This window comes from Paenibacillus sp. NRS-1782, from assembly GCF_050467685.1.
Classification (GTDB): Bacteria; Bacillota; Bacilli; order Paenibacillales; family Paenibacillaceae; genus Paenibacillus; species Paenibacillus terrae_A.
Map to the genome: position 1 here is coordinate 1 of NZ_JBITPH010000012.1, position 115,343 is coordinate 115,343.

The 115,343-nt window shown below is 47.7% G+C and carries 101 protein-coding genes and 3 pseudogenes (1 of these 104 running past the window's edge); 84 read left to right on the forward strand and 20 right to left on the reverse strand.

What is annotated here, in order from left to right:
- Positions 1-68 precede the first annotated feature (68 nt).
- The 10 genes from ACIFQM_RS04030 to ACIFQM_RS04075 all read left to right on the forward strand — a co-directional run bounded on the left by ACIFQM_RS04030 (position 69) and on the right by ACIFQM_RS04075 (position 12,207).
- Complete coding sequence (locus ACIFQM_RS04030; protein WP_430043837.1) at positions 69-1,253, forward strand: M20 metallopeptidase family protein; 1,185 nt, start codon at positions 69-71, stop codon at positions 1,251-1,253.
- 70 nt (positions 1,254-1,323) lie between these two features.
- Entirely contained in the window at positions 1,324-2,877 is a 1,554-nt protein-coding gene (locus tag ACIFQM_RS04035) for an ABC transporter substrate-binding protein (RefSeq protein WP_430045934.1), read from the forward strand.
- An 85-nt stretch (positions 2,878-2,962) separates the two neighbouring features.
- Complete coding sequence (locus ACIFQM_RS04040; protein ID WP_430065054.1) at positions 2,963-3,880, forward strand: ABC transporter permease; 918 nt, start codon at positions 2,963-2,965, stop codon at positions 3,878-3,880.
- Between the two features lie 17 nt (positions 3,881-3,897).
- Entirely contained in the window at positions 3,898-4,830 is a 933-nt protein-coding gene (locus tag ACIFQM_RS04045; RefSeq protein ID WP_044644591.1) for an ABC transporter permease, read from the forward strand.
- 23 nt (positions 4,831-4,853) lie between these two features.
- The gene (locus ACIFQM_RS04050) at positions 4,854-5,831 is read left to right on the forward strand and encodes an ABC transporter ATP-binding protein (protein WP_430045933.1); all 978 of its coding nucleotides are present in this window, start codon (positions 4,854-4,856) and stop codon (positions 5,829-5,831) included.
- Positions 5,828-6,832, forward strand: a complete 1,005-nt coding sequence (locus tag ACIFQM_RS04055) for an ABC transporter ATP-binding protein (RefSeq protein ID WP_430065056.1) — start codon at positions 5,828-5,830, stop codon at positions 6,830-6,832. Before ACIFQM_RS04050 ends, ACIFQM_RS04055 begins: the two co-directional genes overlap by 4 nt.
- 43 nt (positions 6,833-6,875) lie before the next feature.
- The gene (locus ACIFQM_RS04060; protein ID WP_430043847.1) at positions 6,876-8,900 is read left to right on the forward strand and encodes a S9 family peptidase; all 2,025 of its coding nucleotides are present in this window, start codon (positions 6,876-6,878) and stop codon (positions 8,898-8,900) included.
- A 288-nt stretch (positions 8,901-9,188) separates the two neighbouring features.
- A complete protein-coding gene (locus ACIFQM_RS04065; protein ID WP_430043849.1) occupies positions 9,189-9,611 on the forward strand; it encodes a MarR family winged helix-turn-helix transcriptional regulator in 423 nt (140 codons plus the stop codon).
- A complete protein-coding gene (locus tag ACIFQM_RS04070) occupies positions 9,604-10,641 on the forward strand; it encodes a threonine aldolase family protein (RefSeq protein WP_430045928.1) in 1,038 nt (345 codons plus the stop codon). The genes ACIFQM_RS04065 and ACIFQM_RS04070 overlap by 8 nt, the downstream gene beginning before the upstream one ends.
- Before the next feature lie 348 nt (positions 10,642-10,989).
- The gene (locus ACIFQM_RS04075; RefSeq protein ID WP_430045926.1) at positions 10,990-12,207 is read left to right on the forward strand and encodes a macrolide family glycosyltransferase; all 1,218 of its coding nucleotides are present in this window, start codon (positions 10,990-10,992) and stop codon (positions 12,205-12,207) included.
- 9 nt (positions 12,208-12,216) lie between these two features.
- On the opposite strand, the gene ACIFQM_RS04080 is transcribed toward ACIFQM_RS04075, so the two are convergent.
- Both ACIFQM_RS04080 and ACIFQM_RS04085 read right to left on the reverse strand, forming a co-directional pair.
- Positions 12,217-13,443, reverse strand: coding sequence for a sugar efflux transporter (locus tag ACIFQM_RS04080; protein WP_430043925.1), 1,227 nt, complete (start codon positions 13,441-13,443; stop codon positions 12,217-12,219).
- Between the two features lie 32 nt (positions 13,444-13,475).
- The gene (locus ACIFQM_RS04085) at positions 13,476-14,030 is read right to left on the reverse strand and encodes a helix-turn-helix domain-containing protein (RefSeq protein WP_430043853.1); all 555 of its coding nucleotides are present in this window, start codon (positions 14,028-14,030) and stop codon (positions 13,476-13,478) included.
- A 112-nt stretch (positions 14,031-14,142) separates the two neighbouring features.
- Between ACIFQM_RS04085 and ACIFQM_RS04090 the strand changes: the two genes are divergently transcribed.
- Positions 14,143-14,730, forward strand: a complete 588-nt coding sequence (locus tag ACIFQM_RS04090; protein ID WP_430043855.1) for a LysE family transporter — start codon at positions 14,143-14,145, stop codon at positions 14,728-14,730.
- A 110-nt stretch (positions 14,731-14,840) separates the two neighbouring features.
- On the opposite strand, the gene ACIFQM_RS04095 is transcribed toward ACIFQM_RS04090, so the two are convergent.
- On the reverse strand, positions 14,841-15,227 hold the full coding sequence (locus ACIFQM_RS04095; protein ID WP_430043857.1) for a winged helix-turn-helix transcriptional regulator: 387 nt from the start codon (positions 15,225-15,227) through the stop codon (positions 14,841-14,843).
- A 164-nt stretch (positions 15,228-15,391) separates the two neighbouring features.
- Between ACIFQM_RS04095 and ACIFQM_RS04100 the strand changes: the two genes are divergently transcribed.
- Positions 15,392-15,952 carry an NAD(P)H oxidoreductase gene (locus tag ACIFQM_RS04100; protein WP_430043860.1) on the forward strand — a complete coding sequence of 187 codons (561 nt, stop codon included), beginning with the start codon at positions 15,392-15,394 and terminating at the stop codon, positions 15,950-15,952.
- 89 nt (positions 15,953-16,041) lie between these two features.
- Here ACIFQM_RS04100 and ACIFQM_RS04105 read toward each other — a convergent pair whose 3' ends face one another.
- The 3 genes from ACIFQM_RS04105 to ACIFQM_RS04115 all read right to left on the reverse strand — a co-directional run bounded on the left by ACIFQM_RS04105 (position 16,042) and on the right by ACIFQM_RS04115 (position 19,259).
- Positions 16,042-17,292, reverse strand: a complete 1,251-nt coding sequence (locus tag ACIFQM_RS04105) for an ABC transporter permease (RefSeq protein ID WP_430043862.1) — start codon at positions 17,290-17,292, stop codon at positions 16,042-16,044.
- Entirely contained in the window at positions 17,276-18,595 is a 1,320-nt protein-coding gene (locus ACIFQM_RS04110) for an HlyD family secretion protein (RefSeq protein WP_430043864.1), read from the reverse strand. Before ACIFQM_RS04110 ends, ACIFQM_RS04105 begins: the two co-directional genes overlap by 17 nt.
- A gap of 133 nt (positions 18,596-18,728) precedes the next feature.
- Positions 18,729-19,259: a MarR family winged helix-turn-helix transcriptional regulator gene (locus ACIFQM_RS04115; RefSeq protein ID WP_430043866.1), complete on the reverse strand. Its 531-nt coding sequence runs from the start codon at positions 19,257-19,259 to the stop codon at positions 18,729-18,731.
- 227 nt (positions 19,260-19,486) lie between these two features.
- Between ACIFQM_RS04115 and ACIFQM_RS04120 the strand changes: the two genes are divergently transcribed.
- Together ACIFQM_RS04120 and ACIFQM_RS04125 are read left to right on the forward strand one after the other, a co-directional pair.
- Positions 19,487-19,774, forward strand: a complete 288-nt coding sequence (locus ACIFQM_RS04120) for a hypothetical protein (protein ID WP_430043868.1) — start codon at positions 19,487-19,489, stop codon at positions 19,772-19,774.
- A complete protein-coding gene (locus ACIFQM_RS04125) occupies positions 19,774-20,187 on the forward strand; it encodes a hypothetical protein (protein ID WP_430043927.1) in 414 nt (137 codons plus the stop codon). The genes ACIFQM_RS04120 and ACIFQM_RS04125 overlap by 1 nt, the downstream gene beginning before the upstream one ends.
- A 118-nt stretch (positions 20,188-20,305) precedes the next feature.
- On the opposite strand, the gene ACIFQM_RS04130 is transcribed toward ACIFQM_RS04125, so the two are convergent.
- A complete protein-coding gene (locus ACIFQM_RS04130) occupies positions 20,306-21,466 on the reverse strand; it encodes a CynX/NimT family MFS transporter (protein WP_430043870.1) in 1,161 nt (386 codons plus the stop codon).
- Positions 21,467-21,582: 116 nt separating this feature from the next.
- Between ACIFQM_RS04130 and ACIFQM_RS04135 the strand changes: the two genes are divergently transcribed.
- Positions 21,583-22,458, forward strand: a complete 876-nt coding sequence (locus ACIFQM_RS04135) for a LysR substrate-binding domain-containing protein (protein WP_430043872.1) — start codon at positions 21,583-21,585, stop codon at positions 22,456-22,458.
- Between the two features lie 22 nt (positions 22,459-22,480).
- Positions 22,481-23,656: an alanyl-tRNA editing protein gene (locus tag ACIFQM_RS04140; protein WP_430065058.1), complete on the forward strand. Its 1,176-nt coding sequence runs from the start codon at positions 22,481-22,483 to the stop codon at positions 23,654-23,656.
- A gap of 7 nt (positions 23,657-23,663) precedes the next feature.
- Here ACIFQM_RS04140 and ACIFQM_RS04145 read toward each other — a convergent pair whose 3' ends face one another.
- Positions 23,664-24,368 (reverse strand): YoaK family protein, encoded by a 705-nt coding sequence (locus ACIFQM_RS04145; RefSeq protein WP_430043876.1) that lies wholly within the window; start codon positions 24,366-24,368, stop codon positions 23,664-23,666.
- Positions 24,369-24,483: 115 nt separating this feature from the next.
- Between ACIFQM_RS04145 and ACIFQM_RS04150 the strand changes: the two genes are divergently transcribed.
- Positions 24,484-25,521, forward strand: a complete 1,038-nt coding sequence (locus ACIFQM_RS04150; protein WP_430043878.1) for a DUF1835 domain-containing protein — start codon at positions 24,484-24,486, stop codon at positions 25,519-25,521.
- A 109-nt stretch (positions 25,522-25,630) separates the two neighbouring features.
- On the opposite strand, the gene ACIFQM_RS04155 is transcribed toward ACIFQM_RS04150, so the two are convergent.
- A complete protein-coding gene (locus tag ACIFQM_RS04155) occupies positions 25,631-25,966 on the reverse strand; it encodes a winged helix-turn-helix transcriptional regulator (protein WP_069290443.1) in 336 nt (111 codons plus the stop codon).
- 260 nt (positions 25,967-26,226) lie between these two features.
- Here ACIFQM_RS04155 and ACIFQM_RS04160 point away from each other — a divergent pair, with 260 nt between their 5' ends.
- Genes ACIFQM_RS04160 through ribD form a run of 3 tightly spaced genes read left to right on the forward strand, consistent with a single transcriptional unit; the run spans position 26,227 to position 29,222 of the window.
- Positions 26,227-27,330 (forward strand): FAD-dependent monooxygenase, encoded by a 1,104-nt coding sequence (locus ACIFQM_RS04160; protein ID WP_430043880.1) that lies wholly within the window; start codon positions 26,227-26,229, stop codon positions 27,328-27,330.
- 30 nt (positions 27,331-27,360) lie between these two features.
- Positions 27,361-28,125 carry a GTP cyclohydrolase II gene (locus tag ACIFQM_RS04165; protein WP_430043882.1) on the forward strand — a complete coding sequence of 255 codons (765 nt, stop codon included), beginning with the start codon at positions 27,361-27,363 and terminating at the stop codon, positions 28,123-28,125.
- The gene (gene ribD, locus ACIFQM_RS04170; protein ID WP_430043884.1) at positions 28,122-29,222 is read left to right on the forward strand and encodes a bifunctional diaminohydroxyphosphoribosylaminopyrimidine deaminase/5-amino-6-(5-phosphoribosylamino)uracil reductase RibD; all 1,101 of its coding nucleotides are present in this window, start codon (positions 28,122-28,124) and stop codon (positions 29,220-29,222) included. Before ACIFQM_RS04165 ends, ribD begins: the two co-directional genes overlap by 4 nt.
- A 611-nt stretch (positions 29,223-29,833) precedes the next feature.
- On the opposite strand, the gene ACIFQM_RS04175 is transcribed toward ribD, so the two are convergent.
- Positions 29,834-31,252 carry a helix-turn-helix domain-containing protein gene (locus tag ACIFQM_RS04175; protein WP_430043886.1) on the reverse strand — a complete coding sequence of 473 codons (1,419 nt, stop codon included), beginning with the start codon at positions 31,250-31,252 and terminating at the stop codon, positions 29,834-29,836.
- A 798-nt stretch (positions 31,253-32,050) separates the two neighbouring features.
- Here ACIFQM_RS04175 and ACIFQM_RS04180 point away from each other — a divergent pair.
- Entirely contained in the window at positions 32,051-33,169 is a 1,119-nt protein-coding gene (locus tag ACIFQM_RS04180) for a slipin family protein (protein WP_430065060.1), read from the forward strand.
- A 99-nt stretch (positions 33,170-33,268) separates the two neighbouring features.
- On the opposite strand, the gene ACIFQM_RS04185 is transcribed toward ACIFQM_RS04180, so the two are convergent.
- Complete coding sequence (locus ACIFQM_RS04185) at positions 33,269-33,682, reverse strand: chemotaxis protein CheW (protein ID WP_430043890.1); 414 nt, start codon at positions 33,680-33,682, stop codon at positions 33,269-33,271.
- A gap of 221 nt (positions 33,683-33,903) precedes the next feature.
- Between ACIFQM_RS04185 and ACIFQM_RS04190 the strand changes: the two genes are divergently transcribed.
- The 14 genes from ACIFQM_RS04190 (at position 33,904) to ACIFQM_RS04255 (ending at position 47,769) form a co-directional block, all read left to right on the forward strand.
- Positions 33,904-34,839 carry a sugar-binding transcriptional regulator gene (locus tag ACIFQM_RS04190; protein ID WP_430043892.1) on the forward strand — a complete coding sequence of 312 codons (936 nt, stop codon included), beginning with the start codon at positions 33,904-33,906 and terminating at the stop codon, positions 34,837-34,839.
- Between the two features lie 185 nt (positions 34,840-35,024).
- Positions 35,025-35,687, forward strand: coding sequence for a deoxyribose-phosphate aldolase (gene deoC, locus ACIFQM_RS04195; RefSeq protein ID WP_430043893.1), 663 nt, complete (start codon positions 35,025-35,027; stop codon positions 35,685-35,687).
- A gap of 30 nt (positions 35,688-35,717) precedes the next feature.
- Positions 35,718-36,113 carry a cytidine deaminase gene (locus ACIFQM_RS04200; RefSeq protein ID WP_404520749.1) on the forward strand — a complete coding sequence of 132 codons (396 nt, stop codon included), beginning with the start codon at positions 35,718-35,720 and terminating at the stop codon, positions 36,111-36,113.
- Between the two features lie 77 nt (positions 36,114-36,190).
- A complete protein-coding gene (locus ACIFQM_RS04205) occupies positions 36,191-37,369 on the forward strand; it encodes a NupC/NupG family nucleoside CNT transporter (protein WP_430043897.1) in 1,179 nt (392 codons plus the stop codon).
- Between the two features lie 32 nt (positions 37,370-37,401).
- Entirely contained in the window at positions 37,402-38,583 is a 1,182-nt protein-coding gene (gene deoB, locus ACIFQM_RS04210) for a phosphopentomutase (protein WP_430043899.1), read from the forward strand.
- A gap of 91 nt (positions 38,584-38,674) precedes the next feature.
- Positions 38,675-39,382, forward strand: coding sequence for a purine-nucleoside phosphorylase (gene deoD, locus ACIFQM_RS04215; protein ID WP_025686143.1), 708 nt, complete (start codon positions 38,675-38,677; stop codon positions 39,380-39,382).
- Positions 39,383-39,414: 32 nt separating this feature from the next.
- Positions 39,415-40,716 carry a pyrimidine-nucleoside phosphorylase gene (locus tag ACIFQM_RS04220; protein ID WP_430043901.1) on the forward strand — a complete coding sequence of 434 codons (1,302 nt, stop codon included), beginning with the start codon at positions 39,415-39,417 and terminating at the stop codon, positions 40,714-40,716.
- A gap of 97 nt (positions 40,717-40,813) precedes the next feature.
- Complete coding sequence (locus tag ACIFQM_RS04225) at positions 40,814-41,860, forward strand: leucine-rich repeat domain-containing protein (RefSeq protein WP_430043903.1); 1,047 nt, start codon at positions 40,814-40,816, stop codon at positions 41,858-41,860.
- 63 nt (positions 41,861-41,923) lie between these two features.
- Positions 41,924-42,418 carry a hypothetical protein gene (locus ACIFQM_RS04230; RefSeq protein WP_430043905.1) on the forward strand — a complete coding sequence of 165 codons (495 nt, stop codon included), beginning with the start codon at positions 41,924-41,926 and terminating at the stop codon, positions 42,416-42,418.
- 121 nt (positions 42,419-42,539) lie between these two features.
- Positions 42,540-43,223, forward strand: a complete 684-nt coding sequence (locus tag ACIFQM_RS04235) for a hypothetical protein (RefSeq protein ID WP_430043907.1) — start codon at positions 42,540-42,542, stop codon at positions 43,221-43,223.
- A 376-nt stretch (positions 43,224-43,599) separates the two neighbouring features.
- Positions 43,600-44,661, forward strand: a complete 1,062-nt coding sequence (locus ACIFQM_RS04240; RefSeq protein WP_430043908.1) for a sulfate ABC transporter substrate-binding protein — start codon at positions 43,600-43,602, stop codon at positions 44,659-44,661.
- Between the two features lie 27 nt (positions 44,662-44,688).
- On the forward strand, positions 44,689-45,522 hold the full coding sequence (gene cysT, locus ACIFQM_RS04245; RefSeq protein ID WP_430043909.1) for a sulfate ABC transporter permease subunit CysT: 834 nt from the start codon (positions 44,689-44,691) through the stop codon (positions 45,520-45,522).
- Between the two features lie 75 nt (positions 45,523-45,597).
- Positions 45,598-46,473: a sulfate ABC transporter permease subunit CysW gene (cysW, locus tag ACIFQM_RS04250; protein ID WP_430043910.1), complete on the forward strand. Its 876-nt coding sequence runs from the start codon at positions 45,598-45,600 to the stop codon at positions 46,471-46,473.
- Between the two features lie 165 nt (positions 46,474-46,638).
- A complete protein-coding gene (locus ACIFQM_RS04255; protein ID WP_430043912.1) occupies positions 46,639-47,769 on the forward strand; it encodes an aminotransferase class V-fold PLP-dependent enzyme in 1,131 nt (376 codons plus the stop codon).
- A gap of 87 nt (positions 47,770-47,856) precedes the next feature.
- On the opposite strand, the gene phnE (ACIFQM_RS04260) is transcribed toward ACIFQM_RS04255, so the two are convergent.
- The 4 genes from phnE (ACIFQM_RS04260) to ACIFQM_RS04275 form a co-directional block, all read right to left on the reverse strand.
- A complete protein-coding gene (gene phnE, locus ACIFQM_RS04260; protein ID WP_430043913.1) occupies positions 47,857-48,654 on the reverse strand; it encodes a phosphonate ABC transporter, permease protein PhnE in 798 nt (265 codons plus the stop codon).
- Positions 48,651-49,505 (reverse strand): phosphonate ABC transporter, permease protein PhnE, encoded by an 855-nt coding sequence (gene phnE / locus ACIFQM_RS04265; protein ID WP_430043916.1) that lies wholly within the window; start codon positions 49,503-49,505, stop codon positions 48,651-48,653. Before phnE (ACIFQM_RS04265) ends, phnE (ACIFQM_RS04260) begins: the two co-directional genes overlap by 4 nt.
- On the reverse strand, positions 49,502-50,272 hold the full coding sequence (phnC, locus tag ACIFQM_RS04270) for a phosphonate ABC transporter ATP-binding protein (protein WP_430043919.1): 771 nt from the start codon (positions 50,270-50,272) through the stop codon (positions 49,502-49,504). The genes phnE (ACIFQM_RS04265) and phnC overlap by 4 nt, the downstream gene beginning before the upstream one ends.
- Before the next feature lie 134 nt (positions 50,273-50,406).
- A complete protein-coding gene (locus tag ACIFQM_RS04275; protein ID WP_430043921.1) occupies positions 50,407-51,375 on the reverse strand; it encodes a phosphate/phosphite/phosphonate ABC transporter substrate-binding protein in 969 nt (322 codons plus the stop codon).
- A 239-nt stretch (positions 51,376-51,614) separates the two neighbouring features.
- Here ACIFQM_RS04275 and ACIFQM_RS04280 point away from each other — a divergent pair, with 239 nt between their 5' ends.
- The 4 genes from ACIFQM_RS04280 (at position 51,615) to ACIFQM_RS04295 (ending at position 58,135) form a co-directional block, all read left to right on the forward strand.
- Positions 51,615-53,522 (forward strand): bifunctional 2',3'-cyclic-nucleotide 2'-phosphodiesterase/3'-nucleotidase, encoded by a 1,908-nt coding sequence (locus ACIFQM_RS04280; protein WP_430043923.1) that lies wholly within the window; start codon positions 51,615-51,617, stop codon positions 53,520-53,522.
- A 286-nt stretch (positions 53,523-53,808) separates the two neighbouring features.
- Positions 53,809-55,215: a DNA-binding protein gene (locus ACIFQM_RS04285; RefSeq protein WP_430036965.1), complete on the forward strand. Its 1,407-nt coding sequence runs from the start codon at positions 53,809-53,811 to the stop codon at positions 55,213-55,215.
- Positions 55,216-55,404: 189 nt separating this feature from the next.
- Entirely contained in the window at positions 55,405-56,214 is an 810-nt protein-coding gene (thiD, locus tag ACIFQM_RS04290; RefSeq protein WP_430036962.1) for a bifunctional hydroxymethylpyrimidine kinase/phosphomethylpyrimidine kinase, read from the forward strand.
- 223 nt (positions 56,215-56,437) lie between these two features.
- Positions 56,438-58,135 (forward strand): M3 family oligoendopeptidase, encoded by a 1,698-nt coding sequence (locus ACIFQM_RS04295; RefSeq protein ID WP_430036960.1) that lies wholly within the window; start codon positions 56,438-56,440, stop codon positions 58,133-58,135.
- Positions 58,136-58,297: 162 nt separating this feature from the next.
- Here the strand turns inward: ACIFQM_RS04295 and ACIFQM_RS04300 are convergent, their stop codons facing one another.
- The gene (locus ACIFQM_RS04300) at positions 58,298-59,269 is read right to left on the reverse strand and encodes a ring-cleaving dioxygenase (protein WP_430036958.1); all 972 of its coding nucleotides are present in this window, start codon (positions 59,267-59,269) and stop codon (positions 58,298-58,300) included.
- A gap of 249 nt (positions 59,270-59,518) precedes the next feature.
- On the opposite strand from ACIFQM_RS04300, the pseudogene ACIFQM_RS04305 reads away from it, so the two are divergent.
- The 7 genes and pseudogenes from ACIFQM_RS04305 (at position 59,519) to ACIFQM_RS04335 (ending at position 65,447) form a co-directional block, all read left to right on the forward strand.
- A pseudogene (locus ACIFQM_RS04305) lies at positions 59,519-60,001 on the forward strand (GNAT family N-acetyltransferase).
- 221 nt (positions 60,002-60,222) lie between these two features.
- On the forward strand, positions 60,223-61,176 hold the full coding sequence (locus ACIFQM_RS04310) for an ABC transporter permease (RefSeq protein WP_430036955.1): 954 nt from the start codon (positions 60,223-60,225) through the stop codon (positions 61,174-61,176).
- Positions 61,166-62,116 carry an iron chelate uptake ABC transporter family permease subunit gene (locus ACIFQM_RS04315; protein WP_430036952.1) on the forward strand — a complete coding sequence of 317 codons (951 nt, stop codon included), beginning with the start codon at positions 61,166-61,168 and terminating at the stop codon, positions 62,114-62,116. Before ACIFQM_RS04310 ends, ACIFQM_RS04315 begins: the two co-directional genes overlap by 11 nt.
- Positions 62,110-62,868, forward strand: coding sequence for an ABC transporter ATP-binding protein (locus tag ACIFQM_RS04320; protein ID WP_430036950.1), 759 nt, complete (start codon positions 62,110-62,112; stop codon positions 62,866-62,868). The genes ACIFQM_RS04315 and ACIFQM_RS04320 overlap by 7 nt, the downstream gene beginning before the upstream one ends.
- A 12-nt stretch (positions 62,869-62,880) precedes the next feature.
- The gene (locus ACIFQM_RS04325; RefSeq protein ID WP_430036947.1) at positions 62,881-63,864 is read left to right on the forward strand and encodes a siderophore ABC transporter substrate-binding protein; all 984 of its coding nucleotides are present in this window, start codon (positions 62,881-62,883) and stop codon (positions 63,862-63,864) included.
- Positions 63,865-63,996: 132 nt separating this feature from the next.
- Complete coding sequence (locus tag ACIFQM_RS04330) at positions 63,997-64,908, forward strand: aldo/keto reductase (RefSeq protein ID WP_430036944.1); 912 nt, start codon at positions 63,997-63,999, stop codon at positions 64,906-64,908.
- A gap of 212 nt (positions 64,909-65,120) precedes the next feature.
- Positions 65,121-65,447: a thioredoxin family protein gene (locus ACIFQM_RS04335; RefSeq protein ID WP_430036941.1), complete on the forward strand. Its 327-nt coding sequence runs from the start codon at positions 65,121-65,123 to the stop codon at positions 65,445-65,447.
- Positions 65,448-65,587: 140 nt separating this feature from the next.
- On the opposite strand, the gene bacA is transcribed toward ACIFQM_RS04335, so the two are convergent.
- A complete protein-coding gene (gene bacA / locus ACIFQM_RS04340; protein WP_430036939.1) occupies positions 65,588-66,385 on the reverse strand; it encodes an undecaprenyl-diphosphate phosphatase in 798 nt (265 codons plus the stop codon).
- A gap of 128 nt (positions 66,386-66,513) precedes the next feature.
- Complete coding sequence (locus ACIFQM_RS04345) at positions 66,514-67,884, reverse strand: hemolysin family protein (protein WP_430036936.1); 1,371 nt, start codon at positions 67,882-67,884, stop codon at positions 66,514-66,516.
- 223 nt (positions 67,885-68,107) lie between these two features.
- Here ACIFQM_RS04345 and ACIFQM_RS04350 point away from each other — a divergent pair, with 223 nt between their 5' ends.
- The 36 genes and pseudogenes from ACIFQM_RS04350 to ACIFQM_RS04525 all read left to right on the forward strand — a co-directional run bounded on the left by ACIFQM_RS04350 (position 68,108) and on the right by ACIFQM_RS04525 (position 112,134).
- Positions 68,108-68,908: a DUF1836 domain-containing protein gene (locus tag ACIFQM_RS04350; RefSeq protein ID WP_430036933.1), complete on the forward strand. Its 801-nt coding sequence runs from the start codon at positions 68,108-68,110 to the stop codon at positions 68,906-68,908.
- A gap of 202 nt (positions 68,909-69,110) precedes the next feature.
- Positions 69,111-70,052 carry a glycosyltransferase family 2 protein gene (locus ACIFQM_RS04355; protein WP_430036930.1) on the forward strand — a complete coding sequence of 314 codons (942 nt, stop codon included), beginning with the start codon at positions 69,111-69,113 and terminating at the stop codon, positions 70,050-70,052.
- Between the two features lie 40 nt (positions 70,053-70,092).
- Positions 70,093-71,046 (forward strand): glycosyltransferase family 2 protein, encoded by a 954-nt coding sequence (locus ACIFQM_RS04360; RefSeq protein ID WP_430036977.1) that lies wholly within the window; start codon positions 70,093-70,095, stop codon positions 71,044-71,046.
- A gap of 73 nt (positions 71,047-71,119) precedes the next feature.
- Positions 71,120-72,499 carry a lipopolysaccharide biosynthesis protein gene (locus ACIFQM_RS04365; RefSeq protein ID WP_430036927.1) on the forward strand — a complete coding sequence of 460 codons (1,380 nt, stop codon included), beginning with the start codon at positions 71,120-71,122 and terminating at the stop codon, positions 72,497-72,499.
- Complete coding sequence (locus ACIFQM_RS04370) at positions 72,474-73,448, forward strand: polysaccharide pyruvyl transferase family protein (protein WP_430046481.1); 975 nt, start codon at positions 72,474-72,476, stop codon at positions 73,446-73,448. Before ACIFQM_RS04365 ends, ACIFQM_RS04370 begins: the two co-directional genes overlap by 26 nt.
- Positions 73,449-73,895: 447 nt before the next feature.
- Positions 73,896-74,477 (forward strand): peptide deformylase, encoded by a 582-nt coding sequence (gene def / locus ACIFQM_RS04375; RefSeq protein ID WP_430036921.1) that lies wholly within the window; start codon positions 73,896-73,898, stop codon positions 74,475-74,477.
- Between the two features lie 160 nt (positions 74,478-74,637).
- Positions 74,638-76,428: a sensor histidine kinase gene (locus ACIFQM_RS04380; protein WP_430046483.1), complete on the forward strand. Its 1,791-nt coding sequence runs from the start codon at positions 74,638-74,640 to the stop codon at positions 76,426-76,428.
- A complete protein-coding gene (locus tag ACIFQM_RS04385) occupies positions 76,421-78,061 on the forward strand; it encodes a response regulator (protein WP_430065062.1) in 1,641 nt (546 codons plus the stop codon). The genes ACIFQM_RS04380 and ACIFQM_RS04385 overlap by 8 nt, the downstream gene beginning before the upstream one ends.
- Positions 78,062-78,467: 406 nt before the next feature.
- On the forward strand, positions 78,468-79,874 hold the full coding sequence (locus ACIFQM_RS04390; protein WP_430036912.1) for a cytochrome ubiquinol oxidase subunit I: 1,407 nt from the start codon (positions 78,468-78,470) through the stop codon (positions 79,872-79,874).
- Positions 79,861-80,874, forward strand: coding sequence for a cytochrome d ubiquinol oxidase subunit II (gene cydB / locus ACIFQM_RS04395; protein WP_430036909.1), 1,014 nt, complete (start codon positions 79,861-79,863; stop codon positions 80,872-80,874). The genes ACIFQM_RS04390 and cydB overlap by 14 nt, the downstream gene beginning before the upstream one ends.
- A complete protein-coding gene (gene cydD / locus ACIFQM_RS04400; protein ID WP_430036906.1) occupies positions 80,874-82,673 on the forward strand; it encodes a thiol reductant ABC exporter subunit CydD in 1,800 nt (599 codons plus the stop codon). The genes cydB and cydD overlap by 1 nt, the downstream gene beginning before the upstream one ends.
- Positions 82,654-84,474, forward strand: a complete 1,821-nt coding sequence (gene cydC, locus ACIFQM_RS04405) for a thiol reductant ABC exporter subunit CydC (protein ID WP_430036903.1) — start codon at positions 82,654-82,656, stop codon at positions 84,472-84,474. Before cydD ends, cydC begins: the two co-directional genes overlap by 20 nt.
- A 217-nt stretch (positions 84,475-84,691) precedes the next feature.
- Positions 84,692-85,531 (forward strand): sensor histidine kinase, encoded by an 840-nt coding sequence (locus ACIFQM_RS04410; RefSeq protein ID WP_430036900.1) that lies wholly within the window; start codon positions 84,692-84,694, stop codon positions 85,529-85,531.
- Positions 85,528-86,187, forward strand: a complete 660-nt coding sequence (locus ACIFQM_RS04415; RefSeq protein ID WP_404520766.1) for a response regulator — start codon at positions 85,528-85,530, stop codon at positions 86,185-86,187. The genes ACIFQM_RS04410 and ACIFQM_RS04415 overlap by 4 nt, the downstream gene beginning before the upstream one ends.
- Before the next feature lie 135 nt (positions 86,188-86,322).
- Positions 86,323-86,739, forward strand: a complete 417-nt coding sequence (locus ACIFQM_RS04420) for a cupredoxin domain-containing protein (RefSeq protein WP_430036897.1) — start codon at positions 86,323-86,325, stop codon at positions 86,737-86,739.
- 208 nt (positions 86,740-86,947) lie between these two features.
- Entirely contained in the window at positions 86,948-88,459 is a 1,512-nt protein-coding gene (gene nikA / locus ACIFQM_RS04425; protein WP_430065082.1) for a nickel ABC transporter substrate-binding protein, read from the forward strand.
- Positions 88,456-89,397 carry a nickel ABC transporter permease gene (gene nikB, locus ACIFQM_RS04430; protein WP_430065064.1) on the forward strand — a complete coding sequence of 314 codons (942 nt, stop codon included), beginning with the start codon at positions 88,456-88,458 and terminating at the stop codon, positions 89,395-89,397. Before nikA ends, nikB begins: the two co-directional genes overlap by 4 nt.
- Complete coding sequence (gene nikC / locus ACIFQM_RS04435; protein ID WP_430036891.1) at positions 89,394-90,197, forward strand: nickel transporter permease; 804 nt, start codon at positions 89,394-89,396, stop codon at positions 90,195-90,197. The genes nikB and nikC overlap by 4 nt, the downstream gene beginning before the upstream one ends.
- Position 90,198: 1 nt before the next feature.
- Complete coding sequence (locus tag ACIFQM_RS04440) at positions 90,199-90,930, forward strand: ATP-binding cassette domain-containing protein (RefSeq protein WP_430036888.1); 732 nt, start codon at positions 90,199-90,201, stop codon at positions 90,928-90,930.
- A 72-nt stretch (positions 90,931-91,002) separates the two neighbouring features.
- Positions 91,003-91,786 (forward strand): annotated as a pseudogene (locus tag ACIFQM_RS04445) (ABC transporter ATP-binding protein).
- Between the two features lie 363 nt (positions 91,787-92,149).
- Positions 92,150-93,163 carry an ABC transporter permease gene (locus ACIFQM_RS04450; protein WP_430036885.1) on the forward strand — a complete coding sequence of 338 codons (1,014 nt, stop codon included), beginning with the start codon at positions 92,150-92,152 and terminating at the stop codon, positions 93,161-93,163.
- A 14-nt stretch (positions 93,164-93,177) separates the two neighbouring features.
- The gene (locus ACIFQM_RS04455) at positions 93,178-94,080 is read left to right on the forward strand and encodes a carbohydrate ABC transporter permease (protein WP_430036882.1); all 903 of its coding nucleotides are present in this window, start codon (positions 93,178-93,180) and stop codon (positions 94,078-94,080) included.
- A gap of 91 nt (positions 94,081-94,171) precedes the next feature.
- Positions 94,172-95,866 carry an ABC transporter substrate-binding protein gene (locus ACIFQM_RS04460; protein WP_430036879.1) on the forward strand — a complete coding sequence of 565 codons (1,695 nt, stop codon included), beginning with the start codon at positions 94,172-94,174 and terminating at the stop codon, positions 95,864-95,866.
- 106 nt (positions 95,867-95,972) lie between these two features.
- Positions 95,973-98,462, forward strand: a complete 2,490-nt coding sequence (locus tag ACIFQM_RS04465) for a glycoside hydrolase family 95 protein (protein ID WP_430065066.1) — start codon at positions 95,973-95,975, stop codon at positions 98,460-98,462.
- 26 nt (positions 98,463-98,488) lie between these two features.
- Positions 98,489-98,635: a family 1 glycosylhydrolase gene (locus tag ACIFQM_RS04470; RefSeq protein ID WP_430046509.1), complete on the forward strand. Its 147-nt coding sequence runs from the start codon at positions 98,489-98,491 to the stop codon at positions 98,633-98,635.
- Positions 98,602-98,894, forward strand: a pseudogene (locus tag ACIFQM_RS04475) (family 1 glycosylhydrolase); the annotation flags it as partial. The gene ACIFQM_RS04470 and the pseudogene ACIFQM_RS04475, both read left to right, overlap by 34 nt.
- A 216-nt stretch (positions 98,895-99,110) precedes the next feature.
- The gene (locus ACIFQM_RS04480) at positions 99,111-99,359 is read left to right on the forward strand and encodes a hypothetical protein (protein WP_430036871.1); all 249 of its coding nucleotides are present in this window, start codon (positions 99,111-99,113) and stop codon (positions 99,357-99,359) included.
- Between the two features lie 369 nt (positions 99,360-99,728).
- Positions 99,729-100,706: a ubiquinol oxidase subunit II gene (gene cyoA / locus ACIFQM_RS04485; protein WP_430036868.1), complete on the forward strand. Its 978-nt coding sequence runs from the start codon at positions 99,729-99,731 to the stop codon at positions 100,704-100,706.
- Positions 100,707-100,731: 25 nt separating this feature from the next.
- Entirely contained in the window at positions 100,732-102,708 is a 1,977-nt protein-coding gene (locus ACIFQM_RS04490; protein WP_430036865.1) for a cbb3-type cytochrome c oxidase subunit I, read from the forward strand.
- Positions 102,708-103,316: a cytochrome o ubiquinol oxidase subunit III gene (gene cyoC / locus ACIFQM_RS04495; RefSeq protein ID WP_430036862.1), complete on the forward strand. Its 609-nt coding sequence runs from the start codon at positions 102,708-102,710 to the stop codon at positions 103,314-103,316. Before ACIFQM_RS04490 ends, cyoC begins: the two co-directional genes overlap by 1 nt.
- Complete coding sequence (cyoD, locus tag ACIFQM_RS04500; protein ID WP_044644504.1) at positions 103,317-103,652, forward strand: cytochrome o ubiquinol oxidase subunit IV; 336 nt, start codon at positions 103,317-103,319, stop codon at positions 103,650-103,652. It abuts the gene before it with no gap.
- A 181-nt stretch (positions 103,653-103,833) separates the two neighbouring features.
- Complete coding sequence (locus ACIFQM_RS04505) at positions 103,834-104,958, forward strand: NADH:flavin oxidoreductase (RefSeq protein ID WP_430036859.1); 1,125 nt, start codon at positions 103,834-103,836, stop codon at positions 104,956-104,958.
- 150 nt (positions 104,959-105,108) lie between these two features.
- Complete coding sequence (locus tag ACIFQM_RS04510; protein WP_430036856.1) at positions 105,109-105,477, forward strand: ArsR/SmtB family transcription factor; 369 nt, start codon at positions 105,109-105,111, stop codon at positions 105,475-105,477.
- Between the two features lie 186 nt (positions 105,478-105,663).
- Entirely contained in the window at positions 105,664-108,063 is a 2,400-nt protein-coding gene (locus ACIFQM_RS04515; protein ID WP_430036853.1) for a heavy metal translocating P-type ATPase, read from the forward strand.
- A 275-nt stretch (positions 108,064-108,338) separates the two neighbouring features.
- Positions 108,339-109,796: a PEP-utilizing protein gene (locus ACIFQM_RS04520; protein ID WP_430036850.1), complete on the forward strand. Its 1,458-nt coding sequence runs from the start codon at positions 108,339-108,341 to the stop codon at positions 109,794-109,796.
- A gap of 355 nt (positions 109,797-110,151) precedes the next feature.
- Complete coding sequence (locus tag ACIFQM_RS04525; protein ID WP_430065068.1) at positions 110,152-112,134, forward strand: heavy metal translocating P-type ATPase; 1,983 nt, start codon at positions 110,152-110,154, stop codon at positions 112,132-112,134.
- Between the two features lie 180 nt (positions 112,135-112,314).
- On the opposite strand, the gene ACIFQM_RS04530 is transcribed toward ACIFQM_RS04525, so the two are convergent.
- Together ACIFQM_RS04530 and ACIFQM_RS04535 are read right to left on the reverse strand one after the other, a co-directional pair.
- A complete protein-coding gene (locus tag ACIFQM_RS04530) occupies positions 112,315-113,838 on the reverse strand; it encodes a DHA2 family efflux MFS transporter permease subunit (protein WP_430036844.1) in 1,524 nt (507 codons plus the stop codon).
- Between the two features lie 9 nt (positions 113,839-113,847).
- Complete coding sequence (locus ACIFQM_RS04535) at positions 113,848-114,483, reverse strand: HlyD family efflux transporter periplasmic adaptor subunit (protein ID WP_430036841.1); 636 nt, start codon at positions 114,481-114,483, stop codon at positions 113,848-113,850.
- A gap of 131 nt (positions 114,484-114,614) precedes the next feature.
- Between ACIFQM_RS04535 and ACIFQM_RS04540 the strand changes: the two genes are divergently transcribed.
- Positions 114,615-115,169, forward strand: coding sequence for an NAD(P)H-dependent oxidoreductase (locus tag ACIFQM_RS04540; RefSeq protein ID WP_430036838.1), 555 nt, complete (start codon positions 114,615-114,617; stop codon positions 115,167-115,169).
- A 10-nt stretch (positions 115,170-115,179) separates the two neighbouring features.
- Positions 115,180-115,343 carry the start of a hypothetical protein gene (locus ACIFQM_RS04545; protein ID WP_430036836.1) on the forward strand. Its footprint extends 295 nt past the window's final position, so 164 of the gene's 459 nt are visible here — the first part of the coding sequence; it begins with the start codon at positions 115,180-115,182; its stop codon lies off the right edge, out of view.

Here is a 115,343-nt window from a genome sequence, read left to right on the forward strand (position 1 = left end):
TAAATCTGATGCTGTACTAGTCGGTACTATACAGAAAAAATAAGATGATTCGAGCGGGGATGATAATAATGAATATAAATGAACTTTTAGCATTATCCAGACCGCTTCAAGATCAGCTGATGGCTTGGCGCAGAGACTTTCATCGCCATCCTGAAACGGGTTATGAAGAGGTTCGTACATCGGGAATTGTGGCTGAACACTTACGTGAACTTGGGCTGGAAGTGATAACAAATGTAGGTAAAACCGGGGTTGTAGGTCTGTTACGAGGAAAAAGCCCGGGTCCTACAATTGGACTAAGGGCAGATATGGATGCTTTACCGATTCAGGATGAAAAAACGGTCCCCTATCGGTCACAGATTCCGGGAAAGGCACATTTATGTGGGCATGATGCCCATACCGCAATACTGATGGGAGCCGCGCAGTTACTTACGAAGCTGGAACGGCCTGAAAGAGGAAATATCAAATTTGTCTTTCAACCAGCAGAAGAAGGTTTAGCCGGGGCCAAGGCTATGATTGATGATGGTGTGTTGGAAAATCCAAAAGTAGATGCGATGGCAGGACTACATATGTTCCCGGGTCTAAAGACAGGAACACTTGGGGTCAGCAAAGGGGTAGCCTTTGCCTCCGCAGATAGCTTAACGATTAAGATTATAGGCAAAGGCGGTCATGCTGCCCGTCCGCATGAGGGGATAGACGCGATTGCCGTGTCCGCGCAGGTTATTTCTGCTCTGCAAAATATTCCAAGCCGTCTGGTTGATCCGCTTGAGACCATTGTCATTACGATCGGAAAAATTAGTGGTGGCTACATGGGGGCAGCCATTGCACCGGAAGTCGAGATGATCGGCACCGTGCGAACTTTGTCGGCAGAGTTGCGCAGCCGGATACCTGAACTGATCGAACAGGTAGTCCGTGGAGCGTGTGAATCGTTCGGAGCCGGATATGAGTTGAATTATCAGCTTGGCTACCCAGTTGTTCAGAACGACCCGGATATGGTCGATTTAATGACCGAAACCAGTGAGCAACTGTTTGGCTCCACGGAGTGGAACTACATCAAACCGTCAACAGGCGGGGAAGATTTCGCTTTTTATTGTGAGCAGGTACCCGGTGTTTTCTTCCGGTTGGGCTCGGGGAGAGGAGATGAAGCTACAAGCTACCCATTGCATCATCCCAAGTTTGATTTGGATGAATCGGTACTGCCTTATGGAGTAGCCATGATGTCGGCGATAGCGCTGAATTTTTTGAAGACAAAATAAAAATCGGGTTTGAGACGTTCAGAAGCAGCTGTGTGGCAATATACAACCTCAATGGACTGGAGTGGACAAGATGAATAGACATAAGTGGTTTACAAGCGGGATTACGTTACTGATTGCTGTGATGATCCTGGCAGGCTGCGGTGCCCCATCCACAGGCGGTAGTAAAGACAGTGCAGCATCGACATCAACTGACGGTAAAGTACTGACGATAGCGAATGCTACGGATATTGAAAGCTTTGATCCGCATAACAATAACAATACGGCGAGTGAAGCCGTTCTGGTTAACGTATTTGACTACTTGTTGAAAAATGATAGTCAGCAGAAGAAAGTACCTGGACTCGCAACTTCTTGGGAGAAGGTAAATGATACGACTTGGCGTTTTCACTTGCGCGAAGGGGTTACCTTCCATAACGGTGATCCATTCACGGCGGAAGATGTGAAGTATACGATAGAAAGAGTTGCAAAGGATAACACGCTCAAACAAAATTCCTACTTTAAAAATATTAAAGAAGTGAAAGTGGTGGATGAACATACAGCAGATATCATAACCGACGGGCCAGATCCGCTGCTGCTCAATCGTTTATCCAAAATGGGGGCTGGGATCTTACCTTCCAAATATATTGAGAAAAATGGCATAGAGGAATTCCTTAAAAATCCAATCGGTACAGGCCCTTATAAGTTTAGTCAATGGATTAAGGATGATCGTGTAGTACTGGTTAAAAACGATAAGTACTATGAAGGTCAGCCGAAATGGGATCAGGTTGTTTTTCGCTCCATCCCGGAAGCCTCTACGCGTGTATCTGAACTGCTCGCAGGCTCGATTGACATTGCTTCCGGAATCCCTTCCACCGATATAGAACGTATTCAAGGCGAAGACGGCAAGAAAATCGTGAAGGCACCGATTCAGCGTGTTCTGCAATTGATTTTACGTCAAAGTCAGGGCAATGTTACGGCTAACCCGAAAGTGAGAGAGGCGATAGACCTCGCGATTGATAAAAAGGGAATCGTGGACAGCATCGCAGGCGGTGCGGGGATTGTAACTCGTACTTCCGTTACACCAGGTAATTTTGGTGCCGATCCTTCCTTGTATGAGAAAACATTATATGATCCGACTAAGGCCAAAGAACTGCTGAAGCAGGCTGGTTACTCTGGTGAAGGTCCAGCATTAACTCTTTCAGTATCCTCAATATATAAAGAGTATGCTGAGGTCGTAGCCGCCATGTTAAATAAAGAAGGCTTCAACATTAAATTGGACGTACTGGAGCCAAGTGCTTTCAGTGAGCGTTACAGCTCCAAATCCTTTAAAGAAATGTTTATGATCGGCATTGGTAATTCCCTGTTTGATGCTTCCAATAACTATAATCGCTACCTGCTAGAAGAGGCTAAAGGCGAAACGGATTATAACAATCCGAAGGTAGAGAAGCTGTTGCAGCATGCTCTGACGAATCTGGATACAGCCTCGCGTGAAAAAGAGTATCTGCAAGTGCAACAGATATTGGCGGAAGATCGTCCGGCTGTATATCTGTTCCAAATGGAAGGGATTTATGGCACTGGTAACGGCGTGAATTTCCAACCGAGAAGCGATGAGATGTTCTACGCAGAGGATATTGCACCTGCAAAATAAATCAGAGAAGTGAACGGGCGGGGACCTCGATGCAGGTTCCTGCCCGTCCTTTTAAAAAAAGCCTGCTGGTTATGGAGGTGACGGATTGAAAACTTATATCGCCAAATCACTGCTACAGGTTATCCCTGTACTGCTGATTGTCTCTCTGATTGTATTCATCCTGGTGAGGGTAACCGGGGACCCTGTAGCCCTGATGCTGCCTGAGACTGCTACAGCCGAGGATCGTGCAGTACTGACACAAGCGCTTGGGCTGGATCAGCCCTTATATGCACAATACATTAAATTTATTGGCAGTGCCTTACAGGGCGATTTTGGCACCTCGTTTCGCTATGGTGAATCGGCTTTGCCGTTAGTGCTGGAACGGCTGCCTGCCAGCTTTGAATTGGCAGTAGCCGCCATGATTTTTGCGGTCATCATCGCAGTGCCACTGGGCGTCATCTCAGCAGTCAAACGTAATACCTTTACCGATTTAATCATTTCCAGCTTATCCGTAGTCGGAAAGGCCATGCCTAACTTTTGGATGGGGATTATGCTCATATTGTTATTCTCCGTCATGCTGGGGATGCTTCCGGTGTCCGGTCGGGGCGGGATGGAGCATTTAATACTTCCGGCCTTTACACTGGGTGTCGGTCTTTCTGCACAGATGACTCGACTCATTCGCTCCAGTATGCTGGACATTTTGAATCAGGACTATATACGAACAGCCCGAAGTAAAGGGATTCTCGAAATCGTAGTGATCGGAAAACACGCTTTTCGCAATGGATTGATTCCGGTCGTCACGATTATGAGCTTGCAATTTACGAGCTTGATCGGCGGTACACTGATTACCGAGACGGTATTTGCATGGCCGGGTTTGGGGCAGTTACTTGTCGTTGCTGTGAATACCCATGACATGGCTATCGTTCAGGCCGCTGTATTTGTGATTGCCTTTATTGTGGTTATCAGCAATATTTTAACCGATGTCGTTTACCGACTGCTTGATCCAAGAATTAAATACAACTAGAGAGGGGAGGAGGAGGTGTGGCAGGTATTCATGATGTACAAGCCCTTGGTCCAGACCCAGACCTGGATGGCAAAAAGCAAGCACAACCGTCTAGTATCAGGCGTATATGGAAGCAGCTGTTACGAAGTAAAACCGGAACGGTCGGTGCAATAATCATACTGCTCGTTTGCTTAACGGCACTATGTGCCCCTCTGCTGGCCAGTCACAATCCTGCGGATATTGACCCGCTTAATCGTCTGAAGCCGCCCATGTGGCTGGCTGGTGGATTGCCGGAGCATTGGCTGGGTACAGATAACCTGGGACGGGATATGTGGAGCCGTATCGTATACGGGGCGAGAGTTTCGCTTATCGTCGGTGTCGGTGCAGTTCTGGTCTCAGGCACGATTGGCGCGATTCTCGGACTCCTCGCCGGGTTTTATGGTAAATGGGTGGATGCCATCATTATGAGAGTTGCCGATGCCTTTTTGGCCATTCCGGCTATTCTGCTGATGCTGGTCGTCCTGGCCGTGGTAGGGCCTGGCATGACTACACTTATTTTTGTTATTGGCGTTACGAATTGGGTTTCTTATACAAGGGTAGTCCGGGGCGAGGTATTGAGTATCAAGGAACGGGACTTCGTCAAAGCAGCCAAGGCGATTGGCTCTAAAAATAGCAGGATTCTGTTGAAGCACATTTTACCCAACGTCTTGTCTTCGTTCATTGTAATTTCCGGTATGAGCGTGGCGACAACGATTATTATGGAAGCTTCTCTTAGTTTTCTCGGATTAGGGATCACACCGCCAGCAGTGTCCTGGGGTGGCATGCTGAGCGATGGGAGACAGTATGTAGCCACGAGCTGGTGGGTGGCAACGTTTCCCGGCCTGGCGATTACCATCACGGTCCTGGGCGTCATTTTCCTCGGTGACTGGCTTCGCGACGTGTTAGATCCCCACATGAAGGCGAAAGAATAACAGAAAGCGGGGGATCGGAAAAGATGACCACGAAATTGCTTGAAGTGAACCATTTGAAAACCTACTTTAAAACGGAGGATGGCATCGTGCCTTCGGTCAATGGTGTCAGCTTCACTGTGAATCCAGGCGAAACGGTGGCTATTGTTGGAGAGTCCGGTTCGGGTAAAAGTGTAACCTCCTTGTCTATTATGGGTTTAGTGGCTGCACCGGGTAAAGTCGTGGGCGGGGAGATTCTGCTTGAAGGCCGAGACTTACTCAAGCTGTCCAAGGGGGAAATGCGAAAATATCGGGGGAATGAGGTATCCATGATTTTTCAGGAGCCGATGAGTTCGCTGAATCCGGTATTTACGATTGGTAACCAAATCAGTGAGGTCATCCGGCAGCACCAGAAGCTGAGCAAATCGGAGGCACGGCAGAAAAGTATCGAGATGCTAGAACGGGTAGGCATACCTGGTGCGTCGAAAGTGGTAAGTTACTTTCCGCATCAGCTGTCTGGAGGAATGCGTCAGCGGGTGATGATCGCCATGGCCTTGGCCTGTCAGCCAAAACTGCTGATCGCTGATGAACCGACGACGGCACTGGACGTTACGATTCAGGCTCAAATTTTGAATTTAATCCACAAGCTGAGCAAGGAAGAGAATACAGGCATCATTCTCATTACGCACGATTTAGGTGTTGTCGCGGAAATGGCGGACCGGGTGGTCGTGATGTATGCCGGGGAAGTAGTAGAGGAAGCGGACGTATTTGATTTGTTTGAAAAGCCGGGTCATCCTTATACGATTGGTTTGCTAGGATCACTCCCCAAGCTTACGGAACAGAGAGAATGGCTGGCTTCCATTCCCGGTACCGTTCCTAATATGATGCAGATGCCGAGCGGCTGTCCCTTTCATCCCCGCTGTCCTTATGCCCAGGAACAGTGCACCAGGATTCATCCTGAAATACAAGCTAAGGATCAAGGACACTACGTCAGATGTCTGCGGATGGAGGAGGTGTCAGTATGAATGAGACAGCACAGGGAACACCGCTTCTCGAAGTGAATGGGCTTAAAAAATATTATCCTTTGAAAAAGGGCTGGTTTTCCCAAAAAAGCGGTTATGTACGGGCGGTTGATGGATTGAGCTTTAAGGTGATGCCGGGCGAAACCCTAGGTATTGTAGGTGAATCAGGTTGCGGCAAATCAACAACGGGACAAATGATTACACAACTGCTGGAACCCACGGCAGGCGAAATTCGTTTTCAAGGGCAAAGCCTGTCTGATTTAACGGACGAAGAAGTCCGCAAGGTCAGACGAGATTTACAGTTTGTATTTCAAGATCCCTACTCTTCTTTGAATCCGAGAATGAAGGTCTTTGACATCGTCGCCGAACCACTTCGGGTACACGGGATTGCTAAAGGGAAAGAGCTTAAAGCTGAAGTGTTTCGACTGTTGCAGACGGTAGGATTAGGTGCTCACTTAGCAGATCGGCATCCCCATGAATTCAGTGGTGGACAGCGGCAGCGGATCGGCATAGCGAGAGCGCTTGCCATGAAGCCGAAGCTCATTGTTTGCGATGAACCTGTATCCGCGCTGGATGTGTCGATTCAGGCTCAGATTTTGAATTTGCTAAAAGAGCTTCAGCAGCAGTTCCAACTTACCTACATTTTTATCGCTCACGGTCTGCCCTCCGTCAAGCATATTAGCGATCGCATCGCAGTGATGTACTTGGGAAAAATCGTGGAGCTTGCAGATCGGGATGAGTTGTTTGCACAGCCACAGCATCCGTATACCAAAGCATTGCTTGATGCAGTGCCTGTTCCAGATCCGAGGCTGCGTAAAGAACGGATAACATTGACGGGTGAAATCCCCAATCCTGCCAATCCGCCCTCGGGCTGTGCTTTTCACACGCGTTGCCCATATGCACAAGAAATATGCTGCCAACAGGGACCATTGCTCGAAGAGCATACTCCGGGGCATATTGTGGCCTGCCATTTTCCTCTGCATAAGCAGATGGCTCACGAATAGATAACCTTTGGAAGTAGGAGTTAACCGAAAAAGGAGGCTACTCATGAATAAACGACAGATTGTACCGGAGGATTTATACGGATATCAGTGGATCAGTGATCCGGCAGTAAGTTCCGATGGAACGATTGCCTACGTCCACAAAAGCATAGATCGTTCAAAGAATGACTACCATACGCACATCCGTGTCGTATCGCTTCTTGGGGCTGACGATAAGCCGTTGACCGATGGCAATAAGGATTCAGCTCCTGCCTGGTCACCTGATGGATCACAGCTTGTCTTTCTACGTATGGTGAATGGAAGCAAGCAGCTATGGATGGTTCCGGCTGATGGTGGAGAGGGACAGCGACTGACCGAGGTGAAGCGTGGAGTGGGGGCATTCGTCTGGTCGCCGGACGGGAAATATATTGTATTTACAAGTATGGTGAGTATCAACGCCGAGCGGGAAGCCATGGCGCTTGAGGAATACAGCAAGCAGTCTGGTGAGCGGGGGCGCGTCGTGGATCGCATCACTCCCAAAGCTGAGGGATCGGGCTGGTGGAACGGTCTATTTAGTCATTTATTTGTCCTGGAGCTTGAAAACGGCCGGGTAACCCCAATCACCTCGGGACCTTGGAATGCTTCTTACCCCGTATGGTCCATGGACAGCAAGCGGATTTCGTTTTTGTCCAAACGTGTAGAAGACGACAAGCTGGATGCAGACCTGTTTTCGTTTTCGGATGTGTATACGGTCGATTGCGACGGCAGTCATATGGTGAAGGTTACGGATTCCAGCTTGGCGATCAGCCAATTTTCGTATGCACCGAACGGCAAAACATTGACTCTGATCGCCAGCGATCGCATGTATGGCAGTGGTAGCCAGAATCGACTGTATACCGTGCCTGTTACGGGGGGAGCCTCGCAGCTATTGTTTCCTGAATTGGATATGCAAATCGGCAACTTCGCCTTAAGTGATATGAAATCCTTCGGCCCGTCTCCATCTCCGGTATATGCTCCTGCGAGGATGAAGTCAGAAATGTATGTGCTCGGGACGGTGCAGGGTGCTGTCCATATATACCGATTCACCATGGACGGCAGTGTTCAAGCGGTGACTACGGGAAACGATAGAGACATCTATCAGTACACGCTATCTGCTGATGGTCGCTATCTGGTTTTTGCAGCACTTGCTGTGAATCGGCCTGGAGAGCTGTATCACATGAATCTGGAGACAGGGGAAGAGAAGCAGCTCACGCACCATAACGACGATTACATGGCCTCCTTGCAGGTGAGTGTACCGGAAGTGTTTTGGTTCGAGGCTGCGGATGGATTCAAGGTACAGGGGTGGATCTTCAAACCGACTGGACTGGGCTCCGAAGACCAGGTTCCTTTGATTTTACAAATTCATGGGGGACCCCATGCGATGTATACCGGCGCATATAGTCATGAAATGCAGACACTCCTTGCACAGGGGTATGCCGTGCTGATGGCCAATCCACGCGGTAGCTTTGGTTATGGACAGGATTTTGCACGAGCCTGTCGGGGAGACTTTGGAGGAGGAGATTATCAGGATGTACTGAACGCCTTGGACTTTGCGCTGAACCAGTTTGATTATATAGATGAAACCCGTCTCGGCGTGGCTGGCGGCAGCTATGGAGGCTTAATGACCAACTGGATCATTTCTCACACGAACCGATTCCGTGCCGCCGTTACGCAGCGTTGCATCTCCAACTGGCTGTCCTTCTATGGCTTGAGTGATATCGGTATTTCGTACACGGAGGGTATCGTTGGGACTAACCCGTGGGAAAATCCTGAGCTGCTCTGGTCCAAGTCCCCACTGGCACATGTAAACAACATCGAAACTCCGCTGCTGATTTTACACGGCGAGGAAGATCTCCGCTGCCCGGTTGGACAAGGGGATGAGTTATATACAGCCCTGAAACGACTGGGCAAAACAACACGCCTCATTCGCTATCCCGGGTCCAATCATTCCTTGCTGAAGAGCGGTAAACCGTCCCTTCGTGTAGATAACTTTGAGCAAGTGGTGTCCTGGTTTAATTCCTACTTGAGTAAAGGAGCTGACTCCGATGAGTAAAGTGCAATTGTCGATGCCAGTGGCCTTTCTGATCGAACCATAGATCAGGATTATGAGCAGGATGGAATCATGTTGAATTTAAAGGGAAGATCAGTTACCATAGCTACGCCCAACAGTCCTGATGAGCATTTTTGATCGGGACTTTTTTTATTTTATGGGCTAATTAATACATTGAATTGCATCATATTTCGTTGACAGAGTCCACAAAAATCATTAATATAATTGTTGCATAAGTCCACTAAATAGGGGGAGTTATAAATCAATATAGATGCTAAGGTCATCGCAGATATGAGGCGTTTCAATCGATTTTATACCAATATACTTGGATTATTAGATAGACATGTGCTGGATAGCGGGTATTCCTTTACCGAGGCACGGGTCATTGTAGAGATCGGTATGATCGAGCCATGTATAGCCAATACGTTAGTCGATTCTCTTAAAATTGACCGCAGTTATATGAGTAGAATCATTGCTAAACTTTGCAAAGAGGGCTTCCTTGTTAAGGAAAATTCTTCGGTGGATAATAGAACAAATCTGATTCGTTTGACGCCTAAAGGAAAAGCGTTTTATCACCAACTGGATGAAAGATCTGACGAACAAGTCATAAAATTAGTTCAAGGTCTATCAGAAGAAGAGATTAAAGAATTACATACTTCTATGGTGTTCATTCAGAACAAACTAGAGAAATTGGAGAGAATACAAAATGATTAGATTTGAATGCGACTATACCGAAGGTGCCCATGAGCGTATATTAAAGCGACTATTGGAGACGAATGATGAACAAACCCCAGGCTATGGTGTGGACGAGTACTGTGAAAAAGCCAGAGCTTATATTAAAAAAGCATGTGACTCCGAAAATGCGGACGTACACTTTTTAGTTGGAGGTACACAGACCAATACAACGGTGATCTCTTTTATTTTGCGTCCTCATCAAGGGGTTATTGCTGCAAATTCTGGACATATTGCTGTACATGAGACCGGCGCGATTGAAGCTACTGGACATAAAGTACTTCCTTTGCCAAGTGAGGATGGGAAAATCCGGGCCGAACAGGTAAAAGAGCTGTATGATGCTCACTGGAATGATGGCGCTTTTGAGCATATGGTACAGCCTGGTATGGTTTATATTTCTCAGCCTACCGAGAATGGTACGCTTTATACTAAATCTGAGCTGGAAGCATTAAGTCAAGTCTGCCGGGAAGGTGGCTTACCCTTGTTTATCGACGGCGCTCGCTTAGGGTATGGTCTGGTTGCAGTGGACAACGATGCATCTTTAGCAGATATAGCAAAGCTGTGTGATGTATTTTATATCGGTGGTACAAAAATCGGAGCGCTGATGGGAGAAGCAGTAGTCATTATCAATGATGCTTTGAAAAAAGATTTTCGATACATGATCAAGCAAAAAGGGGGGCTGCTGGCGAAGGGACGAATGTTGGGTATACAGTTTGAAACTTTATTTGAAGATGGTTTATACTTTGAAATTTCCAAGCACGCTGTAGATATGGCCATGTTGATTCAAACTTCGTTAACGAAACAAGGAGTTCAATTTCTATATCATTCTACAACGAATCAGCAGTTTCCGATTTTACCAGATCGTATCTTAAAAGCACTGAGCGAAAAGTATACTTATTCCTTTTGGGAAAAAGTTGATGCTACACATAGTGCCGTTCGATTTTGTACCAGTTGGGCTACGAAGAAAGACAATGTTGAAATGCTGATTCAGGATATCAAAGCATTGCTTTAAATTTAATATGAAAATCAGTTCATAGAATCCTAAAGATGTAGAATGACTATGTAATAGGCCATACCTCGTTGCATGTATTGCAGCGAAGTATGGTTTTTTGCTGTGTGGATATAAGAATGGAAAAACAAGACTAGAATAGAAAGCGGGGTATGCGCTTCAAGCGTTTACCTCGCCTATAATACATAACTTAAAAATTGAATACATTTGTTTTTATGGAAAATATTCGATATATTAAGTGTGAGATGTATTTTTTCTAGAAAAAAAGCTACATCTTGTATGTTGTTCGTAGTTCATCATGAAAATACACCCATTTATTTCTAAAAAATTTATTATGTCGGAGGTGTAGGGATGGCACGTGTGTTGGTAGTGATCACGCCTGCTGAAGGCCATGTTAATCCGTCATTAGGATTAGTTAAGCAGCTGGTCGACAGTGGTGAGGAAGTGGATTATGTATGTACGGAGGAATTTCGTACGAGAATTCAGCCAACGGGAGCAAAACTGGTAACCTATCCTTTTGTTGCTGATGCTTTTTCCAAAGACGCTGATTTAAAGCCAGCGGAGTACAAACATCATTACCAATTTGTGTACATGATGGTGAAAGGTATGATTCAGCCGATTATTCCAGAGGTTTTGAGAGTTATAGAGAACAGGACCTATGATTATTTAATCTATGACTCTTTGATGGGCTGGGGAGGTAAGATTATAGCAGAGAAGCTGGGAATACCTGCAATATGCTCTATCGCTTCTTTTGCTTTCGTAGAACCTTTGGGGTCTGGCCAAGGCATGGATGAAAATGATCCAGAGGTAAAAAAGCTGTATACGGCTACGATGAAAGTAACGCATCAATTAGCTAGTGAGCTTCAGGTTGCCGTTCCGGCTATGGATGAGATCGCTCCACATGCCGGGCGCTTGAAAATTGTTTATACAAGCCGTTATTTTCAACCGCAAGCTGAAAAGCTGGACAACAGTTATATTTTTACAGGTCCTTCTATTGTACCACGTAAAGATGCGCCCTCTTTCCCGTTCGAACAACTTCGTGCTCTGCATCCACAGACGGTTTACATCTCAATGGGAACCATTTTGAATAAAGACCTGGAGTTTTATAAGCTTTGCTTTGCAGCATTTCACGATTTACCTGTGCAGTTTGTACTGTCTTCAGGCAGTTATACAGATATGGAGCCATTGTCGGAATCTATTCCTGACAATTTTATTATCAAGCCTTATATTCCGCAATTGGACATGCTGCAGCATGTAGACGCTTTTGTTACACATGCGGGGATGAACAGCACAAGCGAAGCCTTGTATTACAATGTGCCGCAGGTCATGATCCCTTTAACATCCGACCAGCCTATGGTGGCCAATCGGGTGCAGGAGCTGGGAGCGGGTATAGTTGTGGATAAAAATGAGCGTACACCCGCTATTTTGAGAGCTGCCTTACTAGAGGTCTTGAGTAATTCAACGTATAAGCAGCAGGCCCATGTGATTGGCGAATCATTACGTCAGGCTGGTGGGTACAGATATGCGGCAGATATCATTATGAATCATTTCTCCACAATAGAAAAATAAGGTGTCAGACTACAGACTTTGATTCCTTTCTTGTAGAGCAGCCGATTTTTCAAACTCTAATTTTTTGGAGATCGCCAGAAGACCAAGGGAGCAGAGGATCAGGGCCAAACATACCCAATAAGAGTTTCGATAGCCCATCCATTGAGCGGTCAATCCGCCCATTAAGCTCCCTGCCAGTCTTCCGATGGTTGTCGCATTGGAATACAGCGTCGAGGCATAACCAGGAAGAGAAGGCAACAAATCCTGCATGTAGCTGATGCCAATGGCCGATATCACTGCAACAAAGAAGGCCAGAAGAAGCTGCCCCACTAATAACTGCCATATCTCCGTAGACATAAGGACGAGGAGATAGTAGACAATCCCTGTTAAAGCTCCCCAAAAAATAAGCAGCCGGTTGGAGTATTTAGCAGCAAGTACGCCTAACATGATCATTAAAGGTATTTCTATTACCGCGCAAATACTGGATACTAGAGCAACGTCATTCGTGTCCCCTTTTAAATTATGAATGATAAATAAGGAAATATTTAAACTGTTCATCCAGTGTGCCACATAGAGCAAAGTGAGAACTGAGAACGGTATCAGAATCTCAATATTTTTATGTAATGTAATGTGCTGATGTGAAGTCTGATCCTTATTTTTGAGCTGAACAGGGGGCTGCTTAATAAAACAGAATAGTAGAACAGCGATAAATACAAAAATAGAAGTTGTCCCTACAAAAATACCTTTAAAGCCGGTATGTGCAATCAGGAAAGACCCAAAGAGCGGTCCCGTGATAAACCCAAGAGAAAACATAGAACGAAGTGTTGAATTGGCAAAGGCATGATCAGCTGATTTACTGCGATTTACCGCTTCACGTGCACTGGCAAATAACTGCGGCATTCCAGGTGCTCCCACTGCTGTGAAGATAGTCATATATACAATAAGTACATAAAAATTTTGAATGACAAGATATCCTGCAAATGCTACGGCATTAAATAACATACAAATAACCAAAATTTGTTTACGATCCAATCCACGATCAGAACGTTTGGCAATCAGAGAGCTTATCCATATACCACAAATCAAGGTCACAGCTGTAAAAACACCAAAGGTTCCAACAGATACGCCAAGTGTAGTTGTGAAATATACAGCCAAAAAAGGTGCACTTATGGATATCGCCATACCTTGCAATAACATACAGATCATGAATAGCGGGTAGTTATGGATAACGAAAAGATTTTTAATACGCATTATCATACCCATTTTACACTCCTTTAGCACAGGCTTTTTTAGATTGGATAGTATATGACCATACTTAACCGAGTTAAAGTTTTCCCTGAATTATGATAGGTATGGGGTCTGTCCGCTTTGAATCGGATGGAATCACCACTTCTTATTGTATATTCAAGGTCATTTATACAGACAGTTAACTCTCCATCAAAGACAGTTAAGAACTCCTCCGTGCCCTCTCCGTGTGAATCGGAATTTAGGAAGCCGTTTGGATCTATCTCAATTGAATAAACCTCAAAGCGTCTATTATCTTCGAAGGGGAAATGGGGATAGACTCGATATTTTTCGTTGTCTTCTGTTAATATTGGAATTTCACTTCTTAAAACCACTTTTGTATCTGGCTGCGGATTATTTATGAGTGAAGTAAAAGAAATCTTTAATCCATTGGCTATTTTCCAAATCGTTGTAATCGTAGGGCTGGATTCGCCTCTTTCAATTTGACCGATCATCGTTTTACTTACTCCAGTGAGTTCTGCAACCCTTTCAAGACTTAATTTCTTATGTTCTCTATAGGCTTTTAAGTTTTTGGCAATGATCAGATTGATGGTTTCCATAAATACCTCCTGCACCCGTGTACAATATAACGTCTGTATTGTACAATAAAACGTAAAACGTTATATTGTTTTTTTGTACAATTATAACATACATCGAAGAGGGGGTTCCCAAGTGCCTTTATTATCGTTTTTGTTATATGTTTTTGTTACCAGCTTTACGCCAGGCCCCAATAACATTATGGCGATGCTCTTTGCTAATAAATTCGGGCTTAAAAAGACAATTCGATTTTGTTCAGGAGTAGGTGCAGGTTTCTTTGTAATCATGTTATTGAGTAGTTATTTTAATTTGTTGCTTGAAAATTTCATTCCCAAAATTCAATTTGTGATGACGATCCTGGGTGCAGCCTATATGCTATATCTGGCTGTGAAAATAATGATGAGTAAAGATAGTGGTAAAGATAATGATGGAGGTAAGAATAACAGTTTTCTAACAGGTATGCTTTTACAATTTATCAATCCGAAAGGAATTTTATATGGTATCACTGCTATATCAACCTTCATTCTTCCATATCACCATTCAAATGTCAGCTTAATATTGTTTTCGTTATTTCTAGCTTTTGTTGGTTTTATGAGTACATTCTGTTGGAGTGTGTTTGGCTCCGTTTTTCAAAAGTTCTTATCTAAGTATAGAAGTCAGTTTAATATAATAATGGCTTTGTTATTAGTGTATAGTGCAGTTTCGATTCTTGTAGATATTTGACTTCATGCAAGTAACGCAAACAGTCCCATTGAAGGAAAATCTTCATTAGGACTGTTTTGTATTTTTTCGGACAGCAGATGAAGCGATGGCGAAAGGCCGTTCAGTGTACTTTACTTTTTTTCTACACAAGGCTCTTCCACAGAATAGTCCTCCAGCACCGTTGCTTTATCGCCATAAACCCTGTCTAAGTGTTCTTCTCCCCATAAGCAAAAACGATCAAGCAGATCTTTAAAATTCCTTCCGTATTCACTAAGCTCATACTCTACTTTGGGTGGAACCTGGTTATAGATAATTCGGTGGATGATCTCGTCCTTTTCCAGCTCTCTAAGCTGTTGGGTAAGCACTTTCTGGGTGATTTTTGGAATGAGTTGACGGAGTTCATATGTACGTTTTCTGCCGTTGGTTAAATGATACAGGATGGTGGCTTTCCATTTCCCGCCGATGACCTCGAAGGTCGCTTCAATACCGTGCATATATGTTTTGGTATTATCTTTCATTTGCTTTTCTCCTCTCGGATCTGTAGTGCAAAAAAAGCACTAAGGAACCTTAAAGTACCTACGGTACATTGAAGTGCGTACTTCACACTTTCATATATATCAACCATAATAGCATCTGTAGACAGGGTACACCAATCACGAGGAGAAAGAAGGTTACGAATAACATGAAAGTTCTATTGGTCGTTACGCATCCTAGAGAAGATTCACTTACCCTTGCAGCCATGAATCGTTTTGTAGAGGGGTTGAAGGAGAATAAGCACGAGGTAGATATTTTGGACTTGTATCGGGATGGGTTTAATCCGGTATATAGCGCGGCAGATGAGCTGGATTGGAATACGCCTCATAAACAATATGCTCCTGAAACACGGAGAGAGATGGACAGAATTGCTGCTGCGGATGCTCTAGTCTTTGTATTTCCTCTATGGTGGTACAGTGTTCCTTCCATGCTAAAAGGGTACCTGGATAAAGTGTGGAACATAGGTTTACTTGAGGAGTTCAAGACAAAACAGGTCTTGTGGCTGTGCTTGGCGGGAGGAACGAAAGAACATTTGATCAAGTATGAATACCACGATATAGTTACTAATTATTTGAACAAAGTGATTGCTGTCTACGCGAGAGTAAGAGAGTCTAGGGTTGAGTTCTTCTACGATACCTTGTCCGAATCGAAAGAATACATTGAAGGTTTGCTGGAGCACGCTTATCAATTAGGTCTGGCATATAAGTAAATCTGAGGTAGCTATCCCAAAGCACCTGAAAAACCACTTTTATAGTGATTTCAAAGGTGCTTTTTATTTTAAGTATGAACTGGGGATAGCTATCCTTTTATTGGCTCGTGTATAGGCGCTGGAGCTCCTCCTTGAACAGAGATCCCGCCGCCAGGCGTGCTAGTTGGACCAGCGGAATGAGCTGCCCCCATTCCAGGAGCATCGCCTGTAGCATTTTTGGCCAGCTTTTGCTTTTCCCACAGCGCTCTGGCTATGACCAGCATGGAGAGCACACCGACATATAGTAACATGGATCCAAGTTCGGGAAGCATTTCTTGAAAAGGCGCACCACGCAGTCCCATCGAGCGTACGAATTTGTACAGCCATGCAAATGGAAAGAAATCGCCGATTTGGATCGCTAAAGGCGGAAATAACGATCTTGAAAGAACGGCTCCCGAGAGCACAAAAGCAGGCATGAGTACCATAACCATTCTGCCGATGGCTACTCCCGGATGTGCGGCTCCCCACGCTACCAGAATATTGAGACAAACTGTACCGAATACGTACAGAACAACCGGAATGATAAAGAGAAACGGATTGGCCTCGAAACGGCTGCCCCCAAACATTTTAAGTACTCCGAGAGAGAAGATTAAACCTGCCGTCGAAAACAGCGTGTAAGGAAGAATACGCAGCAAAATATTGAACGGATTTTGAAGTTCTGCGGTCAGTCTTCGGGAAACCCTTAGTCTGGCGATCAGAGGCAAGCTGTTAATATTAAGCATCATAAAAGAGAACATACAGGTAAATGCAAGCACGGATGTATTCTGATAATCATTGGTTGGATTAAAGAGAGAACGGACCTCCAGAGCAATACCATTAAGGGCTCCCTGAGCCTGTTCCGCGTTCATTCCGGTTTTCATGATAGCTGGAACGGACAGTCCCATATTCTCGGATACGCTAATTTCCTGCATGGCCGTGCGAATCAAAGTAATAGATTGCGCATTGGTATTATCCAGAATCAGCCCCACACGACTGGAAAGGGAGCGATTGTGATTGGCCTCTAACCCCTTCGGCAGAGAAATAACAGCCAAAAATTTCTCGTGATAAAAATATTGTTCAGGGTTGTCAGTGTATGAAACAACCTCAGCCACATTCATATTAGGGGAGGCATCTATTTTCTGGATGAACTCACGGCTATAGGCTGTGTTATCCTGATCCACCACGACTACGTTAGCTTCGTTAATTTGGCTGCTTGGGAGTAGAAGTGAATATCCCAGCACTGCAATCAGCGGAAAAATGATAGCTATGATCGGATACTTGGAATGAACCAGGTGCGTCCATTCATCACGAAGAGATTTCATCAGTATTCACCTCAACTGTCATACCCGGTAGCAAAGTAGACTCTTTTGGTACATATACACGTACTTGGAATGTAGCGGTATCTGCCTCACCTTTTTCACGAGACATTTTTACATTAGCGAATTGTGGTGCAGATGTAACATAGCGTACAATACCTTGCAAATCCTTATTTAGAGCCGAGATGTGGGTTTTAACTTCTTTATTGGCTTTAAATTTCCCCACTTGCTCCTCGTTCACGTAGAGATCGTAATATAACTCGTTGGTTTCTAAAGTAATAACGGGAGACCCTTGTCCCACGTTTTCGCCCACTTTGGTACTGATAGCAGTGATCTTGCCATCTTGCGGTGCTTTCAGCACCAGACGTTCTTTTTTGAGCAATAGCGTTTTAAGCTGAACCTCCTGGGTTACCTTTTGTTGCTTGAGAAGATCAACGGCCAGCTTCTGATCTTCTAGCTGTTGACGACTTTGCTGAATGGTCTCCAGTTGTGTTTTGGAACGATCGACGGACAATTGGGCACCACGAATTTCTTCCGCTGCTTGTTTTACAGCAACAGATGCTTGTGTCGTTTGCTCCTTGGCTTGCATTCGTTCTTCTGTAGTTGCGCCATTGAGCAGCTTTTGCAGAGACTCTTGTTGCTGACTTAACTGATTTTTAGCTAAAGTCAATGTTGAATCGGCATCATCCAATGCAGCTTTGGATACACTTCCTGCATCATATAGTGCTTTGTTACGATTGAAGTTAGTTTGGGCCGTCTGAACGCTTTTGGTTGCGGAGGCTACTGCAATTCGCTGTTGCTGGATGTCCTCATGTCGAGCACCATCATTGACGTGCTTTTCCGCTGCTGTGGCTTGACGCTCAGCGGCTTCTGCCCGCTGCAATGCTGCCTGACTCTTGCTTTGAGTTACTTGAGATTGTGCAATATCGAGCTGTGCCTGCTTTTCTTGAGTTGTAGCTCGTGCATAACCTAAGTCAATTGATTTTTGCTGTTGGCTGATCTGTGTATTGAACTGGGCAATTTGCGTTCGTAGTTGCTCCATTTGCAAATCAACATCTTTGGAGTCCAGCGTCATAAGGATAGTCCCTTTTTTTACGGGAGTTTCCTCTTTTACTGGAATGCTGAGGACTTTTCCGCCTACTTGTTCAAAGGATACATGAATGCTGTCGGAATTCAGGGTTGTACCTTTAACAGATCGTGAAGCATTGACTTGGTCTTGTCCGTTGGTTTGAAGGAGAAAACCTCCGCCAATAAGACAGGCAATAGAAATTAGGGGAATAATGAGACTGGTGATTTGTGTGCGATTCATTGAGTAAATACGCTCCTTTAAGTTAATCAATTGGCTTAGGCATGGTGATAGAATAAATAATAGGGTATGTAGATATTATTTATTTTAAAATTAAAAAGTAACCCGGCTAACTAAAACGTAAATTTTAGAGTTATTATGGTTTCGCTTTTTTATATATTTCTTGTGCTTGGGGAATGCCGAGTTCTATTTTTTGCAGTAACGTCAGCAATAACTCTTTTTCATCGGTGGATAGGTGGCTCATCAGTTTGGAGGTGCTTGTAAAATGTATAGGCAGCAGCCGCTCCATCAATTCTGTCCCTTGATCAGTCAGTTTAACGATGCTCATACGACGGTCAGAAGGGTGACTTTGTCTAATGACAAAACCATCGCGCTCCAAGCGGTCAATGAGTCCGGTAACAGTAGGTTTGCTTATTCCCACTTTCTCCGCAAGCTCTGTAGCCATCAGTCCTATGTTCATGTTTCGGTACAAGAGAATTAATATTGAAAATTTTCCATGAGATATACCGAATTGTTCAAAGCCCTCAAAGCTGACTTTAAAAGTACTGGAGGATACGCGCATAAAGAATAGCATGGCTTCTGTGGCTTTGATATCAATCTCGGGAATGCGCTTGGAAAATTCTTGAAGTGCCTCACGAGTGGGCAAATCCCGTAAATCAAAATCCATAAGGTTCTCCTTTCTGCTGGAATTTATTACAATTTTAAATTTTGTTAGCGAGCTAATTGTAATACAATAATATTTAATAAACAAGCTAAATTTTAATGAGATTCTTTGTGTTCCTGACAAAAGTCCTATTACCAAATGCCTAAAAATTATTTGGTAGATGAAGGAATATGGGGAAGAGTGTCGAATTATCAAGGTTATATGACAAAAAAATGAATTGAGGATTGAGAGTGAGTTTTTTCAACAAATTTAAGACCGGTGTAGCTGAGGCCGGGAACAAGGCAAAGACAGTAGTAGAGATCAACCGTTTGAAAATGCAAAACAACGGGAAGCAGAATGAGATCGACCAGCAATACCAAGTCATGGGCAAGCTTTTATTTGAAGCAACTGTTCAGGGAGCAGAGCCGCTAGCCAAAGAGCAGTTTGAGGCAAATGTCACGCGTATTCTTGAGCTGAAATCCGAAATGAATACCAACCTCCAGCAAATTGCAGAGCTGATAAAGGGGGATCAGTCTTGATGTATCAGTTTTCTGTCGTTTTGCTGGAGTTGCGTAAATGGTTTGAGTCCTTTAGATGGTATCAACTGCTACAGCCTTTTGCGCTGCGATTGCTGTTCGGTGGGCTGGGTGTTATGTTCCTGTATGAAATTTTATTCGGGATGCTTTCTTTCGGCAGCTACAGTGCGCTGAGCATGATCTTTTACACGATCCCGCTTTACTCGATTGCAAACCATGTGTTTTTGCTTAGTGCATGGGTAACACTGGCTTCAAAAGAGGTGAAATATCTTCCGTATGCTTTGTGGATAAAAGCGTTCATTATGATGTTTCCGTTCTCCAACATTTCGCTGAGTGGTTTGATACCTGTGGCAGTATATGCCTTTTTGGGATATATCCTGTTTAAATATTCGGCTACCGAATATGCAGTGAAGTAGGCTTTACTAACTCTATATGTACGTAAATTACTATAACTAAAGAAGGCATCGTTACGATCAACGATGCCTTTTTTTAGTTATGAGAGAAGGTGAAGCTTATAAGGAGAGTATACGGAGTTTATAAAATTTTATCGGAAAGCGGGAGTTTAGCTTTGTTCCCTATTTTTAAGCCTACCACCATCATCGTACATATGATCATAGCCAGTATGAATAAGGTGGGCATAAACGTCTGAAAAACGTCGAGGCTCAGCCCGATCAAGGCAGGTCCCAGAGAGCCTATCAAATATCCCCCAAATTGCATCATGGCAGACCATGAGGTGGCTTCCTCTGTATGCCCTGCTTCTTCGATTGGAATAAGTAGCGCTAAAGGAAACAGTCCACCAGCGCCAATGCCCAGGAAAATAGCAGCCACCCAAGGAGAAGAGTGTAACATCAACAAGACAATGCCGATCCATTCAGATAGACCACATAGAAGCAGCCATGTTGTTCTGTTTCCTGATTTACCAGCAAGAAGTGGGATGAAGAAGCTTACCGGGATTTGAATCAAGGTAAATAGGGTAAGCACCATTCCGGCTTGAGCATGATTTAAACCGGCAGCTTGCACGATGGGGGCCAACCAAGCAGTCACAGCGTAAAAAACACCCGCCATACAGCCAAAAAATAAAGTAAATAAATGTACCCGTTTATTCCTGATCGAGAAAGACGAACTCCGCAGGTTTTTTGCAGGAGCTTCTCTTTTTTGGAGCAGGGGGAGAAGGAGTAGCACGGCGGGAACCGCTAAAATGCTCCAGAAGCTCAGAGCGTGCTGCCAAGAGTCCATTTGCTGGAAAAGTGGGACGGAAAAGCTGGATGCAACGGCTGCTCCAATCACCATGGAAACGGAATAAAGCCCGGTTAACCCTGGTTTCTCGGGGAAATATTTTTTGATAAACCCCGCAACCAAGGGGCCTGCGATTCCGATACCTATTCCAGAAAATATAGCGGTAGCGAGCAGGAAGGAAGTATGTTGAACGAACATGCGCAGGAACGTGGCGATGAGGATCAACAGCATGGCTACAAGCAAAGACCTTTCAACACCCAAGCGATGCTGGAGCCAGATCGATGACAGAGAGAAGAGGCCCATACAGAAAATAGGCAGCGCCGTGATTAAACTGGCGGTCACCCCGCTTAATCCCAAATGAGCTTGGATGATATCTAATAAAGGCCCGACGGAAGTAATGGAGGGTCTTAAATTTATGGAGATAAAAAATATAATCAGGATGAGATACACCAAACGCATACAAAACACCTCTTTTCTTCAACATTGAACTCATTGTAGATTTCATTCTATAATAGATCAATACTATTTATTCTATATAAACAATAGTTATAGACTATGGTACGAAGGGAGATTCCATGGAAATTCGGCAATTGCAATATTTTCTTCGATTGTGCAAAGAGCTGCATTTTTCTGAGGCCGCCTACAAGCTGGGGATTTCGCAACCCACGCTGAGCCAGCAAATACGGGTATTAGAGGATGAGGTGGGGGTCCCTTTGTTCGACCGTATCGGCAAGAAAACCGTAAAGACGGAAGCAGGCGAGCTTTTGGAGCACTACGCTTCACAGGTCATTCAGCAATTGGAAAATGCAAAAAACGCCATATCGGATCTGACCCATCTCCATACCGGTCATTTGCGTGTTGCGGTTCTGCCCTCTGACCTGGATTATCGGCTGACTCCTGTACTGATCAGCTTTCACAAGGAGTTTCCTCATACGAAGGTTCAGGTCATTCCCTCGATTGATATTTACAATGAAGTGCTTGATAATAAAGTGGATATTGGAGTAGGCTTGGGCATTCATTCGGATCATCGTTTGCACCGCATCCCTTTTTATACGGAAACGCACAGCTTGTATGTAAATACAGAACATGATTTAGCAGATCAAGAAATGATTGTACCGGAAGACTTGGCAAACCTGTCTTTAGTGATGTATCCCAAAGGATTTGTCGGGCGTGACCTGGTGGATCGTTGGTGTGAAGATCAAGGTATTTTGATCCATCCTTTGATGGAAACAGGCTCAGCAACGTCTCTGTTTCAACTGGTGAAGGAAGGCATAGGAGCTACGATTCAGCCGAGCCAATTAATTGAAAGCTTCGGATCACTGGGGATTCGCGCGATTCCGATCAAGCATGCGCCTACCCGACATTTGGAAATGTTTTATCGTGTAGATAAATATGTAGGGCCAGCCGCAAAAGCCTTTATTCAAAAAATGGAGACGTTTTTTACAAATTGAAATCCAAAGTGAGGAACCTTGAATGACGACAAAACTATACTACTCTTCTCCGACCCTTACGGAGTGGGAGACTCATATTACACGCAGCATGGAAAGAGACGGCGGATATGTTGTTATGCTGGAGGAAACGGCCTTTTACCCGCATGGAGGGGGTCAGCCATGTGATACGGGAACGATTCAGGGCGTTCCGGTGGTGGATGTTTTTTTGGAGGAGGGCGATATTTGGCATCGGGTCGAATGTTTGCCGGAGGGTGAAAAGGTAGCTTGTACGTTGGATTGGGAGCGCAGATTTGATCATATGCAGCAGCATAGTGGACAGCATTTGCTGTCGGCCATTTGTCTGGAGCTGCTGGGAGCGCGGACGGAAAGCTTTCATCTGGGACAAGAGTACGCCACGATTGATGTAAACTGTTCCGAGCTGACACCTGCGCAGTTATCCGCCATTGAGCAGGAAGTGAATCGGCAAATCTATAGTAACCGCAGCATCCAAAGTTATGTTGTAACGAAGGAGCAATTGAAGGATATTCCACTTGTGAAAATGCCTAAAGTAACGGAGGATATCCGCATTGTCGAGATTGAAGGTATTGAATACAATGCTTGCGGCGGTACACATGTCGGCCGAACCGGGGAAATCGGAATGATCAAATGTCTGAAATGGGAGAAGCAGAAGGGGCTGGCGAGAATCCATTTTAAATGCGGCGTTCGCGCGCTTCAGGATTTTAACGAAAGTCTTCAGATTTTGGACGTGCTATCTGCGAGGTTTAATACCGGGCGCAAGGAGGTTTTGACCCGCTTTGAAAAGTGGGATCAGGAGCACAAGCAGCTCAAGGCGCAAGTGGACATTCTGCAAGAAGAAAATACTTCGTATCAGGCAGCAGAGCTGCTTTCTGCTGTTCAGGGGAACGTTTTGGCTCATATTTTTGAACAAAAAACCCTTCAGGAATTACAGCAAATGGCTGTCAAGCTGACATCTGAGCATGATTTACTTGTAATATTAGCCACAACAGCAGAAAACAAAATCATTCTGACGCATAGCGGCACACAGGATGTTGCCTGCGGGGCGTATTTTAAAGAGCATCTAGGCGCATTTCAGGGAAAGGGTGGCGGCAGCAACCAATCGGCTCAGGCAGCGTTCTCGTCCCGTGAAGACCTTTTGAACTTTTTTGAAACCGCCCAGCGGCAGTTTATTCAGGGCTAATGCAGGATTAGTGGCTCAGGGGCAGCTTCCACTTATGTTCTTTTTCCGTAAATAAAATAAAAGAAAAAATGAGTGCAACCACAGCGCCCCAGATGGCTTTATCTCCAATAGCCAACGTCAAAAATCCTCCCAGAAAAGCCCCGGCCAGAAAGGTGATCAGGATGACACCGTAACGCATGGCACGAATGGCAGCATTCGTGTCCTTGGTCGTAATGGCGATATACATCGCCTCTGTCGCAGATCGGAGGTTCCCCGTGCTGACGGTGGAGGTGTACGGCGCATCAATGAGCTTGCGGAAGGAAGTCATTTGTACGGAAGCGACGAATGAGACGACCACCGTCACCACCGTATTGGGAACCGACTGGGGAATCAGACCCACGATGAAAAAAACGAAAATTTCCAGCAGTAGAATGGCACGGGCCCAGTCCGGTGTCAGGCGGTGGGTGGATTTTCTCTTAATCCTCTCAGCTATAAAAACACCCAGTGAAAAGGCGATCAGGGGCGGGATATGGGCTAACGCCTGACCCCAGTTTCCCTGAATGGCTTTGACAGCCAGCAGTACGATATTGCCTGTCTGTGCATTGGCGAACACGCCATCTCTTCCGACAAACGTGTATGTGTCCAGAAACCCCCCTACTAAAGAAAGTAAGGCGCCCAGTCGTAACGATTCGGACGTTACTTGATGTAAATGGATTTTGCCTTTCATATTCACGGCAGAAGCCTCCTATGCTACAACGTCGATTCCTCTAACATAGCACGACTATTCTGATTCGACAATTCCATTGGACACTTCGGCACGAAAAATAGGTGTAAAAGGAGAAGAAGTCATGGAGAATAAAGGATTTGTGGAGGCAATTCGCAGCATGACTGCGGGCGAACAAAGATTATGGCTAATAGACATCATACAAGTGACAGAAGCTGTGAAACGGAACGAAGCTTCTAAAGATGATTTGTACAAGCAAGTATCAGAGTTATATGACTACTTGCTTGAGACTCAAAACAGACGCTCATGGTGGGAGCCTGACGAGGGTGGCACGCAGGTATATATCGTGATTGGCGATTCTTTTGCAGGGAGTATGAAAATAGCACTCAAACAACTGGGATGGGAAGATACACATCGGGTTATTTCTTTTCGGGATAACTATGCCATCGGCCCATTGTGGCAGCTTCAGCAGGAAATGGGGCGCAGGCAACGGCGGGAATGGTTCAGAGATCATATTTATGATGAGTATGAAGAGGATGCTGAAAGGGATGATTTTCTGTTGCTGGAGCAGTTTGCTGCTATTCCAGCACAGGCGGACATTACGATCTGGACGGGAAACAATGTGCCTGAGCAGGTGGGGCTTCGTTTGAGCATGTACCTGCTGAGGAATAGGTCTAACGATATTCGGATTAAAAATGCGGCAGATGCTACAGGCTTACGATCAGGCGAGATATCTGCCGACAAACTACAAGCCATTCTCAGTCGAGAGGACAAGGGTATTTTTTTAACACCAGAAGAAAGAGAACGAATGGCGGAAGAATGGTGTGAGCTGGCGATGCAGCACGAGGTGTTACGTATATGGAAGGATGGAAGCATCGTTAATGTAGAAGAAAACCACTATGATGCCTATATTTTGAGTAAGGTGGATAAGTTGCACAAGCAGCAAGCACAACCTGATTTTATCAAATCAGCAAGAGTGATCGGAGAAGCTATGGGACACCTGGATCAGCAGATGGGAGATGAATTTTTCGAATATCGACTCCGAGCCTTGGTCTATAATGGAATGTTGGAAATCAAAGGGGTTCCAGGAGCCATGAGACGTTATAGTATTAGAAAGAAAGCATCTCCAGGTCCAATAAAAAAAGGAACTGAGAATGCTTGATCGAGTCATATGAAAAATAGAACGCTTTGCGTCATGAGTACGAATTGTACTTTGGGCAAAGGCGTTCTTTGGCATGTTAGCAGTCTGTGTCCGTGCTGGTTTAACCAGGTTATTGCTGCTCAATGGCTGGCAGAACTTCAATCCAGCGGGTAGCCCAAGTCCCGATATGGTCAAACAATGGCGCTAAATCGCGTCCCTTATCCGTAAGGGAGTATTCGATCCGAACCGGCTTCTCTGGATAAACCATACGTTGTATGATTCCTTCTTCCTCAAGCTCCTTCAAGCGATCGGAAAGGACCTTCCCGCTTAAATTGGGGATTGAATTCTCAATAGCGACAAATCTTTGCGGACCGTTAGTTAGTTGAAACACGATTAATACCGTCCAACGTTTGCTCAGTAGCTCCATGGCTTTTTCAAACCGTGGGCACATTTGCGGAATGTTCATGTGATCACCTCATGCTCCTATTATTAACGATCCACTGTTAAAAGTAAATGAATTTACTTTACATAAATTTATAACTTGACGAAATCGAATGATATAAATATACTTTGTTACATAAAGTAACTTGTTGGATTCGATACGGACTATATATATGCAAAATGCTCATATATGAATACTTAAAATTTGATATTATAACAGTACAATTTAATTGACAGGTACGGACTAATTGTTGAGGTCATGGTTTAGGTGTAGGAGGAAGTCAGATGAAGCTGGAATGTGAAGTATGCATAGTTGGAGGAGGACCAGCCGGGGCCTTGCTGTCCTGTTTGCTGGCGGAGCAAGGTGTTTCGACGATATTGGTTGAGCGGCAGAGCGTGGTGGGAAAGGCTTTTCGCGGCGAAATTTTAAATGATGAGGGTCAGCAAGTGATCCAAAAGCATAAGCTGCTCGAACAAATTCATGAGGACTACGTCCTCGCTTCGACGAGAATCGAATATTGGGAGCATCAGCAGCAGGTGAAGACGATTGAGCCAGCGGTCGGTAATGTAGGGGTCCATATTCCACAGCCTTATTTTTTGGACGCTTTGCTCAAGCAGGCTTCAACGTACGAGTCCTTTCGTTATTTGGCGGGCACGACAGTGACTGCGCTGGAAGGCGATAGCGAGCAGGGATACACGGGCTTGACCGCTTGCGATAAGAACAGCGATGAGGTTATAATTCGCAGCTCTGTTATTGTCGGGGCAGATGGTCGCTATTCGACCGTGCGCAAGCTGGCGCAGATGCCAGTCACGAATTTCAGACACGGCTATGATTTGCTGTGGGCCAAAATTATGGCACCTGCCGGATGGGAGCCTGTCACACGTCTGGCATTGGTCAACGGTCGGCAGTTGTCTTTATTTTCACAGGCTGAGGGCTATATTCAAATTGGCTGGAACGTAGATGAAGGCAGCTTCCAGACCTTGTTCAAGCAGTCTTTCGAACCGTTCATACACTTGTTAGTTGAGACTTTCCCGGATTTAAAGCATAGCGTACATGATCAGATTCGTTCGTGGAAGGACTTCGTACCGTTGGATATTTTCAGCAGCCGCAGCGATACGTGGTCGCGGAACGGACTGGTCCTCATTGGAGATGCGGCGCATACCATGACACCTACCGGAGCCTTTGGCTTGAACGCAGCCTTGAAGGATGCCGATGTACTGGCGAGTGAGCTTCTTCGTTTGCGTCAGGAGGGTGGATATACTGGAGCGGGCCTAAAGGCGTTCGAAGACGAGCGGCGGCAGGCTGTCACAGAGCTTCAGGAACGACAGTTGACGATGGAATCCACGTTTCATGAACATTTTTTACAAGCAGAAAATCAAATCATATAGAAGTAGGCTTATAAAGGATGGTGCAGAGAGATGAACCAAAAAGACGTAGCTACGCTACTTAATGATAAAATTCAAACGATTCGCGGAGAGCAATCCTCCACGATTTTGGTAGGGCCGATTAAGCTGCCAGTCAATATGGAAGGGGAAACGGTTGTTTTTCAATGGTATTGCTGGTTGCCTGTACGGGATGAGGAAGATCGTCAGGACTTGCTGAATGCCACCGCTGACACGATTGTGAAGCGTTTGTCCACACTGAATTTGGCAGAGGGGCAGCAATCGAGCGTACTGGTGTACGGCGATCTTCAACAGTCGGAGAATGCGCTTGTTCGTATGCATAGTATTTGCCATACTGGAGATATTTTTGGCAGCAAGCGTTGTGATTGCGGATTTCAGCTCCACCAGTCCATGAAAATGATTGTGGAGCACGGAACGGGTGCGTTGTTCTATCTGGCGAACCATGAGGGCCGTGGAATTGGCTTGTTTAGCAAAGCAATGGCTTACATTTTGCAGGAGGAAGGTATGGATACCGTCGAAGCCAACCACCAATTGGGCTTTGAAGATGACACTCGCAATTATGCGGATGCGATTAGTGTGCTTCGTCACTTGAGACAAAAACCGGTAACCTTGATTACGAATAACCCTAAAAAGCTGGAAGCCTTGAAGCAATCGGGTATGAATGTCGCAGGGCGTATGCCGTTGTGGGGCGATGTGTCGCAATATAATGAACGGTATTTAAATACGAAGGTGGAACGGTCCGGCCATTTGCGGGATTTCGATTTCAGGGAGGTACTATGACCACTCACGAGAAATATATGCGCCTGGCGCTGGAAAATGCTAAAAGTGCAAAGGGACAAACGGAACCGAATCCGCTCGTCGGTTCGGTCATTGTGAACAACGGTCGCATCGTCGGGATCGGCGCTCATCTGAAGCCCGGCGAGCCACATGCGGAGATTCATGCTTTGCGTATGGCGGGTGAACATGCTCAGGGAGCGACGATTTATGTGACGTTGGAGCCGTGTTCCCACCATGGACGGACAGGCCCGTGCGCGGAAGCGATTGTGAAGGCGGGCATTCGTCGGGTCGTTATTGCGGCGCTGGACCCTAATCCGCTGGTTTCGGGCAGAGGGGTACAAATTTTGAAGGATGCGGGCATTGAGGTCATCGTTGGGGTATGTGAGCAGGAATCTGTCCGCATGAATGAAGTGTTTAACCAATATATCGTGAGCAAGCGTCCTTTTATCACGATCAAATCAGCGGTGACGCTGGATGGCAAAATGGCCACTCGAACCTCGGAAAGCAAATGGATTACGTCCGAGGTGGCACGAGAGGATGTGCATCGCCTTCGTCACGAGCATGTAGGGATACTGGTCGGTGTACAGACAGTCATTCACGATAATCCGCAGCTAACCACTCGTCTGCCAGAAGGTCGGAATCCGATTCGTATTATTCTGGACAGCACGCTACGCATTCCTTTGGATGCACGTGTTATTACAGATGGCGAGGCGCCTACCTGGATATTTACAGGCCGTGCTTATGATGAAGTCAAGCGGAGCCAACTGGAACAGTTGGGTGTAAAGGTATATTCGACACAGGATGAAAACAGTGATCGGGTCAACCTGCCGCAAATGCTGGATATTCTGGGCACAAATGAGGTATCTTCGGTGTTCGTGGAGGGCGGGGCCGAGGTGAACGCTTCGTTCGTGCAGCAAGGACTGGCAGACAAGCTTGTGCTGTACATTGCGCCGAAGCTGGTTGGAGGGCGCGGAGCACCGGGCTTTCTCGGGGGAGAAGGCGTGTCCGCCATGAGCGATGCGGTTAAGCTACAAGATTTGAGCGTAACGCAGGTTGGCGTGGATTGGAAAATAGAAGGGTATTTTGGGCGGGACAAATGAGTGAGGTTGTGGGCGGGAGAAAGCGCTCCGCGAAGGGGTTGATCTTCCGATCGCTGTTGCAGTGGGATTCTTCGGATTGTATAAGACATGTAGAGGTAAGAATCCCACTGCAAAGGCGAACGCTCACGCTTCTCCAGATTCAACCCCTCCGCTCCGCTACTACCCGCCACAAAGTAACTCATTTTTTCGAAATGGGGTAGGGCATGGGGGAAGGGCGAAAGATTTAAGGACTTTAAAGACTTTTAAAGATTGAGGATCTGAAGGGCTAAAAAGCCTGGAGGATTCTTTTTTTATATACTTAACGTTTATTAGGGTGAATGGTTAATGGGATGAATAACTCATAAGGTGAATGTCTTATGGGGTGAATGGTATTCGATAGTGTAATCATCGTAGAACCAAGAAAAGCACAAAGGACTGTCCCCGGTAGAATACCGACTACAGTCCTCTATAGTAGCTTAAGCCAAATGTCTACAATTATGGGATCAGTTCATAACGGGTCGGCGGGCCTTCGCTTATTCCTAGCCGTTTAAGCTCCTCCATGTTGTACAAGAGGTTGGATACCCTGATCATGATTATTCGAATGCACAGGCACTGTTATAATAAACAAAAAGCTAACCGCGACGATCAGCGGCACCATTTTTTTTAACATTATTTGACCACGCCTTTTCAATAAATTTTGAGAACTCCACCTTGATTTCATCCATTGCGTAGGATTTAAAATGGTCGAATAGACCCATACAGTTTATAAAATAGGTATCATTTTTTAGTGTAATTGCTTTTAGTGTCGCAGATTTTAAATGTTTAAAGCCATCACTATACATCCCTTTGTATAGATAGTAATAGGCCAACTCATAACCAAAATACGCCAGATAATTCGGTGAAACTTGTTGAGTGTACATATCAGCAGATGCTGGTAATTGAGCAAAAGAATTAATGTCTCCTTCAAATTGTGAAAGTACATCATCGACATCTATTGTATATCGGTTAGCAGCTATCATAATGTTCAGAAGTTGGATAATCCTATCTTCTTCAGCTGTATCTGAAGATGCAGCAATATATTCAACATAATCGTGTAGCACACTTATATCTCCAGATAAAAGCTTATTCACGACAGTATTAGCTTGCGCCCAATGCTTGAACAAGCTGACCCAATGCAAGGTATTTTCTTCCGTCTCTATGACCCAGTCTAAATCGGTATAGGCGTAAGTAAATTGTAGGGCTTGCTCATAATCACCTTTGGCTTCACAAGTACTCGCACACAATAAGTCGGCATAGGCAATGTACACAAACATGGGACGACTCAACTGCTTAACCCGATCTTCACGCTTCCGATTTTTCTGCTGATGTTTCAGTGTATATTGAATTTCCGCTTTTCCTCTCATGATCTGAGCCGTTTCATAAAGCATGTCCCATTCATCTAAAGAACGATACACGTTCGCCAAATCTTTTAGCGCGTCCAGTTGCTCTATCTCGTCCAAACGTTCGACAAAGGGTTCAAATCGAGTAGCTGCCTTGAGATTTTGATTCTTATCGTCTCCAACTTGAATCGTAAACAGTCGATACTGACAGATGGCCAAGCGTTCAGAGTGCTGGTACTTCTCGGCCTCTGCAACTCCTTTATAGAGGAACAGCGCAGCAGCACGTCGACCTTGTGCGAATAATGTTTCTGCTGCATCAAACAGCTTCGGGGAATAGAGCAGGTTGTCCATGATGTGTCCAACTATACGCTGAATCGCTTCCAGCTTATCCAGTTCAGCACAGCGATACAATACCGGTTCAATTCGCCGCCAATCCGGGGAACGTTCGATGATGTAATGATCTATGTATCGTTCGTGAAAATAACCTTCTGGCAATCCCATAGCCAGCGTGATTCGATCCACTTGATGTATTGCCACAGGGCGATGCTTAGTAATCCAAGTATTAAGCGTCCTTTGATGTACGCCTGAACGATCTGCTAATTCTGCTACAGTCAAGTCATTTTGCTTTAGATAATCTTCCAGCTCCGCTAAAATCGTAGGTGTATGTTCCAAGTCATAACCACCCTTCGTACAAAAAATCCAAATTTTATAATTACACCTCAAATTATTGTCCAAATATTAACATGTGTCAATGCAATTTTTCCATTATCCGCATGGATTATAACCAATTAATTGTAAAAAATCAGTTCGGTTTACAGTGTGTCTTATTTACTTTTTATGGAGTCGTAATACTTTCGCCATGTTCGTGAGTGCGGGTGTGCGTGATAATGATAAAGGCTGATACAGAAAGATATTACCGAGGTGAGGATTTCAAATGGTCCCGCAGTGCCTGCCTGATCGGGTGAGGTATCCTGTAAATCTGATGTATCCACCAAATGGGTTCGAATCCCAATCGCCTTCCAAGCGACTCATGGTAGAGTATTCAAAAAAATCGAAAAAAACCACTACAAAGACCCTAATGAGTATCCCATGTCTGGTCCACATGACAGAGACGGGGAGGTGGCTATGCGGTCAGCGGATACCGGAGAGAGCAAGCGCCGACAGGCCCCGAGGCTTCGGGAGTGCGAATTCACAGTTGATATTGGACTGATGAATTCCATCCTCGCAACACGGGAACAGGCGGCACCTTCCTTTCACCTTAAGCTTGGCCCCGCCCGCCACCCCGAAGGGATGCTCTGCAAGGGTCACTACCCCTACTACAACGAATAAAAATGAAGAATCCTCATTTTAAAAGTATGTTGATTTTAAGGCGGGCAACAGCGATCGGAAGATCAAATGGACTGCGGAGCCGCCACACGTAGAAAAAAGCACACTTTTAAGCTGAGGATTTTAAATACTAGGAGTGATACGATGTTTAAGAAAATAACGATTAAATCGGATGAGCGCGGACTGTTGTTTACAAAGGGAAGCTATCACAAGCTGCTGCTGCCGGGAACTTACGTAATGAAGACATTTCAGCAGGAAACGGTTGAAATTTTAAATGTTGCCGAACCATTTTTTGTACAGGATCATGATATTCGTTTGTTTTTGACGGATTCCGTTCTACTGGAGCAATTGACCGTCGTCGATGTAGAGGATTATGAATATGTGCTGCATTATGAGGATAATCGGTTCGTGGAGCTGCTGCCAGCAGGGAAATATGTCTTCTGGAATATGCTCAAGGAGCATCGTTTTGTTCATGCCGATACCCGGCAGCCTGCGATTGACAAGGCGTTGGGTCAAGCCTTTTTGGCCAAGACACAGGGCTACTGGAAGGCGCTTCAGGTGGCAAGCTATGAGCTGGGCTTCCTGTATTATGATAACGTGCTGCAAGGCGAGCTGAAGCCGGGTAAATATTATTTCTGGATGTCGGCGGTGAACACGGAGATCAGAACGATAGATTTGCGTCAGCAGCAGATGGACCTGATGGGGCAAGAAATTATGACAGAGGACAAAATCACACTGCGCCTGAACTTCGTCTGTCAGTACCGCATGGTTGACCCGCTGCGGGCGCTGGAATTTCGGGCATTCGAGGAGCAAATGTACATTATGCTTCAACTGGTGCTGCGTGAGTATGTCGGAACGATGAAGCTGGATGATTTGCTGAAAATGAAGCAGGAAATTGCGGAATATGTCTTGACCCGACTGAATGAGCAAAGCGGCGAATATGGGGTCGCTTTTACGTCGGCAGGGGTGAAGGATATTATTTTGCCGGGAGATATCAAGGATATTTTGAACACGGTGCTGCTGGCAGAGAAAAAGGCTCAAGCCAATCTTATCACACGGCGCGAAGAAACAGCGTCCACTCGCAGTCTGCTGAATACCGCCAAGCTGATGGACGAAAATGCCACCCTCTACCGTCTCAAAGAGTTGGAGTTTCTGGAAAAAATCTGCGAGAAGATTGGTACCATTTCACTGACCGGCGGGAATACGCTGCTGGAACAGTTGAACTCGCTGGTCCACATGAAAGAAGGACAAGGGACCGTATAGAGGGATAGCGGCAGGTTTCACGCCCCTTAACGCAAAATACCACCCAAAAGATGAGCGCGAGACGGCTCAAGCTTTGGGTGGTATTTTACATCAATACGCTTAATTCGTCTTGGTAGAAGCGAGAAAAGCGTCCATATCGATAACCGGAACGAGAGCACCCTGATGCTCCAGTACGGTAGGAAATAGCTCGCGTTGCCACTCTTCCTCGTTGCTTTTCAACTGGTTGTCCAGGTCGGAAGCGGTATCTTCCACCTGATCGACGAGCAGAGCAATTTTTGCCCGGCTGAGCAAAATCATTTTATCCTCAGAGGACTCGCTTGAAGCGGGGAGCAGCAGTTTTTTGCGCAAATTCAGGATCGTAAATACATCGCCGCGAATGGTGACCATTCCTTCATGCCATGGCTCGGAAAAAGGAAGCGGTGTTCCTTTCCGGGCATTCATGACTTCTTCCACTTCTACAAAGTTTAAAGCGAACGTTTTGCTCGCCAGTTTGCACACAATAAATTCGGACATAGGCCAATTCTCCTTACATTTCAGATAAGACTACCACAGGCTGTGAAGTGACGGTAAAATGGGGTAACTATTGCGTTTTAACAAATGGAAAGATAAAGTTGAAGGTGCTATGTAGCCAGGTTCTATTCACAGAATATCACAAAATAGCAGTTAAATCTTCCAAATGGCCAAGGTATCGTATCCGGTGGCACTACATTTTAAGATAAGCGGGTTGAGGTAGAATGGATCATGAAAAGCAGCGTCTAAGTATCGAAGCAGCCAGATTATACTATCTGAACGACTATAGCCAGCAAGAAATTGCAGTCAGACTCGGGGTTTCGCGTCCCACGGTATCGCGGTTGCTTCAAGCTGCCAAGGAACAGGGTTATGTGAGAATCAGTATTGTGGATCCGATGGAGGATATGGATGAGCTCGGAGAGCAGGTCAAGAAGAAATACGGGCTGGATACCGTTCTGGTCTGCTATTCGCCGTTAAATGAATATCAGGAGATCAAGAAGCATATTAGCAAAAAAGCTGCCGATTATTTGCATGAAACGGTACAAGATGCAGATATTATTGGAGTGACGTGGGGAACGACGATGCATGCGGTGGCGCTTCATCTCCAGCAAAAGCAGGTGAAGGGCGTCGAGGTCGTCCAGCTCAAAGGAGGCGTAAGCCATTCGCATGTCAACACGTATGCCGTGGAGACGGTGAATTTGTTCGCGGAAGCCTTTCACACGATTGCACGGTATTTGCCGCTGCCTGTGATTTTTGACAGCCACGCCGTCAAGAAAATGGTCGAGGAGGATCGGCACATCCAGCGTATCATTGAGCTTGGCAAGCAGGCGAACATTGCCGTGTTTACGGTGGGGACGGTCAAAGAGGATGCGCTGTTGTTCAGATTGGGCTATTTTAACCATGAGGAGCAGAAGCTGCTGCAAAAAATCGGCAAGGGCGATATTTGCTCACGTTTTTTTGATGATGAGGGCAATATATGTAGTCAGGAAATTAACAGTCGTACCGTCGGCATTGATTTGCCTGATTTGCGCAAGAAGGAGAAGGCGATTCTCGTTGCCGGAGGACAGCGCAAAGTGGAGGCCATCCGGGCATCGCTGCTTGGTAAGTATGCCAATATTTTAGTGACGGATCAGTTTACGGCACAGGCACTTTTACAGTAGACATTTGGTTCGGCGTGAGACTGTATAAGCTAAGTGGACTGTAGGTACCGTCTCATGTGCAGGCTTGAACATAATTTCAAAATGTGTTTTACATATGTTCAATGTCGTGCTATGATGGTCTTATCACAGAGAAGTAAAGGACATTGGTCCTAATACGATCTCTCTAATGAAGGAGCGTTTAGAGAATGAACATTGCAGGATTGATCGACCATACGTTGTTGCGTGCAGACGCGACGAAGGATGAAATTACAAAATTGACCGCTGAGGCGAAGAAATATCAGTTTGCTTCCGTATGTGTGAACCCGGCCTGGGTAGCTTACTCCGCAGAGCAACTGACAGGAACAGGCGTGAACATTTGTACCGTTATCGGTTTCCCGCTGGGAGCCAATACGACGGCAACGAAAGCGTTCGAAACGAAGGATGCTATTGCCAACGGTGCAACTGAGGTTGATATGGTTATTAATATAGGCGCTTTGAAGGCACGTGATTTACAGCTCGTTGAGCAGGACATCCGTGCAGTCGTGGAAGCAGCCGCAGGTACACTGGTAAAAGTAATTATTGAAGCATGCTTGCTGACAGATGAAGAAAAGGTACTGGCTTCTGAGTTGTCCGTGAAAGCGGGAGCGAATTTCGTGAAAACGTCGACAGGCTTCTCTACTGGCGGAGCAACTGCGGAAGATGTGGCTTTGATGCGCAAAACCGTAGGACCTGAGATTGGTGTTAAGGCTTCCGGCGGCGTACGCAGTCTGGAGGACGTACAGAAATTAGTAGAAGCGGGCGCAAGCCGTATCGGTGCAAGTTCCGGTGTGACAATCATCGAGGGCCAGCAGTCTACATCTTCCTACTAAGATCATCTTAAAGTCATGGAGGGATTCGCGATGAAGGATCAATTGATTCAGGAAGCGCTTGAGGCGCGTAAACAGGCATATATTCCGTATTCAAATTTTCAGGTCGGTGCTGCGGTTCTCGGAAGCGATGGCACGGTTTATCGCGGATGTAATGTAGAAAATGCCTCCTACGGCTTATGCAATTGTGCGGAACGGACAGCGATTTTTAAAATGGTATCTGAAGGCTGTCGTAAAATTGATGCCATTGCGATTGTAGCAGATACGGCAGGACCTGTGTCTCCATGCGGAGCCTGTCGTCAGGTGATTTCCGAATTTGCTCAACCAGATACCAAAGTGTATCTGACCAACCTTCATGGCAACACGGAAGAGTGGACGGTGGACCAACTACTGCCGGGTGCTTTTCGTCCTGCTGATCTGGGGAAATAAAAAAAAGAATGCCTCTTTCGGGGCGCATTCTTTTTATAGGTAATGTAAGCGCTTAATGTAATAAGGGGGAAATTAAAATGAAATATGTAATCGCTCTGTTGGGGCTGATCGTTGTATTTGCACTTACTTACGTTGCCAGCAGTGACAAACATAAAATCAGGTATCGTCCGCTGGTCGTTATGGTTGTTTTACAGGCGGTGCTGGCTTTTGTATTGCTGTATACAGAGATTGGTGAAATTCTGGTCAAAGGTTTTGCAAAAGGGTTTAATGGTCTGATTGGATATGCTATGGAAGGAATTAACTTTGTATTCGGCGGGATTGCGAATGAAGGAGCTGCGCCGTTCTTTATCGGTGTACTGCTACCGATCGTGTTCATATCCGCGCTGATTGGGATTTTGCAATATGTAAAAGTGTTACCTTTTATTATTAAATATATCGGGCTTGTCTTGAGCAAAGTAAACGGAATGGGTAAACTGGAATCTTACAACGCTGTAGCTTCCGCTATTCTGGGTCAATCCGAGGTGTTTATTTCCGTTAAAAAGCAAATTGGTTTCCTGCCAAAGCATCGACTGTATACGCTGTGTGCGTCTGCGATGTCTACGGTGTCTATGTCGATTGTGGGGGCGTACATGCAAATGTTGAACCCCAAATATGTGGTTACCGCTTTGGTATTGAACCTGTTCGGCGGCTTTATTATCTCTTCGATCATTAATCCGTACAAGATTGAGAAGGAAGATGATTTGCTGGAGGTTCAGGATGAAGAGAAGCAGTCCTTCTTCGAAATGCTCGGGGAGTATATTATGGACGGTTTCAAAGTCGCTATTACGGTAGCTGCGATGCTGATCGGTTTTGTGGCGCTGATTGCCATGGTTAACGGAATTTTCTCTTGGGCGCTTGGAATAAGCTTCCAATCATTGCTTGGCTATGTGTTTGCGCCTATCGCTTTTGTCATGGGTATTCCATGGAGCGAAGCGGTTCAAGCAGGCAGTATTATGGCCACCAAGCTCGTGTCTAATGAATTTGTGGCGATGCTGGATCTGACCAAGCAAACGGGCTTGTCGGAGCGCACGGTCGGGATCGTATCGGTATTCCTCGTATCTTTTGCAAACTTCTCGTCCATCGGTATTATTTCCGGGGCTGTGAAGGGTCTGCATGAGAAGCAGGGGAATGTGGTGGCCCGCTTTGGTCTGAAGCTGTTGTACGGCGCGACGCTGGTTAGCGTGCTGTCGGCAATTATTGCAGGGTTGTTTTTGTAAAAAAAACAGCGAGTTAGGAAAGGAATTTCATCATGTCTAAATTCAAACGGATTCACTTGGTTGTCATGGACTCTGTGGGGATCGGCGAAGCGCCGGATGCTGCCCAGTTTGATGATTACGATGTAGATACACTGGGTCATATTGCCCGCGAACGTGGCGGTCTGAACATGCCCAATATGGGTAAGCTTGGTCTGTCCAACATTCGTCCTATTGAAGGGGTGCAAGCCGCTGAGAAGCCGCTCGCGTATTACACTAAAATGCAGGAAGCGTCCAACGGAAAGGATACAATGACCGGACATTGGGAAATTATGGGCTTGAATATTGCGGTTCCTTTCCGCGTATTCCCCGATGGTTTTCCAGATGAGCTGATTCAGCGCATTGAGGAGCATTCGGGCCGCAAAGTCATTGGCAACAAGCCTGCCAGCGGAACGGAAATCATGGATGAGCTGGGCGAGGAGCATGTGAAGACAGGAGCGCTCATCATCTATACATCGGCGGATTCGGTGCTGCAAATTGCGGCGCATGAGGAAGTTTTACCTTTAAAGGAGCTTTATGAGATTTGCGAGTTTTGTCGTAAAATCACGCTGGAAGATCCATACATGCTGGGCCGGATTATTGCGCGTCCGTTCGTAGGAGAGGCCGGTAACTTCTCCCGCACCTCCAATCGCCATGATTATGCGCTCAAGCCGTTTGGTCGTACCACGATGAACGAGCTGAAGGATGCAGGTCTGGATGTGATCGCATTGGGTAAAATCTCCGACATTTATGACGGCGAGGGTGTGACAAAAGCAGTGCGCACCGTGTCTAATATGGACGGTATGGATAAGCTGGTGGCTACGCTGGATGAAGATTTTACCGGATTAAGCTTCTTGAATCTGGTCGACTTTGATGCTGTATACGGTCACCGCCGTGATCCGCAGGGATACGGTCAGGCTTTGGACGATTATGATGCCCGTCTACCAGAGGTATTCGCTAAAATGACGGATGAGGATCTGTTGATCATCACCGCAGACCATGGGAATGACCCGACGTATCGGGGAACGGATCATACACGTGAATATGTGCCTCTCTTGGTATATTCCCCTCGTTTTGCAGCTGGAGGCAAGGAGCTTGCGATACGTAAAACGTTTGCGGATATCGGAGCGACGGTAGCGGATAACTTTGGTGTGAAGCTGCCTGAACACGGAACGAGCTTTTTGGCAGAACTTCAATAGTCAGGACGCAAGCAAGATTACAAGGAAGATAAATAAGTAACGATATAAATAACGATATAAGCATGGACAAATGGGACGGAGGAATAAAAACATGAGTGTACACATTGGAGCCAAGCCTGGAGAGATTGCAGAAACGATTTTGCTGCCAGGAGACCCGCTGCGGGCGAAGTTTATTGCTGAAACGTATCTGGAAGATGTAACATGCTACAACGAGGTGCGCGGAATGCTCGGATTTACGGGAACGTATCAGGGCAAACGCCTGTCTGTACAGGGAACCGGAATGGGACTGCCGTCCATCAGTATTTATGTCAACGAGCTGATTAGCGAGTACGGTGTGAAAAACTTGTTCCGCGTAGGTACATGCGGCGGGATGAAGGAGCATGTGCATGTTCGTGACGTTATTTTGGCACAGGCTTCCTGCACGGATTCCGGCATGAACCGCCATATTTTTGGCGGCTACGACTATTCGCCGATTGCCAGCTTCCCTTTATTAAAGGGCGCTTATGATCGCGGTGTTGCCAAGGGCTTGAAGATGCATGTCGGTAACGTGTTCAGCTCGGACAGCTTTTATCGTGATGACAAATCAATTACACAAAAGCTGATGGAATACGGCGTACTGGGTGTGGAGATGGAGACTTCGGCATTATACACGCTGGCAGCCAAATTTGGCGTAAACGCGTTGACGATTCTGACGGTAAGCGATCATTTGCTGACAGGTGAGGAAACGACAGCGGAAGAACGGCAAACGACCTTTAAAGAAATGATGGAAGTTGCCCTGGATACAGCAATATCCCTGTAAACGATCATACGCACAGTGAGGAGAAATGACATATGAGAATGGTAGACTTGATCGAGAAAAAGCGTGATGGAAAAGAACTGACAACTGAGGAAATTAATTTTATTATCCAAGGCTACACGCAGGGGGAAATTCCTGACTATCAGGTGAGTGCGTTAGCGATGTCCATTTTCTTCAAGGATATGACTGAACGCGAACGCGCCGATCTGACGATGGCGATGGTTCATTCAGGGGATACGATTGACTTGTCTGCAATTGAAGGCGTGAAGGTCGATAAGCACTCCACTGGCGGCGTGGGTGATACGACAACGCTGGTGCTGGCTCCGCTCGTAGCGGCTTTGGATATTCCGGTAGCGAAAATGTCAGGTCGCGGCCTCGGACATACCGGAGGAACGATTGACAAGCTGGAGGCTATTGCAGGCTTCCACGTAGAAATCAGTAAAGACGAATTCGTGGATCTGGTCAATCGCAGTAAAATTGCGGTCATCGGACAAAGTGGCAACCTAACACCTGCGGACAAGAAGCTGTATGCGCTGCGTGATGTTACCGCTACAGTAAACTCGATTCCGCTGATTGCCAGCTCGATTATGAGTAAAAAAATCGCTGCCGGTTCTGATGCCATCGTACTCGATGTGAAGACAGGTGCAGGTGCGTTCATGAAAACCGTCGATGATGCCAAAGAACTGGCACATGCGATGGTAAGCATCGGTAACAATGTCGGCCGCAAAACGATGGCTGTCATTTCCGATATGAGTCAGCCGCTGGGTCTTGCCATTGGTAACTCGCTGGAAGTCAAAGAAGCGATTGATACACTGCGCGGTCAAGGACCAAAGGATCTGGAAGAGCTGTGTATGGCCTTGGGCAGTCAGATGGTATTTTTGGCTGGCAAAGCCAATTCCCTTGAAGACGCCGAAGAGAAGCTCAAAGAAGTCATTCACAACGGCAAAGCACTGGAGAAATTCAAAGAGTTTATTGCAAACCAGGGCGGTGACGCTTCGGTTGTGGATCATCCGGAACGCTTGCCACAAGCACAGTATCTCATCGAAGTGCCTGCGAAGCAGGATGGTTTGGTGGCTGAAATCGTGGCTGACGAAATCGGTACCGCTGCGATGCTGCTTGGAGCAGGACGCGCAACCAAGGAATCCGAGATCGATCTGGCTGTCGGCCTGATGCTGAATAAAAAGGTCGGCGATGCTGTAAAAGTGGGCGATTCATTGGTTACCATCCATGCGAACCGTGAAGATGTAGCCCAAGTGCTGGAGAAAATCTACGCGAACATCCGTATTGCGGATCACGCCGAAGCTCCCGTACTGATCTACGGAACGGTGACAGAGTAAAATACAAGTTTGAAAAATATGACAGCCGGACTCATAATAGATATGAGTCCGGTTTTTTGTATAGTAAGGCAGAAGGGCATCATAGAGGGGGAGAGATATGTTCGAATTATACAGCGATGTCCGGGGAACGGCCTATGAACGGCTGATTGATTATGCTATAGAACGAGCGGACACTTTTATGCTAGGCGTACATGAATGGGAGACTGAGGACATGGATATTGATTTCGATACGACTATCATGTTCAAGGAACTGTTACAGCAATTGAATCCATTTTTGCTGTCGACGCATTCCTATGAGGAAATGAGAAGAAAACATGCTATAGCTTATACACAAGGAACGTTCTATCGATACCAATGTACGCCGGAGGCGGGAGAGCTGTTAAAGCGAGCAGCGTCCAGCCTGTTTTCCTGGATGCATCCGAAAGTACCTGAGGATTTGTGTTTCCAGAATGCCGAAGGAGAGGATTGGATCATTAACATTGCTCACGAGCGAATAGGCAGACTGAACATGGGTAGAGAAGAGGCCGCTGCATTGGAGGAGCTTATCCCCGGTGTGTTCATTCACAAGCCTGAGCATCAGAATATAGATGCTTTTCTGAACGATGCCATCCGGCATCAGCCAGATCGGTTGGAGTTGATGGGGTTTGCTTTGACGGAGATACCGGAACGGATCAGGGAATTACGTTTATTGAAGCATCTCACTATTTTCGAGCAGGACATCTGGACACTTTCGCCCGCTTTATTTGAGTTAGATTCGTTGGAGTCACTGACGATACAAGTAGCGGATCTGGAAGAGCTACCAGCCAACATTGCCAAGCTAACACGACTCAAAAGCTTGAGTATCGCTTGTGGGAGCTATGACCGTCCAGCACCGGATTACAAGGTGATTCCCAAGGATGAGTTGTCATTCCGGCATTTGCCGCCAGAGATAGGAGAGCTACAGCAGTTGGAGTATCTTGATATTCAATATAGCGGAATTCGTACACTGCCCCCTGAAATACAAAATCTGAAAAATCTGCGCTCCTTAAATGTTGTGAACGGATTGATTGGATCTGCCCCCGATTTTATATTCAAAATGACCTGGCTGGATCGTTTTCTTGTGGAGGATAAGCCGTTCCATCTGTGTAATCACGGCGACGACTAAATGGTATGGAAAATGGCTTATATCGTTTAGGATTCAGCATAGTTCTATGAAGGAGGAAATGAAATGGTAGATAAGTGGGCTTGGATGGGGGTCGCAGGGGCAATTGTGGGGTATGCCACTTTTGCCAGTATGAGCGTCCCGACATCAACGATTACAGAAGTAAATCAGAGTCATTCGACGGTTCCGCTTAGTACGCAGAATGAGCAAGGAAGCGCAGCGAAACGCATTGTACATGATCAGGAGATGCAATTTGAGGGGCCTGCTCATACGAACTTTACATTTGAAGAGGGACGGAAGCTGTATATCAGCATCAAGAATACAGGGAAGCAACCTATACGATATAAGCTTAAAAGCGCGGGTACGTCAGGCTTGTCAGGTCAGACAGATGGATTTTCCAGCCGAACGTTGCAGCCGGGAGAACGGCATGATCTGTTGTTGGTAAAGCCGGAGGAACAAAATGAAGCAACGAAGGATTCCACAACTGAGCTGATTTTGGATGTAAATACGGATGATGGCTCCAAAGGATCAGTGAAAACCTTCGCGTATATTACGCTGTAAGCCCCTTCCATATGGGCACGACATGCGGTCATTAGCCTACTTATGTTACAATAGAACGGTTGAAGACTTAATGAACAGAATAGGTCAGAGCAGAAAGCAGAAGCAGAAAGGATGACCCGTTGTGCCCAAAAACCAAGAATACGGTAATCAGAAAATGTCACGGAGGCTGTCACTCACAGCCATTTTACTTGCACTTACATTTGTAGCTCTCGCTGGCTGCGGCCAGGATAAGAATGCTGAAACTGTCGAGACCGGAAGCAATACAAGTGCGATAGAGCATAGAGCTAATGCGGATCGTAGTGGCTCAGCCCCAAATGAAAAAGTCGCGAAAGAGAGCGATAGTGCGGAAAACAACGGAAATGACGCGGAAAAGCCAAGTCCATCGGCCCCGGCTACTTCATCGGATGTTTCTTCCTCCCCAAAATCCGCCAATCCATCCCACAATCCTTTTGAGGCAGCAGGTATTCAGGACCCTAAGGCATTTTTGAACACGTTCAAAGCGTTGCAGAAGGCTGTTGCCGACAATGACAAGGAAAAGGTGGCCAATTACATTTTCTACCCTCTGCGCGTCAACGACAGCGAAAAGGCACTAACCATTCCGAATAAGAAAGAGTTCATTGCCAAGTACGATCAGATTTTTACGGACGCCATTCGTCAAGCATTGGTGAATCAAAAGACAGACGACTTGTTTGTCAATTATCAGGGGGTCATGGTTGGCTCGGGCGAGTTGTGGTTGAGAAGAGCTACAGACAATCCGAAGCTTTTTGGAGTTTTTTCGGTCAATCTTGAAACGGTCGCCAATTAAGCAGTTCCTCGTGTATGAAAATAGTTTGTAAGCAGTCGGGAACATTCGAATGTTCCTGACTTTTTATCCCCTCTTATCCCCTCAAGCTAGCGAAGCACAGATCATCCATGCCAAAAAAAGGTTTGACAACGCTCATAAACTCTCGTATTATATCTACATAACTCATTAAACAGGTAGGAATTAAAGAATTAAAGTATGATTTCGCCATTATGGCGGAGAACCTCTAGGAACAGCAGGCAGACACTTGTCCAAGCGACAGGTTTGACCTATCAGGGCTGCATCAGGGAATTCTCCGCTCTTTTTTTTGAATACGTCTGTCAATAACAGGCGTAAATGAATTTGTTTTTATTAATTACATAGAATTAGGAGGGTTTTGATGAAAGGGAAATGGAAAAGTGGACTTATTCTTGGGCTATCAGTGGTTTTGACGTTGACGTTAAGTGCTTGCGGAGCAAGCAAAGGAGAAACACAGGCGAATGGCAGCTCTGCTGCGGGTTCCAAGGATGTGGAGCTGCTCAATGTTTCTTATGACCCGACCCGTGAGCTGTATGAGGCGTATAACAAGGCGTTTGCCGCCCACTGGGAGAAGGAGAAAGGGCAGAAGGTTACGATTAAGCAATCTCATGGAGGGTCTGGCAAGCAAAGCCGTTCTGTGCAGGATGGGCTGGATGCGGACGTAGTTACCCTGGCTCTGGGCTACGATATTGATGCGTTACAGGAAAAAGGGCTGATTAAAGAAGGATGGCAAAATAAATATGAGCATAACAGTTCTCCATACACTTCAACCATCGTGTTGCTGGTGCGTAAGGGCAATCCGAAAGGAATTAAGGACTGGGACGATCTGATCCGGGGTGATGTGCAGGTCATTACGCCGAACCCCAAGACGTCAGGTGGGGCCCGCTGGAACTACCTTGCGGCATGGGCCTATGCGCTCAAGAAAAATAATAACGATGAAGCTAAAGCCCAGCAGTTTGTACAGGAGCTATACAAGCATGTGCCGGTACTGGACAGCGGAGCGCGTGGAGCGACAACGACCTTTGTGGAGCGCGAGATTGGTGACGTGCTGATCGCTTGGGAGAATGAAGCGCTGCTTTCCGTGAAGGAGCTGGGTACGGATAAATTCGATATCGTGTATCCGTCGATCAGCATTTTGGCCGAGCCTCCGGTAGCAGTGGTCGATAAGGTTGTGGATAAAAAAGGTACACGCGAGGTAGCAGATGCGTACTTGAAATATTTGTACAGCGAAGAGGGGCAAACCATTGCTGCCGAGAACTATTATCGTCCAACGCTGGATAGTGTAAAGGCGAAGTTCAAGGATCAATTTCCCAAGCTGGAGCTGGTGACCTTGAAGGATGTATTCGGAACGTGGAAGGAGACGCAGCAAAAGCATTTTAGCGACAAGGGCATCTTTGACCAAATTTATGTACCTGGAAGTTAATGGATTTCAGAGAGGGATGGACAGAACATGAGTCAAGTGCAAGTCACCCGAAAACGCGTACTTCCCGGGTTCGGGTTAACGATGGGATATAGTGTGCTGTACCTCAGTCTGGTGGTGCTGGTGCCTTTATCGGCGCTGCTTCTGAACTCAACCGGACTGACGTGGGAGAAGTTTTGGGATGTGGCGACTGACGTCAGGGTACTGGCTTCTTACAAGGTAAGCTTTTTGTGCGCTGCGGCTGCGGCGCTGATCGATCTATTCCTCGGCTTGCTGATCGCCTGGGTGCTGGTGCGTTATGAGTTTCCGGGAAAACGGATTTTTGATGCGGTGATTGATCTGCCCTTTGCTTTGCCCACGGCGGTTGCGGGTGTTGCCTTGACAGCTCTCTATGCGCAAAATGGCTGGATCGGTTCGTTGTTCGAACCGCTTGGCTGGAAGATGGCATATTCGCAGACGGGCATTACGCTCGCGCTGATGTTTATCGGCATCCCGTTCGTCGTGCGGACGGTCCAGCCGGTGCTGGAGGAACTGGACAAGGACGAGGAGGAGGTCGCTGCTACGCTGGGAGCCAGCAGATGGCGCACCTTCCGCAGCGTTATTGTGCCGGAGCTCGTGCCGCCGCTGCTGACGGGCTTTGCGCTTGCCTTTGCCCGTGGCATCGGGGAGTACGGCTCAGTCGTCTTCATTTCCGGCAATATGCCGATGAAGACCGAGATCGCTCCGCTGCTCATTATGTCCAAGCTGGAGCAAAATGACTATGCAGGAGCTACGGCGGTAGCCTTGATGCTGTTGGTCATTTCATTCCTGCTGCTACTGGTGATTAACAGCATTCAGCGCTGGTCGCGGCGCCGTACCATCTAACGTTATCACGCAGGACAGTATGTGTTTGATTCATACGATAGCGGTACATCCGCTATTTAAGGAGGAAGAAACATCATGTCACAAGCGATAACCGGACAGGAGCTTACCCATGCACCTGTGCCTTCATCTGCACCGCCCAACAGGGCTACAACCGAAGCCCCTTGGGTGAAGTGGACGCTGATCGGTGCCGCTTTTCTGGCTTTGCTGTGGGTGCTGGTACTGCCGCTGATCGTCGTACTTACCGAAGCGCTCAAGCAGGGCTGGGGCGTATACGTTGAAGCGTTACGCGACCCCGATGCCATGTCGGCGCTGCGGCTGACGCTGCTGGTGGCAGCCATAACGGTACCTCTGAATACGGTATTTGGCGTAGCGGCCGCTTGGCTGATTACAAAGTTTCAATTTCGTGGTAAGGGCTTGCTGGTCACCCTGATTGATTTGCCCTTTGCCATCTCTCCTGTCGTCGGTGGATTGATGTATGTGCTGGTATTCGGCGCACAGGGCTGGCTTGGGCCGTGGCTGGACGAGCATGATATCAAAATTATTTTTGCCTTGCCGGGCATTATTTTGGCGACGCTGTTCATCACCTTTCCTTTTGTGGCGCGAGAACTTATTCCAATGATGGAGGATCAGGGACAGCAGGAAGAAGAAGCCGCTGTCATGCTGGGCGCACGCGGCTGGCGTATTTTCTGGAAGGTGACGCTGCCGAACATCAAGTGGGGCCTACTGTATGGGATTATTTTGTGTAATGCGAGAGCCATGGGTGAATTCGGGGCGGTGTCCGTCGTCTCGGGACATATCCGTGGAGAGACGAATACATTGCCGCTGCATGTGGAAATTTTGTATAACGAATATCAGTTCTCGGCATCCTTTGCGGTGGCTTCACTGCTGTTGTTACTGGCTCTCGCTACCTTGGTGCTTAAAAGCTGGTTTGGGCGCAAACGGGTTCATTAATGAAACGCAGGAACGTACTTGATTTCACAGGGTTTCTCTTCGCGTCTATCGTCGATGTTTGGCGATAAGATGGGAAGGGAGGCCCTTGTTCTAAGATGACTTATATGGATAATAAAATGATCATATCAAGGCACGTAGCTGTGCCCAAGAGGAGCGAAGGGAATTATGAAACATCCGTTTCAGTCCTACCGTCAGCTGTTTCCGGTGCTGTCCTCTCATATTCATCTAGGGAGCTGCTCCCAAGGAGCCATATCAAGGCCGGTATCTGCCGCAATTGAGGAATACCATCGAAGTTTGCTGCAACACGGGCATAACGGCGACTTGTCTATGGCACGGCTGGAGGAAGCCAGAGGACATTTTGCCAAACTGATCGGGGCAGAGCCAGGCGAGATTGCAGTTATATCCTCAGCCTCTGAGGCGATTGCCGGGGTGGCAACTGCACTTCCTTTTGTATCGGGAAAAGAAGGCATTGTGTACGCAGATACTGACTTTCCGACGGTTGGGCACATCTGGCAAGCACAGGACAGGTTTCGTGATCACATTCGTTGTATCCCCTCCATTCATGGTGAGGTTACTTTAGAGCAGTATGAAGAACAAATTACCGAAAATACAGCGCTCATTATGGTGTCCCATGTGAACTATTCCAACGGATTCCAGCAAGATCTAAAATCCATGGCGGATGTGACTCACCGAAATCAGGCGGTGCTGTTCGTGGATGCCTATCAGTCTGCGGGAATCATACCTATGGATGTAAAAGCGATGGGCGTGGATATTCTGGTGGCGGGTGCCCGCAAATATATGCTGGGGATTCCGGGAGTTGCTTTTCTTTATGTGAGCAACGATTGGATAGATCGCTTCAAGCCCAAACTTACCGGCTGGCTTGGACAGGAATCCGCTTCCCGGTTTGATATTGCACGCCCGGTCCCGGCGGCAGGAGCCCGACGCTTCGAGACGGGATTGCCTTCATTCATTAGTATCTTTGCCGCCAATGCAGCCTTAAAGCTGCTGCTGGAAATCGGAGTCACGGATATTCAGGCGTATATGAGCGAATTGTTGGAATTTTCTATGGAGTATGGACGCCGCAAAGGGTTAAGCATACGCTTGCCTTCCGGGGAGGGCGCTTTACCTGGTTTTATCGCTGTTGAGGTTGCCGATGCATCGGCGGTTGAGAGCCGTTTGAGAAGCCAAAATATTATCGTTTCGGCACGGAAGGATGTGATTCGCTTGGCTCCGCATTTTTACAATACGGCAGAGGAAATCCGACGGGTGATGGACGAGGTGGCGACCATTTGCTGAATCTAAAAAGCCTCTTCTGCGTAACGGGAGCGTAATGTTGTCCCTTTTACACAGGAGAGGCTTTTTTGGCATTTTCAATCTTGTCGATTATACAATCCGCTTGCGCAGCCAGCCGGAAATTAAATCCGTTAATATGATCAGGATCACAATGCCCAGCAAAATGACACCTACGCGGTTCCAGTTGCGCATTTGGAGCGCAAACAGCAGAGGAGTACCGATACCGCCTGCACCGACCAGACCGAGCGTGGTTGCGGAACGAATGTTAATTTCAAAACGGTAGAGCGAATAGGAAAGGAACTGTGGAATCACCTGCGGCAGTACGGCGAAGAAAATCACCTGCAAACGGTTGGCACCACAGGCGATCAAGGCTTCCTGCGGCCCGTGATCGACGCTTTCGATCGTTTCTGAAAAAAGCTTCGCCAGCATGCCGATGGAGTGAATACCGAGGGCAAGCACACCCGCGAATGAGCCGGGTCCAACGGCCTTGATGAACAGGATCGCGACGATCATTTCAGGAAATACCCGAATGACGCTGAGTACAAATTTACCGCTGCCCGACAAGGGGCGTAACCGAGTCATGTTGCTGGATGCCCAGAAGGCAAACGGGAGACAGACAAATGCGGATACAAAGGTTCCGAGAACGGAGATAACCAGCGTATCCAGCAGCCCACGTAGCAAGTCCTCTCCTTCAGGAATGTAAACGAATGACCAGTCAGGATGAAGGAATCCGTCCAATATAGCGACAGAAACGTTTTTGGCGGTCCCCTGTAATCCTTCGAACTGCATCCCACGGAAAGCCCAAATATAAATAATGATTAGCAGAATAGCTATCGCCCATAGGCGCAGGCGGGAGCCAACAGGTCTGCGAAGCGTAGGATCATTCATAATAATTTCCTCCGTAGCAGGTTACTGCCGTAATCAATCGCCAGAACGATGACGAGGGTCAGTAGAATAATGATACTTGCCCGGTCATACCGGAACAGGCCAAGCGAACGGTCGAGCAGCAGGCCGATACCGCCCGCGCCGACCAGCCCCAGAACAGAAGCCGCACGTACATTGACCTCAAAGGTGTACAGCAAGTAGGACACAAAATAGGGCAATGCCTGCGGTACGACACCGAAGGCAATCACCTGAATGCGGCTCGCGCCAACGGCAGTCATGGCTTCCAGCGGGCCGGGATCAATGGCTTCAATAGCCTCGAACGTCAGCTTCGCAATGATGCCGAAGGAGAAGAAGAGCAGGGCGAGCATCCCTGCGAACGGCCCGATGCCGAACACCGCCACAAAGATGGAGGCAAACAGCAGATCGGGAACGGTCCGCACGAGGTTCAGGATCGTGCGCATCGGCAGCGAGATCAGCTTGCGCGGCATGACATTGTAGGCGCACAGCAGGGCGACGGGAATAGCCAGCAGCGCACCCAGCGTCGTGCCCACAATGGCAATCTGGATGGTTTCCAGCATCGGCTTCCAGATGGTGGGCAGGTAGCTCCAGTCAGGCGGGAACATTTCGCCAAGTAATTTGCCCATCTCCGGCAAGCCGACGATCAACTGGTAAGGCGTAGCATCCGTATGAATGGAGCAGGCCACCAGCACCACGATAAAGATCATCCAGGTGGCGTAACGCTTGTAACGCCCCGGCAGGGGCGGCCCCGCGGGCGGCTTGGATTGCTGCGGCTGCGGCGGTCCGGCTTGTGGTGACGGCGAAGAGAGCGGCTGGGCAGTGGAGTCGGGCTTCATGATCCCACTCCCAGCAGCTCATCATGCTTGATGGCCCGGCCGTAGATTTCCGCAAAAGCGTCATCCGTAGCTTCCTCCGGCGTGCCGTCAAAGACGACCTCTCCGGCACGCAATCCAATGATCCGCGTCGCGTATTCGCGCGCCAGATCAATGAAATGCAGATTGACGATGGTCGTAATCTGCATGTCACGATTGATCCGCTGGAGGTCGTCCATGACCTGGCGGGTGGTCAGCGGATCAAGCGATGCGACAGGCTCGTCCGCCAGAATAATCTTGGCCTCCTGCGCCAGAGCGCGGGCGATGGATACGCGCTGCTGTTGACCGCCGGACAGCTCATCGGCCCGGCTGTAGGCCTTTTCGCGGATGTTCACGCGTTCCAGTGCCGTTAGGGCCAGCTCGACATCCTCCTTCGGAAAGAGGCCAAGAATGGTTCTGAGCGTCGAATGATATCCGACACGGCCGGAAAGTACGTTGCGGAGCACGGTTGAGCGCTTGACCAGATTGAAGCTCTGAAAAATCATGCCGATATCACGGCGAATGCGGCGCAGCTCGCTGCTTCCGGCAGACGTGACAGACCTGCCGTCCACGACAATGTCGCCGGAGGTAATGTCATGCAGTCGATTAATGGAACGCAGCAGAGTAGACTTGCCCGCACCGGACAAGCCAACAATGACGACCATTTCGCCCTCTTTAATCGTCAGATTAATATTGTTCAACCCTTTGGTGCCGTTCGGGTATGTTTTCGATACATTGCGGAATTCGATCATATGCTCCCAACTTTCTCCCCCCGATGGGGTGGAATGAAAACAACACCGCCATGAATACATGGACGGTGCTGCCCTGTCATTCGTAATGCCTGTTTCGTAGCTGTTGCTTCATTACAATTACGCGTTTGCTCCTATTACTTAACTGCTTGGCCGACGGCTTCGGCATATTCACGTACAGAATCGAAGTTTTTATCGTCGCCCTTTTCATAGCCTACATGCGTATAAATTTCTTTAATGATTTCGCCGCCCGCAGGGTCTTTGGCGATATCTATAAAGGCTTGGCTGATTTTGTCTCTCCACGCTTGATCCATATCGGAACGTACGCTGACCGTATCATTCGGAATTTTAGCTGTGTAATGAATGACACGTGTTTTTTCAAATACATCCGGAATTTCCTTCTTAACCGTGTTGCGTGCATCCTGGAAAACAGCTACAGCATCAACCTGACCGTTCAGTAGCGCCAGAATAGCGGCATCATGGCCTTTGATCGTTACGCCCTGCACATCCGTGTCCGGGTCCACGCCAGCTTTCTTCAGCTCTGCTGCGGGATACACATAGCCTGCGGAGGAGGTTACATTTTGCCAGCCGACTTTTTTACCCTTCAGGTCAGCCAGGCTTTGAATCGGAGAATCTTTTTTGACCACGATCATGGATTTATAAAAGTTTACTTTTTCAGTTGTATCCTTGCCTGTACCGTCTTCAATACCGTAGCGTTGGGCTTGCAGGAGCAAGTCAGCCGCTTTACGGTTATCGTGTGCCAGAACATAGGCATTCGGTGGAAGGAAACCTACATCTACCTGTTTGGAGGACATGGCTTCCACAATCGTGTTGTAGTCAGGAGACACGGTTACTTTTACCGGAATTCCTAGCTTGTCGCCCAGCAGCTTTTCGAGCGGCTTGGCTTTGGCTTCGAGCGTATCTGCATTTTGTGAAGGAACGAACTGTACTTTTAACTCTGTAGGAACATAGGCTGTGCTTTCGCTTTTCGTGCCATCTGTGCCTGGAGTGGATGCGCTGTTGTTATTGCTTGCATTGGAGCTGCAAGCGGCCAGACCTGCCGCCAGTGTGAAGGTCATGCACAAGGTCAGTGCTTTTTTAAACAAAATAATTTCCCCCTAAAATAGTAATAACGAAGATAAAATTGAAAAAGTCTGTAAATTCTGTGACAAACAGAATCTTAACAGCTAGTCCGGCTCTTAGGGTAAAAACCATTCCTGACTTTGGTAAAAAGTATGTAAAATATATCTTTTGCTCTCTCATTTCTGTTCATTTAACATTCTCTTAACAGTGCCCTGTTAGACTTGTTCAAGCTCTAAGACCGAAGCTGAGGGAGAGAACAGGATTGGATATTTCAGATATCAATAAAGAGGTACGACAGCAGACGCTATGTCCTGTGAGAGTGAAATTTCGCATTATGGTTACGACCGATCTGCATGTCAGCTTGTGGAATTACGATTATTATACGGATCGGGAAACGTTGCAGTACGGTCTTGCGCAAACAGCCAGTCTAATCCAGGCAGCTCGGGCCGAGGTACCTAACCACCTGCTGCTGGATAACGGGGATGTTATTCAAGGTAATCCGATGGGGGATTATGCTGTACAGCTTCTCCAACAGAACCCGAACGCCGTGCATCCTGCCTATAAAGCGATGAACCTGTTAGGGTACGAGGCGGGCAATATTGGAAATCACGAATTTAACTATGGATTGGAATATTTACAGACTTGCCTTCAAGGAGCCAAGTTTCCTTATATCAATGCCAACATTTATACAGTCGTGGAAAAAGAACGAAATTACTTTACACCTTATCTGATACTGGACAAGACAGTGGAGGATGAGGCAGGCGACAAGCACTTGTTGAAGGTGGGGATTATCGGGTTTGTGCCTCCGCAAATTATGCAATGGGACAAGGCGTGGCTGGAAGGAAAAATCATCGTCAAGGATATGCTAGACACCGCAAGACAGTTTATTCCGCAAATGAAGGCAGAGGGAGCCGATTTGATTATTGCCATGCCTCACGCGGGCTTCGAAGATATTCCTGAAACGCCATATATGGAAAATGCGGTGCTGCATCTGAGCAATGTAGAAGGGATCGACGCTATTTTGTTTGGTCATGCGCATAAAGTATTCCCCGGCCCCTCGTTTGTTGGTCAAACGGGTGTGGACGCGGAGCGAGGCACCATCCATGATATTCCGGCGGTAGAGCCGGGCTTTTGGGGAGATCATCTGGGTGTCATAGATCTGGACCTGACCCTTATGGACGGAGCGTGGCAAGTGGCTGCCTCTTCTGCGGAGGTACGTCCGGTGTATGATCCCGTACGCAAGCAAGCACTGGTGCAGCCGGATACTGCCATTCAGCAGGTGGTTGCGGAAGAGCATGCCGGAACGCTGGACTATATTCGCGCACCTGTTGGGCGGACGATGGTGGCAGTAAACAGCTTTTTTGCCCAGGTGATGGACGATGCTTCCGTTCAACTCGTGAACGACGCGCAAATTTGGTATGTAAAGCAGCAGATGCAGGGGAGTGAGTACGAAGGTCTGCCCGTTTTGTCGGCAGCGGCTCCCTTTAAAACAGGCGGCAGATATGGTCCCTCGTATTATACCGATATTCCGGCGGGGACTTTGGCGATCAAGCATATCGCCGATCTGTACAATTTTCCAAACACGCTGCATGTCGTCCGACTGACCGGGGGAGAAATTCAGGAATGGCTCGAATGGTCTGCCGGACAATTCCGACAAATTGATCCTTATGCAGAACAGGAGCAAGCGCTGATTGATTCGGATTTTCCGAGCTTTAACTTCGATATCATTGACGGGATCAGCTATCAGATTGATGTGACGCAGCCCGCCAGATATGATGCAGCTGGAATATTGAAGGAACCGGATGCGCACAGAATCATTCATATGTCCTTGGATGGAGCGCCGATAGATATGCAGCGAAGCTATTTGGTTGTCACGAACAATTATCGTGCGTTTTCTTCTACATTGGTCAATCCGGGTGGGGAACGAATCGTACTCGCTTCACCGGATGAAAATCGGCATGTGCTGACCGAATATATGCGGCATATGAAGACGTTGACGCCCAAAGCAGACGGTCACTGGTCCCTCTCACCATGGCCGGGCCGCCCGCACGTGACATTCCTGACCTCACCGCAAGCAACGGATGCCGCCAAAGCCCATTCAGAGTTGCTTTATGAAGGATTAACCGCAGAGGGATACGCCAAATTTGCCCTGGATTTCGGGCAATCCTGAATTTTTTTGAACAAATACATGACAACATATCCAATGAGGGAAAAGAGGACTCATTTCCATTCTTTATGAGCCTATGGCATCAAATGTCGAGCAAGGACTGTCCTTTCGGGGGCGGTCTTTTTGCACACGGATTATTTGAAATCGTACGAAATTCGTAATTTTATATGTCCTGAGTCGCGTTTAAGTTATTGACCTCCGTTATAATTAGACATATACTTTGTTTAAACAAATTTTGGTTTAAAAGGTAATGAAAAAGTCACCATCATTTGATGGAGGGGGTGTCCCTTTGGAAAAAAACACCACGATTCGTGCAGAAATTGAAAAGTATATTCAGCGTGAAGGTATTTCCATGCAATGTTTCGCAGACGCTTCCAAGGTAAATCCGGGTACACTTAGTGGTATACTTAACCGGAATCCCCCACGGCCGATTTCAGTTAATCAGCTTGATCTGATTACCGGGGCTATGGGATTGGAGGAAGGGGCCTTGTTCGAGATGTATGTGGATGAATGTTTTATTCATTCCTTACCGCATTGGAGGAGGTTACGTCCGTTTCTTCTCCGTTGTTCGGAGCTGAACAAGCTGGAATGTATTTGCAGCGTACTTGGCTATCTGATGGATGATTTATCGAACATTCCGGCTATTTTTGAGACCGCAGAAGCGATGTTTGATGACGACAGATATGAAGCCGCCTTGCTTCTGTACAATTGCGTCATCGAGAGTGAGAAATATACCCACTCCGAGCGGTTAGCGATCAGCTATTTCCGTATATTCCAGATTCAGATCAAGGATAACAAACGGAGCTTGAAGGCTGCTGTACAATTCCATTTGTACCGTGGTCGGTTGCCGGAAACTTACGCATTGGAAGGCTTACATATGCTATCTCAAGTGTTTGCGTTAAAAATGCAATGGTCCGAGATGGAAATGTATGCGGACGAGCTGCGAGAATTGGCTCAGGCGCTATACCGCAATCGGAACCGCTTTGGAGATGAGCATCTGGAGTTGCTCAAACCGCTTGTCTACTATTATGCACAGGGTCATCTGCTCAAGGCCAGCTGCTATGAGTTTCAGGGCAGGTATGAGGAATCCAAGAAATGGATTGATGGGTATGCAGATTTGAGCTGGTTTGAAGGATTGGACGAGGAAGGCCGGAAAGTAGTGGACATGCATCGTGTGTATGCTCGAGGCAATCGGCTTTGTATTGAAATTAAAATGGGCAATACCTCTGCAATTTATGAATATATTACGTATTTGCGCGAGCATCCGGACGAGACACTGGAAGGCTTGAATACGCTGCTGGAATCAGCGAACAGGTTCGGTTACTTTGTGGATGCCGAGCTGGGGCTATTCAGTCAGCAACTCAAGAGCTTCTGGGAGCTTGCCCCGGATCAATGGGACACTCACTACCGCAAGCATTTTAATGCATTCCGTTTCGCCTCCTTTTGCAAGGTGTATGCCGAATATCATTTTCGGAAGGGCGATTATGCAGAGGGAGTGGGGCAAACACTGCATTGCTTGCAGCTGGCTGTAGACAATAGCTATACTGAGCATATTATTGGTTGCATGGCTTTGTTTGAGCAGCACCGGAATTTTTCTACCCCGGAACAGCAGCATCTATATCAGAAGTTTTGCCTGGGGGTGCGTGAAAATGAAAAGAATCATGCCTATGATCACAGTACCGGCGGATATATGTAATCTGTGTAATTCAAACCTTCATCTATCCTATTCTTGCGAGGATGCTCCCGATCCAAGGGAACGTTCTCGTTTTTTAATGCTACTGTATTCTGTGACTTTTAGCATTGGAAGAATGCATTGCGCGTTGACAAGTTTCGCATGCGGGATTAGGATAAATGCAGCACAGTAAGTGAAGGAGAGCATGTGAAAATGACGATTCCCAAAACATTAACGATAGCCGGCTCCGATACCAGCGGCGGCGCTGGTATTCAGGCAGATTTGAAAACCTTTCAGGAGCTTGGCGTATATGGAATGAATGTATTGACAACCGTAGTTGCGATGGAACCCAAAACCTGGGACCATCTTGTATATCCTGTTGCGCTGGATGTGGTAGAAGCACAGCTGCGCACGGTATTGGAAGGCATCGGCTTTGACGCCATGAAAACGGGTATGCTCGGTTCTGTTGATATTATCGAACTGGTTGCCAGCCATCTGCGCAAGCATGACCTTAAACGGGTCGTTATTGATCCGGTTATGGTCTGCAAAGGCACGGATGAAGTGCTTCAGCCGGAAAATACAGAAGCGATGCTGGAATTTCTGATCCCGGGCGCTGATCTGGTAACGCCGAATTTGTTCGAGGCTTCGCAATTGGCGAAGAACGGACCGATTACGACGCTGGAACAGATGCAGGAAGCGGCTGCGATTATCCATGAGCGCGGGGCGAAGCACGTGCTGATCAAGGATCGTGGTAAAATCCGCGCAGGTAAAGCGATGGATCTGTTGTATGATGGAATCACCTTCGACTGGTTCGAGGCGGATGTTGTGAAAACAAGCTTCACCCACGGTGCAGGCTGCACCACGTCGGCAGCAGTAACGGCTGGCTTGGCTCAGGGGCTGACCGTACGTGAAGCGGTGGATCAGGCCAAAAAATTCATTACACAGGCGATTGAAGGCAGCTTCAAGCTGAATGAATTTGTCGGCCCGACTCTGCATGCGGCACATCGTTTGCAAAATCAGTAAAGCAGGAATGCATTTATAAAATCCGGATTTTGCAAACTTCTCAAATGGCTGCTATAGGGAGTGCATCTACGAAATATGTACCGTTAGGCTAGAGACTTAAGCCGCAATACAGGGTATTGCGGCTTTTGGTGTTGTATTTTTTTGGAATTATATCTTCCAGTTTGCTCTAATCGTACTGTATAATAGGCATCAGATTTATTAAATGTAGGGAGGACTCGAAGCAATGACATTATTCAGCCAAATGGCTTATATCCGACCAGAGCAAACTGAAATTGAACAGCGGTTTAAAACGCTGTTGCAGCAATTTCGTGAAGCGGACAGCGTAGAGCGTCAAAATGAAGTCATTCATGCCATTAATAAGCTGCGCAGTAACGTGGAAACGCAATTGCAATTAGTAGAGGTTCGGCACTCCATTGATACGGAGGATGCATTTTACAAAGCAGAGCAAGAGTACGCTGATGATTTCACGCCGGTCATTCAGGAGTATGTAACTGATTACTACCGGGCATTGGTGGACTCGCCGTTCAGGGCCGAGCTGGAGAGCCAGTGGGGTAGCCAGCTTTTCAGTATCGCCGAGGTATCACTCAAGTCGTTCCACCCGGATATTATTGAGGATTTGCAGCAGGAGAATAAGCTGACCTCCGAATACTCCCAATTGATTGCTTCAGCGAAGATTCCGTTCGAGGGAGAAGAACGTACATTGTCGCAGCTCCTGCCTTTTGAAATGGCGACAAACCGGGAGACACGCAAACAGGCCTCCGAGGCCAAGTATCAATTTATGAGCGAGCATGAGGATGAGCTGGATCGAATTTACGATGAACTGGTTAAGGTACGCACGCGCATAGCGCACAAGCTGGGTTACGATAACTTTGTAGAGCTGGGCTATGCCCGTTTGGGACGTACGGATTACAATGCCGTTATGGTTGCCAATTTTCGCGAACAAGTGCTGAAGCATATCGTTCCGCTGGCAACCAAGCTCAAGGAGCGCCAACGCGAGCGGATCGGAGTGGAGCAGCTTCGCTATTATGATGAAGGCTTTAACTTTTTGTCAGGCAATCCTACACCCAAAGGCGACCCGGAGTGGATCATTCGTAATGGAGCGCGTATGTATGAGGAGCTATCACCGGAAACCCATGAATTTTTCAGCTTTATGATCGAACGTGGGTTGATGGACCTGACTAGCAAAAAGGGCAAGCAAAGCGGAGGCTATTGCACGTTTTTGAGCGAATATGGCACTCCGTTTATTTTCTCCAATTTCAATGGTACCTCCGGTGATATCGACGTGCTGACGCATGAAGCGGGTCATGCCTTCCAGGTGTATGAAAGTCGACACTTTGAAATCCCCGAGTACCACTGGCCAACCATGGAGGCGGCTGAAATTCATTCCATGAGTATGGAGTTTTTCGCATGGCCTTGGATGAAGCAGTTCTTCGAGGACGATACGGATAAATATCACTTTGAACATTTGTCCTCATCGTTGTTATTTGTCCCTTACGGCGTAGCTGTGGATGAATTTCAGCATGCAGTATATGAACATCCAGACTGGACGCCAGCCGAACGTAAAAGTGCATGGCGCTCCATTGAACGCAAGTATAAACCGCATCTGGACTATGCAGGCAACGAGTATCTGGAGCAGGGCGGGTTCTGGCATAAGCAGGGACATATTTTCCAATCCCCGTTCTACTATATCGACTACACACTCGCGCAATTGTGCGCATTTCAATTCTGGAAACGTATGAGCATCGACCGGACAGCTGCGTGGGAAGATTATTTGAAGCTGTGCCGTGCCGGGGGGAGTCATTCTTTTACCGGATTGGTGGAGCTGGCTGGTCTGATCTCGCCGTTCCAGGATGGATGTATTGCCTCTGTGATCGGAGAAATTGAAGCTTGGCTGAACAGCGTGGATGATAAAAAGCTTTAAGCTTAACCCAAAAGGGCATTTCACTTACCAGTAAAAGCTGGAAGGCTTGCAAATGAGATGTCCTTTGGGATGGAAACAGAGCTGTTGCACGGAAAAAGCCGGGAATCCCTACATGATGTAGAAGTCCCGGCTTTGTGTGCTTTTAGAGCAAATAGAACTCCATTAAAGCTTGGTATTCAGCGGTTTGAGGTTGGCTTCAATGGAGGCGCGGCGCGATTCCAAAAATGGCGGTAACGCCAGCGATTCACCCAGAAACTCCAGCTCTTCATCTGTATCAAAGCCGGGTCCATCGGTTGCTAATTCAAACAAAATGCCATTCGGCTCACGGAAATACAATGAGCGGAAGTAAAAGCGATCCACGAACCCTGAGCTGGAAATTTGCAGTTGGTTCATACGATCAACCCACTGTCTAAGCTCTTCCTCAGTTGCAACACGGAAGGCTACATGATGCACACTGCCTCGTCCCGGGCGCTCTTGTGGAAGATCATTGCGTTCTTCCAGATGAACCTCAGTCCCGGTACCGCCTTCGCCGGTTTCATAGATGACCACATCCGATTGTCCTGCAACAGGAGAAGGATAGGAGCCCTTTTTGCGGAAGCCCATCACCTGCTCCAGAATAAGAATGGTATTCTCCGCTTTGGGAATGGTCAGATGAACCGGCCCAAGACCTACAATGCCGTATTCAGCAGGGACAGGGCTTTTCTCCCAAGGCGTGCCGCCTCGCACTCCGTTGTCATGCTCATCCGAAACCAGGAAGAAGCGCTGTCCTTCAAAATCCTCAAACGAAAGCGCCAAACGTCCCGCTTGATCCGTAATTTCACCATGCTTTACATCCAATTGCTCAAAACGGTCTTTCCAGTAATCCAGTGCCTTGTCATTCGGTACCCGCAGGGAAAGCGCCGAAATACTGTTATTCCCCGTACGAGTTTGCCCAGCATGCGGAATCTCAAAGAAAGTGACTTCGGTACCAGCCGTTCCGCGCTCATCTCCATAAAAGAGGTGATAGACGCTAACATCATCCTGATTCACCGTTTTCTTAATGAGCCGAAGTCCCATTACCTGAGTATAAAAATCAACATTCTTAGCCGCCGCCGCTGTAATCGCCGAAACGTGATGCAATCCTAACAGTTTCATGTCATTATTCTCCTTGGTTTTTATATGATTAGCATGTAAAAGCAAAATAAACAGTCGTAAACTTTTCTTTATTATTTATTATCTTGATATTAAGATATATTATTTTGGATTGTTTGTCAACTTGAATTATACACGGACTCCAAAGACGGACAAAAATAGAAATTCGAAATCATGCAAAAGCATATACAATAAAGCCTGATATAGCCCAATGTAGATAGAATGAATTTTATTATAAAAGGAGTGTACTCGATGTATGCGGATAAGGATTTAACCATTAGGCCCATTACATAAGAAGACTTACAGGCTCTTTGGACGTTAAGTTATAAAGAAGAAGCACCGGAATGGAAGCAATGGGATGCGCCTTATTATGAACATAAGACACTTTCTTATGAAGATTATCTCCAAGATAAGGAAAAGCGAGTCGGGCAAGATGATTATTGGGAGCATAAGCCTTCTCAATGGCTTGAAATAGGGATAGGTATCTATGATTCGCAATATTGGAGCCGTGGGTTTGGTACTAGGGTACTTCGACTGTGGATCACGCATTTGTTTAATACATTACCTCTAGTAAGAGTGGGCTTTACAACCTGGTCAGGAAACCATCGGATGATGAAGGTTGGGGAAAAACTGGGGATGACCTTGGAGGCCCGGCTTCGAAAGTGCAGATATTATAATGGACAGTATTATGATTCGATCCGAATGGGGCTTTTGCGGGAAGAGTGGAAGTCGTAAGCTCCTCATTCAAAATTTTTAAAATCAAGTAGATCAAGCTGTCGGGATGCTCCCGACGGCTTTTTTTGCATGTTTTGTTCATTTCAAAAAATTTGACAGATACGAGATGACTGATATAATTTATGCTAGTTGATTTTTGATAATGATTATCATTATTGGAGGGGAGGACAGGGCCGAAGCTTGGTACAGGTTGTTGGAGAACAGGCTCCCTTGGTTAGAACATGAAATTGCGTTATTTAATACTGGCTTTTCTGGTACTGGCCTTCGCCTCGGTTTTTATCGGTGTTCATGATGTAACTCCACTTGATTTGTTCTACTTAACCAATGATCAGGCGCAGGTACTCCTGATTAGCAGACTACCGCGTTTGATCAGCATCATCATCGCAGGAGCGAGTATGAGTATCTGTGGGCTTATTATGCAGCAGCTTACCCGGAACCGATTTGTATCGCCCACCACCGCAGGGACGATGGATGCAGCACGATTAGGTGTGCTGATGGCTATTATGGTGTTTGGAGCGGCTGGATTTTGGACGAAGATGCTGACGGCTTTCGGGTTTGCCCTGGCGGGGACACTGATTTTCATGAAAATACTGGATAAAATCCGTTTCAAGGACCCGGTATTTATCCCGCTGGTCGGTTTGATGTTCGGGGGCATTTTGAATTCGGTGACGACCTTTTTCGCCTATAAATACAATCTGATCCAGAGTATTTCCTCGTGGATGCAGGGTGATTTTTCACTGGTGATGAGTGGTCGCTATGAGATGCTGTATCTTAGTGTTCCTTTGGTTGCATTAGCGTACATATATGCGAATCGTTTCACAATTGCAGGCATGGGCGAGGATTTTGCGGCAAATTTGGGCGTACATTACAAGCGCACCGTCAATGTCGGTCTGGTGATCGTGGCTTTGGTTTCCTCCGTCGTCATATTGACCGTGGGAACGATCCCTTTTCTGGGGCTGGTTGTACCCAATCTGGTCAGCATGTATATGGGCGATAATCTGAAAAAAAGTTTGGCCCATACCGCAACCTTGGGCGCCGTCTTTGTGCTGTTTTGCGATATTTTGGGACGGGTCATCATTTATCCGTATGAAATATCTGTAGGGCTAACGGTTGGTGTGATCGGGAGCGCGTTGTTCTTGTATTTGCTGTTGAGGAGAAGGGCCTATGAATCCTAAATTAAAAATTGGCATACTAGCCGCTGCCGCGCTTGTGTTGATTGCTGCTTTCGTGTTTATGGATCTTCCGCATACCTGGCACTACGCGCTGCCGCGACGATTGAAAAAGATCGCAGCCTTCATCCTGACAGGTGGCTCGATTGCTTTTGCAACGGTTATTTTCCAGACGATTACGAACAACCGGATTTTGACCCCGGGTATTATCGGACTGGATTCACTGTATATGCTGGTTCAGACGACCATTGTTTTTGCGTTTGGCTCCGTACCGTTCATTTCGACCAGCAGAGAGCTGAACTTCTTATTATCTGTGGGACTGATGGTGCTGTTCGCGGGTTTACTGTACAAATTAATTTTTCGCAAGGACGGACGCGGGATTTATGTACTTCTGCTGATCGGTCTGGTGTTCGGCACGCTGTTCAACAGCTTATCTACCTTTATGGAAGTGCTGATTGATCCGAACGAATTTGCCAAAATTCAGGACAAAAGCTTTGCCAGCTTCAGTAATGTGAACACCGAGCTGCTATGGCTGTCCGTCGTGATTCTAGTGCTCGTATTTGCTTATGCGTGGAGGTTCATCAAGTATCTGGATGTGCTGTCGCTGGGACGGGAGCATGCGATTAACTTGGGGCTACCATACGGTTTTATTATTAAAAGATTGCTAGTGATTGTGGCGATTCTCATCTCCATTTCCACGGCGCTCGTCGGACCGATTACTTTTCTCGGGTTGATTGTGGCGAATGTGGCCTATCAGGTGATGAAGACCTATCGGCACAGATATATTATTCCGGCCTCCATCTGTGTCAGTGTCATTGCATTGGCAGGCTGCCAACTGCTGGCAGAAAGAGTATTCGACTTATCGACAACGGTCAGCGTCATTATTAACTTTATCGGGGGGGTGTACTTCCTGTACCTTTTGCTGCGGGAGAATAAATCATGGTAGAAGTCAAAAACGTATCCAAACGCTACGGGAATAAAAATGTGGTGGATCAGGTATCCGTCACCGTACCGAAAGGCACCATTACCTCCTTTATTGGACCCAACGGCGCGGGAAAAAGCACATTGTTGTCGATGATCAGTCGTCTGACAGACAGCGATGAGGGAGAAATTCTGATTGATGGGCAATCCGTGAGTCTGACGAAAAGTGAGGAGCTGGCCCGGAAGATATCCATTTTAAAACAGACCAATGATGTCAACATTCGCTTAACCGTCAAGGAGTTGGTCAGCTTCGGCCGTTTTCCCTATTCCAAAGGCAGATTAAACAGCGAGGACCGCAAAATGGTCGAACAGTCCATGACCTACATGGGGCTGGAGGATATGAAGGACAAGCATATTGATTTGCTTAGCGGTGGACAGCGACAGCGGGCCTTTATTGCGATGATTCTGGCTCAGGATACGGAATACATACTGCTGGATGAGCCGCTGAACAATCTGGATATGAAGCATTCGGTTCAGATTATGAAGACGCTGCGCGGTTTGGTGGATGATCTCGGCAAAACGATTCTGGTCGTGCTTCACGACATTAACTTTGCCTCCTGCTATTCGGACTATATTGTGGGGATGAAGGACGGCAGGCTACTGAAGCAGGGAACCGCTGACGAAATGATTGATAGTCAGGTATTAAAGGATTTGTACGATATGGATATTCCGATTCAACAGATCGGTGATCATAAAATTTGCGTTTATTTCACATAGGGGGAATGTAAAATGAAGAAAAATATGATGTTTTTAACGCTGATGCTGGCGCTGGTACTGATCGTGTCAGCCTGCGGCAAAGCGGCTCCAGCCACTCAGGAAGCGACGGGCAACGGATCATCTTCTGCTGCAACAACAGAATCCAAAACCATCGAAGTTAAACATGCATTGGATGAAAATCCGGTTCAAGTAAAGGTCAATCCGAAAAATGTCGTTGTTTTTGACTTTGGCGCGTTGGATACGCTGGATAAGCTGGGTGTTGACGTTGCGGCGGTAGCACAGCAGGACCTTCCTACATATTTGAGCAAGTATAAAGATTCCAAATATGCAAGTGCAGGTACGCTGTTTGAACCGGATTACGAGAAAATCAGCGATCTTTCTCCTGAATTGATCATCATTGGTGGCAGACAGGCAGATGCGTACAAAGAATTGAGCAAAATTGCACCGACCATTTCGTTGGCAGTAGACACCAAGGATTTTGTGAATTCCTTTAAGAAAAACGTTGAAACACTGGGTAAAATTTTCGCTAAAGAGGATGCTGCCAAACAGGAATTGGCTACGATTGATAGCTCCATCAAGGCCGTACATGACAAGGCTGTAGCGAGCAAAGCCAAAGGACTAATCGTACTGACGAATGAAGGTAGCCTGAGCGCATATGGCGAGCAATCCCGCTTCGGTATCATTCATGATGCTTTTGGCGTAACCCCTGTGGATCCTGACATTAAAGTATCCACCCATGGACAAAAGGTTTCATTTGAATATGTACAGCAAAAAAATCCGGATTACATCTTTGTCGTTGACCGTGGAGCTGTTGTGGTAGAGGAGGGCAAGGAACAGGTCACAGGCAAACAAACGATTGAGAATGAACTGGTGAAGAAAACCAATGCATTTAAAAACGGTCATATTGTGTATCTTGACCCGAACTACTGGTACCTGTCAGGTAATGGTCTGGAATCCGTATCGGAAATGATCAAGGAAATTGACGCCGCGTTGTAATGGATAACATGCAATAACCCCAAAGGATTGGAGATCGTGAGTCTCTATGCCCTTTGGGGTTATTTTTTGCGTATAATAGAGTAATATTCAAAAATTGATGTTACACGCTATTGAAAGTGAGGGAACCCATATATGAAGAAAAATCGTCTGGGATCTTCGGATTTGCTGGTAGGCGAGATTGGCCTGGGCTGTATGTCGGTCGGTACGGAGGAACAGCAAGGTGTTTACCTGATCCATGAAGCGCTGGATCGGGGCGTGAACCTGCTGGATACGGCGGATTTGTACCATCACGGACGTAATGAGGAAATCGTGGGTGCAGCGATTCGTGGACGGCGTCAAGATGTCGTTTTGGCGACCAAGGTCGGTAATCGGCGTATGCCGGGCCAGGAGGGCTGGGGGTGGGACCCGTCCAAGGAGTATATTCTGTCTGCGGTCAAAGAAAGCCTGCGCCGCCTGGGGACGGACTATATCGACCTGTATCAGCTTCACGGAGGAACGATTGACGATCCCATCGACGAAACGATTGAGGCTTTTGAACAGCTCCAAAGGGAGGGGGTCATCCGTTATTATGGCATTTCCTCAATTCGCCCTCACGTCATCCGCGAATATGTCGAGCGTTCCAATATCGTCAGTGTCATGAATCAATATAGCTTGCTGGACCGTCGGGCAGAGGAAGAGGTACTGTCTTTGCTTCAGGAGCGCGGAATCAGTGTCCTTGCACGCGGGCCTGTCGCCAGCGGCGTGTTGACCGACGAAGGCGAAGGCAAGGTAGCCAAGGGCTATCTGGACTACAAAGAGACGGAGCTGCTGGACGTACGCAAGCAATTAAAGGCGTTCACGGGGACAGAGCGCAGCATGGGGCAGACGGCGATCCGTTATAGTCTGTCTCATCCGGCTGTCGCTGCCGTTATTCCGGGTGCAAGCTCTTTGGGACAATTGGAGCATAATATCGCAGCAGCAAGTCTCCCGTCGTTAACCCAACAGGAGCGGGAGGTGCTACAGCAGATTAGCCGGGCTAACCGCTATGATTCGCAATACCGCTGATACGAGCACACGTAGGGCAGAGGGAATCTTTGTCACACGGTCGGGTCGAAAATGCGATTTGCCAGCCAGTATATCGGGCCATACGTTCGAACGTGTACTCACCGTAGTTGCAATATATGAAAGAATCATTACAATATAAGAGTAAGCTCAGGTTTATAATCCATATTCGAGTATGGAGACGTTCATAAATATACTTTAGGAGGAACCAACAAATGGAACGCATCGAATCACAGCAGCAGTATCAGGATTTGATTAACGGTGACGGCTTGACGGTCGTAAAATTTGATACAAACTGGTGTCCGGATTGCAAGACACTGGATAAATTCATGGGTGGCATTATCGAGGAAAATGCGGATAAGCGTTTCTTTGCGCTTGATGCCGAGAAATTCCAGCCGATTGCCGAAGAAAATCAAGTGCGTGGAATTCCGAGCCTGCTTGTTTTCCGTAACGGCGAAAAAATTGCTCATTTGCACAGCAAATATGCCAAGACGCCAGCACAAATTTCCGAATACCTGACCACGTTGGAATCAAAACAATAATGAATGATGCAACATGCTGAAATAGAAAAAGGGTTATCCCATGGCTGACAAATCAAGCCTATGGGATAACCCTTTTTTGTCATACGAAACGAGCTGTTATTGCTGAAAAGCATGAAGGCTTTGCGGCAACAAACAACAGCTTACAAAATAATGAAGAAGAACACAGCCGCCAATACGAAGCGGTAGATGGCGAATGAAGTCAGGCTCAAGCGTTTGAGCAGACCGAGGAACGTTTTGATCGCCAGCATTCCGACGATAAAGGCAGTGATAAAGCCTGCCGCGAACACCGGAAAATCGCTCATGGACAGATGGTCCATGCTTTTGATCATATCAATGCCCGATGCGCCCAGCATGACTGGAACAGAAACCAAAAATGTAAATTCAGCGGCTGCTGTATGGCTTACACGGGCGAATAGGCCCCCGGACATGGTTGAGCCTGAACGGGAGAAGCCGGGCCATAAAGCCAGGACCTGGAACAAGCCAATCGTAAAAGCCTGCTTATACGTAATGTCATCCACCGTATGCGATTTAATAGGCGGATGGAATTTTTCAGCCGCGATCATGAGCAAGCCTCCGATGACCAGACTGTACAGAACAGTTTGAGGGCCAAACAGGTATTGCTTGATGACATCACGGAACAGCACGCCAATCACACCCGCAGGGATCATGGCCAAAATAATGTGTAGCAGGTTCAGACGTGGCTGGCTCGAGATTCTGCGTCTGAAATCAAACAGGCTCAGGAACCTGCGCCAGTACAATACGACGACCGCCAGCACAGCACCCAATTGCACAATAACCTCGAACGTTTTGACTGTATCACTCTCCGTATTTAACCCCAGAAGATCAGCCGTCAGGATCATATGACCCGTCGAAGAGACCGGCAAAAACTCTGTCAGCCCTTCAATAATGCCCATAATAATAGATGATAAAATATCCACTTTACTATTTCCTCCTTACACGCGTGCAGGGCAAACGGCCTAAGCCGTTTGCCCTGGAAGTATGTCATTTCAGTAGGAGTGAACGCAAGTGTCAAGTGCACAGTGCAGGCCACTCAGGTCACAGAGGTTCACTCCCGGGAAGAAGTGTCCGATTCCGCTTCCAACTCAGATACAGGAGATTCATTGTGTAGAATAATCTCCACCCGTCGAATACGATTTTTACCCATTTCCCGAATGATAAATTTCACATCATCTTCTATGAATTCCTTGCCCTGTCTCGGTTCTGGAACCCGACTATACACCCACCCTCCGACAGTATCCACGTCCTCATCGTCCAACGTCAAGCCAGTCAGATCACTCAGATCGGAAAGCATCACCTTGCCATCCATCAAATAACGGTTCTCCGTTAATTTCTCGATTTCCTTCCGTTCATCCTTATCAAATTCATCACGAATTTCGCCAACAATTTCCTCCAAAATGTCTTCAATGGTAATCAGACCGGAGGTTCCGCCGTATTCATCGACGAGAAGGGCGATATGAACCTGCTCCTTCTGCATGCGTTTAAGCAGCGTGTTGACAGGTATCACTTCCGGAACAGTCAGGATCGGTTGAATCAGACTATGGAAATCAAGCTCAGGGTTGCGGTCATACTCAAGGAACAATTGCTTGGTATTAATCATACCGATGATCTGATCCTTGCTCTCTGTCGCCACCGGAAAACGGGTATACTGCTCTTCGTGAATGGTTAGCATGTTTTCTTTCAGCGAGCGATTCGTAAACAAGCATACCATATCTGTACGTGGCACCATAATTTCTTTGGCAACGGTCTCGTCAAAAGCAAAGATACGATTCACGTAGCCATATTCGGTGTTATTGATCTTACCACTTTCGACGCTTTCGGACAAAATGATCTGAATTTCCTCCTGCGAGTGTGCTTCCTCATGCTCGCTTGCCGGTTGAAGACCAAACAGACGAACCAGACGGTTGGCCGAGCCGTTCAGGAGCCAGATAAACGGATACATAATCCGGTTAAACCATACGATGACCGGGGAGGTCAATAAGCTCACGGCTTCTGCTTTGCGGATCGCCAGCGTTTTGGGAGCCAGCTCACCGATAACCACGTGCAGGTAAGTTACAATGACAAATGAAATAATAAAGGCCAGGATATGTGAAAATTCCCCATTGATGTTGAGCTGTTGAAAGAGAGGCTCCAGCAATTTGACCACGGTCGGTTCACCGAGCCAGCCGAGTCCCAACGCTGTAATCGTAATACCAAGCTGACAGGCGGACAGGTAGCCGTCCAGATTATTGACGACCTTTTGTAGCGCCAGTGCGTTTTTACGGTTCTCCACTACCAGCTGATCGACCCGGCTGGAACGGATTTTAATAATCGCAAACTCGGTAGCCACGAAGAAAGCACTAAATATAATCAACACCGCGAACAAAAATAGACTGACACCTATACCCATGTAATTTTCACTCATCCCTTTTTCGTTCAATTTTTAATGAACTCCATTTTAAGTTCACTTGAACTTATTTTAAGAACTTAAAAGCAAATATACAAGGTTCATATCCAATCATAGTAGGTCACCTACCTCCAATTTGCACGGAAAATAAGGCAAAACAGAACCCGCACGGATCATTGCTTCACTTTACAAGCCTAGTTTATGGGCGTATGATGAGTTCAAATGAACTTGAAATGGTTTAAAGGGAGGAAAGCAGATGGAGTCTTTTACCCTCACACGCCGTGATATGGCCCATTTGCTGCTGGCGATGGAAGGTCGCCGCGAATTGCAGCCGTTGGCCGTTCTTCAGGATGCCTGGAGACGCACCCATATCCATCCGGACCGTCCCGGCAGCACGATGCCGACATTTTTGTATACTGAGGTAACGCCTGTGCTGGATAAAATTATCAAGGGCAAGCACAGCGCAGCTTTTTCACTACAGGAGATCGTTTCTCTTGGCCAACTGGTCGAATATAGCCATGTTTCACTAGCCTCCATGCAAAATTGGGTCAAACGCGACTTCAAGGAATTTCTCGGATCGCCGAAGATCGGCAAGAAATATTCAGTCAACCAGGCCGCACTGCTGCTCATTGTGGAGGATTTGAAATCGTGCCTTGATTTTGAATCCATCCGTCAGTTATTTCATATCCTGTTCCAGCAGCCGGAGGATGATACGGATGATCTAATCCAGCCGGTCGATTTGTACGCTGCTTATTCAACCTTGTTTGAGGAGCTGGATGCGAATGGAGATCAACTGCTGGATGTGGCAGGGGGCGGGCTTGCCAAAGAAAACGGAAATGCCGCTACAGGGCAGCAGCGTCAGGAGGGTGCGACAGAGGAGCTGCTGATTCAGGCCGCAGATCAATACACCAGCCGTTTGCAGCATTTGACCCCTAACCAGTGTCAAGCCGTTCGGAATACATTGCTGGTAGCTGCGGTATCGGTGCAAAATAGTTATTTTTTGTCCATGGCACGCAGGTATGTGAATGCGACGTTGTTTCTGGACTTTCAAGGGTAGATCAGGATTGGCGCTAGAAGCCGATCCTATTTTTTTGCCCTTTTTCGAGTATTGTCTACCCTTTTGGAGACTGAAAAAGTATACAAAAGAGGTATATACACTCAAACGCTGTCAAAGATACAATAAACATATATCATCCAGCAATTGGAAAAACTTTGAATATCTCTTCCAAAGCATCTGGATACACACAGGAGGTAATGGCATGTCCGATGTCTCCATCATCATTTGTACCCGCAATCGGATCGAGGATCTGACACGCTGTATACAATCTATCGCAGGACAGCAGCAGCTGGAGCATACGGCTGTAGAGCTGCTGATTGTGGATGACGGCGATCTTTCCGACCAACAGGTCGAGCTGTACCGTGACCTGGTATCCGGCTTGCCTCAAGGCGTTTTGAAGTATCATAAAAAAAGTCGTCCCGGCGTTTGGTTGTCCCGCTATGAAGCGTTATCTCTTGTACGGTATGATATCGTGCTGTATTTTGACGATGATGCCGAACTGGACGATAAACTCTATATCCGGCGCTTGCTCGATACCTATGATCAGGATGAAACGATTGTGGGTGTTGGAGGGATTGCAAAGGGACTACATTCGAGCCGGGCAGGGAAGCTGCTGGGCATTTTGACATTTCAGATGTCCCCGTCTCTCGGCAAGCTTTCGCCCAGTAGTCTGGCAGGCTCATTGCTGCGCTGGGGAGAAGCAACAGAGGTTTTTGACACGGAATTTTTTCATGGCTGCAACATGTCATTCCGGCGGGATGCGCTTCGGGATATGAAGCCGTATCCGTGGATGACCAGCTATGCCGTGGCTGACGATTTGTATATGTGCCAGTTGGCGAGCCGTTACGGCAAGCTGGTTATCAATCCCGACTTAACGATCATTCATCACGAATCTCCAAGCTCGCGCGATAAGGCGGGCAAAGTAGCCAAGGCTACAGCGATTAATCACTATTATTTCCTTGCTCTGAAAAAGGCGGGAGCCATCCAGTACGGGGCGCTTTTATGGACCTTGTCCTACCTGATGTTCAAGGAAATACTACGCCGTAACTTTAATGCAGCAGCAGGATACAAACAGGGGGTGCTGTTCATTCTGAATCCGCGCAAGCAAAAATATAACGAATATTTAGGCCCGGCGGTTCAGTAATCTGATTCCACACACATTTTCAGGATAAAGGGGGAGTATGATGTTAAGCTTGTCCATTGCCCTGTGCACCCGCAATCGGGTTGACGATCTGACCCGATGCATTAATACAATAGCTATGGGTGGGGCACCGGAGGCATGTGAAACCGAGCTGTGGATTATTGATGATGGAGAACTGCCCAAGCATGTGCTGGAACGCTATGAGCGTCAATTGGGCAGAGCGGGGATTACCTACAGATACCATCGCAAGGAGCAGCCGGGCTTATGGCTTTCACGTGTAAAAACAGTTGAGCTGGCGCAGGGCGATATCATTTTGTTTCTTGACGATGATGTTGAGCTGCCGAACAATTATTTGAACGAGCTGATACGTACCTATGAGGCTTACCCGCAGGCCGCTGGTGTCGGCGGGATTGCGCAGGGAATGAGCAACAGCTTCATGGGAAGCATTCGTTGCCTGCTATCATTTCAGCAGTCCTTGTCCAAAGGAAGGCTGTCTCTCAGCGGTCAGTCCGGCTCGATGTACAACTGGCACAAGGCGAAGAAGACGTTTCGAACCGAGTTTTTTCATGGCTGCAATATGTCATTTCGCCGTGAGGCGATTCGCAGTCTCGAGCCGGTCCCTTGGCTGCAAAGCTATAGTGTAGGGGAAGACCTGTTACTTTCACGAATTGCCATGAAAAGCGGACCGCTGTATATTAACCCGGCGCTTACGCTGCTTCACCACGAATCGTCGTCCTCGCGCGACAATATGGAGCAGGTCACTTATATGCGGGTGATGAATCATATTCATCTGCTGCGGGACGAGCGATCTGGTCCGATTGGCTATGCTGCGCTGTATTGGACGACGCTGTATCAAATTTTGAGAGAGAAGCCCAAGAAAAATCATTCTGCCATTCAAGGCTACAGAAGAGCACTGAAGGCGATTTTTTCAAGTCAGAAGGAGCCAATGGGCGGAGGGCAGCTACCTGAACGAAATTCCAAAAAAACGGTAGGCTGATGGAGGTGCGGCAGGAGACACGATGTGAGCATAGAGACGAGAGGCTTAATAAGGAACAGGAGTTGGACGTAACATGAGCACATGGACAGCAGTAAGGAAAGTATTCACGGGTGACAGTCTCGCCAAAACGATCATGCGCACGAGCTTTAACAATTTTTTCGTGCTGATCGTCACGACCCTGACTTCCATCCTGACCGCACGTATGCTCGGAGTCGAGGGGAAAGGAGAACTGGCGGCAGTTCTGTTCTGGCCTACGCTGATCGGCAGCGTGCTGAGCTTCGGCTTGCCAACGTCGCTGATCTATAACCTCAAGAAGAAAACAGGCACGACAGAGGAGCTGGTGGCGCTGTCGCTGTGGATTCAGTTGCCTGCCAGCTTGCTGGCGGGAGCTGTAGCCTGGATATGTATGCCGCTGTGGCTGAATGGCTATGGTGCGGATATCGTCCACCTGTCACAGCTCTATTGTGCGGCTGCGGTACCGCTGGCGGTGCTTACGGCGCTGACAACAGCATTATCGCAAGGGCTGGATCGGTTTAGCGTATATAATGGGCTGTTGTTTTATTATCCGCTGCTGAACTTCATCGGTCTGGTGATGTTGTGGGTGATGGGGCTGCTCCATGTGCAGCTGGCGGGGGCCGTTAATTTTGCCGCGAGCTTCCTTGCACTGGTCTGGGCGTTCCTCCGTTTGCGCAAGCATATGAATTTGCGTGCTTTCCGCCCGTTCACCAGCCGCCAGGTGCTCCGCCCTTATTATAGCTATGGAGCGAGAGTCTACGGGATGGAGTTGATGGGGACGCTGTCCACCCAAACAGACAAAATCGTCATCGTGGCGCTGCTGTCACCCAAGGCGTTTGGTCTGTACTCTGTCGTCTATGCTCTGTCGCGTGTGTTCAATGTGGTGCAAAATGCCGTCACGAATGTAACCTTTCCGAAGGTGACCGGAATGGAGCACAGCAAAATTGTCGAAACCGTCGGTCGTGCTTTTCGCATCTCCATGGCTGCCATGCTGATCGTCATCGTGCCGGCTTTGTTCATTGGACGATACATGCTGGGGTTGCTGTATGGCCCCGCTTTTCTGGAAGCATCGTTAACCTTCTACCTGCTGTCGCTGGAGTGCATCATCGGAGGCGGTTCATGGATTCTGGCTTCGGCCTTCAACGCATTGGGTCGGCCGGGGCTGGTGCTGTTTCGGCAAATTGTGGCATATGCGATTACCGTCGGTCTGTTCTTTATTTGTACCCCGATCTTCGGTCTGAACGGCATTGCCATTGCTTTGCTCGTAGGCGCTTGTGTACGGTTGGCATTCTCCCTGTTTTCATTCCCAATGTTTTTCGATGTTCCGTTATCACGGATCATTTTTGATAAAAGTGATATCACATTTGTTATTCAGACCATACAAAAGAAGCGCAGGAAGGGAGAACTGAAAGATGCCGAATTCGCATCCCATGGCTAAACTGAAAAATAAGCTGAGCGTCATTCTCGACGTAGTCCCCCAAGGCTCGAACATCATTTATGTTGACTACCCCGTGTATAACAACGGTGGAGACGTACTCATCATGAAAGGCACCGAGGCGTTCTTCAAGGATAACGGTATCCGTGTTCGTGCCCGTTACAGTGCTATGGATATTCCCGATCAGCTTCAAATTCCGGGCGACTGGATTATCGTGTGTCATGGAGGCGGCAATTTCGGCGATTTATATTCAAATCACCAAAATTTGCGGGAACGCATCGTGCGGGATTTTCCGAGCCACCGCATTGTAATCATGCCGCAGACGATCCATTTTCAATCTGAACAGAAGGGGAATGAGGTCGCTGCGCTGTTCAATGGTCACCCGGATCTACATATGTTTGTGCGGGATATACGTTCTTATCAGTGGGCCAAGGAAAAGCTGAATCAGTGCAGCATCACGCTATGCCCGGACATGGCGCACCAGCTCTGGCCGTTGAAGCCGACTACGGAAACGGTCAAGGACGTACTGTACTTCCTGCGTACGGATATTGAAACCGTAGGGGGGCAAAAGCAATTCGACGACGAAGCAGATGCCGCCCACCGTCTGGACTGGGATACTCTGTTCACTCCGCTGGAAGTGAAAGGGATCGTCTACTTCCAGAAGTTTTACCGTCTGGATAAAAAAATCGGCGGTCCGCTGCCTACGCGTACCTTTTGGTACAAGTACACCGACCACCTCATGAACAAAGCGGTTACGCTGTTCAGCTCTTACCGCGAGGTTCGCACCTCACGGCTGCATGGTCATATTCTGGCCTGCCTGCTCGATATGCCGCATGTCGTCATTGATAATTCCTACGGCAAAAACTCGCAGTATTATAACACCTGGACACAGCCTAATCCCAAGGCGAAGCTGTTCAGAGACACACCTGATGCGCTGGAGCAGCCTTCTTAATAGTAAGGAAAGTTATTGAGTATTGAGAGTAATCTCTAATTGCACTGAAATTTTTCAAGACCTCCTGACCATTTAATTGGTTTAGGAGGTTTTTTGTTTAGTGCTATATAGAGCAAAGATATGATTTAATTAGATAAACAATTAAGGCAATGAATATTTAATGGCTTAAACTAACAGAGTGGGGTATCTTCTATGTCGTAATAATAGAAGATACTGGATTATTCAGACTTTCAAAAACAGTTTGTTTAAAAATGACCGTGTAACGAAAACAGCAGCGAAGTGGGCAGAATCGTTCTGAAGAAGCAACAGCGATCGTAAGAATGATCCGCCCGCGTAGCGGTCACAATTACACAAACATCCCTCCAAATACCGCTTTGTTTTGACAATTCATTTCATGAATAGATATAATTTATGAGATAAAACTTGCAGTAGAATCGAGGCTGACGAATGAGCAATCTACCGATGGACATGCTTCTCACGAAGGATATCGTGCGCGAAGGGGAAGCGATTTTGCGTACGAAGGTTGATCCGGTATGCCTACCGCTGCGTGAAGAGGATCTTCAACAGATGCGGTGGATGATGGATTATCTGAAAAATAGTCAAAATGAAGAGCTGGCAACTCGTTATGATCTGCGTCCGGGTGTGGGATTATCAGCCAACCAGGTCGGTCTGAACAAAAGAATGTGTGCTGTCTATTATCAGGATGGAGACAAAACGGTGGAGTATGCGCTGTTTAATCCGAAGCTGGTCAGCCACTCGACGTCCATGATTTATTTGGAACAGGGCGAAGGCTGCTTGTCAGTGGATCGTTACATATCCGGCTATGTCCCGCGTTATGGAAAAATTCGCATTAAGGCCCATTTGCCGGACGGAACGCAGGAACTGCTGACTTTCAAAGGCTATGCGGCGATTGTGGTACAGCACGAGATGGACCATTTGGATGGCATTATGTTCTATGACCATATTAACCCGGACGATCCTCAAAAGCTGCCGCAGGGTGTGCATATCGAGCCTTTTGTGCGAGAATAGTTCATGATCCGTAAAGTGTGGTGACTCCGTTCGCCACATTTTTATTTTGCAAAAATATAGATATAGATGTTGTGAAGCTTTAAACTGAAATCATGTATATCGTGATGCGGTGAGTAAGTAATACATATTAATGTAAGCGCTTATCTAACGGGGGGATGGCATGTATCGTGGAGTTCGACATCTGATGAATAATATGCGTATGCGAAATAAGCTGCTGTTCTCCTACGTGCTGATTGTCATGATCCCGGTGCTGGTGGTGGGCGGCTGTGTCACGTTTTATTTGCGGGAGCAGGCTTTGGACAGTGCGATTGCCCAAACGGTGAACAATGTGGAAAAGATCAAGAGCCAGACTGCGAATTTACTGCGCGTACCCACGGATATTTCAAATGGGCTGATGTTCGATAAAAGGCTGAGGGAGATGGCGAATCGCCGTTATTCGGGCATGGTAGAGCTGATGAATGCGTATCATCAATACAAAGACTTTAATGAGTATGTACAGCAGTATAGAGAGATTGCGACCATCCGGTTTTATTCGTATAATCCGACGCTTGTTAATAATCTGGAATTTGTCCCTGTAGATTCTGGCATTGAGCAGCAGAAGTGGTTCGAGACGGCCTTGAAGGGGACGGCGATTAACTGGTTTTATATTCAGGATAAAGAGGACAACCCGGTTAATCGGCTGAGTCTGGTGAGGCAAATTCCCTTTCCCGAATACAATACCAAGGGAGTTCTGATGATTGCACTGAGTCAGACGGAGCTGAACCATATGCTCAGCAAGGAGCCGTTTGAAACGTTGATTGTGGATCGTAACGGAATTGTGGTCGCGGCTACCCATACACAGTCCGTGGGTCAAACATTGACGGATTTGCATTTGGGCTTTGATGTACAGGGTGCGGGTAAGGGGATATATGAAGCAAAAATAAACGGGAAATCCTCGAACATTATTGTGGATGAGCTGCTGCCAGCCTCCAGTGTGAGCGGATTGACGATTATTTCGGTGTTTTCGACGGAACACATTGTACAGGGAGCGAACCGGATCAGCTTGATCGGCGCATTATGTGTTCTTGCGGTGCTGGTCATGGCATTGGTTCTAATTACGATGATTTCCTGGCTGATCACCAAACGGCTACAGCGGTTGAGCCATGAGCTGGGTAAGGTGGCTGCGGGGGATTTTCATGTCGTGTCGAGCGTGGAGGGGATGGACGAAATCGGGGACTTGTCCCGCCGCTTCAACTATATGGTTGCCAGCATCCGCCAGTTGATGGGGCAAGTGTATGAAGCGAGTGAGAAAAACAACAGGCTCGAAATGGCGCAAAAGGATATCAAGCTGAAAATGATGGCAAGCCAGATTAACCCGCACTTCCTGTTTAATGCGCTGGAGTCTATTCGAATGAAGGCGCATCTCCACGGGGAGGCGGAGATTGCCACGACGGTGCGTTTGCTTGGCCGATTGATGCGGCGGAATCTGGAGATTGGCAGCGGTAAAACGACAGTGCGTCAGGAACTGGATATGGTGCGATCCTATTTACAAATTCAGCAGTTCCGGTTTGGAAATCGTTTGATCTATGAAGTGAATCTGGAAGAAAGCGCTGTGGAAATATCCATTCCTCCATTAATTATACAGCCGCTGGTGGAGAACGCAGTTATTCATGGCCTGGAAAACAAGGAAGAACCGGTTACCGTGAAAGTCGATATTTCGATGGAGCTGCGAGAGCTGCAAATAAAAGTAGCTGACGATGGAGCTGGCATGGAGGCAGAACCGTTGTCCCGTCTGCTTGACCGTATCACAGGCACGGAAGAGCCGGAAGGGAGCAGTATTGGTCTGCGCAATGTTCACCAGCGTCTGACGCTGATGTATGGTGAACGTTATGGTCTGCACATGGAGAGCGTACCGCAGGCAGGAACAACCGTAACCTTTTCAATACCCAAGGAGGAGGGGCCGAATGTATAAAGCGATGATTGTGGATGATGAGCCTGCGATTCGTGAAGGATTGACCTCCATTATTGATTGGAGAGACTGCGGCTTTCATATTGTAGATACCGCAGGGAACGGGCGCGAGGCATTGGATAAATTTAGGGAGCATCGGCCGGAACTGGTCATTGTTGATATACGCATGCCGGGGATGAGCGGGCTGGAGGTCATACGGAGCATACGCGAATTGAACGGCGAGCCTTTTCACTTTCTCATTTTAAGCGGATATGCGGACTTTGATTATGCGCGGCAGGCGATGGGCTTTGGCGTGGATGGTTATTTATTGAAGCCTGTGGACGAAGAAGAAATGACGACAGAGTTGAAACGGGTACGTCGAAGCATTGAGAGCGAAAAAGAAGACGGCAAGTGGGGAAGTCCACCTGTCCATGAGCGCGATTGGATCGAAATCCTGCTGTTTCCGGTTCAGGAAGATCAGGCTAATCGTGGTGCATTGGAGCACAGCAACCCTCTCCACGGAGGAACGGAGCAAGCCGAACATCATGGCCAGCATCCGGCGCTACCCTCTTTGGATTGGGGAAGCTATCAGGTCGTACTGCTGGATCTACGGATACCCGACTGGGATCGGCAAGCCCGGCAGTCGGCAGCAAAGCTGCGGCTAACGGAAATGTGCGGGGAGCAGGGCAGGGGGATTGTATTCGAGGCCGGAATATATACAGGCGTGCTACTTCCTGCCACGGTGGACACAGAAGAAAATGCTGTTCGATTGCTGGCTTCCTGGCGACAGGAGCTAAAGCCGTGGGCAACGAAAATATACGTAGCTGCTGGAGATCCTGTGAAGAGACTTCATGATATTCCGAGTTCTTTTGAACAGGCGCTGCGTCTACTGGAGCGTACTTTTTTTTTCCGGGCGGAAAGGGTTATGCTTACCAGTGACCTGCACGATTTGGAAGCTTCGGACGAGGAAATGCGCGAAACGACGGACAAAGCCTCAGACCCCATGCGTTATGCAGAGAAGCTGTACTACGCGCTGGATATGTCCAATCGTGAAGCTGCAATACATGTATTGAAGGAAATGGAGGTCCAATTTCCACAGCTCTATCGCTCAGAGGCTGAAATCAAGGCGGCTTTTGCACGGACATTTACCTTGGCGCTGAACAAGTATGCGGCTGGACAGGAACAGAGCCGTACGGTGCTGGAAGAGCATTCCCGCTTGATTACGGATGTATATGCCTATTCAACCTTGGGAGAGCTGGTGGATCGGTCGGTGGAGCATATGGTGCAGTGGATAGGTCAGACCGATTCAGGTGGTAAGGAAACGATCATGAAACAATTGATTGATTTCATTCATAGTCATTATGATGAGAATTTGCGCTTGGAGCTGTTGGCGGATATGTTTAATTACAACAGCGGCTATTTGGGCAAATTGTTCAAAAGCCATACGGGCGAAGCTTTTAACGCCTATCTGGACAAGGTGAGGATCGAGCGGGCAAGGGAATTGCTTGCACAGGGAATCAGGGTGCATCAGGTGGCAGGACGTGTCGGATATGCCAATGCCGATTATTTTCACGGCAAATTCAAAAAATATGCGGGGATGTCGCCTTCCTCCTATCGTAGTCGGGTTCAGAAGAACAGAGGGACGGATGGCAGTTGATGGATTCCCGTGGGTTCAATTAATGAAGTCTCTCTTGCGGATGTCGGAGTAAAGTCTCCGAGCGAAGAGAGGCTTTTTTCATGGAAAAAATTTGGATAGATCAATCGAAAATGTCACACTAACTAGAAGATTTGAGCTGTTTTCATAAATTAGACATCATTAAGACACAGCTTTGACACGATGTTCACACTTTCGATTCTATTTCTATCAAATCTATTCTATATAATGATGATATTCTGAAGCCGGGTCATGTGATTCCGTAATGAAGATGCCTGAGGGGGCTATTCATAAAAAGTGATCGTTCCATATGTAATAATGTGAATACAATCACAAGGATGAAGGAAGGCTTCAGAACCTAATTATTAACATTCATTCTAAAGAGAAGCGCAAGGGGAGGAATAACATCATGGACGTATTAGAATTGGCACGGTTGCAGTTTGCAACCACAACAATTCTTCACTTTGTTTATGTACCGATCTCCATTGGATTGTCGTTGCTGGTGGCGATTATGGAGACTATGTATGTAATCAAAAAAAATGATTTGTACAAAAAAATGGCTCAATTCTGGGGAACTTTTTTGCTGATTAACTTTGCAGTAGGCGTGGTCACCGGGATTTTGCAGGAGTTCCAGTTCGGGATGAACTGGTCTGACTTTTCCCGTTTTGTCGGTGATGTGTTCGGTACGCCGCTGGCGATTGAGGCACTGCTTGCCTTTTTCCTGGAATCAACCTTTATCGGATTGTGGGTATTCGGCTGGGAACGGCTGTCCAAAGCAGTCCATTTAACCTGTATGTGGCTGGTATCCATCGGTACGATGCTGTCTGCCCTGTGGATTTTGGCGGCCAACTCATTCATGCAGCGTCCGGTAGGATACGAGATTCATAACGGTCGCGCAGAAATGAAAGATTTTTTCGCTCTGTTGACGAACGAACAACTGCTATGGGAGTTTCCACATACGCTGTTTGCAGCTTTTGCGACAGGCGCTTTTCTCGTCGCGGGTATTAGCGCATGGAAGCTGATGCACAAGAAGAATCTGGATTTTTTCAAGCCTTCTTTCAAAGTAAGTATTATTGTTGCCTTGATTAGTTCGATGTTAATCCCGATGTTTGGTCACGGACAGGCTCAATATTTGGTGGAAACACAGCCGATGAAAATGGCTGCGAGTGAAGGGCTATGGGAAAACAGTAGTGACCCGGCCCCTTGGACAGTTATCGCAGGTATTGACCCTAAAAAGAAGGAAAACAGCTTTGAAATTAAGCTTCCTTATCTCTTGAGTTTGCTGTCCTATAACAAGCTGTCCGGCGGGGTTTTGGGGATGAATGAGCTTCAGGCACAATACGAAAAAGCCTACGGCCCCGGTAATTATATTCCGCCGGTACGTACTACATTTTGGAGCTTCCGCATTATGATTGCGGCTGGATGTGCCATGATTGCACTTGCTTTGTACGGAGCTTATCTGACATTCCGTAAAAAATTGGAGGGCTCGCATCGCTGGTTCTTCCGCTTGATGATGCTTGGTATATCTCTTCCATTTATTGGAAATACTGCGGGTTGGATCATGACGGAAGTGGGGCGTCAGCCTTGGACTGTCTTTGGTTTACTTCAAACCAAAGATTCGGTTTCGCCTACCGTTGGGGCAGGGGAAGTGCTGTTCTCACTGATCTCGTTTACCGCATTGTATTTAATTTTAACGGGTGTGCTAGCATTCCTGTTTGTCCGTACGGCTCGCAAAGGTCCGGATATCGAACCACATCAGGAAACGGTAATCCATGATCCATTTGCTCAAGGGGGTGACACCAATGTCGTTAAATGATTTGTGGTTCTTATTAATTGCTGTGCTGTTTACCGGCTTCTTCTTCCTGGAGGGCTTTGATTTTGGCGTGGGGATGGCTACAGGTCTGGTGCCGCGTAATGACCAGCAAAAACGCTTGATGATCAATACGATTGGTCCATTCTGGGATGCTAACGAAGTATGGCTGATCACAGCAGCAGGTGCGATGTTCGCGGCTTTCCCGCACTGGTATGCGACCATGTTCAGCGGATATTATCTAGTATTTGTAGTTATTCTGCTTGGTTTGATTTTACGCGGTGTTTCCTTTGAATTCCGGGGCAAGGCAGAAGGAAAATGGTGGACAGGGACGTGGGATGCCTGCATTCTGATAGGCAGCTTTCTGCCGCCGATGCTGTTCGGTATGGCTTTTGCGGCTTTGATAAAGGGTGTACCTATTCAGCAAAACATGGACTTGAAAGCCGGATTCTCCGATGTGTTTAACGGATATACGGTATGGATTGGATTGACCGTGGTTGGGATGTGCCTGATGCATGGGCTAACGTTTATTTCTCTGCGTACGATTGGAGAAGTGCGGGATCGTGCTCGTGTGATTGCGTCAAAATTTCTTCCAATATTAGGAGTTTTGCTCGCGGGTATGGTGGTATGGACTTATTTTGCAACAGATGTATTCGCACGTCGTGGTCCTTATATGTACGCCGCAGTTGCAGTGGGGGTCGTCGCCTATGTGCTGGCGTGGTATTTCCTGAAGCAGCGCCGCGAAGGCTGGGCCTTCGGGATGACGGGAGCTATCATTTTGCTGACATTCGTTTCGTTGTTCGTCGGCTTGTTCCCGAGATTTATGGTGAGCTCGATCAATAGTGCATTTGATTTGACGATTTATAATGCAAGCTCCAGTCATTACACCCTGAAAGCCATGACGATTGTTGCAGCAACGCTTTTACCCTTTGTGCTGGCTTATCAGGCGTGGAGCTATTTTGTTTTTCATAAGCGTCTCAGTGAAAAGGATCATTTGGAATACTAATGGATAAAGCATGGTTTGGATTAAAGGGCATTCGGCCGGTAATGCTGCTGCTGGCCGCCCTTTCCCTGGCTCAGGGGGCCGCTGTGATTGCACAAGCGATTTTTTTGGCAAAGGCGGTTACGATTTTATTTGATAAACATCCGCTGGTGATGGCTTGGCCGTCACTCGCGTTGTTTTTCGCGGCTTTTGCGGCGAGGCATACGATGATCTGGCTGCAACGCCGGACGGCAGGCCGTTTTGCCGAAGCATCAGGCGCTTCTTTGCGGGAGCGTCTGCTTGCTCGTTTGTTCGAGCGAGGGCCTGTTTTTGCTGCCAAGGAAGGCAGCGGCAAGCTGGTGACGTTGGCGCTGGATGGAGTGGATCGTTTTCGCACGTATTTGGAACTGTCCATTCCTCGTATGATTGACATGATGTGTGTGACGATACTTCTGCTTGTGTCTGTTTTCACATTGGATATAATTTCAGGTGTGATTTTGACGGCTACGATGCCCATCCTGATTGGCTTCTTTATCCTGCTGGGCTTGGCGGCGCGGAAGCAGGCAGATAAACAGTGGCGCTCCTATCGCCTATTGTCGCATCATTTCACGGATTCGTTGCGTGGCCTACAGACGCTGCGGTTTTTGGGCCGTAGCCGGGAGCATGGAGAAACGGTCGGGAAGGTCAGCGACCAGTACCGCACGGCTACGATGCGTACCCTGCGGGTCGCGTTCCTTTCCTCTTTTGCGCTCGATTTTTTTAGTATGCTGTCGGTCGCTTTTGTGGCGGTAGGCTTGGGCTTGCGTCTGATTAGCGGATCGGTGGGACTGGAAGCGGCACTTGCGGTACTGATTTTGGCCCCGGAATATTTTATGCCTGTACGCCAGTTGGGATCGGACTATCATGCCTCGCTGGATGGCAAGGAGGCTTGGGGTACAATGCGCTCCATTCTCGGTACAGAGAATGAAGCGGCTCAACCAACAGATTCCGTGGATATCCTTACGGGGAGTGACCGCACAGACAATGCTAAGTGTGATGGCAATGCCCTAAATATCACGGGACAGGATACGATCAGGCTATCGGATATATGCCTTCTCAATGAGGGCGGTTCCGCACGGCTTGACCACATATCCGCGAGTGTTGAGCCGCATGTGAATATGATCGGCATCGTCGGAGTCAGCGGTGCAGGTAAAACAACGCTGCTCAGTATACTTGGAGGCTTTGCTGATCCGACCTCGGGCGAGCTGAACGTGAATGGATGGGCATTGGCTAGTGATACCCAAGCCGAATGGCAGCGGCATATTGCCTATATTCCGCAGCATCCGTACCTGTTCAGCGCTTCCTTGGCGGACAATATCCGATTTTATGAACCGGAGGCATCCAACGAACAGGTGGAATGGGCGATTGACGCGGTTGGATTGCGTGAGCTGGTGGATGGTCTTCCGAATGGATGGGATGAGCCGATTGGTGAAGCGGGCCGGACGCTGAGTGGAGGACAGGCGCAGCGGATAGCGTTGGCGCGTGCTTTGCTGAGCAACCGTCCGGTGATTTTGCTGGATGAGCCGACGGCACATTTGGATATCGAGACGGAATGGGAGCTAAAACAGACGATTTTGTCTGTTTTTCAACATAAAAGAGTGTTTCTCGCAACGCATCGTCTACATTGGATGCCGGATATGGACTGTGTCTGGATGATGAATCAAGGTCGCCTGGAGGAGGCAGGATCGCATAAGCAACTGGTTGCCCGCAAGGGAGGATATTACCATTTGCTGACGGGAATGACGGAAGGAGGGGACGGACGATATGAGAGCCACGGACAATAGCGGCCAAGGCTGGTTTGTATTTTATCTGAGACAATATTTCTGGGCCTTTCTGGCTGCGGCGCTATTGGGCGCTCTGGCGATTGGATGTGCAGGCGCGTTGCTCTTTACGTCCGGTCACCTGATTACCCGTTCAGCCTTAAAACCGGAAAATATATTGATGGTGTACGTTCCGATTGTGCTTGTACGAACGTTTGGTTTTAGTAAAGCGGTAATTCAGTACCTGGAACGGTTGGTGGGGCATGATGCCGCGCTGCGTCTCGTTTCCCGTATGCGGGTGCGACTGTACCGGGCAGTAGAACCGCAAGCGCTTATGATTCGCAGCAAGTTTCGCACAGGGGATCTGTTGGGTTTGCTGGCCGAGGATATTGAGCAGCTTCAAAACATATATTTGAAGCTGGTTCTGCCCGCGGTATCGGCGTTGCTCATCTATGCGCTGGGGATTTCAGCACTCGGATGGATGGACGGAGCCTTTCCCCTGATGATGGCATTGTATTGTGGATTTTTACTTTTTATCGCCCCGGCCATCTCGCTGTGGACCTCACTCGCTAAACGACGAACGTTTAAGCAGGAACGGAGTACAGCCTATCAGGAGCTGACCGATGCTTTGTTTGGCATGAGTGACTTGGTGCTGAGCGGTCGGACTGGACATTTTCTGGCTTCCTTCACCCAACGGCATAACAAGGCTGCTGTAGTAGAAAATTCACTTCGGCGAAGCGAATGGCGCTCTCATTGGATCGCACAATGCGTCGTAGGTGGCGGAATTGTGATGATGACCGTATGGGCTGGAGGGCTGGTAGCGGAGAACCGCATAGAGGCAACATGGCTGGCATCCTTTGCGCTTGTTGCTTTTCCGTTGCTGGATGCCTTCGTCCGCGCTGGAGAAGCGGTGGTCCATGCGCCGGAGTATCAAGATTCACTACGACGGTTGAAGAACTCCGAGAAAGATACACCTACACCTGCTGTACCTGCACCGTTTTCGGCCTCAGCTTCTGTGAAAGCAGGGCAACAAGCAGCAGGTAGCACTGTAGACAAAATAGAGGTGGAGCATGTTACCGCCCAGCCATCGAGCAATGCAGGTGAGCTGCTGCTGAACAACGTTAGCTACCGATATGCAGCAACGCAAGAATGGAGCGTGCGCGACATTTCCCTGCGTGTGCCGCAAGGGGGGAAGGTTGCACTGCTTGGTCGTAGCGGTGCGGGCAAGTCCACCCTTCTGAATCTGATTCAGGGTGCATTGCAGCCGGATGAAGGGAGCGTTACTGTCGCAGGTGCGCCTGTGTATACAGGCGGGGCGTATTCCAGCCTGTTTGCAGTGTTAAACCAGCAACCGTATTTGTTCGATACAACGGTAGCGAACAATATTCGGCTGGCGCGGCCAGATGCTACGCTGGAAGAGGTTCGTGCAGTAACCGAGCAGGTGGGACTGGGAACGCTAATTGATTCTTTGCCAGATGGCTATGACACCCGGATGCAGGAAACGGGCCTGCGCTTTTCCGGTGGAGAAAGACAGCGAATTGCACTGGCGCGGATTTTGCTTCAAAATCACCCCATTGTCCTGCTGGATGAACCAACCGTAGGACTCGATCCGCTGACAGAGCAGGAACTGATGCAGACGATGTTTCGTGTGCTGGAGGGCAAAACGCTCATCTGGATTACACATCATCTGACCGGGATGGAGCATATGGACGAGGTGATCTTTATGGAGCAGGGTGGCATATCCATGCGAGGTAGCCATGAGCAGCTCTGGCAGGAGCAACCTCGATACCGCAACCTGTATGAGCTGGATCATCCCAGTCTGTAAAGAAATAGAGAAGACCATATTTTGGTAAAATGAACATACACATTGGAGTCGGCATGAAGATGTCGGCTTTTTTCTTTTCTATCTGCTGTAGGATGGATCTTGTTCTAAATCAGCAAAAAAGTTATGCTTGGGATGCATAAAGACGCTCGGAATGGTGGGTATCACGGATCTGCTTAGTTTGTTCGTGCAAGTTTCGTGGTGCTGCAAGGAGGACGGTATGACGTATAAACAAATTAAATGGATGATTCTATTCGTACCTACGCTAACGGTAGGGGCCTGGGAATATGTGAGACACCAATTTTTACTCCCCTATATATCTATGGACCTTGGCAACTGGCTGACTCCAGTTCTCTTGTATTTGGTCAGTGTGACGCTGTTAACCAAGCTTTTTCGTATGCTGGAACGTATTCAGATGGAGTTGCAATACGAACGCGCGGCCAAAGCAGCCCTTGAAGCCAGAGAGGATCTTGCCAGGGAGCTGCATGACGGGATTGCCCAATCGCTTTTTTTGTTGTCCGTCAAAATGGATCGCCTGGAGCATAACGAAGATCAGGAGCAGTATCGTCAGGATATTTATAAAGTCAGAAAGACCGTCCACGAAGTGAACCGCTATGTTCGTCAGGCCATTGCCAATTTACGATTTGATCCGACCACCGATGAGATGCTGGCAACCAACGAATCATTGGACTATAAGGTGCAGCAAATGATTCATGAAATCCCTGTGTATGCAGATATTCAGTGGACGATTCCCGATGATGCGCTGAATCTCAAAGAGAAAGTAGAACTTCTGGCCTGTATTCGCGAGGCGGTGGTCAATATTGAAAAGCACGCACGGGCTTCCAAATTCTGGATTATTGGAGAAGGTAACTGCGATCAATGGAAAGTCACCGTCAAAGACAACGGCAAAGGCTTTATGACCGATCCATATCAGTTTAAAGACCGATACGGCCTGAATATCATGAAGGAAAGAGCGGGAGATATGAACTGGACGTTGCAGCTTCTGTCGGATTCTTCGTATACCATGGTGGAAATAACCAAAGAGGGAGAACATAAATGACGCATACCCGTGTACTGGTCGTAGACGATTCTGCTCATGCTCGCGAGGCCATCTGTGAAATATTGTCCATGGATCAAAGCTTTGAAATCATCGGGATGGTGGACAACGGCGAAAAAGCAATTGAGTTTACCGAGCAGTGGCTTCCAGATCTGATCCTGATGGATATTTCGATGCCTGGAATGGACGGGCTGGAGGCTACACAGCGGATTAAGCTCATGTTTCCATATGTCAAAATAGTGATGATTACCGTGTCGGATGATATGATTCATCTGCTTGAAGCTTTGAAACGGGGGGCCCAAGGCTACCTGTTAAAAAATATAGCGCCCTCCACATGGCTGGAATATCTGCATTCTATTGTGAATGAGGAGGCGCCGCTGAGTCGGGAACTGGCTTTTCAAATCTTGAAAGACGTTACCATAACAGCGAAAAAGGAACCGCAGGTCCGCCTTACCTCAAGAGAGCAGGATATTTTATATGGGGTGGCCGCTGGGTGGACGAACAAGGAAATCGCCGAAAAGTACGGTATTTCCGAGTACACAGTAAAAAACCATTTGAAAAATATTTTGCAGAAGCTGCATGTTCAGAACCGTGTACAACTGACGAGATATGCGTTGGAAATGGGGCTTGTTCCTGATGATCCTAAATTCAGGTCATAAGCCTCTTTGTTTTTTTGACACCATTTAGTTCAGAATATAGCTCCAATGAGGTATTTTAAATTTTGATTAACTTTTATATACTGGTTAGAGTTGGCGTGCTACACATGAACGGTCAACTGGAGGGGAATGATCTGAATGAAAACAATTATCTCTAAGCATTGGCACCTGATGCTGATTGGCTTTGTAGCGCTGATCGTGGGCGGATTTGTCTTGTTTTATTTTCAGGGGAGCGTGTCGTCGTTTCCAGCAAGTCAACCTAAAACCGTTCAAGAAGAGCCGGACAAAGCCAAGTATGAAATTGCTACGGTCAATGTAGAGGGAGACGGTTTTTATCCTAAAAATATTGAAATAAAAGCGGGTGTCCCGACTAAAATTAATTTTAAAAGATCGACATCCTTTACTTGTATAGACGAAGTACAGTCGCTGAAGCTTGGAATGGACGTCTTTATGGACCACGAAAATAATTATTTTACGGTCAAGGACCTGAAACCGGGTGTATATGAGTATAACTGCGGTATGTACATGTTCTATGGGACGATCACGGTAAAATAAATCAATACCAGCTTTCCAGCACATTTGTGCCGGGAGGCTATTTTTTTGCCTTAATATAAGGTATCTATGATAATAGTCACAAAATGTTCAAGGTTATAAGGCAAATATAGCTCAAGTGGGTCAGGTCATGACAAGCCAAAGGTAGGTAAAATAGAAGGAAACGATAGAGAAATGAAGGGGAAATATGAATAAACACAGGTTTATCCCAATGGTATGTATGCTTTTGACCGTAGTTTTACCGGCTGCTTGTTCTGGCCCGCAAGAGGGTTCAACGCAAGCAACACAGCAGCCCAAGAAAGAGCTGACCTTTCTGTTTAACTTTGCTAGTCAGACCGTTGATCCCAGTCTCGATTATACAGCGTTAAGAGCAGGCGTCGTAGAAACGTTGGTTAAACTGGACGAGAACGTAAAAATCCAGCCATGGCTGGCTACCCAATGGTCGAGTAAAGACGGACAAAACTGGGAGTTTCAGATTCGTGACGGTGTAACCTTTCAAAACGGAAAAAAACTCACCGCAGAGACGGTTAAGCAATCGCTGGAACGCTCAATAGAGCTGAATCCAGGGGTTAAGCAGGTATTGCGAATTAAATCCATGAAGGCATCCGGTCAAACGCTACATGTGGTGACGGAAGAACCATTCCCTCAGTTCCCATCCGAACTGGTTCATCCCAACACAGCCATTCTGGATACAGAAGCAGCTGATCCAGATAAAAAGCCAATCGGTACAGGGCCCTTCCAAGTAGAATCCTTCACCGCAGGGACATCATTAAAGCTTGCCCGCTATGATGGATATTGGAGTGGGGCGGCCATGCTGGATCGGGCAGTTTTTGCTTTTAACGAGGATGCGAATGCACGTTTATCCGCCATTTTATCCGGTGATGCAGATATCGTCTATCGCCCACCTGTTGAAAGCATGGACAAAATGAAGCAAGACAATCAGCTCAAGCTGGATTCAGTGGTTAGCTTGCGTACCCATGAGTTGATATTTAACACGAAAAAGCCTTTGTTCCAACATACGAATTTGCGTAAGGCATTTGATGCTTTAGTTAACCGTGAGGAACTAAAGGACGCTATTATGGGTGGACAGGCTACAGTGGCGCAAGGTCCATTTTTACCGGATTTCCCGTTTGTACCGGAATATCCAACTCGCAAAACCGGGGCTGAAGAAGCGCTCAAGTGGTTCAAGGAAGCCGGGTATCAGGTGGACAACGGTAAAGTAACGCAAAACGGGAAGCCGTTAACCTTAAAGCTGGTGACTTACGCATCCAGAGCCGAGTTCCCTATCTTCTCACAAGCGTTGCAATCGGAAGCCCAGCAATTGGGTATTATACTGAAAATCGAGCAGGTTGAAAATTACGAAGACTACTTGATGACCGATACGACTTGGGATCTCGGTATGTACAGTCCGTTGATTGCGCCTCGCGGTGATGCCAGCTACTTTTTGAATGTATCGTTTTTGCCAGATGGAACGCTGAATTTTGGGAAAATAAACGATGAGTTGTTGAATGAATTGATTTACCAGTTAGATCAAACCGTAGATACAGCCAAACGGAATGAACTAATATCTCAAGCGCTCACGAGAATTCATGAGCAAACGTACTATTCCTATCTGGTGCATCCGAACACGCTGGTTGTTTACAAAGACCGTGTGAAAAACTGGGTAACCAGCAAAAGCGAATATTACATGCTTACCAACCAGTTGGATGTTGAAGCCAAATGATTCAAATGCTTGGGAAAAGGCTGATCGAGTTTTTCCTGTTTATTTTTCTTCTGTCGCTCATCAGCTTCGCGGGAATCAAGCTTGCTCCGGGAGACGCTGTCCGACAACTGCTGCGTGCGGATGATGTGGCGGTTACGAACGAGCAAGTGGAAATTCAAAGGGAGATCATGGGGCTGAATGAGCCGGTTATCGTGCAATATGGGGAATGGCTTTCTAAATTCATTCGTTTGGATTTGGGAACCTCCTACATGACACATCGTCCGGTCATAGAAGAAATATGGACGAGGATGCCAGCGACGCTTCTTCTGACGTGTACCTCCATTGTGGTGTTGATGGGAGTTGCGGTACCGCTGGGCGCTTGTTCAGCTTTATATCCCAAGAAGTGGATTGATCGGGTCAGCCGGGTGCTCGCGATTATGGGAGCATCCATCCCCAGCTTTTGGCTAGGGCTTTTACTTATTGAGGGATTTTCGGTGCGCTGGTCGATCTTACCATCCATGGGGAATGGTACTTTGATGCATCTGGTGCTTCCTTCGCTGACACTGGGACTGACGATGGCTGCGGTATATGTACGTCTTATTCGTTCCAGCCTGTTAAGCAGCTTGAGTCAGGATTTTATTCTGGGTGCAAGGTCCAGAGGGATTGGAAGGCAACGTATTTTTTGGTTGCATGCGTGTCGCCATAGCTTGACTCCTGTAGTGACTATGTTTGGCATTAGTGTGGGAAGCATGCTGGGGGGAAGTGTCGTGGTAGAAACGATATTCGCCTATCCGGGTCTGGGAAAATTTATTGTAGAAGCCATTCATAACCGGGATTACCCGATGATTCAGGGATACATTTTATTTATGGGCGCTATCATTATGCTGCTTCATGTGATGACGGATGTAACGGTAGGATACGTGAATCCTGAAATCCGCTTGAAGGAGGGAGGAGCTTGAGTACATCCCGACTTCCTTTATGGTTGTTTATCGGTGGAATAGCTGCATTGTTCATCCTGCCTGAGTTTATGAAAAATGATCCGTTGCTCGTTTCGCTCACTCGAAGACTTCAATCCCCAAGCGCCGAGCATTGGCTGGGTACGGATGGTTTGGGCAGAGATTTAATGTCACGGGTGGTATACGGAGGCAGAAATACGGTTGGCAAGAGCTTATTGATTTTGCTCCTGTCTCTAGGTATTGGCATTCCGGCCGGGGTCATTGCCGGGGTTATGGGCAAAGGGATAGACCGCTTGTTCATGCGGGTGTCGGATTCCTTTCTGGCTTTTCCCGATTACTTGATTGCAATTGTGCTGACGGGCTTGCTCGGGCCGGGTGTCGTCAACCTGATGATTGCGATTGTATCGGTAAAATGGGTGGCATATGCTCGTCTGGTGAGAAGCAGCCTGGTGGCTGAAAAAGAGAAGGATTATATCTACAGTGCCCGCTTGAGCGGGGTGCCGACGATTCGATTGGTCATCCGGCATTTGCTGCCAGCGGCTTTCAGAGAAATTGTGGTCGTAGCCACACTGGATTTGGGTAAAATCATTTTAATGATCGCGGCTCTATCCTATATTGGACTTGGGCTACAGCCGCCTACTCCCGAATGGGGAGCGATGCTGAATGAGGGACGGGCCTATTTTCACAGTTCTCCGTTGGCGATGGTTATTCCGGGGGGGGCCATTATGCTGTTCGTTCTTTTATCCAATCTGATTGGGGATCAGCTACGGGACAGTCTTGAACTAAGACCACGGGGGAAATGAAATGATGAACATTCTGGAAATAACCGGACTGCATTTGAGGTCGGAGCAAGGCTTGATCGTACGTGATTTTCATATATCTATTAGCGCGAGACAGTGCCATGCGCTGATTGGTGAAAGCGGTAGTGGAAAAAGTATGACCTCGCTGTCGATTGGCGATCTGCTTCCTGCGACGGTCTGGGTAGAATCCGGTAAGATCGAATTGTGCGGACGCTCGTTACTCACCCTGTCCAAGAAAGAAAGAGAACGCCTTCGCGGGCAGGAAATCGCTTATGTTTTTCAGGACTATGCCAGCGTGTTTACGCCGTTTATCACCATAGGCAAACAAATGGACGAAACGCTAAAAGCACATCATGTGTTAGAACGCAAAAGCCGGAAAGAGCGCATCAAGCAAGTCCTCGAACACGTTCGATTACCGAACGAAATATACAACCGTTATCCATTTCAGCTCAGCGGTGGGCAGCTACAAAGGGTATCGCTTGCGGTAGCCATCATGCTGGAATCCAAACTGCTGATTATGGACGAGCCTACGACAGCATTGGATCAAACGAATGCCAACGAAATTTTACGGATCATTTCAGAGCTAAAAGAACGCACCCAATGCGGCATTTTGTTCATCTCGCATGACCTGAGAAACGTCAAGCGCTACGCCGATCAAGTCACCGTAATGCGAGAAGGGCAGCTTATGGAGTCGGGGAACACATGGTCATTGTTGAACAACCCGAAGGCTGATTGAAGCTATTCCATCCTTGCGCCCATCCAATGAAAGCCGTGCATGAGTCCATATAGAGAGGGCGGTAAAGTTGTTATGAACCCGAAACTTGTGCCTGAACTTTTATTCGTGCAGGACGTGCATAAATCTTACCGCAAAAAGAGACAAGTGCTCGGCGGGGTATCGTTGACGATTCGAGCGGGTGAATGTGTGGGGCTGATCGGAGAAAGCGGCAGTGGAAAAAGCACCTTGGCACGCTGTATTATGCTTATGCAAGCTATAGATCGAGGAACAATCCGGTTTCAGGGAACGCCTGTTCAGGCAGGCAACAGGCAGTCGTTAAAACGTTATAAAGGACAGATGCAGGCCGTATTTCAAAATCCCTCTGCGGCGCTAAATCCAAGATTTCGTTTACTGGAATCCGTCATGGAGCCACTGGATCAACTGGAACGAAAGGTTCCATCTTTTGTGAAAGACTGTGGTTCAGACAGAAGAGAAATAGCAGTGAAATTGCTGGAATATGTGGGATTATCACCTGAATTGCTGGATAGATATCCTCATGAAATCAGCGGTGGACAAAAGCAACGGCTTTGCATGGCAAGAGCTATCAGCGTGGAGCCTGCACTCATTATTATGGATGAACCAACATCCAGTCTGGATACCTTAATTCAGTCAGAAATGCTAAACTTGCTCAAGGAGCTACAGGGGAGGCTGGGATTTGCGTATCTGTTTATTTCCCATGACCTACCTGTGGTGCAATATATGTGACCGGGTGCTAGTCATGCACGAAGGCCGTTTGGTGGACGAGTTTGTAAAAGAGGAAATCTTTGCTCCCGACAGACATCCGTATACTCGCCAATTGGTTGCAGAATATGATTGAGGAGTTTGAACATTCTAGAGAATTGCATTACCCTTTACCTTTGATCAGCTTACATTGCTGGTCTTTTGTTTTTTTATAAGATTTTCCTCAGGAAATTTACATTAGAACGGAGCAGGCGGAATGGTGCTGGACAAGCGATAGCGGTCGCCTTTGTCCCCGGATTTCTACCGTTGTGTGTTTATTCAAGAAATTCGGGGGGCAACAGCGATGGGAAGCACCATCCGCATGCGTAGTGGCACCCCATGTAAATCCCAACCCCCCATATATCTAATTTTGAACTGATTTTTCTCCTAATTCGTTGGGTATCCGCTTTCAAGCCAGCCAAGTATGATAATAGTAATTATATACAAGGAGGAGCTTGCTATGGAATCATCAATTGAAACCGCTTCCAATGCTGGTGCTACGATTCCTGAATCTAACCGGGGCAGACGGCGCAGGGTGCGCGGGCCGAAGCGCGGGCGTGGTGAAAAAGGCTTGTGGGACAGTGTAAAGCAGCAAAAGTATCTTTATTTTATGTCCATTCCTTTCGTCATATGGGTGTTTATTTTCAGTTATCTTCCGCTGTGGGGCTGGACGATGGCGTTTCAAAATTATAAGCCGGCCAAATCCTTTTCGGACCAGAAATGGGTAGGGCTGAATAACTTTATTGAGCTATTTCAGGATGAACGATTTTATCTGGTATTACGCAATACGCTGGCGATGAGCCTGATGGGCATTGTATTTGGTTTTGTTGTACCGATCTTTTTTGCCATTCTGCTAAATGAGCTACGGGGGATGCTGTTCAAACGATTTGTGCAGACGATATCCTACCTCCCGCATTTTGTATCCTGGGTAGTTGTTGCCGGATTGGTTACGAAAATGCTGTCCATCGACGGAGGGATCGTCAACGATATATTGATAGCGCTTCATATTGTGGATGAGCCGATTCAGTTCATGGCAAAGGGAAGCTGGTTCTGGTATATTGTAACCGCTTCCGATATATGGAAAGAGACAGGCTGGAATACGATTATTTATTTAGCCGCCATTACCGGAATTGACCAGGAGCAGTATGAAGCCTCGCGTGTGGACGGGGCAAGTCGCTGGAGACAGATGTGGCATATTACGTTACCGGGTATCCGTTCGACCATTGCCGTTCTGTTCATTATGGCGATTGGGCATCTGGTGAGCAACGGTTTTGAAAAGCAGTTCTTGCTCGGCAACAGTCTGGTGACGGATTATTCCGAGGTGCTGGATTTGTATGCGCTGAATTACGGGATTAATTTGGGTCGGTTCTCTTACGGGACGGCGATTGGTATTTTCAACTCATTGGTCAGCATCCTATTGTTGTTTACGGCAAATGGCATATTCAAAAAACTGACCAAAGAAAGCATCATGTAGGAGGGAGATGCGAAATGACGACAAAGGCTTTTAACGCGACCCGATCTGAAAAGGTGTTCGATCTGTTCAACTACATCCTCATGGCTCTAATCGTGGTCGTAACGCTGTATCCGTTTCTGAACGTACTTGCGATTTCCTTGAACAATTCGACGGACACTGTTCGTGGGGGCATTTATATATGGCCCCGCCAATTTACACTCGAAAATTACAAAACGATTTTCCAATATGACGGTCTTCTTCAGGGACTGCAGGTATCGATTTTACGTACAGTGGTGGGGACGGTGCTGGGACTCATCTGTGCATCCATGCTCGCTTTTACGCTAAGTCGGGTCGATTTCCGCGCCCGCAAGTTCATTTCCACGTTTTTGGCGTTGACGATGTATTTTTCTGGCGGGATGGTGCCTGTATTTATTTTGATGCGTGATTTGCATTTGCTGGGTTCGTTCTGGGTGTATATTTTTCCGACGTTAATTAGTGCGTTTAACGTATTTGTCATTCGTTCCTTTATGGATGGTTTGCCGTATGCCCTTCAGGAATCCGCCAAGCTGGATGGTGCGAATGATTTTACAATTTATTGGAAAATAATTTTACCGTTGTGCAAGCCTGTCTTGGCGACCATTGCTCTCTTTTTGGCGGTAAATCAGTGGAACTCGTGGTTTGATACGTATTTGTATAACGGAGGAGCTGCGCAATGGACGACGCTGCAATTTGAGCTGATGAAGGTACTGCAAAGCACGCAGCAAGGCGGCTCCAGTATGACGAACAGCAATGATATGGCGAAGCAAATGGCACAAATCTCGCCAGAGTCGATCAAAATGGCGATTACGATTACGGTCACCCTCCCCATCCTGCTGGTGTATCCGTTCCTGCAAAAGTATTTTGTAGGCGGCATGACGCTGGGTGCAGTGAAATCATAATGCAGTGAAATCATAAAAGCCGGATTCCCAGAGGTAAAGTAACAGCTATTTTGCAGGCTAAGTCATCATATGAATACAGGAGGTTTTGTTCATGAAAAAGGTTTGGTCCAGATTTGTACTTATTCCCTTGCTTGCGGTATCACTTGCTGCACTGGCAGGCTGTAGCGGGAGCCAAAATGCAGCCAAGGAAGGCTCATCTAGCGGAACCGATCCGGTTACGTTTAGCTTCTTTGGAGCCGACCCAAGCCCGAAATGGAACGGAATGAAGGATGAAATAGGCCAGGAAATCACCAGGAAAACAGGTGTAACCTTGAATGCGGAATTTGATGTCAGTGGCGGAGGTGGAGATGACCGAATTGCTTTGATGGCAGCAAGTGGAGAATACCCTGGCTTGGTTTCTCCTAAAGCGAATATTAGCAAGCTCGTGGATGCGGGGGCCATGATTGATCTGACCGATCTGATCAATGATCACGCGCCGAATCTCAAAAAGCTGTACGGCCCCTACATGAATCGACTGAAGTACAGCAATAAGGATCAGGCCATCTATGTCATCCCTACGTATGCAGGTGTGGGACAGAAGAACTTTGATGCGACGGGTGGATTTGAAATCCAGCACAGGGTACTTAAGGAGCTGGGATATCCGAAGGTAAAAACATTACAGGATTATGAAAACGTACTCAAAGCCTATGTAGCCAAGCATCCAACCATTGACGGTAAAAAGACCATTCCCCTCACGCTGGATGCGGACGACTGGAGAATCATGATTACCGTAACCAACCCTGCCTACCAGACGACCGGAGCGTCAGACGATGGAGAATATAATATTGATCCCAAGACATTTGAAGCCAAGCTCCACTACAAGCGTCCGGTGGAAAAAGAATATTTTCGCTGGTTAAACCACATGTACAATGAGGGGCTGCTGGATAAGGAATCCTTTGTACAAAAAAGTGACCAATACAAATCCAAAATTGCCAGCGGGCGTGTTCTTGGTCTCATTGACCAGGAGTGGGGCTACCTGGAAGCTGAAAATGCGTTAAAAACGTCAGGCAAGGCCGATGCCAGCTATGCACATTTTCCAGTTACACTCTCGGAGGAATATAAGGATCATTCCTTTCAGGATACAGGCTTTATGTCCGGTTACGGTGTAGGCATTACCGAGAGCTGCAAGGACCCGGTGCGGGCTATTAAGTTCCTTGATTTTTTAGCCTCCGATGAAGGACAGGTGCTGGTGAACTGGGGAATCGAAGGAAAGCATTATGAAATTAAAGATGGAAAACGCGTCATTCCGGCTGATGTGCTGGAGCAAAAAACGAACAACGCCACCAATTTTAACAAAACAACCGGGCTGGAGCTGTACACGTTGATCAGTGGACACTACGGCGATGGTGTGAAGGACCCTGCGGGTAACTATTACACCACCAAATTTCCGGAACAAATTATCGCAAGCTATTCGGAGCCGGAAAAGGAGTCGCTCAAGGCGTATGGCGTAAAAACGTGGAAGGAACTGTTCCTGAGCGAGAAGGAATTTGATGTGAAGCCATGGGGCGCAGCTTATAACCTGACGACAGACAATGAATCCAGCTATAACGTTACGTTCAAAAAAACGACGGATATTATCCGTAAGCGTATACCGGAGGCTATCTTGGCCCCAACATCCAATTTTGACACCGTATACGACAACATGCTTAAAGAGCTGGATGCTGCCGGAGCGGTACAAATGGAGCAACAATATACTCAATTGGTGAAGGACAGAGTGGAATTGTGGAACGGCAAGGCTTCTAAATAGCGAGCTGACTTAACGAGGCGCAACAAAATGACGGAATGACGGAGCGCTTGTCCTGTGGTTCATACGGGATCGGCGCTCTGTTTGATCTCAATGGGGAGGGTTTGATGTGATACAAACCGAAAAGCAGAAATCCCTGCGTTTATGGTATCGCCAGCCTGCCGAGGTGTGGGAGGAAGCATTGCCTGTCGGCAATGGGAGGCTGGGCTCGATGGTATTTGGCGGGATCGGGGAGGAGCGTTTGCAATTAAACGAGGATACGCTCTGGTCCGGATTTCCCAGGGATGGCGTTCAGTATGATGCATTGCGATATTTGAAGCCCGTCAGGGAGCTGATTGCGGACGGAAAATACAAGGACGCGGAACATCTGATCAATGCGAACATGCTGTGGCGCGATACGGAGGCTTACCAGCCTTTGGGCGATTTGTGGATTACACAGGAGGGACTTGGGGCAATCGCGGAGTATGAACGCGAACTGGATTTGGCCACCGGAACGGCGGCGGTCACTTTTCATAGTGGCGGTATTCGTTATACCCGTGAAGTCATCGCCAGTGCGCCGGATGGAATTATTATGGTATCGCTGACTGCGGATACGCCAGGCAAGATCAATGCAACCGTACGTATCACTACACCGCATCCTTGTGAAGCCGAGGCTGGCGAGGATGCACATTTTGGTGATTCATCCGAATGGGATAGCGATAAGGAAGATGACTCTTCAGGTGAACCAACGAGGGACTTAATTACGTTGACCGGGCGAGCGCCCAGTCATGTGGAATCCAATGATCACGGTGAACATCCGCAGTCGGTTGTTTATGAGGATGAATTGGGGATGGCTTTTGCGATTCAGGCACGGATTATCGCCGAGGGGGGGACGCTGACAGAGGATGATGATGGAGTGCTGAGCGTATCGGGTGCAGATAAACTCACGGTATATTTGGCCGCAGCTACCGGATTCCGGGGATTCGATACTCGACCGGACAGTGATGCAACGGAACCGACAGCCGTATGCCAAGCTACGCTGGCTAGAGCGGTCTTGCTTGGATACGAGCAGGTGAAGCATCGGCATGAGCAGGATCATGGGGAACTGTTTGGCCGCGTTGAGTTAGAGCTTGGGAATGGTATCGGGACGGATCGAATGACAAACAGACAAATTCCGACTGACTTGCGATTGGAGAAGTACCGTGAAGATCAGGCAGACCCGGATTTGGAGGTGCTGTTGTTTCAGTATGGACGCTACTTGCTGATAGCCAGTTCGCGTTCAGGCAGTCAGCCCGCCAATCTTCAAGGTATCTGGAATGACCGGGTGCAGCCGCCGTGGAACAGCAATTATACAACTAACATTAATACCCAGATGAACTATTGGCCGGCGGAAATATGCAATCTTGCTGAGTGCCATGAACCACTGCTGCACATGATAGGAGAAGTCAGCCGTACGGGACGCAGAGTTGCTTCGATCCATTATGGTGCGAAAGGCTGGACGGCCCATCACAATGTAGATGTGTGGAGGTATGCGGGACCGTCAGGAGGTCATGCCAGTTGGGCCTTTTGGCCGCTCGGGGGTGTCTGGCTAACCGCCCATTTATGGGAACGTTACCTGTTTACTCAGGATACGGCTTATTTGGCGGAGCAAGCTTATCCGCTGATGAAGGGAGCGGCCGCCTTTTGTATGGATTGGCTCGTGGAAGGCCCGGACGGCTGGCTTGTGACCTCGCCTTCTACATCACCTGAAAACAAATTTAAAACCCCGGACGGAGAGGATTGCAGTATATCCATGGGTTCCACGATGGATATGACGCTAATTCGGGAGTTGCTGAGCAACTGCATTCAGGCTGCGGAGCTGCTGGAATTAGACGATGAGTTCCGCAACCGCTGTGAAGAGACGCTGCAACGCCTGCTGCCTTATCAGATCGGTCGTCACGGACAGCTACAGGAGTGGTTTGCCGATTTTGAGGAAGCAGAGCCGGGACATCGGCATGTTTCACATCTGTATGGATTGTACCCTGGTCGACAAATTCATGTTCGCGATACCCCGGAGCTGGCGGAGGCGGCCCGCATATCGCTGCACCGACGGCTCGATCATGGCGGAGGTCATACCGGCTGGAGCTGTGCCTGGTTGATTAACCTGTACGCGCGGTTGGAGGATGGCGAAGCATCGCATCGTTATGTTCGCACGTTGTTGTCGCGTTCGACCTACCCCAATTTATTCGATGCTCATCCACCTTTTCAGATCGACGGTAATTTCGGAGCGACGGCGGGTATCGCGGAAATGCTGCTACAAAGCCGTCCGGGTGAGCTGACCTTGCTGCCTGCCCTGCCTTCTGCATGGCCTGAGGGGCGGGTCAGCGGATTGCGGGGGCATGGCGGGATGACGGTTGGCATGGAATGGTCCGGTTCCCGGCTCGTCCGCGCGGAGCTTACCGCATCCGCCCCGACGGGACGCTGCACGATTCGCAGCGCTCATCCGTTTAGCGCAGATGCTCGGCAGGCTCAGCCTGATCCAGAGCATGGAGGATTCATTTTGTCATGGAATTTTACCAAAGAGCAGGAAATTATGGACAGACATTCGATTATTATTGATGGAGAGGAAGAGCAAATATGACCATTTTTCAATTTCCGCAGGACTTTATGTGGGGGACGGCAACAGCAGCCTATCAAATCGAGGGGGCCTATGAGGAGGATGGAGAGGTTTGTTCATCTGGGATACCTTTGCCCATACGCCTGGCAAGGTGTTCAACGGAGATAACGGGGCTTGTATCAACGATGAGATCGTAAATGGCAAGGTTGAGGATGACCGACGTATTTCCTATATGCAGCAGCATTTGGTGCAGGTACATCGGGCGATTCATGACGGCCTTCACGTCAAAGGCTATATGGCATGTCGCTCATGGACAATTTTGAATGGGCGGAAGGATATAATATGAGATTCGGCATGATTCATGTCGATTTCCGCACTCTGGCCCGCACCCCCAAGGAAAGCTACTATTGGTATCGAAATGTGGTAAGTAACAACTGGCTGGAGACCAGACGTTAAAAGAAAATATACTTTGATACTAAAGCGGACATGGGCATGTCTTCGCTCCCTTTTGTTTGAACAAAGAGTCCTCTGGGGTAATAATATCCAAGTTGAATTGCAGGTTGCTAAAAGTATGGTGAAGCGATTAAGAATAAGATCACAGGGATTGTGCATACTGACAAAAATACCTGAAGAGGGCGCTTCATCAATTTTAGACTAGAGGGAGTGGAGGATATGGCTTCGAATTTTAGTAAATCAGGATCGAACGAAAAGCAAATGAGCCGCTTCGTGTCTGTCATCGCTTGGCTCGCTTGGATTGTAGGCATTATTCTTATTTTGTTCAATTTAGGTAATCTAAGTGATCGTAACATATATTTAATGGTGGGTATTGGATGTGTCGTTGGCGGATTGTTTATTTATATGATCGGAAAAGGGCTGGTCATTGCCCGCAAGAAGGAAGATCAGGAGAAGGGACGCAGTTAATACAACTGAAATAACATCTATAGAAAAACAACAACTTGGGTCTTCGCACAGTGTGGAACAATAAACTGTCTGGAGCCCCGTTTTTGCTTCCTGACATCGCAAGAACAAACTTCAGCTACAAGCAGTGTGTCTTCCTTGGAATACTCCGATATATTCTTTTGCTTATGTCACCTTTGTAGTAATAGTAGATTTTGAATTTGCAAGAGAAATTTTATTTTTAGAGAGATTTTTCACAAAAAACGGACAAATAATCGACAATTCTGTTAACAATAAAAAAAGTATCCTCTTTTCTGATATCTTATATAGGGGCAACATTACAGGAGTTCGTAAGTTTTGAGTAATTTATTATTTTAATGAGAGGGGAACAACATGAACAAAAAACCAAAAGCGATTATTGCGTTGGTTTTGACCGTGCTCACGGTAGCATTGCTCATTTGGACGTGTTTTTATGCTGGCGGAAAATACGTTGTTTTCGATCCAAAAGGACCTATTGGGCAAACACAAAAAGAGCTGATCATTCTTTCAACGTCTATGGCTGCACTTCTAATTGTACCGGTCATGTTTTTGACTTTTTTCATCATTTGGCGTTATCGCGACGCACCGGATAACAAGGCGAAGTACGAACCCCACTGGGACGACAGTAAAAAACTGGAGACCGTATGGTGGAGTATTCCAATTATTGTCATCCTGATTCTTGCGGTTATCACTGCGAGATATACCTACTTGCTGGAGCCTTCCAAGCCATTGGCAAGTACACAAAAACCAGTAACCATTCAAGTCACTGCACTGGACTGGAAATGGCTCTTTATGTATCCGGAAGAAGGTATTGCTACAGTCAATGAAATTCACATTCCTAAAGGTGTTCCGGTCCGTTTCGAGCTGACTGCTGATGCGCCGATGAACTCGTTCTGGATTCCGCAATTGGGTGGCCAGATCTACACCATGTCAGGCATGGCCATGAAGCTGCACTTGCAGGCTGATCAAGAAGGAACTTACTTTGGTTCGGGCGCAAACTTCAGCGGTGAGCATTTTGGACAAATGCGCTTTGATGTAGAGGTTCAGTCGGATGATGATTATAAAAACTGGGTTGCTAACATTAAAAAGCAATCCAAGCCCCTGACGAAGGATGGCTATTTGGCGCTTGCCAAGCCAGGCCTTTCCCAGACTGACGAGTATTCTTCAATTCCAGACGGTTTGTTCCAGGATATTGTGACCAAGTATGTAGTGGAGGGGGCTCCTAATCCTCATGCTGGGCATGGCGGAGCTTCCACAGAAGGTTCTTCCAAGTCTGGCAGCACTGAAGATACAGGCACCATGAGTAATATGAATATGAGCGGACACAATTAAATGATTATAGGGAAGGAGGCCCCCAATGCTTGACAAAATAAAAGAGTTTGCATCCACTTTCTTCGTTACTGGAGACCCAATGATATATGGAGCGGATGTTTCTATCGCTCTCGCGATGATCGGGATCGTGTTTGTGCTCACTTATTTCAAAAAATGGGGCTGGCTTTGGAAAAACTGGTTGACCACCGTTGACCATAAAAAAGTCGGTATTATGTATATCCTCGCAGCCATCTTGATGCTGTTCCGTGGAGGCGTGGACGCATTGTTGATGCGTTTACAGCTTGCTACACCGGATGTTACACTTTTGCATCCTGAGCATTACAATCAGATCTTTACAACGCATGGCACGATCATGATCTTGTTTATGGCGATGCCATTGATGTTTGGTTTGTTTAACATCGCGGTACCACTTCAAATTGGTGCGCGTGACGTTGCGTTTCCTTTCCTGAACGCGCTGAGCTTCTGGCTGTTCTTTATGGGAGCGATGCTATTCAATCTGTCCTTCGTTATTGGCGGTTCGCCGGACGCAGGTTGGTTGAGTTATCCACCGCTTTCGGAGCTGCAATTTAGTCCCGGCGTCGGTCAGAACTTTTATATCTGGGGTATACAGATTTCTGGTATAGGTTCATTGGCTACGGGGATTAACTTTATTGTTACCATTATTAAAATGCGCGCACCTGGTATGACATGGATGAAAATGCCTGTCTTTACGTGGTCCGTATTTTCATCATGTGTTATCATCATTTTCGCGTTTCCGATTCTGACGATAACATTGGCTTTGCTGTTCCTTGACCGCTTCGGAGGAGGACATTTTTTTACACTTGATTTCGGCGGTAACCCTATGATGTATATCAACCTGATTTGGATGTGGGGTCACCCTGAGGTTTATATCGTAGTTATACCTGCCTTCGGTATTTATTCCGAGGTCATCAGCGTATTCTCCAAAAAGAAATTGTTTGGCTACAAATCCATGGTTTACGCCATGTTCATGATTGCTATCCTGTCCTTCTTCACCTGGGCGCATCACTTCTTCACGATGGGATCAGGCGCAGATGTTAATGCATTCTTTGCCATTTCGACGATGGTTATCGCAATACCGACAGGGGTTAAAGTGTTTAACTGGCTGTTCACGATGTATCGGGGTAAGATCACATTTAAGACACCTATGATGTGGGCAATTGCCTTTATTCCGAATTTCCTGATTGCAGGTTTGACGGGCGTCATGTTGTCTGTAGCGCCTGCGGACTTCCAGTTCCATAACAGTTACTTCCTGGTCGCTCACTTTCACTCGGCTCTGATTGGCGGTGTAGTGTTCGGCTATCTGGCAGGTCTGTACTATTGGTGGCCTAAAATGTTCGGCTTCACTCTGCCTGAAACGCCGGGTAAATGGGCTTTCTGGTTCTGGAATATCGGCTTCTATGTGTGTTTCATTCCACAATATTCCCTCGGTCTGATGGGTATGACACGTCGTCTGAGCACTTACGGCTGGGATACTGGCTGGCAGCCGCTCAACCTTGTTTCAACCGTTGGAGCATTCCTGATGGGTATTGGCTTCTTGTTCCAGGTTCTTCAAATTCTTCTGGGTATCAAAAATTTCCGCAAGCTGAAGGATACAACTGGCGACCCTTGGGGTGGTCATACGTTGGAATGGTCGATCCCTTCACCTGCACCGGAATACAATTTTGCTACCATCCCACAAGTAGAAGAACGTGATGACTGGTGGGCAGAGAAAGACAAACGCGCAAAAGGAATTTTCAGAAAGCAACCGCCAATTGAAGCGATTCATATGCCGAAAAACTCGGCGATTCCATTCATTATGTCGGTATTCTTTTTCATCGCAGGTTTCGGTTTTGTATTCGGGTGGTCGCTCTTCTATATTCCGGGTCTGATCGGCGTTGCGATTTGTATGATTTGTCGTTCTTTCTTCTCGTATGATGGCGACTACTACATCCCTGCGGATGAGGTAAAACGCACGGAAGCGGCAATAAGGGGGTCTGTATAATGGCACAAGCAGCAGCACATCACAGCCATGATCATGACCACGGGCATCACGATCCACAAGAATTGAAGATGCTTGGTTTCTGGATCTTTCTTGTAACGGACGTAATCCTGTTCAGTACCTTGTTCGCAACCTATGTCGTCCTTCGGGACAGCACAGCTGGAGGACCGGGGGGCGCAGAGCTGTTTAACATGTCGGGCGTTATCATTGAAACGTTCCTCTTGCTCACAAGCAGCTTCACAAGTGGTCTGGCTGTATTGGCCATGAACAAAGGAAGCATGAAGGGATTAATCAACTGGTTAATCGTGACGGCAATCCTGGGTCTTGGTTTTATCGGTTTTGAGGTTTACGAGTTTGTTGAAATGGTACATGAAGGAGCCAATTTTGGAACGAGCGCGTTCCTGTCGGCATTCTTCACTTTGGTCGGTACGCACGGACTTCACGTTTCGTTAGGTCTGGTATGGATGATCGGCCTTATGTTTCAGCTGAAAAAACGCGGGCTCACTCCAGAGACGAAGGGCAAAGTTTCGGCGTTGAGCTTGTATTGGCACTTTTTGGACGCTGTCTGGATCTTCTTGCTGACAGTCGTCTATTTGATGGGGGTGATGTAGATGGCACAGCATCAATCAGGAGCGGGTTCGCATGGTCATGATGATTCTCACGGTTCAGTGAAATCCTATGTAATCGGATTTATTCTGTCCATCGTACTGACCATCATTCCTCTCGGTGTGGTCATGAATCATATGTTGAGTCGTACTTCAACGATGGTTGTTATTTTGGCCGCAGCAGTGCTGCAATTTCTGGTGCAGTTATTCTTCTTCATGCATATCCGTGAAAGTAATGGACCACGCTGGAATGTCATGACTTTGATTTTCGGTGTCGTCATCCTGTTGACCATTGTTGGCGGTTCTGTCTGGATTATGGAATACAACATGGTAGCACAATAATAAGTACAAACTAATTAGGTAAGAGGAAGCAGCTTAGAGCCGCTTCCTCTTTTTTTTGTGAGTATCGTGTTGGAAATATAAACTGTGGCTACTTGAACTCAAGTTTATCTATGTGTAAAATGGAATTGTATAACAGTAGGGTGAAAACGATAACACTAGTTTAGAGCGGAGGATGAAAATAATGAATACAGATATACTATTTAAACCTTTTAAGGCAGGTAATTTATCTCTTTCCAATCGGATCGTGATGGCTCCAATGACACGGAATTTTTCTCCTCAAGGTATCCCAGGCCCTGAAGTGGTCGCGTATTATCGTCGTCGTGCGGAAAATGCAGTCGGATTGATTATTACGGAGGGAACCGCTATTAATCATCCCGCAGCCGTGGAGCATACGAGCATTCCTAATTTTTATGGTGAGGGATTGAAGGGGTGGGCGAAGGTAGTCGAGGAGGTTCATGCGGCGGGTGGCAAGATTATACCGCAGCTCTGGCATGTGGGGGCGGCCCGGAAAATAGGCGCGGCTAATCAGCCGAATCCTGAGGCATTACCTGTCGGTCCGTCCGGTATCACTCCTGCTGGTGAAAAGGTAGTTGAGCCGTTGAAGGAGGCCGAGATTGCTGATATTATCGCAGCCTATGCCCAAGCCGCAGCCGATGCCCAGCGGGTGGGTTTCGACGGCATTGAGCTTCATGGAGCACACGGCTATTTAATTGACCAGTTTTTCTGGGATAAAACCAACAAGCGTACAGATCAGTACGGAGGCAATTTGGCCCAGCGTACTCGGTTTGGGGTGGAGGTCATTGAGGCTTGTCGTCGTGCAGTGGGTCCTGATTTTCCAATTATACTGCGGTTCTCCCAGTGGAAGATGTACCATTATGGAGAGAAATTGGCACAGACACCGGAGGAGCTTGAACAGTTTCTGACTCCATTGGTGAAGGCCGGGGTGGATATATTCCACTGCTCAAGCCGCCGTTTTTGGGAACCGGAATTTGCAGGGTCTGATCTAAATTTAGCAGCTTGGACCAAAAAGCTAACAGGCAAGCCGGTTATTACTGTAGGCTCCATTGGTTTGGAGAAGGCTTTTTTGAGTGAACTGGAAAAAAATAATAACAGCCAGACCGATCATTCGAGTAGCGTACAGGCAAGATTAGAACAACTTGTTGGACAAGTAGCTCGAGAGGAAGCTGATCTGGTCGCGGTTGGACGGGCTTTGCTGGTTGACCCGGCGTTTGCGGTTAAGCTACGTGATAAACGGATAGAGGAACTCGTGCCTTACAGTGATGAAGCATTAAAAACGTTGAATTAAGCTTTACTTAGCACAACTTTATAGGGTGTTACCTAGGCATTGAGACTTGAAAATTCTCCGTTACAGGGCAAGCTGTAATATAAGCTATTCGTAAATTCTACGAATTTGCTATAATAGGAGCATCAAGTCGAAATACACGGGGTGAAAAGGATGAATTCTGAAACGGAAGCTTTGGATTGCGAGCCGGCTTGTCATGGTTCAGACAAAGAAATCGAACACATAAAATCTTCTCTTGTTGAGGATTCCATCGCATACAAAATGTCGGAGCTGTTCAAAGCCTTGGGTGATCCGACACGGATCAAGCTAATCTACGCTTTGGCCCAGAAGGAGCTGTGTGTACATGATCTGACCCAGGTGCTGAATATGGGGCAGTCTGCAGTATCTCACCAGCTTCGTTATTTGCGCAATCTGCGCATTGTCAAACGGCGCAAGGAAGGCAAAACGGTGTTTTATTCGCTGGATGATAATCATGTGGAGCAGATATTTTTGCAAACCCACCAGCACATTTCACATCCATAATTTTGGGATAGAAACAAAGCAGGGCGCCAAGCGATTGGCGCTCTTTTGGTGTTTGTTCGAGAAGTAGATTTATTTGGCGGATAAGGGCTATTATCATTGACTTTTACTCATGATACTGAATATAATGAGTTTAATAAATAATATATGAACAGTTGCTCATATATAGTTAATTGGAGGCCAATGATTATGGATGCTCTGAAAAGAACGGCACGGCACGAATGGATTTTGGAAGGCTTGGATTGTGCCAACTGTGCTCTGAAGATTGAAAATGGAGTCAGTAAAATAGAAGGTGTACTTGATTGCTCGGTCAATTTTGTAACGAAAACATTGACGATGACAGCAAGCCTAGATCAAAAAGAGGAGATTTTTCGTCAAACGGAACGGAAGGTTCACAGACTGGAGCCTCACGTACGAATGATCGTAAAAAGCGCCCGGGTACGCTCGCGCTCGGGTGCAGCGCAGACAGGCAGCGCAGGGGAGCATCATTCCAATAGTCATGAGCATGATGAGGGACATACGCATGAGAACGGCCAGCAACATGGAGCTCACAGCCACACAGGTCATACTCATAGTCATGAAGCACATGCTGAGGAAGTTCATGCCCATGATGGCCACCACCATGGCGAACATGCACATGATCATGGTGATTCCACACATGCTCATTCACATTCGCATGGAGATGACAGCCATGCGGGGCATACACATGACCACGGTACAGACGGTATACGACGCATGATTGCACGCTTGGCTATCGGTGCGGTTGTTGCGGCTGTTGCTTGGTGGTTGCCTGTAGAGGGCCTAGGGAAACTGGCACTGTTTTTACTGGCATATATCATTGTTGGTGGAGATGTAGTCTTGCAGGCTGTGCGCAGTCTGGTACGGGGAATGGCTTTTGACGAATATTTCCTGATGACGCTGGCTACTGTTGGTGCATTTGCAATTGGGCAATATCCGGAAGGCGTAGCCGTCATGTTCTTTTATCAAATCGGTGAGCTATTCCAGGGCATTGCGGTTAATCGTTCGCGCAAATCTATCAGCGACCTGATGGATATTCGACCGGACTATGCCAACCTGAAGACGGCTGATTCCGTAAATCGGGTGTCACCCGAGGATGTGCGTGTAGGTGATCTGATAGTAATCAAGCCGGGCGAGAAGATTCCGCTGGATGGTAAGGTTGTAGACGGAAAATCGCATGTGGATACCTCGGCGCTGACGGGTGAATCCGTGCCTCGTACCGTGGAGCCGGGAAGCAGTGTGATGAGCGGATTTATCAATACGAACGGACTTTTGACTGTTGAGGTTAGCAAGGAATTCAACGAATCGGCGGTCTCCAAAATTTTGGAGCTAGTGCAAAATGCGAGCGCCAAAAAAGCACCGACTGAAAAGTTTATCACCAAGTTTTCCAGATACTATACTCCTGTTGTGGTTATTGTTGCGCTACTGCTGGCAGTCGTTCCGCCACTCGTCGTATCGGGGGCACAGTTTGCCGATTGGGTATATCGTGCACTTGTTTTCCTCGTTATTTCTTGCCCATGTGCGCTGGTCGTATCCATTCCGTTGGGCTTCTTTGGCGGCATCGGGGCAGCCTCCCGTTCAGGTGTGCTGATTAAAGGCGGGAACTATCTGGAAGCACTGAACCATGTAAAATATGCTGTTTTTGATAAAACAGGTACACTCACTAAAGGGGTTTTCCGTGTAACAGGCATGTATCCTGCCGGGGAATTTACGAAGGAAAGCCTGCTGGAAACAGCTGCTTTGGCGGAGCTGCATTCCACGCATCCTATTGCAGCATCCCTGCGTGATTCCTATGGCAAGGAGCTTCAAGCCGAGCGGGTACAGCAATATAGCGAGATTTCCGGTCATGGGATTCAAGCGCAGATAGATGGTCGCCTGGTGTTGGCCGGGAATGCGAAGCTGATGAAGCGGGAGCAAGTTGCTTTTGACGATGCACAACGTGCAGGAACGATGGATGAAGGAACAGTCGTTCATGTGGCTGTAGACGGAACGTATGCCGGATGCATCCTGATTTCGGATGAGGTCAAGGAGGACGCGGCACGAACGATTGCTTCACTGAAAAAGCTGGGTATAGTGAAAACGATCATGCTGACAGGTGACAACCGGACGGTTGCAGAGGCCGTAGGACGACAGTTGGGTCTGGACGAAGTACGTGCAGAGCTGTTACCCCAGCATAAAGCCGAAGCGATTGAACAACTGTCTGCAAGTAAAAAAGCGGGCGACAAGATTTTGTTCGTGGGGGACGGGATTAATGATACCCCTGTGCTGGCGCTGGCAGATGTAGGTGTAGCGATGGGCGGTTTGGGTTCAGATGCCGCGATTGAGGCGGCGGATATCGTGATCATGAACGACGAGCCTTCGAGGCTGGTTACAGCGATTCATATCGCCAAGCGTACACGACGAATCGTATGGCAGAATATTATTTTTGCGCTAGGTGTCAAAGCCGTGTTTCTCACTTTGGGTGCATTCGGTATTGCTACCATGTGGGAAGCTGTATTTTCCGACGTGGGTGTAACATTGCTTGCCGTACTGAATGTTATGCGTGTATTGAAAGTACGTTCTTTCGAATAAAAAAATAGTGCCCTCGGGTTATTATCGGATGTATTCATCCTGTGAAATCCGGGGGCTTTTTTTCGTTCAATGCTGCGGTTTAATCTATGCTTTCCGGTTGTTCTACAGATATGTATAAATGTGGGGTGCGACTAATACGTTAAGGTAGGGACCTTACAGGTGAGGCTCATTTGAATTCCGCTCGACGTCTGATAGGTAAGCGTTTTCTTTTTTTGGTGGAATACTCAAACTTGTGTGTGCCACCTTGCTGACGGGAGAAAGGATGGATTTGTAGCATGGAGGCTAAACTGATGTATGTATTCGCAGAACTGTTAAGTGAAAAAAACAGTCTGGATTGCGATGCCCCCGAGTTGGGGAGTGAGGCCGCTGCTGCACAGAGACTGGCTATTGAGTCAGTGCTGGCAGGATGCAGTGAAGTATCTGCCTCACAGGAGGAAGACCCGCTGGGCTGGCTGGTCGGATTAGCCGTACAGGGTAGGATCAGTCAAGAGGAGGCGTTGCTGGCTGCGGACTCCGGGCTAATAGAGGAAACGCTGCTGAATAAGGACAACGATAACAGGGAAGCGATGACCACACTGCTGGAGTGGAGCGATGAATACAGGCGTACATTCATACGTATCTATGCTGATGATCCTGCCCAGGTGAATTATACAAGCAAGGAGTCAGCGATAGGGCTAAGTATGGACAGCCTAGATGGCTATAGTCTTCTGCACGGCCCCTTGTCGCAGTCGTCCAGCCGTGTGGCTGAATTATGCCGTGCCTATCTAGACGCGGCAGAGTCCGGGCATACGATTCATGGTCCTGACGGGGAGCCTGACCCCCTCCTTATTCCAGGCTCCCGTGCATCAGACACGTACAAAGCCTTTAATCAGGCATCCGGCTTGCCCGGATTATGTGATCATCTGTCCCGGCGAATTATCGGGCTGCTGGAAACAGAGTATGAAGGCTTACTCGAGTCTCTGAATGGATTACCTCTCACAATCGCCTTGATCGAACAAAACAATGCAGTGGGCATCGGAAGCCTGCAAGATATGCAGTTGGAGGCGCTGCTGCGTGCAGCGTTGCGAAGTGTGCAGCAGGGGGGAGAACCGCAACTGGAGATTGTGGTGCGCAATCCGGCTGGCGTGGACCAATTCCGGGCAATCCGGGACTGGATCGACGGCGTTGCGGAGCAGACCTTATGCGGCCGCCTGCGGTGCATTCCATATCGGGTAGGCGTGCTTTTGACGGTCGATGCCCCCTCGAAGCTCAACGTCAGACAAACATGGAATAGACAGGCCCAACCGTCTTATGAGTCTGCCAGCGCCAACCTCATGCCGGAAGTGAAAGCGCAACAGATCAAGCAGGCAGCTCAAGCCGCAGATATGGCGCGTTTTGCCGACGCGGTGATTTTGGAGATCGCACCAATTCCATCATATAATGATGAGGGCATGCATCGGTTGAATCAACCCGTTGCTGGTAGTTTTGAGAACATCAGTGCTATGATAAAATGCATGACGCACGCCATTCGGGGCGTGAAATCCGAGCTGCCCGTATGGGTGGCGTTAGAGGCTATTCACGATTCGCTGGATGGAGCTTCCATATGGGGAAGCGGGCTAACGGGCGTGATTTGCCCGGAAAAAGCAGCTTCCATCGCACGTCTTGCGGCTGCACGTTTCGGACTGCTGCAACAAGCTGAGCAGCAACAAGGCTCTGTTGCTCTACAAAACCCCGCCCAGCGGTTTCCGCTGTAGCCCGATCCAGAAGGTAACTAGAGCGTTTTGATCTATATATTGCTGATTTGAAATCGCTCTTGGGATTTATCCAAAATGCTCAAATATATAGGATATCTGCGCTGTTTGTGCAGGTATCTTTTTTATTTGGGCGAATGTCGGTTTACAACCGGAGAAGAAAAGGATTATAATAAAGCAAAAGTTTCTCTAAACCAAAATAATTGTATCAATGCAAAAATGATTATCATTCTCATTGCTAAACATGCTGCTTCGGAATTCCCGAAGCAGCATGTGCTATTTTAAGGCACTTAACAATGGATATCATTCTCAATAAGATGCAATAACAAAGAACAAAAATGGAAAGGAACGTGACATCATGCAAGCAGTTCAACGACTTCAAAAAACATTGTCTCCCTCAGATCGGATACTTTCAAAAAACGGTGGCAGCGGACGGCCAGGCCCGAATCGCAAGCCGCAATTCCAGCTCAAAAGCATGCTGAAAAACAAGGAGATGCAGGCTGCCCTGGGCAGTGGAACGCTTATGCTGATGGCATGGGGCGTCTCGCATTGGTCGCAATGGCTGGCGGTCATCCTGTATGTGGTTTCCTACGCCCTGGGTGGCTGGTCTAAAGCTAGAGAAGGCATTGAGACACTGATCCGTGAACGTGATCTGGATGTCAACCTGCTTATGATCGCAGCGTCATTGGGGGCTGCGGCTATTGGCTATTGGAATGAAGGAGCAATGCTGATCTTCATTTTTGCGCTCAGCGGTGCGCTGGAGAGCTATACCACCGAGCGCAGCAGCAAGGATATTTCCGAGCTGATGGCGTTGAAGCCGGAAACGGCTTTGCGTCTGTCAAGCGAGGGGACGGAAACGGTCGGTATTGAGCAACTGCTGCCGGGGGATCTGCTGCTGGTGAAGCCGGGCGAACTGATTCCGGCAGATGGCCGGATTTCCAAGGGCGTTTCGGCAGTGAATCAGGCATCTATTACCGGGGAATCCATTCCGGTGAACAAAGCGGCGGGTGACGAGGTATATGCGGGCACCATTAACGGGGAAGGCGTGCTGTATGTGGAGGTTAGTCATTCCTCCGAAGGTACTCTATTTTCAAAAATCATCCGTATGGTGGAGGAAGCGCAGACTGAGGTTCCCGATTCCCAACGCTTTATCAAAAGGTTCGAGTCGATTTACGCCCGAATAGTTGTTGCGGTTACGCTGATTGTTATTGCAGGTGCGCCAATGGTATTGGGCTGGACATGGGCAGCGGCCTTTTACAAGGCAATGGTATTTCTCGTTGTGGCCTCACCGTGCGCACTCGTATCGTCCATTATGCCAGTCATGCTGTCTGCTATTTCCAACCGTGCCCGTCGGGGCATTCTGTTCAAGGGTGGTGCCCATGTGGAAAATATGGCGCTGACATCTGTCGTCGCCTTTGACAAAACAGGTACGCTGACCATCGGTTCGCCTGTTGTAACCGACTGGATTACCGCCACAGGCTACGATGCCGATGAGCTGCTACGTATTGTCGCGGCAATAGAAAGCTACTCCATGCATCCATTGGCACGAGCGATTGTAGCCAAAGCCGGGGCCGAATTGGGGCAGCGAGAGCTTCCCGCAGTGGAGCAAGTACAGTCTCTAACCGGATGGGGAATGGAAGGCATGGTAGACGGGGTGAGGTGGAAAATCGGGCGCACGGATGCGCTGGATGACGCTGGCCCGCTGGCAGAGCCGGAATGGGTTGAGATACGCGCCCGGCTGGAAGCCGAGGGTAAAACTGTATCCATTATCCTCGCGGATGACAGGATAGCTGGGATGCTGGCACTGCGCGACGAGCTGCGGCCACAGGCGCAGGAGGCGGTGAGACGCCTGCAAGCGCAGGGCATCCGGGTCGTTATGCTGACCGGAGACCGCCCGGAAACCGCCGCCGTGATCGCGGTGCAGGCCGGAGTCGATGCGGTATATGCTGGTTTGATGCCGGAGGGCAAAGTCAGTCATATTCGCATGCTTCGGGAGCAGTATGGGCATGTCGTCATGGTCGGCGACGGTGTGAATGATGCTCCAGCACTGGCTGCCGCAACAGTCGGGCTGGGCATGGGTATGCATGGCAGTGGAGCCGCACTGGAGGTCGCGGATGTGGTGCTGATGAACGATGGCATCGAAGAGATTGCCCCGACGGTAGCACTGGCACGCAAGGCGCAGCGGGTGGTCAAGCAAAATATGATCTTCGCCGTAAGCGTCATTTTACTGCTCATCATTAGCAACTTTGTGCAAGATATAGCTTTGCCATTTGGCGTCATCGGGCATGAGGGCAGCACGTTGCTTGTCATTTTGAACGGCTTGCGCCTGCTGCGGTCATAAATGGAAAGGAGCATTCACATCCCTTAAAGGACAGGGGGGAATGCTCCTTCTTTGTGTATCCACGAGAATCATCTCTATAAGATGAACTAGCGCAACAGCGATGGGAAGTACCATCCGACCGCGCAGTGGCGCTTCATGTACATCTTTGGTTCAGCGTATAGGTCGTAATAGGTTGTAATTTCACCTCTGACGAGGTGTAGACCGGCGTAAGAACAGGGAAAACAGTAGCCCTGCCAGCGCGATTCCGGTAGCAATGATAAATGCATCGTTAATGCCGTGGATCGTCGATTCTGTGACGGCACTTCGATATACCTGCTGTAACGCAAGCGCCGAGCCAGTTTCTGTCGAAACTCCAGCCGTTTGCGCGAGGGTTTGCCCCAGCTCAGCTACGCCTTCGGTTAAAGGAACATTGGCAGTGGTAGCCACATTTGCATAATCCGCCAAATGAACCGTAGTCCGGTTGCTCATCACCGTAATGAGCCATGCGGTTCCGATGGACCCGGCAATTTGTCTTACCGTATTGGACATGGCTGTACCGTGGCTACCGAGATGGGGAGGAAGCTGATTCAGCCCTTCTGTCTGTACGGACATCATTAACAATGACATCCCGAAGCTGCGAATCGTATAGATGATCATAATGTGTCCATAGGTCGTGGCATCCGTCAGCAGACTGAATTCCCATGTCGTGACTGCCGTAATGATCAACCCGATAATTGCCAGTGGCCTCGCACCAATGCGGTCGAAAATCGCTCCCGATATCGGTGACATGACACCCATCAGCAGTGCGCCAGGCAATAACAGCAAGCCGGATTGCAGCGGTGTAAAGCTGCGTATATTTTGCAGATAAATCGGCAGCAGCAGCATTCCACCGAACATCGTCATATTGACGGTAGCGCCGACCAGCGTAGATACTGTAAAAATATCATACTTAAACACACGGAACTCCAGCATGGGCTGTCTCATATTCAGCTCGCGTATGACAAACATGACAATAAACACGAGCCCGCCAGCGAGCGTGAGCACTACTGTATTGCTGCTCCAGCCCTTGTCTCCAGCGGAACTGAAGCCATACAGCAGGAAGCCAAAGCCAAGGGTCGAAAAGATCGTTCCGAGCAGGTCAAAATGAGGATACGTCAGCTTGGACACATTTTTCAGCCAGCGTACAGCAAACAGAATATCAATGATCGCCAGCGGAATGACCAGTAAAAATAGCAGCCGCCAGCTGTAATGCTCCACGATCCAGCCGGATAAAGTGGGTCCTATTGCTGGGGCGAACATCATCGCGATGCCCATCGTTCCCATGGCTGCCCCCCGTTTTTCAGGGGGAAATACGGTCAGGAACACGTTCATAACCACAGGCATGATAATACCCGCTCCGCTGGCCTGAATGATGCGTCCGACCAGCATAGGAGCAAAGCCGGTACTGACGGCGCAAACGACAGAACCCGCAGTAAACAGCCCCATCGCGGAAATAAACAGCGCACGTGTCCCGAACGACTCAATCATGAAGGCGGTAATCGGAATCAAAATCCCGTTGGTCAGCATATATCCGGTGGATAGCCATTGAACGGTAGTTGCGGATACATTGAAGTCATTCATCAAATGCGGAATCGCCACATTCAGCAGGGTTTGATTCAAAATAGAAATGAAGGCGCCCAGCAGTAGTACGGACAGGATGCGTCCGATGGACATTTTTTGTTCCATGACAGCCTCCTACTTGTGTACTCTGATGCTTGCACTCATGCCCGGGATAATGCCCAGTCCTTTGTAGCCTTGAATGGAAATGTTAACAGGCACGACCTGCGTCACCTTGGTATAGTTGGCAGTGGTGTTGGAGGTAGGGAGCAGTGAAAAGGTGGCGGCCGTCGCCAAACCGATCTTTTCGATTTTGCCGCTTAGGGACGTGTCGGGGTATGCATCAATATATACATCCACCGTCTGACCCACCTGAAGATCCTGCACAGCCGTTTCGTCTATATTGGCGGTAATCCATAAATTGTTCAGATCAAAAGCCTTGGCCAAGGGCGTACCAGCCCCGACAATCGAGTTGTTGACCGCAGATTGCTGCACAATGGTGCCATCGGTTGGAATAGTAATGCTAACCCGGCTTCCGCCCCCCTCTACACTGCCAAGTGTGCCTCCAGCCGTGTAGGTTTTGCCGACTTCAGCGTTCCAGCCTGTAAGCTTGCCAGCGCTTGGAGAGGCAACGGTGACGGCTTGTCCGCTCACTTGGGCATTGTCGGTTTTTATGTAGTTAGCGGATTGATTGTAGTAATAGGCGGCGGCTCCGCCCCCTGCCAAAATAATGATAATAACTAGCAGGTTGACCAATATGGCGCGTGAATTCATGTGTACATGCCTCCCTAGTTCTTGGATTTTCAAAGTATGCGCCAAATGTTTCACAATATTCAGAGGGATTTTGGGAAGGATAAGAGCGCATGTGAAAAGGATGATTTTGCTGACAAAGGATGATGCGCATAATGACGACCAGAATCATGATTGTATATGACAGTGAAAATGGCCATACGGAGCGACTTGCTCGTTCCATTGCAGAAGGCGCACGCCATGAGCACACAGAAGTGTTGCTGAAGCATGTCGATGAAGCCGATGTGAATGAACTGGTGAACGCGGACGCGATCATTTGGGGATGCCCGGGTCATTTTGGAACGATCAGTAGTGGCTTGAAAAGCTGGATTGATAAGCTAGGGTATCTGTGGGCGCAGGGCAAGCTGGTAGATAAAATCGGAGCGGTGTTCTGCACAACTGCTACCGTTCATGGCGGCTTGGAATCCACACTGCTGAATTTGATTACTCCGATGCTGCATCAAGGCATGATGATCGTAGGACTTCCAGCTAATATTACGGAAAATGCGCTTTACGGCTCCTATTATGGCGTAGGGGTGACGTGTCCGGTGGAGACAGACCCGAACGGTCCGCCCCATTTCCCAACGGGTGATGATCTTGCACTTGGTCGGTCTTTGGGCCAACGGGTCGCTGAGACGGCGGGACGGTACCGTAGCGCTGGCAGAGAATAGGAGGCCGCTCATGACCATTGCTTTTATCGTAGTAGCTGCGGTTGCTTTTATCTTTTTGCTGGTATTCAACACGAAAATGGCGCGTAAACCCTCTCCCAAAAAAGCGGTCAGCCCGTCCGACGAGGATTCACGGCAAAGAAGCAAACGTCCTTATCCAGTGGAAGTGGAACCCAA

Excerpts from the sequence above, each read along its gene's own strand:
- ACIFQM_RS04030 (WP_430043837.1), top strand. The coding sequence starts at position 69 with ATGAATATAAATGAACTTTTAGCATTATCCAGACCGCTTCAAGATCAG.
- ACIFQM_RS04035 (WP_430045934.1), top strand. The coding sequence starts at position 1,324 with ATGAATAGACATAAGTGGTTTACAAGCGGGATTACGTTACTGATTGCT.
- ACIFQM_RS04050 (WP_430045933.1), top strand. The coding sequence starts at position 4,854 with ATGACCACGAAATTGCTTGAAGTGAACCATTTGAAAACCTACTTTAAA.
- ACIFQM_RS04055 (WP_430065056.1), top strand. The coding sequence starts at position 5,828 with ATGAATGAGACAGCACAGGGAACACCGCTTCTCGAAGTGAATGGGCTT.
- ACIFQM_RS04060 (WP_430043847.1), top strand. The coding sequence starts at position 6,876 with ATGAATAAACGACAGATTGTACCGGAGGATTTATACGGATATCAGTGG.
- ACIFQM_RS04065 (WP_430043849.1), top strand. The coding sequence starts at position 9,189 with ATGAGGCGTTTCAATCGATTTTATACCAATATACTTGGATTATTAGAT.
- ACIFQM_RS04070 (WP_430045928.1), top strand. The coding sequence starts at position 9,604 with ATGATTAGATTTGAATGCGACTATACCGAAGGTGCCCATGAGCGTATA.
- ACIFQM_RS04075 (WP_430045926.1), top strand. The coding sequence starts at position 10,990 with ATGGCACGTGTGTTGGTAGTGATCACGCCTGCTGAAGGCCATGTTAAT.
- ACIFQM_RS04080 (WP_430043925.1), bottom strand. The coding sequence starts at position 13,443 with ATGATAATGCGTATTAAAAATCTTTTCGTTATCCATAACTACCCGCTA.
- ACIFQM_RS04085 (WP_430043853.1), bottom strand. The coding sequence starts at position 14,030 with ATGGAAACCATCAATCTGATCATTGCCAAAAACTTAAAAGCCTATAGA.
- ACIFQM_RS04095 (WP_430043857.1), bottom strand. The coding sequence starts at position 15,227 with ATGAAAGATAATACCAAAACATATATGCACGGTATTGAAGCGACCTTC.
- ACIFQM_RS04100 (WP_430043860.1), top strand. The coding sequence starts at position 15,392 with ATGAAAGTTCTATTGGTCGTTACGCATCCTAGAGAAGATTCACTTACC.
- ACIFQM_RS04105 (WP_430043862.1), bottom strand. The coding sequence starts at position 17,292 with ATGAAATCTCTTCGTGATGAATGGACGCACCTGGTTCATTCCAAGTAT.
- ACIFQM_RS04110 (WP_430043864.1), bottom strand. The coding sequence starts at position 18,595 with ATGAATCGCACACAAATCACCAGTCTCATTATTCCCCTAATTTCTATT.
- ACIFQM_RS04115 (WP_430043866.1), bottom strand. The coding sequence starts at position 19,259 with ATGGATTTTGATTTACGGGATTTGCCCACTCGTGAGGCACTTCAAGAA.
- ACIFQM_RS04125 (WP_430043927.1), top strand. The coding sequence starts at position 19,774 with ATGTATCAGTTTTCTGTCGTTTTGCTGGAGTTGCGTAAATGGTTTGAG.
- ACIFQM_RS04130 (WP_430043870.1), bottom strand. The coding sequence starts at position 21,466 with ATGCGTTTGGTGTATCTCATCCTGATTATATTTTTTATCTCCATAAAT.
- ACIFQM_RS04135 (WP_430043872.1), top strand. The coding sequence starts at position 21,583 with ATGGAAATTCGGCAATTGCAATATTTTCTTCGATTGTGCAAAGAGCTG.
- ACIFQM_RS04140 (WP_430065058.1), top strand. The coding sequence starts at position 22,481 with ATGACGACAAAACTATACTACTCTTCTCCGACCCTTACGGAGTGGGAG.
- ACIFQM_RS04150 (WP_430043878.1), top strand. The coding sequence starts at position 24,484 with ATGGAGAATAAAGGATTTGTGGAGGCAATTCGCAGCATGACTGCGGGC.
- ACIFQM_RS04155 (WP_069290443.1), bottom strand. The coding sequence starts at position 25,966 with ATGAACATTCCGCAAATGTGCCCACGGTTTGAAAAAGCCATGGAGCTA.
- ACIFQM_RS04160 (WP_430043880.1), top strand. The coding sequence starts at position 26,227 with ATGAAGCTGGAATGTGAAGTATGCATAGTTGGAGGAGGACCAGCCGGG.
- ACIFQM_RS04165 (WP_430043882.1), top strand. The coding sequence starts at position 27,361 with ATGAACCAAAAAGACGTAGCTACGCTACTTAATGATAAAATTCAAACG.
- ribD (WP_430043884.1), top strand. The coding sequence starts at position 28,122 with ATGACCACTCACGAGAAATATATGCGCCTGGCGCTGGAAAATGCTAAA.
- ACIFQM_RS04180 (WP_430065060.1), top strand. The coding sequence starts at position 32,051 with ATGTTTAAGAAAATAACGATTAAATCGGATGAGCGCGGACTGTTGTTT.
- ACIFQM_RS04185 (WP_430043890.1), bottom strand. The coding sequence starts at position 33,682 with ATGTCCGAATTTATTGTGTGCAAACTGGCGAGCAAAACGTTCGCTTTA.
- ACIFQM_RS04190 (WP_430043892.1), top strand. The coding sequence starts at position 33,904 with ATGGATCATGAAAAGCAGCGTCTAAGTATCGAAGCAGCCAGATTATAC.
- deoC (WP_430043893.1), top strand. The coding sequence starts at position 35,025 with ATGAACATTGCAGGATTGATCGACCATACGTTGTTGCGTGCAGACGCG.
- ACIFQM_RS04200 (WP_404520749.1), top strand. The coding sequence starts at position 35,718 with ATGAAGGATCAATTGATTCAGGAAGCGCTTGAGGCGCGTAAACAGGCA.
- ACIFQM_RS04205 (WP_430043897.1), top strand. The coding sequence starts at position 36,191 with ATGAAATATGTAATCGCTCTGTTGGGGCTGATCGTTGTATTTGCACTT.
- deoB (WP_430043899.1), top strand. The coding sequence starts at position 37,402 with ATGTCTAAATTCAAACGGATTCACTTGGTTGTCATGGACTCTGTGGGG.
- deoD (WP_025686143.1), top strand. The coding sequence starts at position 38,675 with ATGAGTGTACACATTGGAGCCAAGCCTGGAGAGATTGCAGAAACGATT.
- ACIFQM_RS04220 (WP_430043901.1), top strand. The coding sequence starts at position 39,415 with ATGAGAATGGTAGACTTGATCGAGAAAAAGCGTGATGGAAAAGAACTG.
- ACIFQM_RS04225 (WP_430043903.1), top strand. The coding sequence starts at position 40,814 with ATGTTCGAATTATACAGCGATGTCCGGGGAACGGCCTATGAACGGCTG.
- ACIFQM_RS04230 (WP_430043905.1), top strand. The coding sequence starts at position 41,924 with ATGGTAGATAAGTGGGCTTGGATGGGGGTCGCAGGGGCAATTGTGGGG.
- ACIFQM_RS04240 (WP_430043908.1), top strand. The coding sequence starts at position 43,600 with ATGAAAGGGAAATGGAAAAGTGGACTTATTCTTGGGCTATCAGTGGTT.
- cysT (WP_430043909.1), top strand. The coding sequence starts at position 44,689 with ATGAGTCAAGTGCAAGTCACCCGAAAACGCGTACTTCCCGGGTTCGGG.
- cysW (WP_430043910.1), top strand. The coding sequence starts at position 45,598 with ATGTCACAAGCGATAACCGGACAGGAGCTTACCCATGCACCTGTGCCT.
- ACIFQM_RS04255 (WP_430043912.1), top strand. The coding sequence starts at position 46,639 with ATGAAACATCCGTTTCAGTCCTACCGTCAGCTGTTTCCGGTGCTGTCC.
- phnE (WP_430043913.1), bottom strand. The coding sequence starts at position 48,654 with ATGAATGATCCTACGCTTCGCAGACCTGTTGGCTCCCGCCTGCGCCTA.
- phnE (WP_430043916.1), bottom strand. The coding sequence starts at position 49,505 with ATGAAGCCCGACTCCACTGCCCAGCCGCTCTCTTCGCCGTCACCACAA.
- phnC (WP_430043919.1), bottom strand. The coding sequence starts at position 50,272 with ATGATCGAATTCCGCAATGTATCGAAAACATACCCGAACGGCACCAAA.
- thiD (WP_430036962.1), top strand. The coding sequence starts at position 55,405 with ATGACGATTCCCAAAACATTAACGATAGCCGGCTCCGATACCAGCGGC.
- ACIFQM_RS04295 (WP_430036960.1), top strand. The coding sequence starts at position 56,438 with ATGACATTATTCAGCCAAATGGCTTATATCCGACCAGAGCAAACTGAA.
- ACIFQM_RS04300 (WP_430036958.1), bottom strand. The coding sequence starts at position 59,269 with ATGAAACTGTTAGGATTGCATCACGTTTCGGCGATTACAGCGGCGGCG.
- ACIFQM_RS04310 (WP_430036955.1), top strand. The coding sequence starts at position 60,223 with ATGAAATTGCGTTATTTAATACTGGCTTTTCTGGTACTGGCCTTCGCC.
- ACIFQM_RS04315 (WP_430036952.1), top strand. The coding sequence starts at position 61,166 with ATGAATCCTAAATTAAAAATTGGCATACTAGCCGCTGCCGCGCTTGTG.
- ACIFQM_RS04320 (WP_430036950.1), top strand. The coding sequence starts at position 62,110 with ATGGTAGAAGTCAAAAACGTATCCAAACGCTACGGGAATAAAAATGTG.
- ACIFQM_RS04325 (WP_430036947.1), top strand. The coding sequence starts at position 62,881 with ATGAAGAAAAATATGATGTTTTTAACGCTGATGCTGGCGCTGGTACTG.
- ACIFQM_RS04330 (WP_430036944.1), top strand. The coding sequence starts at position 63,997 with ATGAAGAAAAATCGTCTGGGATCTTCGGATTTGCTGGTAGGCGAGATT.
- ACIFQM_RS04335 (WP_430036941.1), top strand. The coding sequence starts at position 65,121 with ATGGAACGCATCGAATCACAGCAGCAGTATCAGGATTTGATTAACGGT.
- ACIFQM_RS04350 (WP_430036933.1), top strand. The coding sequence starts at position 68,108 with ATGGAGTCTTTTACCCTCACACGCCGTGATATGGCCCATTTGCTGCTG.
- ACIFQM_RS04355 (WP_430036930.1), top strand. The coding sequence starts at position 69,111 with ATGTCCGATGTCTCCATCATCATTTGTACCCGCAATCGGATCGAGGAT.
- ACIFQM_RS04360 (WP_430036977.1), top strand. The coding sequence starts at position 70,093 with ATGTTAAGCTTGTCCATTGCCCTGTGCACCCGCAATCGGGTTGACGAT.
- ACIFQM_RS04365 (WP_430036927.1), top strand. The coding sequence starts at position 71,120 with ATGAGCACATGGACAGCAGTAAGGAAAGTATTCACGGGTGACAGTCTC.
- ACIFQM_RS04370 (WP_430046481.1), top strand. The coding sequence starts at position 72,474 with ATGCCGAATTCGCATCCCATGGCTAAACTGAAAAATAAGCTGAGCGTC.
- def (WP_430036921.1), top strand. The coding sequence starts at position 73,896 with ATGAGCAATCTACCGATGGACATGCTTCTCACGAAGGATATCGTGCGC.
- ACIFQM_RS04380 (WP_430046483.1), top strand. The coding sequence starts at position 74,638 with ATGTATCGTGGAGTTCGACATCTGATGAATAATATGCGTATGCGAAAT.
- ACIFQM_RS04385 (WP_430065062.1), top strand. The coding sequence starts at position 76,421 with ATGTATAAAGCGATGATTGTGGATGATGAGCCTGCGATTCGTGAAGGA.
- ACIFQM_RS04390 (WP_430036912.1), top strand. The coding sequence starts at position 78,468 with ATGGACGTATTAGAATTGGCACGGTTGCAGTTTGCAACCACAACAATT.
- cydB (WP_430036909.1), top strand. The coding sequence starts at position 79,861 with ATGTCGTTAAATGATTTGTGGTTCTTATTAATTGCTGTGCTGTTTACC.
- cydD (WP_430036906.1), top strand. The coding sequence starts at position 80,874 with ATGGATAAAGCATGGTTTGGATTAAAGGGCATTCGGCCGGTAATGCTG.
- cydC (WP_430036903.1), top strand. The coding sequence starts at position 82,654 with ATGAGAGCCACGGACAATAGCGGCCAAGGCTGGTTTGTATTTTATCTG.
- ACIFQM_RS04410 (WP_430036900.1), top strand. The coding sequence starts at position 84,692 with ATGACGTATAAACAAATTAAATGGATGATTCTATTCGTACCTACGCTA.
- ACIFQM_RS04415 (WP_404520766.1), top strand. The coding sequence starts at position 85,528 with ATGACGCATACCCGTGTACTGGTCGTAGACGATTCTGCTCATGCTCGC.
- ACIFQM_RS04420 (WP_430036897.1), top strand. The coding sequence starts at position 86,323 with ATGAAAACAATTATCTCTAAGCATTGGCACCTGATGCTGATTGGCTTT.
- nikA (WP_430065082.1), top strand. The coding sequence starts at position 86,948 with ATGGTATGTATGCTTTTGACCGTAGTTTTACCGGCTGCTTGTTCTGGC.
- nikB (WP_430065064.1), top strand. The coding sequence starts at position 88,456 with ATGATTCAAATGCTTGGGAAAAGGCTGATCGAGTTTTTCCTGTTTATT.
- ACIFQM_RS04440 (WP_430036888.1), top strand. The coding sequence starts at position 90,199 with ATGATGAACATTCTGGAAATAACCGGACTGCATTTGAGGTCGGAGCAA.
- ACIFQM_RS04450 (WP_430036885.1), top strand. The coding sequence starts at position 92,150 with ATGGAATCATCAATTGAAACCGCTTCCAATGCTGGTGCTACGATTCCT.
- ACIFQM_RS04455 (WP_430036882.1), top strand. The coding sequence starts at position 93,178 with ATGACGACAAAGGCTTTTAACGCGACCCGATCTGAAAAGGTGTTCGAT.
- ACIFQM_RS04460 (WP_430036879.1), top strand. The coding sequence starts at position 94,172 with ATGAAAAAGGTTTGGTCCAGATTTGTACTTATTCCCTTGCTTGCGGTA.
- ACIFQM_RS04470 (WP_430046509.1), top strand. The coding sequence starts at position 98,489 with ATGTGGGGGACGGCAACAGCAGCCTATCAAATCGAGGGGGCCTATGAG.
- ACIFQM_RS04480 (WP_430036871.1), top strand. The coding sequence starts at position 99,111 with ATGGCTTCGAATTTTAGTAAATCAGGATCGAACGAAAAGCAAATGAGC.
- cyoA (WP_430036868.1), top strand. The coding sequence starts at position 99,729 with ATGAACAAAAAACCAAAAGCGATTATTGCGTTGGTTTTGACCGTGCTC.
- ACIFQM_RS04490 (WP_430036865.1), top strand. The coding sequence starts at position 100,732 with ATGCTTGACAAAATAAAAGAGTTTGCATCCACTTTCTTCGTTACTGGA.
- cyoC (WP_430036862.1), top strand. The coding sequence starts at position 102,708 with ATGGCACAAGCAGCAGCACATCACAGCCATGATCATGACCACGGGCAT.
- cyoD (WP_044644504.1), top strand. The coding sequence starts at position 103,317 with ATGGCACAGCATCAATCAGGAGCGGGTTCGCATGGTCATGATGATTCT.
- ACIFQM_RS04505 (WP_430036859.1), top strand. The coding sequence starts at position 103,834 with ATGAATACAGATATACTATTTAAACCTTTTAAGGCAGGTAATTTATCT.
- ACIFQM_RS04510 (WP_430036856.1), top strand. The coding sequence starts at position 105,109 with ATGAATTCTGAAACGGAAGCTTTGGATTGCGAGCCGGCTTGTCATGGT.
- ACIFQM_RS04515 (WP_430036853.1), top strand. The coding sequence starts at position 105,664 with ATGGATGCTCTGAAAAGAACGGCACGGCACGAATGGATTTTGGAAGGC.
- ACIFQM_RS04520 (WP_430036850.1), top strand. The coding sequence starts at position 108,339 with ATGGAGGCTAAACTGATGTATGTATTCGCAGAACTGTTAAGTGAAAAA.
- ACIFQM_RS04525 (WP_430065068.1), top strand. The coding sequence starts at position 110,152 with ATGCAAGCAGTTCAACGACTTCAAAAAACATTGTCTCCCTCAGATCGG.
- ACIFQM_RS04530 (WP_430036844.1), bottom strand. The coding sequence starts at position 113,838 with ATGGAACAAAAAATGTCCATCGGACGCATCCTGTCCGTACTACTGCTG.
- ACIFQM_RS04535 (WP_430036841.1), bottom strand. The coding sequence starts at position 114,483 with ATGAATTCACGCGCCATATTGGTCAACCTGCTAGTTATTATCATTATT.
- ACIFQM_RS04540 (WP_430036838.1), top strand. The coding sequence starts at position 114,615 with ATGACGACCAGAATCATGATTGTATATGACAGTGAAAATGGCCATACG.